The following is a 115,343-nucleotide window of genomic DNA, read 5'->3' as shown; positions in this document are numbered from 1 at the left end:
ACGAATCTGAAGGTTGTCATGCTCTCGGCCCTCAACGATTCCGACACCCGGCTGGAGAGCTTCTCGATCGGGGTCGCCGACTACTGGCTCAAGGGGCTCTCCCTGACCGAGCTCCAGGCTCGGGTCGGCCGGTTGGTGGCGTCGAGCGAGGCGGAATTCGCCCCCGACCTGGCCTCATAAGGAAGTGGCGTGACCCGCCGGCCCGACATGCCCGACGCTTATCACGAACGCCTCGACTACCTCTACGGCCGGCTCAATTACGAGTGGCTCGGGATGCCCAAGCTCCCTTCGGAGCTCAGGCTGGGCCGCATGCGGAAACTCCTGCGGCTCCTCGGCGACCCCCACGAGTCGCTCCGCGTCATCCACGTGGCCGGCACGAAAGGGAAGGGGTCGACGTCCGCGATGCTCGCGGCGGCCCTCTCCGCATCCGGCCATCGGACGGGATTGTTCTGCTCGCCCCACCTCCACCGGCTCGAGGAACGCTTCAGCATCGACGGTCGTTGTGCCTCGCCCGAAGAGCTCATCTCGCTGACCGACGCCGTACGTCCGGCGGTGGAAGAGCTCGACGCGAGCTTCGCGGACGAACGCTATCGAGGGCCGACCTTCTTCGAAATCACGACGGCGATGGGGCTGCTCCACTTCGCCCGACAAAACACCGGGGCGGTCGTCCTCGAGGTAGGCCTGGGAGGTCGGCTCGACTCGACGAACGTCGTCCACCCGGTCGTTTCGGTGCTCACCTCGATCTCGTTTGACCATACCAAGCAGCTTGGCAACACGCTCGGTGCGATCGCCTTCGAGAAGGCGGGGATCATCAAACGCGGGCGACCGTCCGTGAGCGGGGTCGTCGATCCGGAGGCCCGGGAGGTCATCCGGAACGTCGCTCGGGAGCGTCGGTCCTGCCTCAGGGAGATCGACTCGGACTTTCAGACCCGTTATGAGCCTCCGGAGCAACCACTCGCCGCCCCTTCGGGCGGGCGAGTCGCGGTCACGACCTGGCGGGGCGATTGGGGGACGATCGAGGTCCCGCTACTCGGGCCGCACCAAGCGAGGAATACCGCGATCGCACTCGCGACGCTCGACGTCCTCGGCGAGGAAGGCTGGACCTTGAGCAGGGAGGGCGTCCTCGGAGGGTTCCGCGACTTGTCGTGGCCTGCCCGCGTCGAGGTCCTGGGGCGGTCCCCCTGGCTCGTCATCGACGGAGCCCACAACGTGGCTTCGGCCGAGGCCCTCGCCTCCACCTTGCAGACGTGCCTCCCCCGGACCTCGCGGACCCTTGTCTTCGGCACGACCAAGGACAAGGATTTGAGGGGCCAACTCCGGGCACTGTTGCCCGTGTTCGACCGGATCGTGGTGACCCGCTACCTCGAGAACCCCCGGGCGGTCCCCCCGGAGGAGATCGTGGACGCGATTCAGGAGATCGACGGTCGCTCGCCTGCAGTCGCCTCCGGCCCCGCCGAGGCGCTCGCCGTCGCCCGCCGTATCACCCCGAGCGTCGGCCTGATCTGCGTGACCGGCTCGATGTTCCTGGCCGCGGAAACCCGGGCGTACGTCCTCGCTCAGGAGAACGCACCGGCGGTCTGCAAGGCCGGCCTCTGACGTCGAAACGTCGGACAGCAAGGCGACGAATTCCCTCCTCCGGACCATGTCGAGAGCCTTCGGAAGTCTCGGTATGGGCGAACGGACCAGGGGCAACGCCTACAAGGTCGGCCACAGTAATTCTAGTGTTGATATTTCGATCATTGGGGCGTTACTCGCCCCGGGATCGGGTCGGGAAGGACGGGACACGACGCGATGAACGGGCATCTTTGGGTCAAGATCGGTGCGATTTCCGGGTTCCTCGCGGTGGCGCTCGGGGCCTTCGGGGCGCACGGCTTGCGCGAACGGTTCAAGGTCGCCGAGGCCGACTCGTTCGCCGTCCGGATGGATAAGCAGCGCACGCTCGAGAACTTCGACACGGCCGCGCGATACCAGATGTATCATGCCCTGGCCATCGTCGCGGTCGGCATCCTCGCGGCCTCGAACCGCACCGGCGCGTCCGACGTCGCGGGTTGGTCCTTCCTGGTGGGTACGGCCCTGTTCTCGGGGAGCCTTTACGTCCTGGTCCTCACCGGTCAAAAATGGCTGGGAGCGATCACGCCGTTCGGCGGTGTCGGCTTCTTGATCGGTTGGCTGGCGCTGGCATTCGCCGCCAGGAATGTCTCCAAATTCTGAGGGCGTCCGGATAGCTTGGAAGGCCGGGAGCTTTGCCCGCAGCCCGGCCGAACGACGGCAGGCCAGATCGGAGTGGCCCGGAGGACCGCGAACGTGCGACGCCCCGAGAACTCCCCGAGATTGGGAAGGATATGCCTCAATATATTGTGACGGTGACGGCCGCGGACCGCGTCGGGATCGTCTTCTCGGTCGCCGGCACGCTGCGCGACGAGGGGGGGAACATTCTCGAGCTCAGCCAGACGGTCATGCGTGGCTTCTTCACGATCATCCTGGCGGTCGAGTTCCCCGATCCCCGCGACCCCCGACAGCTCGCCTCGTCGATCACCGAACGAGGCCGTCGTTTCGAAATGACCGTCGCCGTGATCGAGGCCAAGGAGTCGGGCTCGGAACCCGTCCTCTCCAACGGCGAACGGTTCATCCTCACGGTCCTGGGTGCGGACAGCCCCGGCAAGATCCACGGGATCACCGGTTGCCTCGCGGCCCACGGCGTGAATGTCGTCGACCTCCACGCGAGGGCCGACGGCACGAAGTTTTCGCTGGTCATGGAGGCGTTCCTGCCCCCCGACCTTGGACCGAACACGATTCGAGCCGAGCTCGAACGGTTCGGCCGCGACCATGGGCTGGAAGCGTATGTCCAGCATGAGAACATCTTCCTAGCGACCACCGAGCCCAGCCCGGTGCGCGTGGGGCCGGCGTCCCGTCCCCAAGGAGACGCCGTTGCACCGCACTGAAGATGTCCTCGCGACCCTCGGTATGATCCGCCAGCACAAGCTCGACGTGCGGACGGTGACCATGGGCATCGACCTCCAACCTTGCGCGGCACCCGACCTGGCCATGCTCTGCGCCCGGATCCGCGAGCGACTCCTGACGTATGCCGGCCGCTTGGCGGCCGTTTGTCGCGAGGTGGAGGGGCGGTACGGCATCCCGATCGTCAATCGCCGGATCGCCGTCAGCCCGATCGCGTCGCTCGCCGCCGGCCACACGAAGGAAGGCTATATCGCGGTCGCCAAGACCCTCGACGAAGTTGCCGCGGAAGTCGGAGTCGACCTCGTCGGCGGCTTCACCGCGCTGGTCCAGAAAGGTTGGACCGACGGAGACCGCAGGCTCATCGCCACCCTGCCCGAAGTCCTCTCGACCACTCGACGGGTCTGTGCCTCCGTCAACGTCGGGACGACGGCGGCCGGGATCAATATGGACGCGATCCTTGCCCTTGGGGAGGTCCTCGTCGAGACCGCCGAGAGGACACGTGAGCACGACGGGTTCGGCTGCGCCAAGCTCGTGATCTTCGCGAACGCCCCGAGCGACAACCCGTTCATGGCCGGAGCCTTCCACGGGCCGGGCGAGCCCGACTGCGTGATCAACATCGGCGTGAGCGGTCCGGGGGTCGTCAAGGCGGCCCTCGAAGACCTCGTCACGCACGCGACGCTCAACCCGACTCTCGGCGAGATCGCCGAGGTGATCAAGAGCACCGCCTTCCGGGTCACCCGTGTGGGCGAGTTGATCGGGCGCGAAGTCGCGGCCCGCCTCGGAGTGGCCTTCGGCATCGTCGACCTCTCGCTCGCCCCCACGCCCCAGGTCGGCGACAGCGTTGGGGAGATCCTCCAGGCGATGGGTGTCGTCCGGATCGGTGCGCCAGGGTCGACCGCGGCGCTCGCGCTCCTGAACGACGCCGTGAAGAAGGGGGGGAGCTTCGCCTCGTCCTCGGTCGGCGGGCTCTCCGGGGCCTTCATCGCCGTGAGCGAGGACTCGGCCCTCGCGGACGCGGTGGAGAAGGGGGACTTGACCCTGGCCAAGCTCGAGGCGATGACCTCGGTCTGCTCGGTCGGGCTCGACATGATCGCCGTCCCCGGCGACACCGACGCCGAGACCCTGGCGGCCTTGATCGCCGACGAGGTCGCGATCGGCGTCATCAACCACAAGACGACCGCGGTCCGCGTCATCCCCGTCCCCGGCAAGGCCGCGGGCGAACGCGCGGTCTTCGGCGGACTCTTCGGCGAGATGGAGATCCTCCCGATTCACGCCGCGGGGGGAAGTGCCGCCTTCGTCCGGCATGGCGGTCGGATCCCCGCGCCGCTCTCGAGCCTCAGGAATTGATCCGAGGCCAAGTCCCGGTCAGGACGAGAGTCGCCCGGTCGCGTCGAGGACGCTCTCGCCACGCGCCTCGGCCTCTCGCCTGGCCGTCGGTCCTTTGAGGAACGCCGGCCGGGCGGTCGATCCGGCTCCCCGGGACAGCACATCGAGGACGGACGGACCAGACGTCCCGATCGTGCGGAAGAAGTAGCCCCGACAAATCTGTACCTGTTCGCGGTAAGGCCGATGGCGGCAGAGGGTCCGGTGGGCCTCGGTCATCCGGTGGTGCGGGACCATCGCGAAGAGGTGGTGCGTCAGGTGAAATGCCTGGCCGTACGGGAAAACACAGGCACTCCAGAGCGGCTGGACCTGGAAGACCCGCGAGTTGGTCAGGTCGCCGTCGTCGGGCGCGTTGCTGTGGTGGGCGATCTCCCGCAGTTGCATCAGCAAGGGATACGCGGTCAGCAGCGGGACGACCCAGAACAGCCAGAAGATCGGCCAGGTGTGGGTGATCTGCACGGTCGCCAGGACCGACAGCCAGTAGGCCCCTCGCATGCTTCGCCCAACTCGGTGGGTGTAAACCGTCCGCAAGGGACGCCCCGCGTCTCCAGAGCCAAGGTTCGCAGCCTTGGCACGGCCGAACAGGTATCGGAGGATCGTCGGCGGCCAGAGGCCGTGGACCACGTAACGAAACCAGAACTCGGACTTCGAGACCGGGAACGTCTGCGGGTCGGGGTGATTGAGGCGAATCAAGTCCGGGTCGCGTTCCGGGTCGTTCACGAACTGGTGGTGGCCGAGGTGGGCCGCCCGATATTTCTGGGTCATCGCGACGAGTGGAAACATCAGGAACAGGTCTGAGACCAGCTCATTCGCGAGGCGATTGCGGAAGAGCGTGTAGTGGCTCGCGTCGTGGGCCAGCCCGGAGAGACGATGCTGGAAGACGGCGACGAGGGAGACCCCCACGACCGCCAAGGGGACGAATGCCGTCGTCGAAATCCGGCCCGATGACCACACTTGATGAAGGGCGAGGCAGCCGCCGAGGACCAGGGCGAGTCCGACGTATTCGCGGACGATATACGCGACATTCGTCCGATTATCCGTCCTCATCAGCGGAAAGAGTGCGTGCTGGGTTTCATCCCACGACAGGTCGGAGGTCGGTTCCATGACGCTCGTCCTCCTCGCGAGGGCAGGGGGGCTCTGGACCGCAATTCGCCTTCGATCGGAAGGGCCTCGCTTCCTTGTGCGGAAGACCGCCCTCATCGATGAAGGATTTCGGGATCCCGGTGACTCATTCCACGCGCGATTCGAAGGTCGGGTGGGCACCGCCAACCAGGACTTAGAAAAGGCCGGTGGGCGGTGACCATCCTACGGAATGCGCGTCATTTCAGGAGTATCGTCACGCCGCCTGCACTTCCGCGAGGAGTATCCGGGTTTCCTCGGCTTGAGGGTCTTCGAAGACTTGCAGGGGCGACCCTGACTCGACGAGTCGGCCGTCGCCGAAGACATGGACGGTATGGGCCACTTGGCGAGCGAAGCGCATGGCGTGGGTGACGACGATCATGGTCAGGCCGTCACGCGCGAGGTCGGTCATGACGGCCAGGACCTCGCCCGTCATCCTCGGGTCAAGGGCGCTCGTCGGCTCATCGAAAAGGATGGCGCGGGGCTCCATGGCAAGGGCCCGGGCAATCGCGACGCGCTGTTGCTGCCCCCCGGAGAGCTCGCGAGGCCGCGCGCTCAGTCGGTCTCCGAGGCCGACCCGGTCGAGGAGTTGCCGGGCCCGCTCCTCGGCCTGGTTTCGCTCGACCCCTCGGACGAAGATTGGGCCCTCGACCACGTTCTCGAGCACGGTTCGGTGCGGGAACAGATTGAAGCTCTGAAAGACCATGCCGACCCCGCGCCGAACCTGGCCGAGGATGCGGGACCGTTCGGGAGTCGGTGTCGAGGCCTCGATGCGGTGGCCGTCCACCGTGACCGCCCCTTCCTGGAAGGTCTCGAGCCCGTTCAGGCAGCGGAGGAATGTGCTCTTCCCTCCCCCCGACGGCCCGATGATCGCGGCCACCTCACCTCGAGTCACACTCAAGGTGACGCCTCGGAGGATCACCCGGGTGCCGAATCGCTTACCCAAGCCATCGACCTCGATCATGTCAACGCCCCCCCCTTCGCGAAGGCGTCGAGCCTCCGTTCGGACCATCGGGAGAACCACGAGAGTGGGATGCTCATCAACATGTAGAGCAACGCCGTCGCCAGCGCGAACTCGACCCAGGCCCCCGTACTGTTCCCGAGGATCGAATATTGCTTCGTCAACTCGACGAGCGTAATCACCGAGCAGACCGATGTGTCCTTGAAGAGGGCGATGAAGTCGTTCGTAACGGGGGGGATCACGATCCGGACCGCCTGAGGGATGATGACGCGGCGAAGCGCCAGGGATCGCGACATGCCGAGCGCCAGGGCCGCTTCCATCTGACCGGTCGGGATCGCCTGCAACCCGGCCCGATAAATTTCGGCCTCATAGGCCGAATAGTTGATCGCCAGCCCGAGGACCCCGGCCACCAGCGCCGGCAGCTCGAGCAGATAGAAGAGGACATAAAGCTGGAGCATCAAGGGGGTGCCGCGGAGCAACTCGACGTAAGCCGTCAGGACGATGCGGACGACTCGAGGGCCGTAGAGACGCCCGAGCGCGATGAAGAGGCCGAGGCCCATCGCGAGTGGCATCGACGTGACCGAAAGGAAGATCGTCATCAACGAGGCGTCGAGCAGGAGCGTCCGATACTTCCAGAGGATCCCCCAGCCTCGAGGAGTCGATGCCCCCTTGAGCTCAAAAGCTTCGCCCGTCCACGAATCCAACTCCGCCTGGGCCTCGTTCCAGATCCCGTAACGCTCGTACAAGGACCGCAACGTTTTCGAGGCCACCAGCCGGCTGATCGCGGCGTCGAGGGCGTCCCGAAGGGCCTGGTCGTCCCGGCGGACGAAGATGACGTAATAGCCATGTCCGACGGGTGCGCCGGCGAAAGCCAGCTCCGGGAATCGGTCGCGATAGAAGGCCGCCGCGGGGAGATCCTGGAGCGTCGCGTCGATCTGCCCGTTCTTCGTGGCGGTCATCGCGTCGGTGGCGCCGTCGAATGAGACAACTTCCACGTAACCACCGCCGGATTCCCGAGTGTATGTGTCGGCCGCGGAGGAGACGAGGACCCCGATCTTCCAACGTCCCCCGCCCGGCTTCGGCCGGCGTAGGTCGTCGAAGGACCGGATCAACCCGCCTTTGCGGGCCATGAGCTGGAGTTGGTAGACGTAGTAAGGGCGCGTCGCGAGATAGTCGCGTGCCCGGATCTCGGTCCATTCGTATCCATTCACGACCGAGTCGACCCGCCCTGTGTCGAGCACCTTGAGCAGACGGTCCCAAGGCCCCTGGGAAAACTCGGCCTTCACCCCGAGGTCCTTGGCGATCTCGTTCATCAACTCGACTTCGAAGCCGATGACGTCTCGAGGAGATTTTGGGTCAGGGAAAGCGTATGGGCCGCCCCCTTCCTTGTCGCTGCCGTAGGTCAGCTTCCCGGCCTCGCGAATCGTCGCGAGCGTGTCGGCATTCACTGTTGAGGAGAGGATGAAGAGGCAAATGACCAGGTAGAAGCCGCATCGAGCCGCGCGGGACTCGACGGACACTTGTCGGGCGTGGGGCACGCGTTTTGTGGATGATCTCGAAAGGCGCTCACATGAAGGCTCGGAGTCCTTCGAATCTTTACCCATCAAGGGGGTCCTTTCTCCACGGGTCGATGACCCGTACGGCTTGGAGTCGTGAACTCAACGTCCTCCAGAGGGGCGACACGACTCGCGGGTTCATCGGCTCGATCGGATCCGGAATTCACCCGACCGAGTCGTTGTGGTGAAAGACCTTGATCCGCCGACACGCTCGCTCGAGATTCCCCAACCGAGGACGTGGACAAACCCGATCCTTGGGGTGTCCGCAACGTGAGATGACTCATTCAACAGTAGTCGTCCAGTCTACCTCCGTGGCGGCCTCGTGAGAATTCGCGATTTCCGGCCTTGGAGTCGCTGACACCGTTTCGTCCGGCCCTCGATTTCAACGGAAGGTCTCTGGGGCAGTTGTTCCAACGAGTCATCTCGTCATCGTGAGAGCCGCCTCGAATTTCAGCCCTCTTTTCGAGACGGTGTATTTCGAAGTATAAGTAGTTGATGATTTTATCTTGGTTCGGTGTTTGGCTTCATGAATCCAGACCCGCCGAGTCTCGTCCAAAGCGGTCACGGATCGCACCTTCAAGGATCTGGTCCTCGGCCTCGGTCATGGTTCTGAGGTCGAACAAGAGACGACCGTCCTGGATGCGTCCGACCACGGGCGGGTCCCCCATCCGAAGTGCGCGGGCGAAAGAGTCCTCGGACGTCCATGGCTTGGGAAAGGGGGGGCCGATGCGGACCACGGCCGTCGGGATCGGCTCGTCGGGCGTGCTGCCTCCTCCGAGGAACCCGGTCGACTCGGCCGCCTCGGCGTCCAATCCACAATCCTTCCGCAACGCGGCCGCCAACCTCTCCGCGCGTTCGCGAAGGCGAACCATGGGCGTCGTCAGGAGGGACCAGAGTGGGATCCGCTCGCGAGCCAGTGCCGGATCGAGCATGAGTAGAAGCGTCGCCTCGAGCGCCGCGAGGGTCATCTTGTCGACCCGGAGTGCCCGCATCAGCGGATCGGACTGGATTCGCCGAATCGCCTCGCGTTTTCCAACGAGGATGCCGCATTGTGGCCCACCGAGCAGTTTGTCGCCCGAGAAGAGCACGAGGTCGGCGCCGGCGGCGAGTCCTGCCGACGCGTTGGGCTCACTCTCGACCGACGGAGGAAATCCGGGGGCCAAGGCGCCCGACCCGATGTCATCAATCGCCAGGAGCCCATGTTCACGGGCGAGTCGGGCCAGGTCTGCGATCGGGACCTCCTCGGTGAATCCCACGATCCGGTAGTTGCTCGGATGGACGCGAAGGAGCGCCGAGGTGTCGGGGCCGATCGCCCCGGCGTAATCGGAGAGTCGGGTCTTGTTCGTGGTGCCGACCTCGCGGAGCCGAGCTCCCGAGGCCTGGAAGATTTCCGGGAGGCGAAAACTGCCGCCGATCTCGATCAACTGTCCGCGTGAAATGATCACTTCTCGCCCCGACGCGAGGGCGTGCAAGGCCAGGATCGTCCCGCCGGCGTTGTTATTGACGACCGCCGCGGCCTCGGCACCCGTGACCCGGCAGAGCAGCGCCTCGACGCCGGCGGATCGCTGTCCGCGACGGCCTTGATCGAGGTCGAACTCCAGGTTGCAGTAGCCCCTCACCACGCGATCGACGGCCTCGGCGGCTTCGGCGGCCAGAGGTGCGCGGCCGAGGCCCGTGTTCAAGAGGATCCCGGTCGCGTTGATGACTCGCCGGAGCGAGGGCCTCTCGCCCCGGAGTCGTTCCACCGCGTTACGCGCGAGCACCTCGGCCTCAACGGCAACGTCGACGCCTCGCTCGATCTCTTGCCTCGCGTGCTGGATCACGGCACGGACGGCCTCGACGAGGACCTCCCGGCCCCTCAATGGCTCCAGTTCGGAGAGGATGGGCTGATCCAGGACGGCATGGACCGCGGGCAGTCGGCGCAGTTGAGGATTCGTCACGTTGGGGACACTCCAAAAATCGGGTCGACCGCGGAGTCGGATCGCTCCTGTCCGAGGAGGTCCTCTCGGTGCCAGGCGCTTCCGGCCCGGATTCCGAGGGGTCGCGACCGGTTCGATCGAATCGCCGAAGACTCGGCCCGCTTCGAGTATACTGGGCCGTGCAGGACCGGTCGTGGGAGATGGGGGACTTACGTTTCCAAGGATCGTCAAATGTCTGGAAAAAGAGAACGGCTCACCGACTTTGCGAATTGCGCCGGGTGCGCGGGCAAGCTCTCCTCGCAGGGGATCGCGCAGCTCCTCAGCGCGTTGCCGGAGCGTTCACGAGATCCCAACCTCCTGGTTGGCACCGAGACATGCGACGACGCGGGGGTTTACCGGATCTCGGACGACCTCGCGCTCGTGCAGACCGTCGACTTCTTCCCACCCCTGGTCGATGACCCCTTCCAGTTCGGCCAGATCGCGGCGGCGAATGCCCTTTCGGACGTTTACGCGATGAATGGCCGCCCACTGACGGTCTTGAACATCGTCGCGTTCCCCGACGAGGAACTGGACCTGGCGGTACTCGGTCAGATCCTCCAAGGCGCCGCAGACCGGGTGAACGCTGCCGGAGCCGTCACCGTCGGTGGACACTCGCTGCGCGACACCGAAGTCAAGTTCGGGCTGAGCGTCACGGGTTTGGTCGAGCCGTCGTCGGTGCTCACGAACGCGAGCGCCCGTCCCGGGGACGTGCTGGTCCTGACCAAACCGCTTGGCACCGGTTTCATCACGACCGCGAATAAGAAGCGCGAATGTCCCGCCGACCTGCTCGATCGCGCGGTGGCTTCGATGATTCAGCTCAACGCCGTGGGCCGCGAGGCGTATAACGCGGTTGGCGGTGCGCATGCGGTGACCGACGTCACAGGTTTCGGGCTCGCCGGGCATGCGACGGAGATGGCCGAAGGCTCGGGGGTCACGATCGAGATCGACCTCGCCGCTCTTCCCGTCATCGAGGGATCGGAATCGCTGGCGATCCCGCGATTTTTCACCCGCGCCTATCACTCCAACCGGGCCCATCGCGCCGATCGCATCCGCTTCCCCGAGGTCTTGGATACCCCGCGAATCGACTACGTATTCGACCCTCAGACCTCGGGTGGTCTCCTCATTGCTATCGCCCCCGACCGAGTGGAGCACCTCGTCTCCGAATTGAAGTCGAGGGGAGCGAAGGCCGCGGCGGTCATCGGCCGCGTCGTGCCGCGAGAGGATCCCTTCGCGATCGTGCTCATTTGATCGAAAATGGCGGGAGCGCATGGGAATCGAACCCACCAGCGGCATGTTTCCACACCGCTCACCGGTTTTGAAGACCGGGGCCGGCACCAGTCGTGCAAGCGCTCCCGTTGCTCCATCGTAGACTGTTCGTTTCACCCGTCAATTCTTCGACGCCCGGCCTCGGTCAGCTTTACTGCTAAGCGACTAACGCGGGACCGCAGACGGATTGACCTGTCGAAGACCCGAGAGCGGAGGCAGCGACGGATTGGGAAACGGCGTTGTCGCCAGATGACTTGACCGGGAGCCATTCTCGACCGACGATCACGGTATGACCTTGGAGACGCCTTTCTTCGAGGGAGACAAGTCGCTCACGATCGATCATCGCCCTCGGGTACAGTCAATGTCCACCCCGGACGCTTAGTTCTCTCAAGGCGGGATTCTCACGCGGTGGAGGTCCCTGACGCATGCTTTCAGGTTGTTCTCGGGCCGCCGACACCGACTCTTGCCGCGATCGAGGAATGGCCGCACTCGCCCTTGAACCGGGGCCGCAGATCACAGAACATGGCAAGGTCCGGGCGAGGGAGTCCCTCGGCGACAATCCGTCGAAAAGTGCAGGTGTCTCGAGATCTAGACGGTTTGGAAGTTCGAAGCGGGTCGATTCGTGCCCGGCTCGTCACTCCAACGAGGCAAATCATGTTCAAGCTGCCGTTCCTTCAGGGTTATACGCGCTCGGAGCCCTCGCGGCCGCAGGCCCAGCCGCTCAGCCCCCGGACGGCGGACAAGTCCTCGCGACTGCGAGGCGCGACGGTGACCGAGGGGCTCTGCCCATACTGTGCCGTCGGCTGCAGCCAGCTCATCTACACCAAGGCCGGCCAGCTCATCGACATCGAGGGGGATCCGCGCAGCCCGATCAACGAGGGGACGCTTTGCCCCAAGGGCTCGAACGCCCTGCTCCTGGCCCTGAACCCGCATCGTATGAAGTCCGTGCGCTATCGGGCGCCCTATTCGGACAAGTGGGAGACGAAGACGCTCGACTGGGCGCTCGATCAGATCGCGCAACGAGTGAAGGTCGCGCGTGACGCCGACTTTACGGGGCACGATGAGGAAGGTCGCAGGCTGAACTCGGTCAGGAACATGGGGTCGCTCGGCGGCGCGAGCCTGAACGTCGAGGACAACTACCTGATCAAGAAATTGCTCTGCGGAGGCCTTGGAATCGTCTCGATCGAAAATCAGGCGAGAACGTGACACTCCGCCTCGGTGCCCGGTCTGGGTGCCTCGCTCGGTCGCGGTGCGGCCACCAATTACATGCAGGATGTCCCCAACAGCGACTGTGTCCTGTTCATGGGGTCGAACATGGCGGAGGCCCATCCGGTCGGGTTCCGCTGGCCCATGAAAGCCAAGGAACGCGGCGCCACGTTGATCCACGTCGACCCGCATTTCTCGCGGACGTCGGCCCTCTGCGACCTGTACCTCCCGATCCGAGCGGGCAGCGACATCGCTTTCCTGGGCGGGATGATCAATTATGTCCTGACCCACGAACGTTGGTTCAAGGACTATGTACTCCACTACACCAATGCGGCGACCCTGATCCAGGAGGGCTTCCAGGACACCGAGGATCTCGAGGGGCTTTTCAGCGGGCTCGACCCGGAGACGGGCGTCTACGACCCCGTGGCCGGACACTGGGGCTACGAAGGTGCCCTCGGCGATCAGGTCCGGACGGATGACCACGACCCGATGGACTTGGCCGACTCCTCGACCTCGGGGATTTCGCCGGAGGACCGGAAGGGAGTCCACGGTTACGCCATCGACGGCGGGGCTCGGCCTCACGACGTTTCGCGTTCCCGATTGACGTCCGGGACGAACGGACCTCCGCCACGCGACCCGACCTTGCAGAATCCCCGATGCGTCTTCCAGATCCTGAAGCGCCATTTCTCGCGGTATACGCCGGAGATGGTCTCCAAGGTCTGCGGGTGTACCACGGAGGAGTTCACGCGCGTCGTCGAACTCCTCTGCGCCAACTCGGGCCGGGATCGGACCAGCGTCCTGGTCTACGCCCTGGGCTGGACCCAGCATGCCGCGGGGGCGCAGATGATCCGAGCCGGGGGGATCTTGCAGCTCCTGCTCGGCAACATCGGACGCCCCGGTGGCGGGATCCTGGCCATGCGCGGTCATTCCAGCATCCAGGGGTCGACCGATATCGGGACCCTCTACGACGTCCTGCCGGGCTACCTGCCCATGCCCGCGGCCGACTCGGCGCATGAGACCCTCGAGGCCTACGTCGAGCATGACGGGATGAAGTCCGGCGGCTGGTCCGACATCCGCTCGGACCTCGTCAGCCTGCTCAAGGCATGGTATGGGGAGGCTGCCCAGCCGGAGAACGATTTCCGATACGACTGGCTGCCGCGGATCGAGCGCGATCACTCGCAGTTGCCGACCTTCAACCGCATGTCCACGGGGGAGTTGACGGGCTACTTCCTCTTCGGCCAGAACCCCGGCGGCGGCGGACTGAACGCGGGCTTGCACCGCGCCGGCCTGCGCAACTTGGACTGGCTCGTCGTGGCCGATTGGTTCGAAACGGAGAGCGTCACCTTCTGGAAGAATGATCCGGGGGCGCCCCCGCCGTCCGAGATCAAGACCGAGGTCTTCGTCCTCCCGGCCGCCGCCAACCCGGAGACCGACGGGACGCTGGTCAACACGCAGCGGCTGCTCCAGTGGCACAACAAGGCGATCGACCCGCCGGACGATTGCCGCTCCGACTCGTGGTTCCTCTACCACCTCGGCAAGCGGCTCAAACAGCTTTATGCCGGCTCGACCGATCCCAGGGATCAACCGCTGCTGAACCTCACGTGGGACTACGACTTCGAGGAGCGGCCGACGCTCCCCGACGGCACGATCAGCCGGATCGATGACGACGTGAGCGCCGAGAAGATCCTGAAGGAGCTGAACGGGTACAAGCTCGACGAGGTCGACCCGATCACCGGAAGGCCGCGACTCCTGAAGGGATACTCGGAGCTGAAGGGGGACGGCACGACATCCTGTGGCATCTGGATCTACAGCGGCGTCTTCCCCGAGCCCGACCGCAACCGTGCCGGCGATCGCAAGCGATCCGACAATCCGCTCGAGCCGGACTGGGGGTATGCGTGGCCGAGTAATCGTCGCGTGCTCTTCAACCGCGCCTCGGCCGATCCCGAGGGTCGACCGTGGTCGGAACGGAAGAAGCTCATCTGGTGGGATGCCGAGAAGGGCGTTTGGACGGGTCTCGACCAGCCGGACTTCGAGTCGAACAAATCCCCCGATTATCGCCCCGCCCCCGGCGCGGTCGGGATGGACGCGATCGCCGGCGACAACCCATTCATCATGAAGCCCGACGGCGTCGCGTGGCTCTTCGCGCCCAGCGGCGTCAAGGACGGCCCCCTGCCGACGCACTACGAGCCGATCGAGTCGCCGGTCAGCAACATCCTCTATCCCGAGCACATGTGCACGCCCGGCGTGCGTCTGTTCCCCGGCCCCCACAATCGACTGGCCCATACGCCCGAGACCGAGTTTCCCGTCGTGGCCACGACCTACCGGCTCACCGAGCATTACCTGAGCGGGCCGATGAGTCGGTTCAACTCCTGGCTCAACGAGCTCCAACCGGAGATGTTCGTGGAAATGAGCCACGAGCTGGCGGCCGAGCAGGGGATCGTCCACGGTCGTTGGGTCACGGTCAGCACCGCACGCGGTTCCATCGACGTCCGAGCGATGGTGACCCGGAGGATGCGCCCGCTCGTCATCAACGGGCGCGTGGTCCACCAGGTCGGGATCCCATTCCATTGGGGGTTCGCCGGGCAGGTCGTGGGGGGCAATGCCAACGACTTGACCTCGCTGGTCTGCGAGCAGAACACCAGCATGCACGAGGGGAAGTCCTTCGGCTGCCGCGTCGAGCCCAGTCGCCGCGGTAAGCCCAAGTTGCGTCCGACCGTGTCCTTCGTGACCTGGCCGAACCGCAAGCCCATTCCCGACACGCCCGAGTCGGCCCAGCCGGAGGGAATCTTCACCCATGGGCACTAGAGAATTCGAGCTTGCGGACCTGACGCAGGCAAGCGATCCGACCGTCGGGCCGCTCGGCGCGATCCTCGATCGCCTCACCTGGCCCTTCCGCTACGGCCATGTCGAACCGCGACCATCCACGGGCTTCTTCACGGATACCACCGTCTGCATCGGTTGCAAGTCGTGCGAGGTCGCCTGCAAGCAGTGGAATCAGCTCGCCGCCGACGGGTTGGAGTGGACCGGCAACAGCTACGACAACACGGCAGAGCTATCCGCAACGTCCTGGCGACACGTCAAGTTCATCGAGCAGTTCGCCGACCATGGCCCTCCCAGGGCTCGCCAGCCGGCCGATGCAGCGGGCACGCTCCAGGAACTCACCCTCGACCGGCTGCTCGACGGGCTCGCCTCCAGCCCGTGTTCGGGGTCGGGGTCCAATGCCTCGGCCTCGGAGGTTCACGAGCTGACGATCGACCAGCTCGTCAACGGCGGCGGGGCCGGTCGCTGGCTGATGATGAGCGACGTCTGCAAGCATTGCGTGTCGGCCCCATGCCAGCACGCGTGCCCCACAGGTGCCATCATCTATAACGAGTTTGCCAACGTTTACATTCAGCGCGACATCTGCAACGGCTGCTCGTATTGCATCGCATCTTGTCCGTTCGGGGTCATCACCCGAAGCGACTTCGACGGGCACTCGCATAAGTGCACCTTGTGCTACGATCGTCAGAAGGACGGCCTTGTCCCCGCCTGTGCCAAGGCCTGCCCGACGCACTCGATCCAGTTCGGGCCGATCGACGAGCTTCGCGAGCGGGCGCGGAACCGGGTCGCAGAGCTCCACGAGAGGGGCGTGACCGACGCGTACCTCTATGGCGAAGAGTCCACCGAGACCTACTCCGCGCTCCACTCGTTCTACCTGCTCGTCGACCGGCCGGCCATCTACGGACTCCCCGAATCTCCCTTCAATCCTTGGCTGCACATGCTCCGGGACTACGGCAGGACGCTCGCGAGCGCGATGGCGACGATTGCCGTGATCGTCATGTTTTTATGGTTCCGGGAGGTGTGATTTGGGGGGGGAAGACCCGACACCGGCGATCGAAACCGGGTATTTGTCCCAAGACGTGACCAAGGTCCCGGGCTGGCACGGGCTCGTCGCCTGGGATGTGCTGTTCAACAACATGACGACCGGACTGTTCCTGTTCGCTGCCGTCGGGGAGCTGGCTGCGCCCAGGCTGCTCGGCCCCGTGGCCAGGTTGGCCTATCCGGTCGCGCTCGTCTTCCTGATCATCGACTTGCTGTTGCTGGTCTCCGACCTGGGAGATCCGCTCCGGTTCCACCATATGCTTCGGGTGTTCAAGCCCAGCTCGCCGATGTCTCTGGGAACGTGGAGCCTTACCGCCTACTCGCAGCCGCTTGCCTTGATCGTGGCAATCGAAGCGGCCTTGTGGCTCAATCTCCTACCGCAGGAGATGACCACGTTGGAATGGATCCGCAAGGTGTTGGTGGTCGTCGGCATCGTCCCGGCGTTCGGCTCCGTCGCTTATAAGGGCGTGCTCTTCAGCACGTGCTCGCAGCCGGGCTGGAAAGATGCCAGGTGGCTCGGCGGATTCATGGCCAATTCCGCGCTCACGTTGGGGAGCGCTCAGATGCTCGCCCTGGCCGTGCTGGCCCAACAGGATCGCGCCGTCGCCAGCCTGCGGGTGGTCACCGCGATGCTCGTCGTGCTCAACCTGATCCCGACCGGATTCGTCTTCCTCGAGATCCATCAGACCCTCGCGCGGATCTACGCCAAGTCGCAGATCTACCGCGCACTGGTGCTCATTCCGATCGTAGGTACGCTGGCACCAGTCATGCTTCTACTCGTCGCGGACGGCGTGCCGTGGATCCTGGCCGGCGTATTGCTCGTCGTGGTCGGTGCCTTCGTGGTTCGGTCGCTGTTCCTCAAGATACCCCACGCGTCCCACGCGAGTCGGTCTCGGCACCGGTCCTGATCGTGGAAGGAGAAGCTCGGCAGGGGGACGAAATTCCCCTGCCGAGTTCACGACATATCAACGATTGCGACCATAGGAATCAAGGTGATTCCTATGGCCGCGAGATCGGGGCAGGGCAGGGCGGGGTATCCGGCCGATCGGTCAGATGCCGTGGTCGTGCTGCGACCTGTGCCAGCGGACGCGACGAACCCGGCGACGGACGGTCCTCGGAACTCGGGCGGATCGGAGTCGGGTGAAACGACCGACGAGGAACCGATGCCCGCGCCACTGGACTCGCTGGTTGACGAGGGCGTCGAACCAGACGGGGAGGAGGAAGAGGTCCTTCACGGGGCTGAGGAGCAGGTGTCGAAGCTTGGGGAAAGAGCCGCGAAGGCGGAACGTCTGGATCGCGTCGCGGAACATCCCGAGTCCGACGAGGACGAGCAGCCCCCCCCAGGCGATCCCATTGACGCCCGAGAGTGCCCACACCAGGCCGATCGCCGCGAGGTTCGCCGTCGGTTCGCTGACGAACGCCGAGAGGGCGAGTTGCCTTCGGATCTTGTACCACCGCGAGTGCCGGTTCAAGAACCAGCGGAATCCGCGCGATTGATTGACGTTCTCGATGACGTGATGGCTGACCCGGATCGAATATCCCGCCTTGCGGACCCGCATGCCGATGACCTGGTCCTCAGCCAGCAGGTTCCGCACGCAGGCGAAGCCACCGATGGCTTCCAGGGTCCTCACGGGCATCAGCATCGACTTGCCGACGACGCACGTGATCCGGAGCACGGCCGCGGCGGCGATGCCTCCGGCGATGAACCCGTTGAGGTGGAGATTCTCGAGGATCGCGCCGGTCTGGGTCTCGCCGACGCCGACGAACAGGTTCGTCACGAGCCCGACGCCCGGTTCGGCCAGGTAGCAGGCCGTTTCGCGGAGGTATGAAGGGCGGACCCGGACGTTCGAGTCGCTGATCAGGATCGTCTCGTGCCTGCGGTAGGGGAGCATGGCGGCCAGGCTCTCAACCTTGGGGTTGAGGCCGAAGACCGGGCATCCGACGATCAACTGGGCGTCGTGGCCGGGGAACTCCGCGAGCAGGCGATTGACGACGGCGATGGCCGGGTCGTCGGGTTCGGCGACGCAAAACAGGAGTTGGAACGTCGGGTAGTCGAGCTGGAAGAAACTCCGCAGGTTCGCTTCGAGCCCTTCGTCCTGGCCTTTGAGCGGCTTGAGGATCGTGACCGGGGGCGTGTAATCGGGGAGACCCCGTCGGCGCCTGGTAACCCAGAAAAGGGACACCAGCCCGAACAGTGTCGTGACGATGGCCGAGATAGCGACGAGACCGAGGAGGAGGTTGCCGTTGATGAGGACCATTTGGGAGGCATCCCCGGCGGTATTCGCCGCCGACGGTCAATTTATGAGGGACGCTCGAGCAGGGGCGACTCCATTGTCGACCCTCGGGTCGGATCAGCGGGAATCGGGCTTCATCTGGAGGACCAGCGGCCCTTGGCAGCAGGGACAAACTTGCGGCCAACGGACGCTGATCGTGCAGATCTCACAAAAGTATTCGGGTGTGCGGAGCGTCCCTTCATCGACCACCCGGAATGAGACGACCTGGATATAGGGGACGCCGGGAAGGCGCCTCGCTTTCAACTCCGCCTGGCGGTCGCGGAGCCGTTCGTCGAGGAAGAAAGCCCGACTGGCGTCATCGGAGAGCAGGGGGGTCAGGGATTGATCCTGACCGACGAGGACGACTTGCTTCGCGATCGGCTCGGTGTCGAACGCGAACCCCGAAGACTTGAGCGCGGCCGAGAGTTCGAGGACCTTGCCGGAAAGGGTGACCGGCTCGGGCTTCGAGGGCGCGGCACCCAGCGAGACGAGCAGGACCAGACAACCCATCGTTGCCGACGTCATGCCGTTACGCTCCGTACCGAAGGGAGTCCACGTCGTAATGAGAGTCGGATCGATTCTAGGGATTATGGATTATAACCTTGACGAGCCCCTCATCCAAGGGGATTCTGCTCCGACGGATCGGCCTTCGAGACTCTTCGACCGTTCGACGATGACTGGGTTCGAGTTGTGCCGGTTGGGGCATCCCACCCGGCAAACGCTGACGTCGTTGGGGATCACGAGCCGCTTCCGAGCACGTGCCGCGTGTCGCTAAGATCATGAAGGAAAGACCCGTCGCCAGGTTGGGTCGTTGGACTCGCAGAGGAGGGAGCTCGCCATGTGCTCACGGAATCCCGTCGGGCCCTTATCAGTTCTTTCGATGGCCATCGTCGTCCTGTTCGCGTCGATCTCCTTCGGGGAGGAACCGGCCAAATCCGACCCGACGGAGCCTGCGCGGAAGCGGATGGTCGAGCGGCACCTGGTCGAGCGGGGGATCAAGGATCCTCGGGTCCTGAACGCGTTCCGGACCGTCCCTCGCCACCTGTTCCTCCCGGAAGGGACACGCCGACTCGCTTACGACGACGAGTCGATCCCGATCGGCGAGTCCCAGACCATCACCCCTCCGTTCGACGTCGCCTTCATGACCGAGGCCCTGAATCCGAAGCCCACTGACAAGATTTATGAGGTCGGGACGGGGTCTGGATATCAGGCGGCGATCCTCTCGAGGATCGTCAAGGACGTCTATTCGGTCGAGATCAAGGAGCCGCTCGGCCGTCGTGCCGCGAAGGTCTTGAAAGAGGTTGGCTACACGAACGTCCACACGAAGGTGGGCGACGGTTACGCGGGTTGGCCCGACGCGGCGCCTTTCGACGCGATCATCGTCACGTGCGCTCCCGAAGCGATCCCCCAACCTTTGGTCGATCAATTGAAGGACGGGGGGCGGATGGTGATCCCCGTCGGAGACCGGTTCAACCAGATGGTCTACCTGGTCACGAAGAAGGACGGCAAGCTGACCCGGAAGGAATTGCGTCCCACGCTGTTCGTCCCGATGACCGGGCGTGCCCAGCGAGAGGCCATCGAGAAGAGAAAGAAGGCGAAGCCGTGACGAAGGTCGCGCGATGTTTGGCGGTCGTCATGGCACTCGTGGTGCTCGCCGACTCCTCCTCCCGAGCCCAGGAGCCTGAGCTCGAGCGTCCCGCCCCCCCCGCGCTCGACGATTTCGAGAGCGACGAGAACAAGGATGGCGTCCCCGACGGCTGGTACAACGCCCGGGACGCCGTCATCGTCGCCGAAGGGGGCAAGGTCGGCCCCCACTGCCTCAAATTCGAAACCCGCAAGTCCGGTCGACCCGCACGATTGAGCCGGGCCTTCGGGGTCGATGGTCGCCAACACGAGGCGATCGTCATCGGGCTCTGGATTCGCCTCGATCAAATCCAGAACGGCGAGCGGGTGGGCGAAGAACCCGGTCTGATCATCGACTTCCTCGGCGAAGGACTCCGCTCGCTCCGCCGAGGAGCCCTGGGACCGTGGGGCAGGGCGGTAGGTCCGCAATGGACGCACGTCTCGAAGCGGATCCCGGTCCCCCCCGGCACTCGCGACGCGATCATGTCGGTCGGTCTCCTCGGCGCGACCGGGACCTTGGAGATGGACGGGATCTCGTTCGAGCTCATTCCCGTCGGGGGAAAATCCGTCACGAACCTGGTGAACAACCCGGGTTTCGAGCTCGGCGACCCCACCCCGACGCTCTGGTCGGCCGAAAACGGGGCGCGTCGGGTTTTCCCGGGGTTTGGTTCGACCACGGCGCTCGAGCTCGTGAAGTCGGGGGCCCGGGTCCTGACCGGAATCGCCGTGCCCGTCGAGCCCTTCAATGCCCTGAGCGTCTCGGTCATGGTCCAGGGAAAGGGTCTTCGGGGATCCGGAGGCGCCATGGGAAAGGTCTTCTTCCTCGACGCCGACGGCGGGGCAATTCCGAGCGCACGGGGTAATCAGCCCGATTTTCGCTGGAACGGGACCTTCGACTGGCAGGCCGACCGGGCCCAGGTGCCCGTCCCCGAAGGGGCCGTGAGGGCCGTCCTGCAATTCGAGAAATCCGATGGGAATGGTCTCGTCCGCATCGACGACGTGAACGTGACCGCCTCGCCCAATCCAGCCCTGGGATCGTGGACCCCGGGCCAGGTCGACTCCGACAGCACGGGCTGGTCGCCGGTTACCCCTTCGACCTCGATCGTCGCCCAATCGGCGCTCGATGCGTCGTATCTCCTCGACGCCCCCGCCGGGAAGCACGGGCCGGTGATCGTGAAGGACGGCCGCCTGGCCTTCGCCAAAGGGGGGCGAGCTCGGTTCTTCGGGGCCACGCTCCTTGCCCCCTCCGCGTTTCTCGAGGCGAAGAAGGCCGACGAATTGGCCGATCGGCTGGCGAGGTCGGGCGTGAACCTTGTCCGACTGGGCGACCTCGACTCGCCGCTCGGCCCTGACCGTAGCCTCTTCGACGACAGTCGCGACGACACCAAGGCGTTCGACCCCATCGCGTTGGCCCGACTCGACCACCTGATCGCCGCCTTGAAGGCACGAGGAATCTACGTCGCGCTCGAACTCCAAAGCGCGAGGAGGTTTCGCGCCGAGGATGGCGTGATGGCCGAGGCGGCCCTCCCTCCCGGCGGCGGGCCGGCGGCCGAGTTCGACCCGACGATCACCAAGCTGGCTCGCGAGTCGGCCCGTGCGCTATTGTCTCACGTGAATCCCGAGACCGGGCTGGCGCTCCGCGACGATCCGGTCGTGGCCTGGGTCACCCTCGCCGGCGAAGTCTCGCTCTTCGATCAGATCGACTCACCGAGCTCCCTCCCGCCCGATTACGCGACCAAGTTGAGGATCCTCGCGACCAAGAACACGGTAGTCAACGGCCGGAGGTTCTGGCAGACCCTCGGCGCTTCCCATTGGAAGAGCCTCGCGGATACCCTTCGCAAGGATCAACTGAAGGCACCCGTCGCCGGCGTCTCGCACTGGCGTCGCGAGTCCGAGTTCTCGGCCGAACAGGCGTCCGATGGACTCGACCTGATCGACGACCGCCTGTTCTGGCTCCCCTCTCCCTGGCTCTCGCCCGAACATCGCTCGCTGCTCTGGAGCACCGACGGCGGACTCGCCGCCGGTGCCTCCCGTAAGCGGAAGGCGGACCGGCCGTATGTCGTCGGGCAGTGGTGTGATCAGACGTATGGCGCCTGGGCGCTGCCTTATGAAGCGGCGGACGTCCTTCTCGCCTCCGAGATCGCCGCTACGGAAGACTGGGATGCCCTGGTGCGTCGCGGCGTCTTCGTCCACCCCAAAGCCTGGGGCGGCTCGGCGGCCGGGACTGGTGAGGATCAAGAAGACCTCTTCGCGATCCCCGAGGTGATCAACGGCATGCCCCAGGTCTTCGCGCTCTGGCCGCACGCCTCATCGATCCTGCTTCGCCCCGCCCCGCCGTCCAAGGCCACCCAGGAGTCTTCAAGCCGTCGCCCCGCGCCGAAGTCGCGGACCGCCGTCTCGGGGTGGGAACCGACCAAGGGCCGATTGAACATCCAAACACCTTTCACCCAGGGCGTCGCCGGTTGGGCCGACGGGCAACCGTCGAGCTCCGAGAACCTGACGATCTCCTCCGAGACCCCTTACGCGGTCGTGGTCGCCTCGTCAGCGTCTGATAAACCCCTTGCGACCTCCGACCGTCTCCTCGTCACCGCACTCGCCCGAGTCGAGCCCACGGGCTTTCGCTGGGTCGACGAGTGGAAACGCGACGTCTCCGAACCGGGGACCCCACCCCTCCTCCGCGAGCCCGTGCAGGCTCGGGTCCTGTGGAAGCACAAGGGGACGATCAAGGCGTATGCCCTCGACAACACCGGGGCCAGGACCGGCCCCGTCAAGCTGAAGGAGACGTCCGAAGGCGCCGAAATGGTCATCGACGGTCTCAACTCGTCGATCCACTGGGAATTGGTCGTGGAGTAAAGCTCAACCTACGGCCGGACGATTCAGATCGTCGTCCGGTCGTTTGCACTTGCGAAATGAGCCGGGGAGCGACCGGATGGGACGGATGGGGCCCTGTCAGGCTTCGTCCGAAGGACTCTCGCCTCGGGAAGGCTCGTCGCGCCTCGACGATTCGAGGAACATCCTCAGGTAGGAACGGGGCTCGACCTCGGTCAGTCCGACCTCGTGAGCCAACGCGAGGACGGCCGCCTGCGCGTCCGGGAGCGCCTCTTTGGACTCGGCCAGCACCTCCACCTCCGCGAAAGTTCCGAGGCCCTCCGCGACGTCGAGGGCGACCTCGAGATTCCGCCCCTGGACGCTCAAATGGAAGGCGATTCGTGTCTTGCGGATCTCGGCGACCGGCACGAATCCGAGATTTTTGAAGAGGCGGAGAAGTTGGTCGTACGAGGAGGAACCCTCGGCGAAGGCGACCTCGATCTCCTCGCGAGTCTTGGTCGGGCCGCTGTGTCGAGGCCCTTTGTACGTGATGCGATTCGAGTCGCCGGAGCGGCGGATCCGGAAGGCTTCGTTCGTCTCGGCGAAATCTCGGGACGGATGACTCAGGTACGTATCCGCCTGAGGTATCTCGGCCTCGGCGGTGGCCCCGAGCTCGACTAAGCGTCGCGCGAGGGCCTCGTGACCCTTTGTACGGTATTTGACTTCGACTTCGAATGCCATGCGCTCACGGTACGCGACGACGGGGATGGCGGTCAATCGGCCACCCCCGTCGGTCGACTCGAGGGGGCGACCGCGAGGCCATGACCGGAGAACTTGTTAAGGCCGGTTCAATACCGGAGTCGGTAGAAGATCCCCTTGATGGCTTCATTGAAGTAGGCCATCAAGCCATCCTCGTTTTTGTACCAGTCCGCGATCGGAAAGCGCGGGTCGGGGGCGGCGGCGGTCCGGACGTCGATCCCCAGCTCGGTCAGCTTCCGTCGAAAGATCCAACGGGCCCGGCCCGTGTGGTACGCGGTGCTCACCACGGTAACTCGGGTCGTCGGGTGGGTGCGGGCGTAGTCTCGGACCCGGTCGCATTCGTCCGAAGTGCTCTTCACGCCGCCGGGGAGGGTAACGATGGCCTCGGCGGGGATCCCATGCTCGAGGAAGTATTCGCGGACCGGGTCGTTGGGGCTGGCCGTCGGAGGCTGATTCTCGAGGCCGGTGCAGACGAGGATGATCGGCGCCATCTTTTGGCGATAGAGCTCGATCGTCCGATCCATCCGCTCACGTTCGCCCCCCAGGAGCAAAACGAGGGCATTCGAAGGCGCGGGATTATTCACGTGGAACAGAGAGGGGATCGCCACCAGTAAAGGGCGATGGGCCGCGACGATCAGGATGCCTGCGAGCACGAAACCGGAGAAGATTCGGAGCAGCCTCATTCTTACCGATCGACGATAGCGCGAGATCGCTTCGAGCTCGATGCAACGACCGCACGCGCATTTAATGACCGTCGGTTTAGGTTTGGTCGAGGGAACCAGAGATTGCGGTCTTTCGATCATCATAGGTGTGCGAGCCCAAGGGTGTGCGAGCAAGGCGTCGGGAGAGCGGATCGGTCGACGGCGCGGAATCAGGATGCTCATCAATAGAAATCTCGCCGACTCCGTTAGTCTAATCCTCCCACAGAGGCATCTGAAATCTTTTTTTGTCCTTTCCTCCTCCGTAAATCTCGGAATTTCGCCATAAACGCGACAATTGAACCGATTGTCGGACAGAATTTAGCTTCCTGACAGTTCGCGAGTGGGAGCCGTCCAAGTCTGGCTTGACCCGACGATGAGGGGGGGTAAACTGCCCGCGCCCGGTTCTCGGACGATACGGGAGTCGGGCCTCCATGGATGGAGACAAAGGCCCGTCGGGGCGAGGGCAGGATGCGATGATCTTCTGTTCCCAGGCGTTTCTCGTCTTCTTCGCGCTCGTCTTTCTCGTCTACTGGATCCTCCCCTGGGATCGAGCCCGAGTCCGTCTGCTGCTGATCGCGAGCTTCTACTTCTATGCGAGGTGGAACTCGATGCTCGCGGTCTTGATCGGCGTTTCCACGGCGATCGACTTCCTGATCGCCCTGGGAATCGACTCCAACGTCTCGGAACGGCGCCGCAAGATCCTCCTGGTGATGAGCCTCACCGGGAATCTCGGACTCCTGATCTACTTCAAGTACGCCAACTTCTTCCTGGATAGCTTCGAGGATCTACTCCACCTCCTGGGCGTCCGGGCTTCGTTGCCGCTGCTGAAGGTGATTGTACCGATCGGGATTTCCTTCTATACCTTCGAGGCGATCAACTACATGGTCGAGGTTTACCGCCGGAACGTCCGCGCGGAGCGTAATCTCGAGCATTTCCTCCTATTCATCACGTTCTTCCCGCACCTCGTCGCGGGGCCGATCGTCCGGGCGCGGGATTTCCTGCCGCAGATTCGACGCCCCAAGCATTGGGATTGGGCGCGTGCCCAGCTCGGGGTCCAGCTTTTCCTGATGGGTCTATTCAAGAAGCTGGCGATTGCCGACCGAATGGCCGTTTTCTCAGACCCCGTATTCGCCCAGCCCGAGGCGTATGGGGCGTATGCCGTCTGGGTCGCCGTCCTCGCGTACGCCCTCCAGATCTATTGCGACTTCTCGGGCTATACCGACATGGCGCTCGGGTGTGCCCACCTGCTCGGATATAAGCTCTCGCCGAATTTCAACATGCCCTACCTCGCGCGGAACGTCTCAGATTTCTGGCGACGTTGGCACATCTCCCTCTCGAGCTGGTTGAGGGACTACCTCTTCATCCCCCTGGGCGGGAGCCGTCAAGGTCCTTGGCGGACGGATCGAAATCTCCTGCTGACGATGACGCTGGGCGGCCTGTGGCACGGGCCGAACTGGACGTTCGTGGCCTGGGGTGCTCTCCATGGAGCCCTATTGGTGGGACATCGCCGCTTTCGCGAGGCCTTGCGCGATCGGCCGGCCTGGGAAGACCTCATGGAGAGCGTGCCGGGAACGATCTTGCGAGTCCTGTTGACGTTCGCATGCGTCTGCGTGGGCTGGATCTTCTTCCGGGCCCCGGACTTCACCACGGCCATCACGTTGCTGGCGAGGCTCCTGCCCCATACCGGGGACATGCCCCCCGCGCCGACATCGAGCTTCTGGGCGACGCTCACCCTGGTGATCGTCTGCCATGCGCTGGGCTCTCGGGGGCACTGGCCGACGATCAGGTCTCGCATCCCCGCCCCCGTGCTCGGGTTCGGTTATGCGTCGGCGTTTTCGGTCGCCCTGTTGCTGGCCCCGGAGGCGAGCAAGGCGTTCGTCTATTTCCAATTCTGAAGTCGGCCGGATCGAAAGGGAGTTTCCGAATGGCGTCGAAACGCCCCTCCTGGCGGAAAGCCAAGGCCGCGTTGGCCTGGGGCCTGATCTGGCTCGTCGTCGGCCAGTTCGGCGTCCGACTCGCCATGCACCTTCGACCCGAAATCGCCGACCGCGAGTTCGGCCGGAAGTTATCCGACCTCCGCCGAAAGATCGCCGATAACCCGGCTCGCCCCCTCGTCCTCATGCTCGGGAGCTCGCGAACGGCCACGGGATTCCGGCCGGATGTCCTCCCGGAGCTCACGGGCCCGGATGGGCAAACTCCCCTCGTCTTCAACTTCGCGCAAGTCGGTTCGGGCCCGGAGATGGCCCACCTGACCCTCCAACGCCTGCTCGACGCGGGGGTCCGCCCCGACCGCCTCCTCGTCGAATACTGGCCGCCGATCTGGGGATCGGAACGGACCATCAAGGAATATGTCGACGAGATCAATCTTGGTTGTCTCGATTGGAAGGGCGTGCAGCTCCTCGCGACGTACACCAATCGACCTCGACAACTGCGTCGGCTCTGGCTCGCGACCCAGTGGTTCCCGCTCTATTCGAACCGGGCCGCTTTGCTGACCCAACTCGCGCCGAGTTGGCTATTGCCTCGGGCCCCCGCCGACCATCGCAGCCAGAATCTGGATTCCCTGGGGTGGTGGAGCCCCAGGCATTCGGTCCCCCCCGACGAGTATCGGAAACTCGTCGAGCACTACCGTCGCCACTATGAACCGCAATTGAAGGACTACCACGCGTCGAGGGCCGCCGACCGCGCCTTGCGAGGCATCCTCGCGCTCTGCCGTCGAGAGGGAATCCAGCCCACCGTGGTCCTCCTCCCCGAAGGCGAAGTCTTCCGAAACCTCTACGCGCCCGCCACGCTCGACCTCGTCCGCGACTACCTCGACGAGCTCGGACGAGAGTGCCACGCCCACGTCGTCGATGCTCGTTCCTGGGTCGGAGACGTAGGTTTCATGGACGGCCACCACCTCCTCCCCTCCGGCGCCTCGACGTTTACCCGACGACTCGGTACTGAGGTCCTCGGCCCGATGATCGCCCGTGGGGACGGCCCGGTCACTCGGTAATCGAAAACGACCGCCGTGATAACATGGTTATTCGTAAAAAATGAGTGTTCGTCGGTGGCCGATGGTCCTCGGGTCGAAGACGGACTTCACCTCCGTCACGTTCGGTGCGACTTCGCAGATCCTTGCCTCTGCGCGTGCGACGAGTACGATGAGAGCCGAAACCGGGGGTGGAGGCGTCCACCCTTGCGGTGATGGGCCCAGGGCCCATCTCGACCTCGCGTCTCGCGCCACCGTGGGAGCCGTCCACCGATGTCGACCTTGTCCCAATCTTCTCGTCTCGTCATCACACTCGCGGGAGTCCTGGCGTTGGGCCTCTCGACCGAGGCCAGGTCTCAGGACGCCGGAGCCCCGATCGCCCGGCGGTATACTGCGAGCGACTTCCCCCAACTCGCGAAGGGGATCGATCTTCCCCAGGCGGGGACGTACACCTTGAAGGCCTGGGCCCCGGCGAATCAGCGTTGGCTGCTGACGACCGAAGGTGAGACGGTGACGCTGACGTCCAGGGTCGAGGGGGACGCACCGACCCCGCATTGGCAGACGATCGGCGAGGTCGCGGTCGGCTCGTCTGGTCGACTCAAGATCGTGGTTGCCCCGAAGGCGAAGGATGCCTCGCCGACGACGTCTGCGGAGACGAAACCGAAAGCTCCCGAGGCAGTCCCGGCACTCATCGTCATCACCTCGGAGGCGTCCTTCGACCCCTCCAAGGGCCTCGACGTAGCCCGAGGCCAGCTCGATTCCGTCGCACCGCCGACGGATGCCAGAAGGACCTTCGTCCGGACGAATCGCGAAGGGGCGGACTTCCATCCTCCCGCGACGGCACAGGCCTGGCAGGAACGAGCCCGATCGTTGCGTCAACAACTGCTGGTGACGCTCGGCCTCTGGCCGATGTTCCCCAAGACGCCGCTCCATCCCCGGGTCTTCGACAAGATCGAGCGGGACGGCTACACCATCGAGAAGGTTGTCCTCGAGACGTTCCCGGGTTTTACGCTCAGCGGGAATCTCTACCGGCCCATCGGTAAGACCGGGAGACTGCCGGGCATCCTGAGCCCGCACGGGCACTACGCGGTCGGTCGGGTCGAGCCGGACGTCCAGCACCGCTGCATCCGCTGGGCGAAGCTGGGGTGCGTCGTGTTCATGTATGATATGGTCGGGTACAACGACAGTAAGTCATTTGGCCATGCGTTCCTCAACGACCGGCTCAGGCGTTGGGGATTGAGCCTGGTCACCTTGCAGACCTGGAACAGCATTCGCGCCCTCGACTGGTTGACGACCCTGCCCGACGTCGACCCCGCCCGGATCGGCTGCACGGGAGAATCGGGCGGGGGGACGCAGACCTTCCTGCTGACCGCGATCGACGACCGCGTGAAGGTCGCGGCGCCCGCGGTCATGGTCTCCGACTCGTTCCAGGGGGGATGCACGTGCGAGAATGCCGCCGGGCTTCGGATCGGCACCGATAACGTCGAGTTCGCCGCCCTCATGGCCCCACGTCCCATGAAGCTCGTCGGCGCCACGGGCGACTGGACCGCCAAGACGATGAGCAACGCCTATCCGACCATCCGACAGGTCTACTCGCTCGTCGGCTCTCCCGAACGCATCAGCGCCGACGTTTTTAACTTCGGGCACAACTACAACCAGACGAGCCGGAATGCCGTCTACCCGTTCATGGCCTACTGGCTCCTCGGTATCGACGATGCCGCGAGCACCAAGGAGGGAATTCAACAGCCCGAAAAGCCCGAGACTCTCTGGACCTACGATGCTTCCCACCCGGGGCCGGCTGACGCCAAAACGCCCGCCCAACTCGAGTCCGACCTGATCAAGGCCCTTGGCCAGGAGCTCGCATCTCTGGCTCCGGGCGAGGATCCGGCGCGTTGGGAGGCGGCACGTCGGCTCTTGCTCGCGAGCCTCAAAGTTCGTGTCGGCCTGGTGAACCCTGCGCCGGCGGATCTGGACGCCACCGAAGTCCGGCGTTCCAGCCGCGAAGGACTGACGATCATCCATTCCAAAGTGGGGCGTAAAGGTCTCGGCGAGTCGATCCCGGTCGTCCGCCTCATCCCGGCAAAAGCCTCGGGAAGGTTGACCGTGATCGCGAACCCCCACGGTAAGGAACGTCTCACGACGGCCGACGGCGGCCTATCGCCGATGGTCAAGGCCCTGATCGAGCGAGGCCAGAGCGTGGTCGGTTTCGATCCGCTATTCGTCGGCGAGTCCATGGACCCGTCCTCGCCTGCTTCGCGACGTCCGGACACCGTGCACTACGACACCTACAACGCGTCGCTGGCCGCCGACCAACTCCAGGATCTCGCCACCGTCCTGGCGTGGGCCCGCGCGCAGGCCGACGTCCGCGAAGTCAGCCTGCTGGGGCAGGGAACGGCCGGTCCTCAGGTCCTGCTCGCCAGGCCCGTGCTCGAAGGCCTGGCGCGGACCGCAATCGACTTGCACGCCTTCGACGCGGGCGACGGCTCGGTCGAGCTCCCGTCGACGATCGACCTGCCGGGACTTCTGCAATTCGGAGGGCCCAAGGCCGCTGCGGCCCTCTCCTCACCCTGGCCCCTCTGGATCTATCGGACGGGCGGGGCTTTCGAGAAAGACTGGGTCGAAAAGGCCTATAGCCTCGACGACGCCAAACACCTGTTGAAACTCGACAATGACCTGGTCGCGCCGACGGACCTCGCCCGTTGGATCGACCTCGGCGACTGATCAACGTGTCTAAAGGCGAACTCGGGTCGAGAGGTCCCATCAGATTGGGACCCTCGACCCTCCGAGTTGGATCGATCAGACCGAGAGCGGCCCGCCAGGGACCGATTGCTCGGGCATCGGTTCCTTCGACGCGACCTTCAGGTGGAAGGCCGGGCTGGGGATGCTCTGCATCCCTTGCGGGTCGACGGCCCGGACGTAGAACGTATAGACGCCATTGGGGAGCGGGTTCGTGACGGTGATGCGATAGTCCCCGTTCGCATCGATGACCTTCCCCTCGCCAACAACGTTCAGGTTGCTGTCGAGGAGCTGCATGACGACGCCCTTGCTGTTGAAGCCCGTCGTCCCGTCCGAGGCGTAGATCCCGACCGTATTGCCGGAGCCGTACGTCCCGACGAGGGTGGGCTTGCGGACGTTCGAGACGCCATATCCGGGCTCGCTTCGCGTGCCGTCCTTGAGCGCGATCGTGGGCACCTCGGGCCTGACGATCGGCCGGCCGATCCCCAGGATCGACTGAAGCACCAGCGAATAGTCGTTCGTGGTCAGGTACGTCGGCTGCCGGCTTTGCGAGTCGACCTTCACGAGGTCGTTCATGCCGGACTGAAGGTTCTCGACCTGCTTGTCCGTGGCCCCTGCGTTACTGAGGATGACTCCGAATGCGTGGCTCAAGGCGTTCGCGTCCGAGGCGCTGACGGACGCCTTGGGGACGAGGTCTTGCATGAGACTATTATAGTTCTCGAGCGTGACCGGGTCCGGCTTGTGGAGTACGCCTTTGATCGCGGCAATATCGGTTTGGAGCGCCTGGATCGTCGGGCCGGGGAGGTAGCGACCCGGCTGGAGCTGCCGCAGGTAATAGGGGAGGTGGTCGATCCGGAGCTGCTTCTGGATCGCCGTGACCGGCACGTCGGTCGCCGGGTTATTGGCCAGGCTGTTGGTCGAGCTGCCGAGCAAGTTCGCCTGTAGTGCGCGGCCCTCCAGACCTTCGGCCGAGGGGACGTAACGGCGGCGGTCCATCGCGCGAATCTCCTTCGAGCGCCGACACGACGGGGAGCGGTCACGGCTCGGCAAAAAGCCGCGCCCGATTCCGAACGGACAGCTCACTGTCGGCGACTCAGAGTGGGGGCATCTCTCGAGATATGGGCCGGGGCGATTCCTTCGCCCGCGGCAGGCGGAGTTGTTACCAAATCGATTCAAGTTTTGCCAGCCGGTTTACCGCAAGTTTCGAAATCGGTCGTGGTGCGACTCACCAAATGAGGCAGCAGTGATCGCGAAGGCCGGGCAAGAGGGAGGACTTATTCGCGGCGGGCCTCGGCCGCGATCAAGCGCTCGAGGAGTCTCGGGTTGACAATCCCCTTGAACCGAACCTTCCCATCGAGGGCGATCACGGGCACGCTCGTGGTGTAGAGGGCGACGAGCTCGGGGTCGTTGTCGATGTCGACGACCTCGATGGCGAAGTGATGCCGGCGTTGAAATTCCTCGAGGAGGGCCAGCGCGGTGTGACAGCAGCCGCAGCGGTCCCGCGAGTAGACCGTGAATCGCAAGTGCGAGGCGTCCGGCCTTGACCGGCGCTGCTTCCAACGGGATAGGAAGGAGATCATCCTCGGCAATCACTCCTGACGACCTGATCGGTGCAGGCCTCGTCCGTGTCAAGATTCTTTCAAAACTCGTCGGATGCCCGTACTTCGACGAGATTATCGAAGAACGTCGCGCCGCCGCCCATGTCGGTCAATCCCGTGGACGTCGTCTGGTTCACGTTCCCTCGGCCGGGACTGAGCTTGTTCCAGTAGATCCCGGTGGCCACGGCCACCCCGGGGCGGACGGCCTCGCTCAGCGCGACGCGAGCGAGGAATCGGCCCCGGCCGTTATAGACCTCGGCCCATTGCCCGTCGACGAGGTTCCGACGGTCGGCGTCCTCATGGGAGAGCTCGACGGTGGGGTCGCCTGCGAGCGATCGGTGGCGCTCTTGGTTGGCGAACGTCGAGTTCAGGAACTGGGGCCGGGGTGGAGTCAACAACTGGAGCGGGAACCATCTCGCGAGGTCGGGACGAGTCTGGGGATCCTCGCGAGGCGGGATGTAGGTCGGGAGAGGGTCGTAGCCATCGGCCTTCATCCGTTCCGAGTAGAGCTCGCAACGACCCGAGGGGGTGGGGAATCTCCCCTCGGCGAACGGGGTGTAATCGGAAGGCAGGTTCATCCGGACGGAACCTTCGGCTTCGAGGCGTTCGAGGGTGATTCCCCTGACATTCGGGCCCCCGTCGAGGGCTTGCCGGATGAGCGTCCGGTCGTCGGGGAAGAGTTCGGGCTCGAAGCCGAGCCGTCCGGCCAGCGCTCGGAAGACGTCGTTGTTCGAGCGAGACTCGCCCCGAGGGGCGATGGCCGGCGTGTTGAGCATCACGTCGAGGTGTCCGTAGGAGCCGTGGACGTCGAGGTGCTCGAGCTGAGTGGTGGCCGGCAGGACGATATCCGCGTAGTCGACCGTATCGGTCGCGAACTGCTCGTGGACGACGGTGAAGAGGTCATCGCGGAGGAGTCCCTCGATCACGCGTTTCTGGTCGGGCGAGACCGCCGCCGGGTTGCAATTATAGACGTAAAGGGCGCGCACGGGAGGCCCGGGGAGCTCGCCGGCGAGGGCATCGGCCAATCGATTCATGTTGATCGTGCGCGTCCCCGGGGGCGAGAGGTCGGGGCGGGTGAGGCGGCCCATGTCGAAGTCGTACGTCCCGCTCGTCGAGAGCAACGCGCCGCCGCCGTAATAGCGCCAGGAGCCGATGATGGCGGGGAGGCAGGCGATCGTGCGGACGGCCATGCCCCCGCCGTAGTGGCGTTGGAGACCGTAATTGAGCCGGATGAACGACGGCTGCTCTCGGGCCAGGCGCTGGGCGAAGGCGGTGATCGTCTCGACGTCGACTCCGGTAATCCCGGCCACGCGTTCGGGAGGATACTCGTCGAGGACCCTTCGGCGTAGCTCGTCCGCGCCGACGGTGCTCCGAGCGAGGTAGTCGGCGTCTTCGAGACCGTCGCGCCAGATCACGTGCATCACGCCCAGGGCCAGGGCCCCGTCGGTCCCCGGCCTCGGCTGGATGTGCCAGTCGGAGCGAGCGGCCGTCGGGCTGCGGTAGGGGTCGATCGTCACGATCGTTGCCCCTGCCTTCCTCGCCTCGATCATCAGGCTCCAGAGGTGACTATTCGTGTTGGCGGTGTTCGAGCCCCAGTTGACGAGGAACCGGCAACCGGGAACGCCGAGGGGATCGGCCCCGAAGCGACCCCGGCCGACCGTGTATTCGTACCCTGAGCTTCCCGCCGACGCACAGATCGCGCGGTCCAGGATCGAGGCGCCCAACCGGTGGAAGAAGCGACGGTCGAGGCTACTCGCCTGGAGCTTTCCCATCGTCCCGTAGTAGCTATACGGAAGGATCGCCTGCGGACCTTCCGACGATCGGGCGATGGCTCCGAACCGTTCGGCGATCTCACCCAGCGCCTCGTCCCAGCCGATCGGCTCGAACCGACCCTCTCCCTTGGGGCCGACTCGCCGCAACGGGTGCAGCAACCGCTCGTCGCTGTACACACGATCGAGGTAACCGGCCATCTTCTGGCAGAGGAAACCCCTCGTGAATGAATGATCCCGGTCCGCCCGAAATTCGGTCGCCACGCCGTCCTCGACGGTCACTCGAACGCTGCACGTGTCGGGGCAGTCGAGCGGGCAGACGCACTTCGTCACCGTCTTCAAAACGGGCAACATCGGCACGAGCTCCGGACGGGGCAGTGTGGACAAACCCGAGACGAATCCGTGTCGGACCCCAGGATTCTACGGCGAAACGACGCTCGATCGATAGCTCGGCCAGGGACCGGTCCAGGGATCGAGGTCTCGCATCCTCATTGCCGTCGAATTCTCGGTCGGCGGCTCAACTCCTGGTCATACCGATCGGATCGACACGCGCCGGCCGGAGGCCGCGCTTGACAAAGGGCCAAGGTCATGCGACGTTTGAGTTTGCCTTGACCCGCCCGTGCTCGTCCGCCCGCCCGCTAGGGACCGACCCACCGATCCCGCCCGAATCCTCCGGCCGCGACCGGAATCGAGGAGATCCCCCATGAATCGCTTCCACGTCGGCCTGGTCGCCGCCCTCGGGCTTATTTCGGCCGCAACCGCCTGGGCCGATCCTCCGCTGATCCAGGAGACCACCCCTTTTGGCGTCAGGAAAGGGGAGGCGACGGAAGTCACCATTGCCGGGGCCAATCTCGCGGGCAATCCGCAGTTGATCGCCCCGTTCGCGTTCCAGGCGGAGCCGATCCCGGCCGCGAGCCCGAATCCCGCCGCGTGGAAGTTCAAGATCAACGTCCAGGGCGACACACCGCTCGGGGTCTACCCGATTCGGGTCAAGACCGACGACGGGATCTCAAATTCGTTCCTCTTCACCGTCGGGCAATTGCCGAGGGTCGTCGAGGCCGAGGACAATAGCAGCTTCGAGTTGGCCCAGAGCATCCCGGCTCCGGCGGTGGTCGAAGGGACGTCGGCCGGGAACGACGTCGACTTCTTCCGGTTCCCCGGAAAGAAAGGGCAGCGGATCATCATCGACGCCCAGTGCGCGAGGATCGGCTCGGGCGTCGACCCGACGATTCGCCTGATGACCGCGGCCCGTGGATTCATCGCCGCGGCCGAAGACTCCGCCGGACTCCTGACCGACGCCCGACTTTTCGTCACGCTTCCCGAGGATACCGACTACATCGTCGAACTCTCCGACTCGCGGTATCAGGGGGGAGGCCGACCGGTCTATCGTCTCGTGATCGGCGCGGTGCCCGCATCCGAAGAAGTCTTTCCCATCGGAGCTCGCCGAGGCGAAACGGTCGGCTTCGAGCTTCGCGGTGGCACGATTCCTGAACTCGGCATTGCCGCGGCGACCGTGACGGCTCCTCCTCTTGGAAACGTTTTCACCGTGAGGGCAACGGCGACGAATCCCTCGGGTCAGCTTGCGGACGTCGAGTCCTTGAATTCGCTGGAGGCCAACGACCACCTCGAGGTGAGGGAGCCTTCCGACCCGAACGCGGCGAGCGTTCGCGTCGGAGTGCCGGTTGTTCTCAACGGCCGGATCGACCCGGCCGGCGACGAGGATCGGTTTACACTCGCGGTGACCCCGGGCCAGGCGCTGCACTTCGAGGTGGTCGCGTCGGAGCAAGGTTCGGCGCTCGATGGCGTACTCCAGGTACTCGGCTCGAATCAAGCGGTCCTTGCGACCGCCGACGACCGGGTGATCCCGACGGAGGCGGGCAAGCCGGCGATGGCGTCTCCCGACCCATCGCTCGACTTCAACGTGCCTGCCGGGGTAACTGAGCTCACGCTGACGCTCCGGGATCTCGAAAAGCGAGGGGGTGTCGGATTCCCATACAGGATTGTGGCGACCCCGGTCGTCCCGACGTTCGAGGTTGCCCTTAACGATCCCCAGGTCAGCGTTCCCAAAGGGGGGAACGCCCTCATCGGCGTCGTGGCGACTCGCAAGGGATACAACGGGCCGATCAACCTGACGGTGCATCATCTCCCCCCGGGACTTTCGGTGCGACCGGGGACGATTGCCGAAGGGCAAACCTTGGGAGCCCTTTCCGTTTCGGCCGTTCCGGACGCAGCCTTCGGGGCGACTCCCTTGGAGGTGGTTGGCGAAGCCCAGGGGCCGTCGGGGCCGATCGTCTCCCCCGCGAAGAAAGCCCTGATCTTTGCGCAGCAGGGAACCTTCGCGACCAAGACCGTAACCCAGGTCGGCCTGGCCGCCGCGCCCGCGCAGGCTCTTCCGGTCGCCCTCGAGGCACCGGCCACACCTTTGGAGATCGTCCACGGGTTCGGTTCGCCACTGCTCGTGAAGCTCGCGAGGACCTCCGGCGCCGATGCTGCTCTTGCGGTCACGGCCCTGCCAATGCCTCCTGGCTTTGCCGTGCCGGCGGCGAACCTGGCGGAAAAGGCCGCCGAGGGCGCGGTCCCGATCAACGCCGCCGTCGAAGCCCCGCTGGGAACGTCGACGATCGGCCTGGTGGCCAAGGGCAAGTTCGCGAACGTCGACCGCACGATCGCGCTGCCGGCGGTAACCGTTGATGTGGTCCGACCCGCCGCGTTGGAGTTGGCCTCGGCCGCGATCGAGCTGAAACCCGGGGCCACCCTCGAGTTGAAGGGGAAGGTCATCCGTCGAGGGCCGTTCAAGGAACCGGTGACGGTCAAGGTCAACGGCCTGCCCGCGGGGCTGAAGGCCGACCCGATCACGCTCGCGCCCGACAAGGCGGACTTCATCGTGGCGGTCGTCGCCGACGCGAAGGCGGCCGCGGCGATGGCGGGTGCCAATGTGTCGATCTCATTTCAGATCAACAAGAAAGACTATGCCACTCCGCCGACTCCGCTTTCGGTCAAGGTGGTGCCGGCGAAGTAGCCGGCGACGGACCCGGCAGAGCGTTCCGGCCGGGCCTCGCGGTATTGTATGCTGAATCGACGCGAGCTGATCCGCGACCTTGCGGCTCACTTATCGAGGAGTTGTCCGATGCCCCGAGTCCGCACGCTCCCCCTGGCTCTCCTCCTGGCGATCGCTTCGACGCTGGTGTCTCGAGGGGCCGACGAGCCGAATAAGCCCGCCGCCGACGCCAAGCCCGCGGCCGCCGCGACGATGCCGACCGTCAGTTTCATGAAGGACGTTGCGCCGATCCTCGTCGAGAACTGCATCGCCTGCCACAATCCGAAGAAGTCCGAGAGCAAGTACACGATGACCACATTCACCTTGCTCGCCAAGGGTGGGCAGCAAGGGGAAGGCATCACCCTCGAACCCGGCGACCCGGACGCCAGCCGATTCGTCGAACTGCTCCGCCCGGACGGCTCACCTCGGATGCCCTATAAGCAGGATCCGATGCAGGCCGAGAAGATCGCCCTCGTCGAGCGCTGGGTGAAGGAAGGGGCCAAATACGACGGGGCCGATCCCTCGGAGGATTGGACCGTGGTCCTGAGGAAGAACACCCCGGTCGTTATTCCCGAAAGCTATCGCCTTGCGGTCCCGATCACCGCGCTTGCCTTCAGCCCGGACGGCAACGAGCTCGCCGCGTCGGGTTACCATGAGATCAACCTCTGGAAGCAGGCCGATGGAACCCTCGACCGCAGGCTGCGCGGGCTGGGCGAGCGAGTGTACGACATCGAGTACAGCCGAGACGGCAAGTGGCTCGCCACCGCCAGCGGCGACCCGGGTCAATTCGGCGGCGTCAAGCTCTGGCTCGCCGAGCCGAACGGCGGAGGGAAGCCCGTCCGCGACCTCCTCGAGAGCGGCGACTGCGTCTTCGCCGTCGCCTTCAGCCCCGACTCGAAGACCCTGGCCGCGGCCGGGGCCGACCGGGCCATCCGAATCTGGGATGTGGAGTCGGGCAAGGAGCTGGCGACCATCGAAGACCACGCCGACTGGATCTACGACGTCGTCTTCAGCCCCGACGGCAAGCGACTCGCCTCGGCCAGCCGCGACAAGACCAGTAAAGTCTTCGACGTCGTCAAGAAGGAGTCGATCGTCACCTTCCCCGGCCACGCCCAGCCGGTCTACACGGCGGCGTTCAGCCCCGACGGCAAGAGCGTTTACACGGGCGGCGAGGACAATCTCATCCGCGTCTGGTCGCCCGACGAAGACGCCAAACAACTCCGTCAAGTCGGCGGCTTCGGCGGCCCCGTCTTCAAGCTCCAGCTCACGAGCGACGGCAAGGAACTCGTTGCTTGCAGCTCGGACAAGGTCGTCCGCGTCTTCACCGCGGCCAACGGCGCGGCGGTCCGGGCCCTGTCGGGTCACGCGGACTGGGTCTATTCCTTCGCCCTCTCCCAGGACGGCAAGACCATCGCGTCGGGCAGCTGGGACGGCGAAGTGAAGTTCTGGAACTTCGCTGACGGGAAGCCGGGCAAGTCTCTCATCGCCGCACCCGGCTTCAAGACGGGAGCCCAGGCGAGTGTCACCACGAAGTGACTTCAGGAGGAGCGAATAGCCTCTCAACGAGCCCGGATTCTTCGGAATCCCGGGCTCGTTTTTGTTGAGTGGCCATGACCCCGAAAAGGAGTCTCGGCATCAACCGGAACAAGTGACGGGTGCCTCAGGCAAACGCTTCGAGGACCGGGCTGGCGTCTTTGAGCAGGGCGAGCCTCCGCCCATCGTCGAGCGTGATCGATCGGGCGGGGTCGATCCCGAGACTGCGGTAGGCCGTCGCGACGAGCTCGGAGGGGTGGACGGGACGGTCGGCGACCTCGGCGGCATGGCGGTCGCTCTCGCCGATGACTTGGCCCCCTCGCGTCCCGCCCCCGGCCAGGGCGGCACTCCAGACGCCCGGCCAGTGATCTCGGCCGCCGGCAGCGTTGAGCTTCGGGGTCCGGCCGAATTCGCCGGTTGCGATGACGAGAGTGCTCTCGAGCAACCCTCGACGTTCGAGGTCGTCGATCAAGGCGGAGAAGGCGAGGTCGAAGGTCGGCAGCACGTCGTTGGCGTAGTCGTCCAGCGTGCTGAACGGGTGCCGGCCATGGCAGTCCCAGGTCTTGCCCTTGAAAACGGTTTGGTACATGTTCACCGTAACGACACGCACGCCCGACTCCACGAGTCGTCGGGCGAGCAGGCAGTTGGTCCCGAAGCGAGTTCGACCGTAAGACTCGCGTGTCGAATCGTGCTCGGCGCTCAGGTCGAAAACTCCTCGGCGTCGAAGTCGGACGTTGTCGGGGTCCACCGTAACCAACTCGGGGTCGTGATAGACCGGGTCGAACGTCGAGCCTAACGGACCGGCCGACTGGCCGTGCGAGATGTCGACGCCGGTGCTGCCGATCGGACCAGGCAGGATCACGAACGAGGGTACGTGCGCCGGCGCCCCTCCGAGTCGTGACACGACGGAGCCGAAGTGGGGGAGGTGATCCTCACCTGGACGACAAAGGCGGCCGGTCTGCACCAGCTGCTGTCCGGTCTCATGGATCGGGGCCGAGTCGTGGCGGAGCGACCGGATCAGCGACAGCCGATCCATCCGACGCGCCAGCCTCGGAAGATGCTCATTGATCCGCACGCCCGGTATCGCGGTGGCTATTGTTGAGAATGGCCCGCGAACCTCCAAGGGGGCGTCGGGCTTAGGGTCGAAGGTCTCCAACTGGCTCGGACCGCCGACCATCATCAGCAGGATGACCGAACGGCTCGACGTCGCGGCGAGTCCTTCCGCCATCGACCGATCCGCCAGCGAAAGGCCCAAGGCGCCGAGGCTCCCCATTCGCAGGAAGTCCCGCCTCGTGACGTCCGGGTTCGACTCCGAAGTCCCTTGATCGGTCGAACGCATACGCTTCGGCTCCTTTCGTCATGGACGGGCGTACCGACGAGATCGACCAAACCACGCCCCGAATTTGGTTTTACGCGTCGCTCCACGACACCTTACCCGTGCCGACTTTCTCGAACCAGGAGACGATGTCCCGAAATGACTCGGTCAAATCCTGCCGGTCGTATGGCTTACAACGGTTTTAGCGGAAATAGGGTGTCTAGGACGACTAGGAAAGATGGCTCAACGTCGTTCGCCCTCTTGTCCGATCATTAGTCATGGAAATGTCGTAGCGGAGGCTACGCCACGATTCGTCGGGTGAGAGTGCCCCGGCGATCGCCTCGGATCCAGGAATGGGAGGGCGACCGAGGTCATGCGAAGTGACGTCTTGCGGCTATGTCTGGTCCTGAGTCTCTCGTGGTTCGTGGCCCTCCCTGACGCGAGGGGCCAGGCCCCGACTCTCGACACTTCGATGCAGTTGCCGGGCACGGAGGGATCCTTGCTGGGCAGCGCCCCGGGATCCGGCGGGAGCGTCATCAACGCTCCCGGATCCGGTGACCCGATTCTCAGCGGTCGACCCGGTGTCACGACACCGCACGTCCCGTCGTCGATCACGATGCCCGGTTCCACCTCGTCCCCGACCGCCCTCCAGCAGGGAATCACGGCGCCCAAGCCCAAGCCAGCCCCGTCGACGAAGCTCTACGGCTCGCTCTCGCTCCCCGACCTGGTCGAGGACGAAGGACCTCCGCACGGCTTGACCTTGGAAATGGCGATCGACCGAGCCTTGCGCGAAAACCTCGACCTCCGTTCAAAGTTCTTCGAGATCCCTCAGGCCCAGGCCGACATCCTCCAGGCGGGCCTGCGGGCCAATCCGATCTTCTACGCGGACAGCCAGCTCATCCCTTACGGCCACTTCAACAAGGCCAATCCCGGCGGTCCGACTCAGTATGACGTGAATATCTCTTATCCGTTGGACGTGTCCCACAAACGTCAGGCCCGGACGGCCGTCGCATGCCGGGCCAAGCGGGTCCTCGAGGCCCAGTATCAGGACGCGATCCGTCAGAATATCGACGGCGTCTACCAGGCCTTCGTCGATGTCCTGGTTGCTCGGCAGACCGTGCGTTACACCAAGAGCAGCGTGCAGGGCTTCGAGAAACTCCTGGAGGTCGAGAAGAAGCGATACAGCCTGGACGTCTCGACCCGTGCGGACGTCGGCCGCGTCGACATCCAACTCGACACCGCGCGGATCAGCCTGTTGGACGCCGACCAGCAGTACAGCAAAACGAAGCAGGCATTGGGGGCACTCCTCAATCTGCCGCCGGGCGAGGTCGAGTCTCTGGAGGTTCGCGGGTCGATCTTCGACCGCTACGCGCCGCCGCCCCCCCTCGAAGAGTTGAATCGGATCGCCTTGACGGTCCGCCCCGATCTCGTCTCGTTCCGCCTGGGAATTCAACGCGCGGAGGCCGACGTCCGGCTCGCGCTGGCGAACCGCTTCAGCGACGTGTACGTCCTTTATCAACCCTACACGTATCAGAACAACAAGCCGTTCAACGCCGAGAGCTCCACGTCTTGGGCCGTGGGCATCACCGCGCCACTTCCGATTTATAACCGCAACCAGGGCGGCATTCAGCGGGCCAAACTGAATGTGACCCAGACCCAAATCCAGTTGGCGAACCTGGAGCGTCAGACGGTCTCGGACGTGGCCGTTGCGTACCGCGAGTATTCGGTCAGTCGGAAGATGGTGGAGGAGATCGAACGCGTCATCCTCCCCGACGCGAAGCAAGTCCTCGGTGATTCCTATCGCCTCTACACGGGGGGAGAGAAGGATTTGACCTTCTTTCTCGAGGCCCAGCGGAGCTTCAACGACACCGTCAAGCAATATCTCGACACGATGTCGCGTCATCGCCGGAGCATGCTGACGCTGAACACGACCTTGGGCCAGCGGATCCTTCCCTGAGGTTTGGAAGCCCCGTGCGGTTCGTCCCCTTGTACGATCGTAGGCGAGCATGATGAAGGGTTAAAGAGGATCACACTCGGAATGTATCCACCCGATAACGCCCTCGTGATGAGTTTTTACAATCCCGAACCGCCAGCGAGTCAATTCCTACGCGCGAAATCAAAGAGGGTCCATTCGCTGGCGGTTCGGGCTTGTCGCGAAGAGATGCCGCTCGATCGTTCACAGGTCGAGACCACGTTTGTCCCGTCGCCGAGAACGAACACCGTCCGCCCTTTTCAGCGTGTTTCGACAAGGGAAGGGAGATGAGTCGGCGACGCAAGAACCCGGCTCGGAAGATCGCAAGCCGGGTTTCGGAAAGACGGCTCAGGCCATCAGGCTCTTGACGACGGCGGCCAGGTTCGCACCGGTCTCGGTCAGGCTGTAGAAGTTGTTTTTGCCCTGGCGCCTGGGGGCGATGATGCCGCCGTGGCGGAGCAAGGCGAGATGGTGGCTGACCGCGGGCTGGCTCTGGCTCAACTGGTCGCAGAGGGCGCCGACGTGGTGCTCGCCTTCGGCGAGGGTCAAGATGACCTGGAGACGGGTAGCGTCGCTGACGTGCTTGAGCAGGATTGAGGCTCTCCGGGCCTGCTGCGCCCTCTGGTCGACCGTCTTCGCGCCCTTCGACTTCCCCGACGCGGGCTTGGTGCCGACAACAATCTTCGGTGTGGTCTTCGCTAAGGCCATGGCGGGACGCTCCTGCCCCGAATCGTCGGTGCGCCGCTCCTCGATGGAGCTAACCGGCAACCCCTCCGCTTCGGGGCGGACGGAAGGGCCGCGAGACCCGTTGGACTACAACAGTCCAATCAAAATAACTCGGGATCATGGATGGCCGGGGGAGCCATATCCGCCGCCAAGCGGTGGGATCGATCGAAGGCGTCGGCTCGTACGGAATCATCACGATTTGGGCGCGTGACAACATCTACCTCCACTTTCTACAACACACTATCGAGGTTTGCAATCGTCACGTTCTTCGATTTATCCAATCTTCGCTTGAGATCCGGATCTATGACCGGACGATACGTTTCGATCTCCCGTGGAACCTGAACGAATCCCGCGAGTTTGCCGACCGAAGTGGTGATGTGGCATCGTCTGCGAACAATTGGTTGCGCGCACACGCATCAATTCGGAACCCTAGCCAGTCGGCTTGATCTCTTGCAGGGCACTCAGCGTTCAGCAGGACTCGAGATGACGCGGCGTATCCGACGCGTTCGCTTGGACCGGTCGTGATGACTGACAAGCATGGATGACGGTCCCAAAATCGGGGCCCCGAACGTCACGTGCGAGCCGCTTCCTTCCACGGGCGAGGCGTCGATTCGACGATCGACGCAAGTCGCGAGGGACGAGGTTTGGGCAGGACACAAGCAATCCGGCGAGTCGCTGGCTTGGGGTCTGTATGGGTGGATTGGCGGCGGGACCGAAGTGCTCTTTGGCTCAGGGACCGGTCGAAGGGGTCGCCAAAGGCGCGATGACCTTGAACATGTCGCTCGCAGACCAATTCTTGTTCGTCGATCCGACGGCGAGTTGGACGAGCTTGCCGCTGGGATCGATGATCGCCGTGCAGAGATTATGGATGATTTCGTCTTTTGCGGGGCCATACATCAAGCCGAGGGGGCTGGCCACCTTGGCGAGTTCGTCGTGGGACGCCACGGCAAAGGTCCACAGAGGAGGGCGAGCTCCCTGGATTGCCGCGTGCTTGCGGAGGACTTCGGGCGTGTCATGCTCGGGGTCGAAGCTGACGGAAAGGAGACGAACCTGGGCCGCTCGCTTCGGAGATGCCGAAACTTTGCTGGCAAGTTCGGTGAACTTCCGATCCATCGCCGGGCAGAAGTCGGGCAAGGGGCAACGGGTGTAAATGAAAGTGAGCACGACGACGTGTCCTCGCAGCTCTTCGAGGCGGAGCGACCGGCCGTCCTGCGTGGTCATCGTGAAGTCCGGGACTTCCTGCCCCGGCTCGAGTCGTTTGGGGGCGGTCGCCATCGCCAGCGTACGTCCCGAGCCTTCCAGGACCTTCGGCTCGGCGAGCGCGGGCTTGGTGACGACGAGGTCGACGAGTTCGTAATCTTTGACCATACCCCCTTCCGAGATGACCCGGAGAGGTCCTTCCACTTCGTCGCCCTGGCGAAGATCCTCGAAGATCGCAGGATCTTTCACGGAAAAGGGCATGGTCATCGCCCCCATGAACCCGGGGATCGCCTCGTGGGCGATCAGGACCTCCTTCGCGTTCGCGTTGATCTTTCGGACGACGCCAACGAGCGTGTACGTCTTCGTCGACGTCGTTCGGGCCTCGGTCTTCGCCTTTGACTTCACCCCCGGCGCGGGCTGAGAGGGGACATCCGGAGCGCAACCCGCGAGCATTCCCCAGCCGAACAGGGTGAGCAGCAGGGTCAACAGTCGGGCTGGGCAGGATGGATTCATCAGTTGGTCGCCGGAAGAGTTCCGCGAAGAGAGCCGGTTGGGGCTCGCATCAATACGGGAAGGTGTCGTCGATGGGGCTAGCCGACAGGTCGACGAGGAACTGGGCGAGACGGTCGACGACGACTTTGGTCAGGGCCTCGCCCTTCGCCGCTGTGGCGGGGCGGGGATCCCCCGCGCCCGAATTAGTCGTCAGCAAGTGCCAGGGGCGGGTGATCTCGACCCACTTGCGGTTGACCTGGTCGAACCGCGTCGGGGCCATGGTCCCGGCGTCGGCCTGATCCATCGAGACGAGGTGGGGGAAATGGGCCAGGATCATGCTGGTTTCCATCTCGCCCGCGTGGTCGCCGGCATCCTCGAAGATCGTTGCGTCGTGGTCGGCCGCGATCTTGTACCAGTGCGAGAGGAAGATGTGGACCTTGGTCTTGGTGTGGAGCTCGCGGAGGATCCACTTGAGGTCGTTGCCGCCGTGGCCGTTGAGCAGGAGAAACTTGCGGACGCCGTGAGTCTCGAGGGAGTCGACCAGATCGGTGATGACCCGCGCCATGGTGGTCGGGTTGAGGTTCATCGCCATCGGGAACCGCATCTGATTGGTCTCGGTCCCGTAGGGCAGGGGGGGCAGGAGCGCCACCCTGGCTCCTCGCTCGTGCGCGACGGCACAGGCGCGGTCGGCGATCAACTCGACCTGGTAAGTATCGGTCCCGTAAGGGAGGTGCAGGTTATGGGGTTCGGTCGCCCCGAGCGGGAGCACCGCGACCTCGAAGGGCGGCTGCGATTTGATCAAACCGTAGTTGGTCTCGGCCAGTCGCCAAGGGCGTATCATCGCGGTAGTTTCGGGGGTTGGGGCGGATCCGAGCGCGTCCGCCGAAGTTGTCATGAAGGAGGGGACCATGGCCATGTCGGATCTTTGCGGACCTGTCATGCCATTGCGATCGTCGGCGTCGGTCCGGTACGATCGGGTCGGGGTTCTCTCGCGTCCGCCTCGACGCTCCAATTAACCGCGGGTTGACCATCCGATGCAAGCCTTCGAAGCCACGAACTACTATTTTGACCAGGCCGCATCGTTGATGGACTTGACCGACAACATGCGTACGTTGATGGTCGCGCCCGATCGCGAGCTGCGCGTCGAGGTCACCATCGAGATGGACTCGGGCCGGATCGGAAACTTCGTCGGTTACCGGGTCCAACACAACAACGCGCGAGGCCCGTTTAAAGGCGGCCTGCGCTACCACCCCCACGTCGACCAGGACGAGGCGCGGTCGCTTGCGAGCCTCATGACGTGGAAGACGGCAATCGTCGACATTCCCTTCGGCGGCAGCAAGGGGGGGATGAACTGCGACCCCAACAAGCTCTCGAAAGGCGAGCTCGAGAGGCTGACCCGCAAGTTCGTCCAGCAGATCCACGACTTCATCGGCCCGGACAAGGACATCCCGGCGCCCGACGTGGGGACCGACGCCCAGGTGATGGCGTGGATCATGAACGAATACTCGAAGTTTCATGGTTTTCACCCCGCATGCGTGACCGGCAAGCCCGTCGAGTTCCACGGCTCGGCCGGCCGCGAGGCCGCCACGGGATACGGCGTGGCGATCATCACCCGGGAGATGCTCGCCAGGCTCAAGCAGACGATCCAGGGGACCTCGTTCGCTATCCAAGGGTATGGAAATGTCGGCGGTTACACGGCGCGATTCCTCCACGAACAAGGCGGGAAGATCGTCGCCGTCTCCGACGCCTACGGGGCGATCACCAATCCCCAGGGGATCGACATCCCCGCGCTCGACAAGCACGTCGCCGACGACCGCAAGGTCGTCGGGTTCGCCGGCGGCGATGCGAGCACCAATGAGCAACTCCTCACGTCGCCCGTCGATGTTCTGATCCCCGCCGCTCTCGGGGGCGTCTTCGACGCCTCGATGGCCAAGGCCGTTCAGGCGAAGCTGATCATCGAGGCCGCCAACGGCCCGACCTGGCCCGAGGCCGACGAGATCTTCCGCTCTCGAGGGATCCCGGTGGTCCCGGACATCCTCGCGAATGCCGGTGGTGTGGTCGTCAGCTATTTCGAGTGGGTCCAGAACCTCCAGCATTTCCGATGGTCGCTGGAGCAGGTCCGCCGGGAAGAAGAGGGCCGGCTGGTCGAGAGTTTCGCGAAGGTCTACGACCTCGCCCAGCGACGTTCGATCAGCCTGAGGACCGCCGCGTTCATGCTGGCGATCTCCCGAGTCGGCCGGGCCCGGGTCCTCGGCGGTATCTAATGGCGTCGGGACGCCTCGCTAAGCTCTCGGGTTGGGTTTCTTGTCTCTCACAGGTTTAGTGATCGAAATATGAGTGAACATGACGTCTATCGGAATCCCCTGATCGCTCGCTATGCCAGCCGAGAGATGGCACGGCTCTGGTCCGACCAGCGGAAGTTTTCGACCTGGCGGAAGCTCTGGGTGGCCCTCGCCGAGGCGGAGCGCTCGCTCGGACTGAACATCACCGAGTCGCAGATCGCCGAGCTCCGGGCCCTGGTCGACGACATCGATTTCGATGCGGCCCGTGCCCACGAGAAGCGGCTCAGGCACGACGTGATGGCGCATGTCCATACCTATGGCGACGCCGCGCCGAACGCCCGGCCGATCATCCACCTCGGGGCGACGAGCTGCTACGTCACCGATAATACCGACCTGATCCTGCTCCGCGAGGGTCTCATCCTGATCCGAGACCAGCTCGTCGGGGTCATCGACCAACTCGGAGAGTTCGCGACTCGCTGGAAGGACCTGCCGTGCCTGGGATACACCCATTTCCAGCCCGCGCAGCTCGTGACGGTCGGGAAGCGTGCGACCCTTTGGTGCTATGAGCTTATCCTCGATTTTCACGAGATCGAGCGCCGGATCGCCGACCTGAAATTCCTCGGTGTGAAGGGAACGACCGGAACGCAGGCGAGCTTCCTCGCCCTCTTCGACGGCGACGAGTCGAAGGTCGAGGCACTCGACCAGAAGGTGGCGGAGGCCTTCGAGTTCGATCGAATCCTGACGGTCTCGGGCCAGACCTATACTCGGAAGATCGACTCTCAGGTCCTGGCATGCCTCTCGGGGTTCGCCGAGAGTGCCCACCGATTCGGGTCGGACCTGCGGCTCCTGGCTCACGAGCGAGAGCTCGAGGAGCCCTTCGAGTCCAGCCAGATCGGCTCCTCGGCCATGGCCTACAAGCGCAACCCGATGCGAGCCGAGCGGATGTGCTCGATTGCCCGGTTTGCGATGGGCCTCGCCCCGATCGCGGCGCAGACCGCGGCCACGCAATGGTTGGAGCGGACACTCGACGACAGTGCGGTGAGGCGGCTGACCTTGCCGCAGGCTTTCCTCTCGGCCGATGCCCTGATGAGCCTGTACCTGAATGTCGTGCCGGGTCTCGTCGTCCATCCGGCCGTGATCGGGCAGCACGTGGCAACCGAGCTTCCCTTCATGGCCACCGAGAACCTGCTCATGGCCGCCGTCCAGGCGGGAGGTGACCGGCAAGAGCTCCACGAAAAGATCCGAACCCACTCGATGGCGGCCGCCGCCCTCCTCAAAGAAGGGGCGAAAGAAAACGACCTGATCGCCCGGTTGGGAGGTGACGAGTCGTTCCCGGCCCTCGACTATCAAGCTCTCGTCGACCCGTCGCAGTTCGTTGGTCGGTCACCGGGGCAGGTACTCGAGTTCATCAAACGAGAAGTGGACCCGATCCGCCGGACCTACCCCGAGAAGTGCGGGCAGCGGCGTGAGGTCCACGTGTAACCGACCGGGCATTCTTAGCCTCGCGAAGACGCGAGACGAGAGCCAACTCTTCCGTGGCGGGGTATTTGGGACGAGCCCGTGATACCCCGTCGCGGACATGGCTCAGGAACCGAGTGTCTGAGAGTTCACCGGGACAAGGCACGACCCGGCGCAGACGAGCGTCGAAGTCGAGGACTTCAAACGCGGGCGTTCGTACGAGCTTTGCGAAGGCGCTTCAGTTCCTCGCGGCGACGGCGCTCGCTCGGCTTCTCGTAATAAGCCTTGCGACGCATCTCCTTGCGCAAACCGCTTCGCTCACAAAGTTTGCGGAAGCGACGAACCGCTTCCTGGATCGACTCGCCGGAACGCACCCGTAACTTCACCACTGGCAAAACCTCCCGTTCACCGCCATGCTCGACTCTCCCGCCGTGCGGGAAACCTTAATCAAACGAAAGTCTCCGGTCGAAACCGGTTCCTCCCGAACGTCTCAATGCGATCCCCCAGTATAAAGGATCGACGCGGCCAGGACCAGAGACGAGACGGATTGCGACCTGGCCAAGTTCTTCGGGCGTTGGGGAGCCTGGAAATTGAGGAGTCGAACACACTTCGAGGCGGTGTCGGCGTTCGCCCGACCGACCTGGAGTCAGGTCCGTCAATTCAAATCAGTAGCCTCCCCCGCCTCCGCCACCGTATCCACCGCCACCGCCGTAGCCTCCCTCACGTCCGCCCCCACTGCCATAGCCCCCGCGCCCGCCGCCGAAGCCGCCCCGACCGCCGCCGCCGCTCCGTTCTTCTCGCGGCTTGGCTTCGTTCACGGTCAGGGGACGGCTGCCATAGGGCGTCCCGTTCAAGGCTTCGATTGCGGCCTGCGCTTCGTCGTCATGTGCCATTTCGACGAAACCGAAACCACGACTCCGGCCGCTGAATTTGTCGATGATGACCTGGCCACTCGTGACGGTTCCATAGGTCTGGAACAACTGCACGAGATCATCACCGGTGGTTTCGTAGGGGAGGTTGCCGACGTAGATGTTCTTTCCCATGGTCGCTGGCCTTGTTCAGAATCCGTCCGCGTCCGCGTCGTTACGGAACGTCGGTGCGTCATTGCCTCGGCTTCGATTGAAGCGTGCCAATGGTCAGTTATCTGGAACAAAGGTGCGTAGCACGCTTCGCGCTATCAAACAATATTGTCAAGCCGATCCGGGAAACTCAAGCGAAATTCCTGCGTGCCAGGGGAATTTCAGGCCTTCCGAGAGCCCAAGGGAAGGATAATCCAGGGGTCAACGACGACGAAGGCCCGGGGGATTTCCCCCCGGGCCTTCGTGCTGCGTCGGGTCCGGCTCGCCGATTCGGAACTCAGGCGAGGTGGCGTTCGACTCTCTCCAGCAAGGTTGCGAAGTCGAGATGGTGGGGGCATGCCTCGCGGGCGGCGTCGAGGTCGGCGCCCTTCCAGTCCCGATCGGTCATGGAAAGTTGGGAATAGAGCCGACGTGCTTCGCCCCGGTATCCGTAATGGTCGTGATAGGTGATGAGCCGAGCCAGGTCGCCGAGCGATGCATCGGTCCCGCCGGCCCGGCCGCAACGTCCGTCGCAGTCGGCGCAGAAGGTCGGCCTCGAGGCGAGGCACGCATCGCGTAGTTCCCGGATCTGCGCCTGATTCATCGGAGCGAAATTCTTCGCGGCGAGGCTGTTCTCGCGGATCTGGTCGGTATTCCGCATCGAGACGCAGCAGGAGCTGATCCGCTCATCGGTCCAGATGGCGTGGAGCAACCCCTGGTACGGGGTGAGCCCTTTCTCCTTCAGCCCAGGCGCCCGCTTGACCAGCTCGTCGAGCTCGCCGTGGCCGGCGACCTGCTTCATCGAGACCAGGCCGATCCCCTTGTTCCAGCAGGCGTCGAGCGCCTTGTTCATGTCACTATCTTTTTCGAGCCAGGGCGTGTGCTGGAGCATGATCGCGTCGACGATGCCGACGTCGGCCGCGGCCTGGATGATCTGGGCACGTCCACGATGGTGGGTCGAAAACCCGATGAATCTCGCCTTGCCCGACTTCCGGATCGCGTCGGCCGTCTCCTTGAACTCGGGAGACTTCAGCAAATTGATGGCGCCGTCGACGCCGTGCTGGTCTCCGAGGCCATGGATGAAGAACAGGTCGATCGAGTCGGTCTTGAGCGCAGCGAGGCGCTTGTCGAGCATCGGGATCATCTCGCCCGGGGACCGAGGATGGTCCTTGGTGACGAGGAAGATTTCCTTGCGGACTTCGGGCATCGCCTGGAACCAACTGGCGATGGCCGGTTCGGACCCGTAGCAGTCGGCCGTGTCGTAATAGCGGATGCCGTTGGCATAGCCGAAACGTAGGAGGCGATCTACCCCGGGGCTCTTCCATGTCCCCAGGTTCAAGATCGAGACCTTAACACCGGTCTTCCCCAAGGGACGAACGGGAAGGGTCGGCCTCTTCGCCGAATCGGGCGCTGCGTGCCCAAGCGAGGCCAGGGCCAATGGCGTTGCGGTGGCAATGGCACCTGTTTTCAAGAAACCGCGACGATCCAACTCAGGGGTGTTGAACTCGTTCATGGGCGATCCGCTCCGACTGGGCTCGAGGTGCGTCGATCCTCACCAGCGTCAATCCCGTTCGACGCTTGTTAAACTAATCGACCCCTCGGAGTGTGTCGAGACGGCACCGCCGTTCCTCCTCACCCTGATCTCAAGAGCAAACGGCGAGTTGCTCGGCGTCCTTCGCGTGTTGGACCAGCGGGAGGATCTCTTCGCGATACACGGGGATGTGGCCCGGGGCTTCGATCCCGATGCGGACCTGGTTCCGGTCGATCTTGACGACCGTGATCACGATTCCGTCCCCGATCATGACCTTCTCGTTCAGCTTGCGGCTCAGGACCAGCATGACTACCTCCGTGAAAACATCGTGTTTGAAAGGTCTTGCGATTCCCTCGCAACCGAGTCGCCATTCTTTCGTCAGGCGTCTTGCCGCGAACGAAAGTTAAAGGTAAGCACGAGGTGTGCCGATACTCGGCGGTCCTCTGCAAGAACAGTCGGAAATCATGAGAATTAGCCGACTTAGATTTTTTCTAAACTCGGAGCCGTTGCTTTAGACGCAAGGTCGGACCGCTAGCACCGGGACTTTTCTTCCCAAAAGTACAGGACCACCGGGAAAAAATGGGAATGGAAGGCCTGAATGGCCGATAGGGATCCACTTGGCCGGGGTGATCCCAGATCGGAAGCAACCATGCTCTCGAGGACGTTCGGCCGATGTCCCTCTATAGAGAGGAGCACTCCCCTCGGCCCTTGCCTGTCGCGAGACACGATCTTGGGCGCCTCCTCGAGGACGAGTGGGGATGGCGTTGCGAGGTCGAACTCGATACGATTCTCCAAGGCTGGCTCGACCGGAGGGCCGGGTTTCGTGCGGGTCGTTCGAGATTTGGGGAAGCCAATTGCGCGTGGGTATCGGTCACGACACGCACCGGCTAGCCGAGGGGAGGCCGTTGATCCTGGGCGGGATCCGGATCGAACATCCCCGAGGTCTGGTGGGTCATTCGGACGCGGATGTCGTCTTGCACGCGGTCGCCGACGCGTTGCTCGGCGCCTCGGCCCTGGGGGACATCGGCGAACTGTATCCCGACACCGACCCGAAATGGGAAGGCCTGGACAGTGCCCGCCTCCTCTCCGAGGTCGTGGCTCGGGTCGAGGCGGCCGGCTGGCGGACCTCGAATTGCGACCTGGTGATCCACGCCCAGGAACCCAAGCTCGGCCCGCACAAGGCGGCCGTGCGTGACAACCTCGCCCGACTCCTGCGGGTCGAACCCTCCGCCGTCAACGTCAAGGCCAAGACCGGCGAGCACGTCGGGCCGATCGGGCGGGCCGAGGCCATCGCCTGCGAGGCCGTCATCCTGGTCGTACCCTCCTGAACCGAATCACGATCCGGCGTGGGGATCCACGTCGAAGGGGACGGCGTGCCTCACACGCCCACACGGACTATGGCGCTCCGAGTCTATAACACGCTCTCGCAGACCAAGGAACCGTTCGAGACGGTCGTCCCCGGCAAGGTGGGCATGTACGTCTGCGGCCCGACCGTCTACTCCGAAAGCCACGTCGGGCACATGGTCGGCCCGGTCATCTTCGACACGATCAAGCGGTATCTCGTCTTTCTCGGGTTCGAGGTCACCTGGGTCGTCAACATCACCGACGTCGACGACAAGCTGATCGTCCAGTCGCAAAAGGAAGGGACGACGGTCAAGGAACTCGCCGAGCGAGTCACGGCCGACTACCTCAATTGCCTACGGGCGCTCGCGGTTGACGGGATCGACCAGATGCCAAGGGCGACGGCCCACATCGATGACATCATCGAGATGACCCAGGGGCTGATCGACAAGGGCTTCGCTTATGCGTCGTCGGGTGACGTCTATTTCGACGTCACCCGCGCCCCCGAGTACGGCAAGCTCAGCCACCGAGATCCCGAGGAGCTCCAGGCGGGGGCCCGGATCGAGCCGACCTCGATCAAGCGACATCCCGGCGACTTCGCGCTCTGGAAGGGGTCGAAGCCGGGCGAACCCTCTTGGGAAAGCCCCTGGGGACCCGGCAGGCCTGGCTGGCACATCGAGTGCTCCGCCATGAGCACCAAGATCCTCGGCCCGCACTTCGACATCCACGGCGGCGGGCTCGACCTGGTTTTCCCCCACCACGAGAACGAGGTCGTCCAGTCCGAGTCGTACACCGGCCAGACGTTCGCGACCTACTGGATGCACAACGGCCTGCTCACGAAGGACGGCAAGAAGATCTCGAAGTCGGACCCCGGCACGATTGTGCTGATGAAAGACCTGCTCCGGACCCACGACCCCGATACCCTGCGGGCACTCCTCCTGACCAGCCATTACCGACGGCCGATCGACTACGGCCCGTCGCGGCTCGATGAGCTCAACCGAGGGCTCCAGACGTTCGTGAAGGGCTTCGAGCGGTTCGAGCGGCTGACGGGGACCCGATTCTATGATCTGATCGCGCCAACTCGGCGGAAGGACATGGAGACCGGCGGCTCGGCGTTCCTCGGCGAGGTTGCGGACCATCGTCAGCGATTCCTCGACGCGATGGACGACGACTTCAACACCGGCGGCGCAATCGGCGAACTCTACGAGCTGGTCCACGCCCTGAACCGGTTCGCGAACAACCTCAGCCCCGATTCGACCGAGCCGCTCGCCGAGTACCGCGCGGGGATGGTCGTCCTCAAGGAACTGACCCAGATCCTCGGCCTCTTCCGGGAGGCGCCGGCCAAGCCCGAGGCGGACCAGGATCGACTGACGGGCCCGTTGATCGACCTCCTGGTGCAACTGCGTACACAAGTTCGGAAGGAGAAAAACTTCCAACTGGCCGATGAAATCCGTAAGAAGCTCGCGGCGCTCGGCGTCGTGCTGGAAGATCGGCCCGATGGCACCGGTTGGCGGATCGAGTCGCCCTCAGACTGAGGGCGAGCTTCGGATTCGATCCAGGAAGGGATTCGGGATGGCGACGATGTCTCGCGGCACTCAGGAAGACGTGGCGCGGCCCCCGGTCGCAGGCCGAGTCGTGGGGATCGACCCTGGGTTGAACGTGACCGGATATGCGGTCGTCGACCCTTCCGCTCGAGGCCCCTTCGTGGTCGAGGCGGGGGTCATCCGGACGAAGGGGACCAAGATGACGATGGCCCAGCGCCTCGACTCCATCCACAAAGGGGTGGTCGAGGTGCTCGAGGCCTTCCCGCCATCGGCCTTGGCCCTGGAGCAGGTTCACAGCCACGTGAAACACCCCAGGACGGCCATCCTCATGGCGCACGCGCGTGGCGTAATCGTCCTCGCCGCGGCCCAGCACGGCGTGCCGGTTTTCGGCTATGCCGCCTCGCGGATCAAGAAGAGTTTGACCGGCAGCGGCAAGGCCCCGAAGCCACAGATGCAGCATGCGATCCAGGTCGAGCTCGGCCTCGAGCGACTCCCCGAGCCGCACGACGTCGCCGACGCATGCGCCATCGCCCTCTGCCATTTCCAGATCGACCGCTCGCGCCGAGGTTTCGAGGGCCTGCCGCCACTCTGACGAGCGGATCGACTTGATGCGGAGCTGCGCTTCGGCTCCTTGACCGCGATCGAGGCATCTCCTTACGATGGACAGACGTTAACAACCTGGGTCGAGAGACCTTCCCATCCCGCCGGTCTTCGACCGGGTCCGGGGCGAGCGGACGGAACGACGAATCGTGACCATCACGCTGAATGGCGAGCCACGCGAGGTCCCCGATGGCCTGTCGGTGGCCGACCTGTTGAGACACATCGGTGTCCGGCCCGAATTCGTGGCCGTCGAGGTGAATCGTGCGCTCGTCGGGCGGGCGCGGCATCAGGAGACCTCGATCGCTCCCGGCGACGTCCTCGAGGTCGTCACGCTCGTGGGGGGCGGGGCCCCCGCGAGCCCCGAAGCCGAGCCCTTGAGGATCGGGACCCACGAGTTCCGCAGCCGCCTGCTGGTCGGCACGGGCAAGTATACGACATTAGAGCTGATGCGAGAATGCCTCGACGCCAGCGGCGCCGAGGTCGTCACGGTCGCGGTGCGTCGCGAACGCCTTTTCGACCGCGAAGGCCGAAGCCTCCTCGACTTCCTCGACCCGAAGCGCTACACGATCCTGCCGAACACGGCCGGTTGTTTCAACGCCGAAGACGCCCTGAGGACCGCCCGGCTCGGACGGGAACTGCTCGAGGGGCTTGGGAACCCCGGGGCCGATTGGGTCAAGCTCGAGGTCCTGGCCGATCCCCGGACGCTCCTCCCCGACCCGGTGGCAACACTGGAGGCGACTCGGATCCTGGTCGATGAAGGATTCCAGGTCCTCTGCTACACGAGCGACGACCCGATCATGGCGCGTCGGCTCAAGGCGGCCGGGGCCGCGAGTGTCATGCCCGCCGGAAGCCCGATCGGCAGTGGTCAGGGAGTCCTCAATCCGAATAACATCCGGATCATCCTCGAGGACCTGAAGGGAGACGACCCGTCCTACCCGGTCATCATCGATGCCGGGGTGGGTACCGCAAGCGACGTGACGTTCGCGATGGAGCTCGGATGCGACGGGGTCCTGCTCAACACGGGGATCGCGGGCGCCAGGGATGCACTCCGGATGGCCCACGCGATGCGACTCGCCATCGAGGCCGGTCGGCTCGCGGCCGGTTCGGGACGCATCCCGAAAAAGCTCTACGCGACCGCGTCGAGTCCGATTGAAGGCTTCCCCGCCGGCACAGGCAAATGAATGGGCAGGGGGGCAAGTTACGAGACGGTCGACGCGAGTCTCTGATCCACCTTCTCAAAGGTTGATCAACCGTCGGGAATGAAGGATGTCCCGACGGTCGTCTCGAAGGCGCGAAGGGAAAGGACCCTTACGATGAAGAAATCATGGATGACCTTCTTCGTCTGCGTGTTGTCCGTACGCGGAGTCCTCGGAGCCGACACCCCCTCGACCGAAGCCAAAGCCCCGGCGGCCGTCGACCGCGAATCGCCCGAGGCCATCTATCGCGCCTTCATGTTGGCGATGCTGACCGGCGACCGTGGGACGATCCGAGACCTGACGATCCCGACCAACGGCCTCGACATCCTGTTCGAAGGGGCGCACGTCCCCCCCGCCGAGGTGGAGAATGTCCGGCAGGCCGTGGAACAGAGGCTTGTCCTGCGTAGGGTGCAGCCGGGCGAGAAGTTCGTACTCCCCAAGGGCAAGGTCATCACCGTCCGCGCCGGCGACGTGAACGATGACCGAGTGCTCCTCGCCGAGCAAGGGGTGCCGGTTCCCACCCGTTGCGTGAAGGTCCGGGGACGCTGGCGGATCGACCCGCAGCCGATCGTGGATGCCCGACGCGCCGCCGCCGAGTTCCAGAAACGCGCCGAGGAAAAGAAGCGCAAGTCGAAGGAAACGCTCACCACGAAGTCGTGAGCGTCTCGACCAACGGAGGGGTTTCGAATGTCCCCGATTGATCCCCTCCCCATCCTCGGACCGGACGGCGCGATCGCTCGCCGTCTGTCGCATTACGAGGCGAGGCCCGAGCAGCTCGAGATGGCCGCGGCGGTCGCCTCGGCCATCGATCGATCGACCCACCTGATGGTCGAGGCGGGGACCGGGGTCGGCAAGAGCTTCGCTTACCTCGTCCCGGCGATCCTCGCCGCGGAGGCCGGCAAGAAGGTCGTCGTCTCGACGCATACGATCACCCTCCAGGAGCAGCTCCTCCACAAGGATCTGCCGTTCCTGCGCTCGGTCATGCCCCAGGAGTTCTCGGCGGTCCTGGTGAAGGGCCGCTCGAATTACCTCAGCTTGCGCCGGCTCGAGGCGGCCGTCTCCCGGGCCGGCTCGTCATTCTCGAGCCAGGAGGAGTTCGACCAGCTTTCCGAGATCCGCGTCTGGTCGGGGAAGAGCGGGGACGGCAGCCGTTCCGACCTCGATTTCCGGCCGCTCCCCGGCGTCTGGGATGCCGTCGGGAGTGAGAATGGCAACTGCCTCGGCCGCTCGTGCCCTCGGAGCAAAGACTGCTTCTACTACAAGGCCAGGCGCCGGATGTGGTCGGCGAACATCCTGGTAGTCAATCACGCCCTATTCATGAGCGACCTCGCCCTGCGGGGGGCCGGCGCCAGCTTGCTGCCGGACTACCAGGTCGCCATCTTCGACGAGGCACATACGCTCGAAGCGGTCGCCGGTGAGCACCTCGGCCTCAAGGTGACGAGCGGGCAGATCGAGTACGCGCTCCACCGGCTCTACAACGAGCGGAGCCGCAAGGGACTCCTTACGTATCACAAACTCCATGAGGCCATCGACCAGGTCCAGCGCGTTCGCAACGCGGTGCGTGACTTCTTTGACGATGTGGCCGCCTGGCAAGACCGCTACGGCGTCCCCAACGGGCGGTTACGCAAGCCGACCGACTGGCCCGACACCGTCTGCGAAGAGCTCCGCAAGCTCTCGACGGCGATCGGCCGAGGAGCCGAGCGAATCGACAGCGATGAACAGCGAGTCGAACTCTCCGCGGCCCAGGAACGGTGCGAGTCGCTCGCCAACACCCTCTCGGCCTGGCTCGAGCAAGGGATCGAGCAAAGCGTCTACTGGGTCGAAGTCGAACGCGGACAGCGCCGCCGTGTCACCCTGGCCAGCGCCCCGTTGGAGGTGGGGCCAACGCTCCGTCGCGAGCTCTTCGAGCGAGTTCCGACCTGCATCCTGACCTCGGCCACCCTCAGCATCGGGTCACCGCCTCGGTTCGATTTCTGTCGGAAGCGGCTCGGACTGACGCGAGGCGACGCTTTGCAGCTCGGGAGCCCTTACGACTATCCGAAACAGGTTCGGATCCACTTGCCGAGGAATCTGCCGGATCCGTCCGAGCAGGGGGCGGCGTTCGAGCGGGCCGCCATTCAGGCGATCCCGCACTACCTCGAGAAAACCCAGGGCAAGGCTTTCGTCCTCTTCACGTCTTACCGGATGCTCGAGGCCGCCGCGGCCGCCCTGACCCCCTGGTTCGCCGACCGCAAGATAGCACTTTTCGCCCAGAGCGAGGGGATGCCGCGTTCGAAGATGGTCGAGGCGTTCAAGGCGGACGTGAACAGCGTCATCTTCGGCGCCGACAGCTTCTGGCAGGGGGTCGACGTCCCCGGCGAAACGCTCTCGAACGTGATCATCGTCCGGCTCCCCTTCAGCGTTCCCAGCCATCCACTCCTCGAGGCCCGACTCGAGTCTATCCGGCAGCGGGGGGGTAATCCGTTCGTCGAGTATCAGGTCCCAGAGGCGGTCATCAAGCTCAAGCAAGGCTTCGGTCGTCTGATCCGATCGAGGTCGGATCGCGGGATCGTCGTGATCCTCGACCCTCGAGTCCTCACCAAGCCTTACGGCCGGACCTTTCTCAGTTCCTTGCCGGAATGTCCTCGCGTGATCGAAGATGTCGACGACCTGGGACGTCTCTCTTAGGAAGACCTGCACAGGCGATCGATCAACCCTGCCCTCGGAAAAGCGATCAGCCCTGCCCCCTAGGATCGCCGTAATTTCTGAGATAGAATCAATAAGCCGGGGTCTCTGGCCCCGGCGCTCATTAGCACGCCCCGACCGACTCTCAGCAACGGACCGAACTCGGAATGCTGGCGAAGCGAATCATCCCCTGCCTCGACGTGAACGAAGGCCGGGTCGTGAAGGGGACCAACTTCGTCAACCTTCGCGACGCGGGCGACCCTGTTGAGGTCGCGGCACGCTATGAGGAAGAGGGGGCCGACGAACTCGTCTTCCTCGACATCACGGCAAGCCATCAGGGACGCGAGATCATCTGGGACGTCGTGCGGAGGACGGCCGAGGTCTGTTTCATGCCCGTGACCGTCGGTGGCGGTATCCGGACCCTTGAGGACATCCGGGCGCTCCTGAAGGCGGGGGCCGACAAGGTCTCGATCAACTCGGCGGCGGTCCGCGACCCCGAATTCGTCCACAAGGCGGCCCGACGGTTCGGCAGCCAGTGCATCGTCGTCAACATCGACCCGAAACGAGTCGATCGCGATGGTCGAGAGTTCTGGGAAGTCCACATCAATGGCGGTCGCGTCCCGACCGGTCTCGAGGCGGTCGCCTGGGCTCGCGAAGTTGAACGCCTCGGCGCCGGCGAGATCGTCCTCACGAGCATGGACGCCGACGGTACTAAGAACGGGTATGATCTGCCGATGACCCGCGCCGTCGCCGATGCCGTCGAGGTCCCCGTCGTCGCGTCGGGAGGGGCTGGGAGCCCCGAACATCTTCGCGCCGCCCTCGTCGAAGGGGGTGCCAGCGCGGCCCTGGCTGCCAGCATCTTCCACTACCGCGAATATACGATCGCCGCGACTAAGGATTACCTCGCCGGACGAGATGTCCCCGTCCGACGCACGACCAACGCATCGCAATCACTCGGCGGGAGCCGGGCCTGATTCCGAGCGAGTCCTGGTGAGATGACGTCCTAGCCTTCGTCGGGAACGACCCGAACCCAGAGATGGGTGCCCGACCCGCCAACACCGCACGACAGCCGGCATTGCCGGAGGAGCGACAAGCCCATGGCGACCGCCACTGAAGCCAATGTCGATATCGCCTCGAACGAGCCCGAGGCGAATAAGCTGTTCCGCATGGTGATGAAGCATAAGGGCTCCGACCTCCACCTCAAGGTCGGCCTCTCTCCCTCGATGCGCCTCGGCGGCGTCCTCCGGCAGATGCAACTCCCCATGCTCTCGACCTCGGATATGGAACGGTTGATGTTCCCCATCCTTTCCGAGCGCCAGAAGAAGATTCTGGAGGAAGAGGGAGGCGTTGACTTCGCGCACATCGTCTACGACGGCGAGCTCGAGACCCGATTCCGCGTCAACCTATTCCGTCAGCGCGGTCGGCTCAGCCTCGTCGCCAGGCGCGTCAACAACTCGATCCCCAACTTCGAGGGGCTCGGGCTCCCTCCGGTGATGGCGGAGATCACGCAGTACGAGCAGGGGATCGTCATCCTCGCCGGCGTGACCGGCTCGGGTAAGAGCACCACGATCGCGTCGATGCTCCAGTACATCAACGAACGCGAGCGGATGCACATCGTCACGATCGAAGACCCGATCGAGTTCACGTTCAAGGACGACAAGTCGATCATCAATCAGCGCGAGGTCGGGATCGACGTCTGCGACTGGCACACAGCCTTGAAGCACGCGGTCCGGCAGGATCCCGACATCATCCTGGTCGGTGAGATGCGTGACCAGGAGACGTTCTCCGCCGCCATGCACGCCGCCGAAACGGGCCACCTCGTCTTCGGCACGATTCACGCCTCGAGTGCCCCGTCGACGATCGGGCGTATCCTCGACCTCTTCCCCCGCGACATGCACCCTGCCTTGCGACAGTCGATGGCGTTCAACCTGAAGGCCATCGTCGCGCAGAAGCTCTTGCCCACCACCAAAGAGCTCCAGGCCAAGGGCATCACGCGCGTGCCGACCAACGAGATCATGCGAACTAGCCCGATCGTTCGCAAGCTGATCCTCAACGAGGAAGATACCAAGCTCGGCGACGCGATCCGGATCGGCAAGGAAGAAGGAATGCAGGACTTCACCGAGAGCCTGCGGAGGCTGGTGGTCGACGAGAAGATCGAGCGGGCCACCGCATTCGAGGTGGCGCCGAGCGTCGAGACTTTGAAAATGGCCCTTAAAGGGATTAACATCGCCCAACCGGGGATTCTGTGACCGTCGCCGCTGTCGCGGGCGTTCGGCTCGAGGTCCGGCCGTTTCGAATCCTCCGTCGGAAGAAAGGGAAGCGATGATCCGCCCGCGTCTGGTCCTCGCGACGTTCGCCCTGTCGACCCTGGTCGTCTCGGCCGGCGCCGAAGCCGCCGATCTTGCGGGCGTCCTGCTCGCGCAGTCCTCGGCGATCCAGCGAGGCCCCGGCCTCTACTTGAACCTCTTCAAGTTCGTCCCGGTCCTCCTGCTTTACCTCCTCTGGGTCTGGACGAGCCAATGGGTCGACGATGACACCAAGGATCTCAACAATCCGAGGGCCGAGATCTGGAATTGCGTGATTCTCTTCTCGGGCCTCCTCGGGTTCACGCTGCTCTTCGCGATCCCGATCTTCCCGCTCAGCGTGTCCTTGCTGTGCCTGGCCTACCTCATCCCGACATTGACCTACGCCTATAGTCGCAACCAAACGGTCCCTGACGACTCGAAGGTCTTGACCCCGTATCATATCGGCGAGGTCGTCAATGGCATGCTCATGAAGGTCGGCATGCGCCCGATCTTCAACAAGGGCGAGGTGAGCGAGAATCGCAGCGGTCCCCCGATCGTGTTCGTCGGTAAGAGCCAAGGAGCGACCAAGTCCGACCCCTCGCGTGTCTCTCAAGCCGAGGAGTCTCGGTCGTTCATGTCGGCCAAGGAACTCGTCTATGACGCGGTCCTCCGGCGGGCGACCGACATCCATCTCGAGCCGACCACCGAGCAACTCTCCGTCCGCTACCGGATCGACGGCATCCTTCACGCCGCGGAGCCCTTCGACCGCTCCACCGGCGACGCCGTCGTCAACGTCTTCAAGGTCCTGTCAGCGCTCGACATCTCCGAGAAACGTAAGCCTCAGGACGGGTCGTTCGGCGCGAAGTTGGAAGGGCGAGACCTCGAGTTCCGCGTCGCGACCTCCGGCTCGAAGTCGGGCGAAAAGCTCGTCATGCGAATCCTCGACACCGCGATGGGCGTTTCGAGGCTCGACGACGCCGGGCTTCGTCCCAAGCTCGCGACCGAGATCCGCGGCCTGGTCACCCAGCCTCACGGCATGTTCCTTTGCTGCGGGCCGACCGGTTCCGGCAAGACGACAACCTTGTACGCCTGCCTCCGCGAAATCGACCGGTTCCAGAAGAACATCATCACCGTCGAGGACCCGATCGAGTACCACCTCGACAACATCACCCAGATGGAGATCAACACGAAGAGCGGCCAGACCTTCTCCGGCAGCCTCCGCTCGATCCTCCGTCAAGATCCCGACGTGATCATGATCGGCGAGATCCGCGACCAGGAGACCGCGACGATCGCCTGCCAGGCGGCGACGACCGGCCACATGGTCTTCTCCACGGTCCACGCCAACGACACGGTCACCGCGCTCTTCCGGCTCCTGGACCTCGGCGTCGAGCCGTTCATGATCGCCTCGGCGTTGACGGCCGTGCTCGGACAGCGGCTCGTCAGGGTCCTCTGCGAGACCTGTAAAGAGCCGTACAAGCCGAAGCCCGAGTTCCTCAAGAAGGCCAACCTCCCGGCGGACAAGGTCGATGTCTTCTACCGAAGACCGACCGAGTCGCAAGAAGTCTGTGCCCAGTGCGGCGGGACCGGGTATCTCGGGCGGACCGGCATCTTCGAGCTCTTGATCATCACCGAAGCGATGCGCGACATGATCCGCGAGAACCCTTCGCTGAATGCCATCAAGGCCGAAGCCCGCAAGAACGGGATGATCTACCTCCAGGAAGACGGACTTCGACAAGTTATCCAAGGGAAGACGTCGATCGACGAGCTGCTCCGCGTCGTCAAGTGATCCGTCCTCGTCCCCTCGCGCTCACGGGAGATTGCTCGAGATGCAACTGGTCGTCGAACTGATCATCTGCGTCCTCATGGCGGGGATGGCCTGGGCCCTCGCGAGCGAAGGGCTCTGGGGGGCGATGTTGATGTTCTTCAATATCTTCTTCGCCGGAATCGTCGCTTTCAACTTTTATGAGCCCCTCGCCGCCCTCCTCGACGGCACCGGGATCGGATGGGGGATGTCCGACGTCCTCTGCCTGCTCGCGCTATTCACGCTCACGATCGTCATCCTACGGCTGATCACCGAGACCTTGGCCCCGGTCATGATCCGCTTCCCCTCGCCGATCTTCCACCTCGGTCGCGCAGTCTTCGCCCTGCTGGGAAGCAGTGTGGCCATGGCCATCTTGTTGCTTGGCTTCGAGTGCGCCCCGGTCAACAAGAAGATGTTCGGCGTGATCGACTACAAGGCCAAAGTCCCCTTCGGCTTGGGCCTCGAACGTCGCTGGTTGGGCTTCTTCCAGCACAGCACGGGGTTGATCTTCGTGACCCATCAGCAAGGCCAGCGGGATCCCTTCCGGGAGTTCACCGACGCGACGGCCTTCGATCCCAAGGGCGAGTGGCTGCTGATGCACCAGCAAGCCAGGCCCTACGGCGACGAGTCGATCCTCGAGGCCGAAGGTGGTGCCGCGGGAGCACCGGCCGCCTCCGATGCTCAAGGTGCTCAGGGTGGGGCTGGCGCACCCGGCGCCGCGCCTCCGACGCCGGGTCGTCCCGGCGGGCCGAAGTGACGCCGACCGGTCGCGAAAGTCGGCTCGCCCTTCTCGTTGTAAGAGTCGGCCGACGCTAACGCCTGAACATGGTTACCAGCACTTAAATGACGAAGGCCTGGCTACGAGGTTAGCCAGGCCTTCTTTGTTTCGTCTTGCGCGCCGGCTCGGAGAGACCTCATTGAGCATCGGGGCCCTGCGTTGCCTCGGCGAAGGACTTCATCTGAAGAAGCTCGAACTTCGGCTGCGCGACCGTCCCGACCGTTAGTTGCTGGACCTTGTAGACGCCGACCTGCTGGGTTGATGACTCGAAGACGAACAGCGGCGAACACCCTTCGTTGTAGATTCCGACGGAGGCGGTGGTCATTAGAAAATGCGGGGTGGCCCCCTTGTCGAGGTCGATCTTGAAGTCGGAAACGAGGTCGCGCACAGCGAAACTGTCGACCAGCCGCGCATTGCTCGTCGACTGCTGGAACGAGGGGACGGTCGCCATGAGCCGGCCCGACTTGTAGTCGAGGAAGTAGATCGCATCCTGGGCGAGTTGGATCTTGTACCCCTCGACGAAGCGTTCGAGGATTGGGCCCGTCGTCATGATCGACTCCCCCCAACGATCCCCGGCGTTGGCCTTGAGGATCGCCCGAGGACTCGGGAGGCTTGCGGCGACCCATCCCAGGACCACGCCGAGCACCACGATGGATGCCCCCGGTATTCCTCTTCGGATCTTATTCATCTTCGCAAACTCCCCTTTGCGTGGCGTGTCGACTCGCCCATTTTCGAGCCCAACCATCCGAAGATATGCCGTTGGCTTTGACAATCTTATGCGATGATTGTAAGTCGATAGAAAATCGGTGTTCGCTTGACGTGAAGCAACTTCCTATCGAAGTATCGCCGCGAATCTTTCGGCTCGCGTGATCCTCGATCTCGTCAGCGCAAGGCCGCTTGGGGTGGAGCTTCGGTCATCGGATGGATCTCCACCAACTCGAACTTCGGGACCGATACGGCCCCGACGGTCTGTTGCTGGACCTTGTAGGCGGCGATCTGGTTGGTCGTCGACTCGATCACGAAGAGGGGTGACCAGCCTTCGCTGTAAGTCCCGATGGCGCCGGTCGTCATCAGGAATTTGGGGCGAGCGCCTCGGTCGAGGTCGATCTTGAAATCCTCGATCAGGTCACGGGTCGCAAATGAGTCGATGAGCTTCGGAGGGCCGAACGACTGCTGGAAGGATGGCACCGTGGCCACGAGTCGCCACGTCTTCTTCTTGAAATTGTGATCGAGGTAGTAGAGGGCGTCTTGCGAGAGCTGGATCTTCCGCCCTTCGACGGATCGTACGAGCACCGGGCCGGTGGTCAGGATCGAGTTCTCCCAACGGTCCCCGGCATGGGCCTGGACGATGGATTGCGGCCTGGGAAGTGCGGACAGGCCCCATCCGATGAGAAGGCCGAACGTCAAAAGCAGCGTTCGCGAAAACGTCCGTCGGTTGGATGGCATAATCGCCGAGCTCCTTCCTTGGAGATTGGGCCGATTCCTCGCCCTGCCGAGAGGCCGCATTGTGCGCCAGTCCTCTGGAATGGTCCAGGCGAACTCGTCGGGAGGAACGACGCCGCCGCTCATCGCATAGGCCGAGTCGCACTCGCCTGGATGAGGATGAGATTCGCGCGAATTCTGAATTGAGGTCGAGCGTCTCAACCCTGGCGACCCCGTCGACGGAGAGCCACCTGCCCGTTGGTGGGACCGACGTCGCGCGATCGAGCCCGAGGCGGGCCGATGCCATCGCAAGGGATGGCCGCGATTTCCCTGGGTTGTTCCGGTGTTTGAAAAGTAAACTCGGAATCGGGACGGACTTCGACTCGTGGCGATGGTACGTTTTCCATCGCGAAATCCGGCGTCTCGACGTGATAGGCCCGAGGGACCGACCCGGACGAGGATTGGTGCCGGTCGAGGCCGGTCGGACGACGTGTGAATCGTGAGGAATGCCATGCTCGACTCGGCCCTAGTGATTGGGATCCTCCTGATAGCGCAAGTCCCTCCGCCGTCGCCTGCGTCGACCGGCTCATCGGATTTACGTGCCGAGCGAATGACGGTCCTCCAGGCCGAGTCTGGGGAGCTCGAGGCCCTGGCTGACCGACTCGAGAAAGCTGGCGACAAGAAGACGGCCGACGAGGTCCGTCGTAGGATGTGGAGGGCGCGCGACAAGGATGCCGCGACACGCTTCGTTCCCTTGCCCGAAGTCGTCCCGAAGGCTGATGCAGGTTTAGCGAATGGACCGACGAGCGGCAAAGGCGCTGGCGAAAACCGGCCCACCGACCTGCGAAAGATCGTGGAAAAGTCCGCGAAGCTGCTTACCTCGCTCGCCATCCGGGCGGCTTCGGAGCCGTCAGGTAAACAGTTTGCTCTTGCGGACGAAACACTCCGCATGGTGCTGGAGCGGCAGCCGAATCACGCCGAAACGCGCAGGCTCTTAGGCTACGTCGCGCACGAAGGAGGCTGGGCCACGCCCTACGCGGTGTCGATGCTTCGGGAGCATCGAGTCTCCCACCCAACGTTCGGGTGGGTCGACTCCTCGTGGATCCCTCATCTCGAGGCCGGCGAATTACCAGCCCCAAACCGAGGCACCGGCCCCCCCCGTTGGCTCCCCACGGACGAGGCCGACCGACTGCACGAGCGCTGGGAATCGTGCTGGAGGATCCCCACCGAACACTTCCTGATCCAGGCCAACGTCCCGCTCTCCGAGGCCATCGCCTTCGCCCGACAGCTCGAATTGTTCCACCAGCTATTCTTCGCCCTGGTCCCGGACCTGATCATCGACGAGTCCCGCCTCCCTCTGGCCCAGCGGATCAAGGACAAGAAACTGACCGGCGAACGACCGTCGCCCGTCCACCTGGTGTATTATTTTCACGACAAATCAGAATATCTCGAACACGTGATGACCGCGCACGGTCCCGGATACGAGAACAGTCTGGGGCTGTACGTCCCGGCAAAGTCCGGGAAGAACAAGCGGGCCCCCGCCTACTTCTATCGCGATCCCGACGGTCAGATCGAGGCGTCGGCGACGCTCTATCACGAGGTGTCCCACCAGCTCCTCTTCGAGTCGGCCGGCCCCAATGCCTACGACCGCAACGTCGGCAACTACTGGGTCTTCGAGGGGCTCGGCACCTACTTCGAGACCATCGTGCAGGAGCCCGACGGGAGTCTGTCGGTCGGCGGTGTCGTCGGACCGAGAATCGCACTGGCGAAGCGGCACCTCGAAGCAGGTACGCTGCTACCGATCCAGCGCCTCGTCCAACTCGGCCAGAATGCGTTCACGGATAGGGAAGACGTCTATCTGAATTACGCCGAAGGGATGGCCCTGGCGGTCTTCCTGATGCAAGCCGATGACGAGCGCTATCGCGAATCGTTCCTCGATTACGTCCGGGACGCTTATCGAGGTCGCTTGAAATCGGCGACGGGGATGACGCTGAAAACGCGGCTAGGAGTCTCTTATGAGACGCTGGACCGCGAGTTCCACACCTTCCTGCGGCGCCCGGAGTGAGCGGCAAGAACGTCGAGAACGAGAGAGGTGCATGAATCGCGAGGGGAGGGAGGGACTCAGGACGCGAGGCGAGTTGTGTCTCGCGCCCTGACGCCGCGGTCGGATTATTCGCCCACGTAGGGGATGAGGGCCATGAACCGGGCGCGCTTGACGGCGTCGCTCGCCGCGCGCTGGAAGGCGGCGCAATTACCGCTTCGCTTCCTGGAGAACATCTTGCTCTGGTTGGTGCACAGCTTCTTCAGAAGGCCGACGTCCTTGTAATCCACATAGGCGGGACGGGGGCAGCCTTCGGGGGTGCAGAACCGGCAACGATTCTTCCGGTTTCGACCAAAACGTTTCCGCGGCATAAACCTGGTGTCCTCGGACGAACTCAAAATTCCTTGACGGTGACGAAGAGCGATCCTCGACATTCAGGGGAGGGCACCCCATCGGGAAACCGCGATTCTATCCGAGATTCCCGGCGCACGTCAAGGTCGAGGCGCGGTAGGATCGCATGTCCCGGCCGCCGATCGATTCACGTCGGCACCGGTTCCACTCGCGTCTCGCGTCACTCACGGCAGCACATGAATCATGAGACGGGCTTAAAGGAGAGAGCCATGCGCCCCCACCTCTCTGCTTTTCGACTCCGACCGCTCCCGATGGCCGGGGTCTGCGTCGTCCTCACTATCAGCCTTACTGCAAGCCTCGAACTCAGCCGACGACGCTCGGAACGACTCGCCCGGGCCCTTTATCACGCCCAGATGGCGACCAACCAGGCGAACGTGGTCGCGGTCCATTCCCGGATCGCCCACGTCCTCGGGTCCACAGGGATGGTGAACTCCCCGCCCGGTGATGCCTACGCTCGCAGGAATACCATCACACGCTACCTGGCCATCTCGGAACAATCCGCTCGCGACGTGCGATTCCACCGCGAACAGGAGCGTGACTTCATCTACGCGGCCGACCATCCCTGGGTCTCGACACCGGTCGACCAACCTTAAGGCCGGCGGGATCGTCGTCCCATCCAGATTTGTGGTTCTATAAAGAACACGATTTCGATCGATGTTTCGATCGGTCAACGGACCTCCGCATGGGGCGAGCTCACGACCGCACCGCGTGAGTCCTTGACCGTGAAAAAGAACACGATCGGACGTCCTTCGGGAAGCGCCGCGGAGATGCGGCCGCCATCGAGGGTCGCGTCGGTTGTTTGCCATTTTCGTGACGACCAGACCCCGCCATCGGTCGTGTAGTTGAGCTTGGCCTCCACGAGAGGCACCTTGGCCTGTACGGTCGTGGACGCCTTCGAGGCTTCGACTTTGACGTCTCCGCAACGCGCCAACGGGTCGTTTCCAAGCAAGATGTTGTCGACGTAGAGTCCGATTTCCTTCGGCGTCCAACCTTCCTGGTGGCCGTGGGGCATTCGAACGGTGACGCAGAGGTCGACCGGGCCCGGAACCCGTCGGTACGATTTTTGATAGCTGTCGAGCGGGTAAGCGAAGTCGTTGGTACCGTTCACGAAGAGGATCGGGCAGCGAACACCGGGCAGGTATCGGGACGGGTCGAAGAAGGCGAGCCAACGAGCGCGGAGCTCGGGCGACATGGCGCGGAAGTTTTCGAGCCAGGCGCTGTTGTCCCCGAGAAAGCCGCAGCCGTACACGGGCACGGCCACTTTCAGCCGGTCGTCGAGCCCGGCCACGATGCACGTCAGATAACCTCCCCAACTGATCCCGGTGATGCCGATCCGATCGCGATCGACCTCGGGTTGAGCGGCGAGGAGGGAATGGCCCAGGATGACATCCGCGACGGCGTGGTAGGACCACATCGAATCGACGGTCGACTCGGTGAAGTCCGCGAAGATATGGGGATGGTCTTGCATGGGCCCACCGTCAGGCAGCGTCTTGCCATCGGGGCCGTGCCCGGCCAGGTCCATGGCGAGCGCGACATAGCCTCGTTCGGCCCACAACGACGCCCACTCGGCGAACGCCTTGCCACCGCCGCCGTGGACGAGCACCATCGCCGGGAACGGACCATCGCCCGACTTTGGTCGGCCGTAGTAGGCGAAGACCCGAGTCGGTTTACCCTGGTAATTCTCGGCCTCGTAATAGACTTCGCGAACCAGGCCGTTGGTCTCGCCCCAGGTGATTTTAGGGGGAGCCTTCAGCTTGGTGAGATCCCAAGGGCCTCGTGTTTCGCGAACGGGAGAGTCGGCATAAGTCGGCGAGGTCAACCACCACGTCAGGAGCAACCCGAGTCGGCAAATCTGTTTGTATGTCATATCAACCACGTCAAGCTCGAGGTCCGATGGTGTTGGAGGTCATCGACGGCGGGCTCATGTTAGTCGCGCTTCCGGGCCGACACAACAATTCGGGGATGACGCTCTCGGGTTCGCCCATGAGTCGCGTCGATCCTGGATCATCCTGTATCGGCCGACTGATTGACACGACTGATCAGACGGACCTAGGATGAATAGGTTCGATGGGCGCACTCCCGTCGCCCATTCCATTCGCGATTGATTGGGCATTCGCCCTGCATCTGTTCCGAGACAACGCGTCGTACCCAGGTGGATTGATCCCGCTCTCGGTCGAGACGAGGGAGCTTGGTACCCGGCTATGTCCTACTCGCCCACCGTCAAAAGCAAAACCGGCTCGATCGCGGGTGATGACAAGTTGCGTGCCCCAGGGGCACCACCGCAACTCCTCTCCGAGATCCCCGGAAGCGCATTCACCTCACCCGGCTTCATCGTCGGGATCATCGTGGCCGAGTTTCTCTACGGGCTCGTTTTCTTCGCGGTGATGTCGGGCAAGAAGAAGGCACCGGTCGAGGCCGATCTCGAACCGATCCACTACTCGGTTTCGCACGCCTCGAAGGCTTCTCCTAAAGTAGAAGCCACGGTGGCCTCGAAGGTCGAACCGAAGTCGACCCCTACGGCCGCCACGACAACTTCGAGCCAACCGAACCCGAGTTCCTCGGTCGCGAACTCGCCCGAGCCCGCTCCGACTCCGCAACCGGCTCCGACGACGACACCCGAACCGCCCAAGCCCCCGACTCTGGCTGCGGCGATCCCGACTCCGACCGACCTTCCTCCCGAAGCTCCAGCCAAGGAAATCTCGACGCTCGGGCCCCTCGGGCCGATCATCGACCCGTTGAATGATTGCAAGGTGAGCAAAGAGGGAAGAGGGATCGAGATCTTCGTCCCCGCTTCCTTGCACGTGCTCGATCCGACGCGTGGGATCGCCGACTCTCCCAGGGCCCTCGTCGAGGTCAACGGGGATTTCGTCGCCCAGGTCAAGGTCCCCGGGATGATCGAGCCGGGTACGGCATCCATCGGGGACTGGCCGCTCACCTTCCAGGGTGCGGGCCTGTTGCTCTGGCAGGACGAGAACAACTTTGTGCGTCTGGAACGCGCGGCGGGTTACTCGGTGGCGATAGGGGCGTTCCATCGTGTGATGGTCGAGTCATGCAAGGACGGTAAACCGGGACGAGGCATCTATCTCGCGACCAAGGAGGGAAATATTTCCCTACGCATGGAGCGTAAAGGGAATGATATCACTTGCTCGTACAACACGGATGGCAAGACCTGGCTTCCTGTGAAAAAGGCCTGGTCGGTCACCATGGCATCGCGACTCAAGGTCGGGATCTCGGCCTCCAACATCTCCGCAAAACCGTTCGGTGCGCGATTCGAGGAATTTTCCCTCCGCAAGGGAGGGTCGCGCTGAGACCTGGCGGCCGTCGTCGCCAGCCCTCTTCGACCGATTCTGAGATTTAATGCCGACCATTTCGCCCCCTCGGTCGTGGAGGCGTGTTCGGCTCATCATCATTGGTTGCGGCGAGGAAGAGAGCCGGAGACCCTTGCTACGCAAATTGCGTCAATTCCTAGTTCTCAACTCTGCTTGCGAGTCGGATCCTCGTCGCGCAGAATGCCAGCCGCACGTTGGCCGCTCAAACCTTTTTAGGAATCAGACCCCGAGGGCTCGAATCGAACCGGCGGCAACTCCTGGATGGCCTTGCGGAGCGCCTGCTCCCAGTGCGAGTGGATCGCCATCAAGTCCGGATCCTTGGCACCGAGCCGACGTTGGCGAGTAATCCGCAACTCGTCTCGACTATAGACCAGGAGATCGATCGGTGGCCCGACCGTCACGTTCGAGCGCATCGTCGAGTCGAGCGAAATCAGGGCGTAGCGCGCCGCATCATCCAGCGTCGTCTGGTCGTGCCGGATGCCTCGGTCGAGGATCGGGCGGCCGTATTTGCACTCGCCGATTTGCAGGAAGGGCGAGTCCTCCGTGGCACGCAACGGATTTCCCTGGGGATAGATCATGTAGAGGTCGTGCGGCTGACCTTTGATCTGACCCGCCAGGAGGATGTTCACGTTGAAACGATAATCGTCCTGCTCGAGTGCCTCTCTATCGAGCGCCGAGACCCTGCGCACCTGATCGCCGACGACCCGTGCGGCGTCGTACATGGTCGCCGCCGAGGCGAGGCCGACGCCCTGATCGAAGTCGCGACGAAGCAGAGTGATCACCGACTGCGAGCAAGAGAGGCTCCCGCTCGTCAAGAGGATGAAAACTCGCTCATTCTCGGTGACGAAGGTATGCATTTTGCGACAGACATTGACCTGGTCGTAACTGGCGTTGGAGCGTGAGTCGGAGGCCATCACCAACCCTTCGCCCGTCATGATCCCGACGCAATACGTCATCTCCGCTCTCCACTCCGCCCGCCCGGGTGCCGACCGGCCCGCCGTGGTCGTGATACCACAGCGAGGCCATGAGTTGCAAGCGAAGGTGCCCGACCGGGGGATAATGCTTTGTATAAAGAAGTCTGTCTTTCAGGAGCTTGTTGGAAAATGACTGTTGGTTATCAGGAAGTTTACTCTGCCCGAACTCGACCATCCCCGGCCGTCATCCTCAAGGGACAGGGGGCAAGGCCATGCTGATCCGAGTCGGATTCGAACTGGTCTTCGACGTCCCCACCCCTACGCCGATGCTCCTCGTCCTCGGACTCCGGCCCGAACGTTTGCCGACCGTCCGGCGAGCCGGAGGGCTTGCGATTGAGCCGTTTATTCCGGTCCAGGAGTTCATCGACGGCTTCGGCAACGCCTGCACGAGGATCGTCGCGCCTGCCGGCCAATGCGTCCTCTGGGATGATCGGATTGTCGAAGACGACGGGCAACCGGACATTGTCGCACCGGGGGCGATCCAGCACCCGGTGGAGGAACTCCCCCCCGATGTCCTCGTCTATCTCCTGTCGAGCCGCTACTGCGAAGTCGACCGGCTCACGGAAACCGCATGGAACCTTTTCGGCCACACCCCTCCCGGCTGGGCGAGGGTCAAGGCGATCTGCGACTGGGTTCACCAGAACGTCACGTTCGGTTATCAATTCGCACGTTCGACGAAGACGGCCTACGACGTCCTCCAGGAACGGGGCGGGGTCTGTCGAGACTTCAATCATCTGGCCCTGACGCTTTGCCGTTGCATGAACATCCCCGCCCGCTACGCCACCGGGTATCTTGGCGATATCGGCGTCCCGATATCGCCGTCTCCGATGGATTTCAGCGGATGGTTCGAAGCCTACCTCGGGGGCCGTTGGTATACCTTCGACGCCCGACACAACGTCCCTCGAATCGGCCGAGTTCTGATGGGCATCGGCCGGGACGCCGTGGACGTCGCGTTGACCACCTCGTTCGGCACGACCCGGCTCCAACGCTTCACCGTCTGGACTGACCAAGTGTCCGAGGCCGATCTTTCCACGGTCCCTAGTCGCCGCATCGCGGCTTACGCCTGAGCCGAGCCTCGGGCGACCCGGAGTCTTAGGGGAGGGCGAACCTCGCCAAGTGGTGACGCGACGAGGAGCAAACTCCCCTCTCTCATTGTTGCTGTTGTTGACCCTGCTGTTGGTGGAGTCCGGCCCTGGGGCTCCGTTGATTCGGGTAGGCGCTGCGGGTGGAACGCTGGGTCTGGACGGTCTGCGACCCCATTCGTTGCGACTGGAACTGGGAAAAGTTCACCGAGCCCGGACGCATCCCCATGGGCGCCCATTCGTTCCATTCCATCGGGATGCGGTCGATCGGCTCGACCTTGACCGAGACGGCGATCGACTCTTCGGCCCGGCCCTTCCAGAGTCCTCGGTTGGGCGGGACATCGGCGTAGTCGCGACCGATCGCGGTGACGACGTGGTCATCGCCAACGAAGTCGCCGCGGGTCGGGTCGACGTCGACCCAACCGGCCTTCGGACCTGCCCAGACCTGGCACCAGGCGTGAGTGGCGATCTCGCCAGGGTGATTGATATAACCGCTGACGTAGCGGGCCGGGATCCGTTGGCTTCGGCATACCCCGAGGAACAGGTGGGCGAAGTCCTGACAGACCCCACGACCGAGTGCGAGAACCTCGCCCAGGGGCGAGCGTGACGTCGTGACCTTCTCCTCGAACTTGAGTCGATCCTGGATGGCGTCGAGGATGCGCCGGATGATCCCTGCGTATGACCCCGAGGGCTCGGGCAACGTCGAAACGAAGCCCGAGAGGACTTCGCTGCGATCGACGAGAGGACTGTGCTGGAGGTACTCGACGGTCTCGATCAATTCGGGCTCGCCGTCTCCCTGGTAGTTCTCCTGGAGGCGGTCGAGGCCGTTGCGTCGATGTGTCCGGACGAAACTCGTCGCCTGGATGATCAGCTCTCGATAGTACGACGCAACGTTGAACAGGTCGACGCGGTTGCCAAACCCATCCCGATACGACGTGACCGGCGCCTGCGGGCTGATCCTCAGGTTGTAGCCCATCGCCGTTTGATCTTCATTCGAGGGGGGCGCCATGCGCACCTCGAACACCGTCTCGGAGACCGGCGACGTATACGAGAGCTTCGTCTCGTGGGAGATTCGCAGGAGCATGGGGGCCTCGGAGAGGTCGCGATTGACGGAGAGATGACCTGGAGCAATCGTCCGGGTCAGGCCGCTGCACGGCGCGGATGGTCGACCGCCGTATCCGACGCTTATGAGAAGAAATAGGCCTGGTGGATCTCGTCACCGATCCGGTTGCACGAGTCCTGCACGCCCGTCAGGAACGTCGAGAGGCCCTGGCCGAAGATCTCGCCGACGTCGATGTAACGCAATTCGCTGTCGAGCCGGCCGAGACGACGCTCGGCCTCGGATCCGTATTCGTCGTCGTCGACCTCGGCGATCTCGTGCAACGACTCGCAGCAGCGGGCGACGCAGAATCGCATCGCCCGGGGAAAGTCGGAGTCGAGCACGAGGTAGCGGACGACCCCTTCGGGATCGATCCGCTCGTGGTGCTCGCGGAGGTACGCTTCGTAGGCGGAGCAGCTTCTCAACAAGCTCGACCAGTGGACGATGGGCACCGGATGGCCGGCGGTGGCCTCCCCGTTCTGGGCGATGCCGTGGAGCTTGACGTTCAAGATCCGGCTGATTTGATTGACCCGTTCGAGGTAGCGGCCGAGTTGGAGGAAGTGGAACACCTCCGTCCTGGGGAGCGTCCCATCAACCAGCCCGTCGAAGAGGATGCAGGCCCGTTTGATCGAGTCGAAGAATCGGGGTGGGCTCGCGGCGAACCGTTTGTGGGCCCGACGGCTGCACAGATAAAGGTAGAGTTTGTTGACCTGGCCCCACGCCTCGGCGCTGAGCGTTTCCTGGGTCGCTCGGGCATTTTCGCGAGCCCTGGCGAGCATCGCCAGGATCGAGTGGCTATTCTGCCGCTCGAAGGTCAGGAACCGTAGCACGGCGTCGCGGTCCTTTTCGCCGGGGCCGTGGGCCTTCTCGAAGGCGTCTCGACAGGCGAGGATCGTTAGCACGCTCTCGATCGGCCCGAGCGCGGCGGCATCGCCCGAGATGCCGGTGGCGTCGAGCTCGAGGTGGAAGCCGACGTCGAGCAATCGCGCGACATTCTCGGCCCGTTCCACGTACCGGCTGATCCAGTAGAGATTCTCTGCGACCCGGCTGAGCATCTCAGGCCGCTCCTTCCTGGGTCGCCCCGATGGTCGGGGAATTGTTTCGAAGGACCCAGGTATCCTTGGTGCCGCCCCCTTGCGAGCTGTTGACGACCAGGCTGCCGCGCGGCAGGGCCACGCGTGTCAGGCCGCCGGCCATGACCTTGATCTCCTCGCCATAGAGGATGAAAGGCCGAAGGTCGACGTGCCGCCCTTCGAGATGGTCGTCAACGAACGTCGGGTGTTGGCTCAGGGCGATCGTCGGCTGGGCGATGTAGCCGCGAGGGTTCTCGGAAACTTTGGCCGCGAACTCCTCCCGCTGCGCCGCGGTCGAGGCCGGTCCGATCAACATGCCGTAACCTCCTGATCCGTCGACCGCCTTCACGACGAGCTTGTCGAGGTTCGCGAGGATGTGCTGGCGATGCGACGGGATCGTGGGGCGGAACGTCTCGACGTTCGGCAGGATCGGGTCTTCTTTCAGGTAGTAACGGATGATGTCCGGGACGTAGGGATAGATCCCCTTGTCGTCGGCCACGCCGGTCCCCATCGCGTTCGCGAGGCCAATCTGGCCCGAGCGATAGGCCCCGACCAACCCCACGACACCGAGCTGGCTGTCGCGTCGGAAGGTCAACGGATCGATGAAGTCGTCGTCGATTCGACGATAGATCACGTCGACCCGCATCGGGCCCCGGATCGTCCGCATATAGACCTGACCGTTGTCGAGGAAGAGGTCGCGTCCCTCGACGAGCTCGACGCCCATCTGCCGGGCGAGATAGCTGTGCTCGAAGTAGGCCGAGTTGTAGGCCCCCGGCGTGAGCACGACCACGTTCGGGTCGTCGCATCCTTCGGGGGCGATGTGCCGGAGCATCGCGAGCAGGTTTGCGGCGTAGTCGTCGTTCGGGCGGACGTTGTACTGTTCGAAGAGGAACGGGAAGACCTGCTTCATCACCTGCCGGTTCTTGAGCACATAGCTCACGCCGGAAGGGGTCCGCCCATTGTCCTCCAGGACCATGTACTGGCCCTGGGCGTCGCGAATCAGGTCGATGCCCGAGACATGGATGTAAATGTCTCGAGGGACGCGAAGTCCGACGCATTCTCGGCGATAGCTCGACGCCCCGAGCACGAGTTCGTACGGGAGGATGCGGTCGCGAAGGATCTGGCGGGCGTGGTACACGTCGTGGATGAACAAGTTCAGCGCACGCACGCGTTGTTTCAGCCCGCGTTCAATGTGGGCCCATTCGTCGGCGGCGATGACGCGAGGGACCGGATCGAAGGGGATGATCCGCTCGACCCCCTGGTCCCGTCCATAGACCGTGAAGGTGATGCCCTGATGGCGCATCAAGAGATCGGCGGCCCGACTCCGGGTCTCGAGATCGTCGAGCCCCATCGCGTTGAGCCGAGCATAAAGCGCCGCATAGTGCGGGCGAACCTGGCCGGGCGCGGCGAACATCTCGTCGTACCCGGTCAGCGAGTAATCTCCGAAGAGCCTCGCATCGACCCCATGACGAATCGACAACATGATGTCCCTACCGACCCTAGGAAGAGTGAGATATCGGGTGAATAGCAAAAAGCGCACCAGAGGGTGATCGGTCAGTATAACCTCGGTCCTTTCGGGAGATTACGACAATCTCTCCCGCCTCGGTATTGAAAATGGCCGCCGCCTTTGTGGGCGCCCTGCCACCGAAATAGGCATTCGATCGGAATGGCGACCGTCTTCACCGATTTGGTTGAGTCCGGTACGTTCCCTTTCCAAAGAAATAATCGAACAGACGGCCCGAGAACCGGTATAGATTGGGGCAAGATTGCGGCAATGCGTCGCAGGCCCGTCGATCTGCTCCGTGAACACTTCGAAGACGCCCCAAGACGCATGACCCGCCGAACTCTTCCATGCCAAGAGGGATCCCGCTCGGGCGGCGTTCGGTAAGCGATGCCGGATGTTCCGAAGATCAGGACGGTAAAGAGTGATTCGACTCGGAGTCACCCTTGACGCTCTCAACGCGAGGAATTCGCGAGGTCGATACCAGTCGTCGGACGTAGAGGATTGTGGATCCTGGAGGTTGGATCCTGTCGAGACCCCAGGAGGGGACCATGCGTCGGAGACGCGGACTCGGGTGGCTGCTGATCGTCGTGCTCGCCTTCGCGGCTCGGCGTCCTGTCGCCGAATCAGCTCCTGTTCCGGCTCGGGCCGGCGACGACGCGGGAGTCATGTCGCTTCAGCCGATCCCGACCGCCTCGCCGACCGCGGGTCCACGGGCACGCCCGGTCGCCGAGCCTACCGAACACGGACTACCGATTAACCTCGCCGCGGCGTTGCGGCTGGCCGGAGCAACTCCGCTCGACATCGCCGCGGCCGATGCCCAGGTCAGACAATCGCTCGCGCTCTTCCTGCAAGCGCGCGCCCTCTGGATCCCCAACCTCAATGGCGGGATCGACTACTTCCGGCATGACGGGGTGCAGCAAAATATTTTCACGGGAGGTCTCTTCGTCAAGGGACGCCAATCATTCCTGACAGGCGGAGGCCCGACGCTCTCCGTCGGACTCACCGACGCGATCTTCGCGCCCCTGGCTGCTCGTCGGGTCGTTGAATCGAGGAAAGCCGACCTCCAGGCGGCCCGGAACGATGCGCTCCAGTCGGTGACCCTGGCCTACTTCGATCTTCAGGAGGCTCGGGGCCGGCTCCTCGGAACGATCGCGTCGATAGGGCGTGCGAAACGGCTCGTCGACTATGCACGGGGGCTGGCACCGACACTGATCGCCCCCCTCGAAATCAATCGTTCGAGGACGGAGCTTCAGAATCTGAAACAGGCCCAACAACTGGCAATCCAAGACTGGCGGATCGCGAGTGCCCGGCTCGCCGAGATCCTATTACTCGATCCAGCCACGCTCCTCGAGCCAATCGAGCCGCCATTCTTGCTCCTGACGTTGATCCCCTCGGACCAGCCCGCCGAAGCGTTGCTCCCGGTCGCGTTGCAGAACCGCCCCGAGATCGCCTCGAGACGCGAGCTGGTTGAGGCGGCCAGGCAACTCTTGAATCGAGAGAAGGGCCGCCCGTTCCTGCCTTCAGTGGTCGCAACAAACCCGACGACGAGCTCGGGGCTGATCGGCGCGGGCAACTACGCCGGAGGTCCGAATCAGCAACTCTCGCAGAATGGGTCGAGGGCCGACTTCGAGGTGGCCGTCGTCTGGGAACTTCAGAACATGGGCTTCGGGAACGCCGGGCTGATCAAACAGCGCCACGCCGAGCGGGACCTCGCTTCCATCGAGCTTTCGAGGACGATCTTCCGCGTCAAATCGGAGGTCGCTCAGGCTCTCGCCCGACTCCAGACGGCCCGCGTCCGGGTCGACGAGACCAAGGTCGAGCTGGAACAGGCGGCCGAATCCGCCGACAAGAACTTCATCGGCCTTCGCGAGACGACACGCCCGGCGGGTGAGCTGCTGCGACTGGTGGTCCGTCCTCAGGAAGTCGTGGCGGCGATCATCGCGCTCAACGTCGCCTTCCACGACTACAGCAACGCCATCAACGAAGCGAACCGGGCCCAGTTTGCTCTCTATCGCGCCCTCGGCCAACCCGCCCAGTGGATCACGTCGAAAGCCGTCGAGCCGCCTGCCGTGCAGCCGCTCCCGCCCCAGTCCGTCCCCCTAAGCGCTCCCAAACTCATCGACGACTCCGGCCCGGAGAGTCGCTGAGCATTTCCACGGGACAACGGCAGACCGGCCTGTAAGGATCGGAGCATCGCGACCCGGAGTTCGGTGAGCTTGGTTTCGGGATCGATCACGATCGAGTCACGCGCCGACGTCTCGGTCGAGTCGGGGTCGTTGCCCGTTTCGAGCATCGGGGAGGATGGTTGGGCCCATCGATCTCGACTCGATGGGGTTACTTGGCCCGGACGAGTTTCATGAGTCGTCCGGAGACGTTCCAATCCTGGACGTAGAGATTGCCGTCCTTGTCCCAGGATGAGCCGTGCGTACCGCTGAAGATCCCTTCGATCCAGTCCTTCTGCAAGACGTTGTAATTCCCTCGGGTCGCGGGATTTACGTTGTAGCCGAGTACGGCCATGATCGTGTTGCTCTTGTCGAGGATCACGAGGCGGCCCTGGAGGTCGGGGACCGACACATAGTCGCCCTGGACCACGGCCGAGGTCGGCATCCCAAGGCCAGTCACCACCTCGTCGATGTACTCGCCCTCGAGGCTGTAATGGACCAGTCGGCCCTTGGGCTGGTGATTGCGGTCGCAGATGAGGAGCCGGGGCGGGGCGTAGCGCGTGTCGAGGGTCATCCCGTGCGCGGTGTTGAATTCCTTGAGCCCGTTCCCCTTCGTCCCGAAGTGTGAGAGGTATTTGCCGGTCTTGTCAAATTTGAAAATGTGGTTACTTGCATAACCATCGGAAAGATAAATATCTCCGTTCGGGGCGACGGTGATCGCCGTGGGGTTGAACTGCTTGAGATTGAGCCCGGACGCTTCGGGGAACGGGAGCTTCAGGACGATCTCGCCGGTCTTGGCGTTGAACTTGAAGCCCTCGGCGTTGTTGTTCCGCGCGCCATAGATGAACTCGGCATCTCCCTCTTCGCGGATCTTCATGTCGTGGATGTCGGAATACCGATCGCCGAGAAACTTGCGGACGACCTTGCCGTCCGGTGAAAAGGCGAGCACGCCCGCGTGGGTGCTCGTGTAGATCATGCCTTCTTTGTCTACGACGACGCTGCCGTGGCACGGGCCGAGCACCGACTTCCCATCCTCACCGAGGGCCCACGCGGGGACCGTGTCGAAGGTCATGATCCCGGAACCCATCCGCACGGGTTTGACCACGTCGGCAGCGAACGCAGAGCTGGCGAACCCGATCAGGACGGAAACGGCAAACGAGGTGGAGAGACTCCTCACGGTCGAAACTCCCTGGCTTTGGTGATTTGTGAGCCTGCTGGCGATCAACCTCGGGATCGCACCTCCACCGGGTCTCGCCGGGTGGAACGAGGCAGAGACTACCAGGCGACGACGTTGATAGCGAGTCGCGCGAATCTGTCCCCTCGAAGTGTCGTCCCTCGATTAGGTTCAGATCCCTTCGACATACGCGAAGACCAGTCGATGAGTGCGTCTAACAACTCGGAGGGGATTGAGTGAGTCGAATTCAAAATCAAAGTTCGCCGAATTTCACTTTTTTGGATTTCCAAAAACTGAGTTTGCAAACCTGACAGAGACGGGATACGCTCCTGTTCTGGAATTTTGATTGCCCAAAAACAGGAGCGTTGCCATGGTCAAACGAGGAACTCCGCGCGTACGTGGCTTTACCCTCATCGAGTTATTGGTCGCGATCGCCATCATCGGGGTTCTGGTTGGCCTTCTCTTGCCGGCCGTACAGTCCGCTCGAGCGGCGGCGAGGCGGATGCAATGTGTGAATAACCTGAAGCAGATCGGATTGGCTCTCGCGAATTACGAGTCGGCGCTCGGCGTATTCCCGCCCTCGTATGTCGCCGACCCGAAAGCCTCCGGGACCGCCTACGGGATTTCCTACCCGGATGGTGGGATCAATACGCTCCCCGGATTCGCCTGGGGCACGCTGGTGCTCCCATATCTCGAGCAGGCCCCGCTCTATGCGAGCGTGAATACGAACCTCCCATGCTGGGCCCCCGATAATACGACCTCCGCGCACACCAAGATTTCCGTCTTCCTCTGCCCCGACGCTCACGGCGGGAGTGACGGGTTCGCCGTCCATCAGTACACGAATGGGGACGCGAACAGCCCCAACGACGGCGGCCCCTTTTCGCCGGAGATTCGTCTCCCACATTCGCATTACGTGACTAACGCCGGGATCAATCAGCCCTGGGGACGCTCGAAGGCCTACTCCTACGACATGGACGTCCCCGAGCCGATGGCCGGTCTCCCGCCGGATACGATCACCGGGCCGTTTTACAAGAACTCCCGCATCAAGGTCGCGGACGTGACGGACGGGCTTTCGAACACGGTCTTCCTCGGCGAACGCTCCTCGTCGATCTCCGACAACACCTGGTTCGGGGTGGTCCCGTTCTCGAGCGTCTGGCCCAAGCCGGGCCTTCCCTCCGACCCGAATAGCGGAGGCGACATGGTCGGGTGCCATAGCGGCCCGGATGTGCACGACCATCCCCAGGTGATCATCCACGCGCCGAACCATCCGTTTCGACACACGGACGAGATGTACTCCGACCACGGCGGGGGTTGCAACGTCTTGTTCGGCGACGGCTCGGTCAAGTGGATCAAGCAGACGATTTACCCATGGACGTGGGTTTATCTCTCGACCCGTAATCAAGGAGAGGTGACCAGCGGTGACTTCTAATCGAGACTCCATGACTGCGGATGAATCCACGTCCGAGTCCTTCCCTCGCACTCGTCGAATTCGACTCATCCTCGCGGTGGCCCTGATCACCACCGGATGCGGACAGCCACAGATCGGCGACAGCAAGGAGGCCTTCAAAACCGTCGACGCCCTCTATACGGCGGTCGGGTTGAGGGATGTTTCGAGGGTCGACCGTTGCGCCTCGACCTTGAAGGCGCAGCGTGAGGCCGGGACACTCCCGGCGTCGGCCGCGGATTCGCTGGAGTCGATCATCACGGAGGCGAAGGGGGGAGGCTGGGAAGCCGCACAGGCGCGATTGGCCACGTTTATGGAGGGCCAGGCTCGATGAGTCCAGGGAGAATTCGTCCATGGGACGGGGTCGAAGTACGGCAGTCGCGTTGAAACCCGTCGATCAAGGTCGATTGGCCGAGGGCAGGGGCTGGCGAGTGGTGATCGTTTCGAGATAATACTTCCGAGGATCGCCCCGACCAGGCTCGTGGGATCCATCCCTCGGCGATCTCGATTGTTCGAGCCCTCGATTCGCTCTCCCCTTTCCGGGCGGATGCGATTTAAAGCTTGAGACCGCTCGAGTCCCTCAACGCCCGCGACGAAGGCCCGCATGAATCCGATCGTCTTCGCCCTCCGCCGGCCCGTGACCGTGGTCATGCTCGTGTTCGCCCTGGCGCTCGGGGGCTTGTACAGCATCGTCCAGATGCAAAAGGATATCTTCCCGTCACTGGACCAGCCGGTTCTGTATGTGATCCACGGCTACGGGGGGATGGACCCGAAGCAGATCGAAGGCCTGATCACGAACGTCTATGAGCTCTTCTTCCAGTACGTGAGCGGGGTCGAGCACGTCGAGTCGAAGTCGATTCAGAGCCTCGTGGTTCTCAAAATTTACTTCCAGCCCGGGACCGACATGGCCGAGGTGACCGCCCAGACGGTCGCGTATGCCAACCGGGCGCTCGCGGTCATGCCGACGGGTTCGCTGCCTCCCTACGTCGTGCGACTCGACGCCGGGAGCTTGCCCGTCGGATACCTCGTGTTCTCGAGCAAGACTCGGCCCGTCGGCGAGCTCCAGGACCTGGCACTCTACCGGGTCCGGCCGATGTTCTCCGGAGTGGCGGGCGTCTCGTCGCCCCCGCCATTCGGCGGCAACGTCCGTTCGATCGTGGTCAACGTCGACCCCGACCGCTTGCGCTCCTACAACCTTTCACCCCAGGACGTCGTCGACGCCATCGACCGGGGCAACTATATCAGCCCGTCCGGCAACGTGGCGATCAAGGATCAGTTGGCGGTGGTCCCATCCAACGCGATGGTCCTCGACCCCCAGGAACTGCGCAACGTCCCGTTGAAGCTGGGGCAGAACGTCTACATCCGCGACGTCGGGACTGTCAACGACTCGACCGACATCACGACGGGATACGCCCTCGTCAATGGGAGGAAATCGGTCTTCCTCCCCGTGGTCAAACGGTCGGATGCGTCGACGCTCACGGTCGTGAGCGATGTGAAGGCGAACATGGCGCGGTTCCAGGCGGCCTTACCCGACGACGTGACGGTCTCCTACGAGTTCGACGAGTCGCCGATCGTGTATCGCGCCATCGAGAGCGTGGGGGTCGAAGGGGCGCTCGGGGCAGGCCTGACGGGCCTGATGGTCCTGGTCTTCCTCCGCGACGTCCGAAGCGTGATCGTCGTCGTCCTGAACATCCCGTTGGCTCTCCTGGGCTCCATCGTAGTGCTGAACCTGGCCGGGCACACGATCAACATCATGACGCTCGGCGGCCTGGCCTTGGCGATCGGCATCCTGGTCGACGAGGCCACGGTCGAGATCGAGAACATCCACACCCAGATGGAGCACACGCGCTCCATGTCCCGGGCCGTCCGCCAGGGGAACACGGAGACGGCGGTCCCTCGACTCCTCGCGTTGCTTTGCATCCTCTCGGTTTTCATCCCCTCATTCATCATGCAAGGGCCGGTACGTTCCCTCTTCGTGCCGTTGTCCCTCGCCGTCGGCGCGGCGATGGTGACCTCCTACTTGCTTTCGAGCACGCTCGTCCCGGTCCTGAGCATCTGGCTATTGCGGGGCCATGAGAAGGCCTCGCATGGAAGCGAGAAGTCTGTGGAGCGTCCCGGGCTCTTCACCAAGTTCCAGGGGGTCTATGGACGCCTGGTCACGATGTCGGTGGCCTATCGGGGATTGGTCATCCTGGCCTATCTGCTGACCACGGGGGGTATCGTCGTCGCCGTGGGAAGCCGGCTGGGGCGCGAGCTGTTCCCGAGAGTTGATGCCGGCCAGTTCCAACTCCGCGTCCGGCCTTCGGCCGGCACCCATTTCGACCTGACGCGACAGTTGGCGGAAAAGACCCTCGACGCAATCGCCGAGGAGGCTGGGCCGGAGAACGTCGAGATCACGATGGGCTACGTCGGATCGACTCCTCCCGTGTTTACCATCAACGCGGCCTACCTCTGGAGCCGGGGCCCCGACGACTGCATGCTCCGAATCGGCCTGCGGAAAGGGAGCAAGCTCGGGGTCTTCGAATTCCAGGAACGACTCCGGACAGCCCTCCCGAAAAAGGTCGGCGCCTGGTATCGCGGCGAACTGGTGCGTCTCGGGGTTGAGGCCGACCAGGTTGATCAGCGCGTCAAGGATCTCGTCTTCGCCTTCGAGCCCGGCGATCTGATCTCGGAGACGATGAGCCTCGGCGCCCCGGCGCCGATCGAGATCGATGTCAGCGGCCGGAACCTCGGCGACTCGAGTGCGTTTGTGGATGCCATTCGCGGCGAGATGCGCCAGATCAAGTCGATCCGTGACCTCCAGTTGCAACAGTCGCTCCACTATCCGACGGTCCAGGTCGCGATCGACCGCGAGCGGGCCGGGTTGAGCCAGGTGACCGCCCGGGACGTCGGCGACTCGCTGGTCGCCGCCACGTACTCGAGCCGATACACCTCGCGGGTTTTCTGGCGCGACGATGTGAGCGGCACGTCGTACCAGGTCCAGGTCCAAGTCCCGTCGATGAAGATGACGGATGCGACCGACGTCGAGCTGATCCCGTTGACTCCGAAGGCGACCCGTCAGGCAGCGACGCTCCCCGAGTCATCTTCCAATCCCACCCCGCCACTCTTGCTCCGGGACGTTTCGCGGGTCATGCGGAGCGAAATGCCCGGCGAGATCGACCGCTATAACATGAGGCGGTTTTTGAGCCTGACCGCCAACGTGGAGGGGGAAGACCTGGGACGAGCGATCGACCAACTCGACGCGGCAATCGCGCGTGCCGGCCAACCGCCGAAGGGAGTCGAGGTCGAGATGCGGGGGCAGGTCCGCCCGATGAGGCAGATGTTCCAGAGCCTGGAAATCGGCCTCGGCGTTGCGGTGATCGTCATCTTGATCGTCCTCACAGCCTATTTCCAGTCGTTCTCGCTCGCGTTGACGGCGGTGATGTCGGTCCCCGGCGTGCTCTGCGGGGTCGTGCTTGCGCTCTGGGCGACCGGGACGACCCTGAACATCGAGTCGTTCATGGGGGCGATCATGGCCGTAGGCGTCGCGGTCTCGAACGCCATCATGCTCGTGAGCTTCGGCGACCGGCACCGACGCGAGGAGGGGATGCCGGCCGATCGTGCCGCGATCACCGCGGCGAAAGGCCGGCTCCGCCCGATCATCATGACGAGCTGCGCGATGATCTCGGGGATGATCCCGATGTCGCTGGCCCTCGAGGAAGGGAGCGAACAGAATGCACCCCTCGGGCGGGCGGTCATGGGAGGGATGGCCTTCTCGACGGTCGCGGCCCTCCTGATCCTCCCGGCCTTTTTCACCCTCATCATGGGACGCGCCTCGAGCCAGTCGCCTTCGCTCGATCCCGATGATCCCGAAAGCCCCCACTACGACCCGACCTCCACGCCCGAAGCCGCCGACGGCGAGCCGGCCGCGTCGGTCGCGGGCGAACTCCCCCAGACGCGACCATCTGGAACTTCGGAACCACCGGAGCAAGCCTCTCATGCCGACCATCGCGGATGAGCCTCGTAGATCGACGATCGTGCAGGGGCTTGGCCAAGCCTGGTCGGTTCGCGTGCTGTTCGTGTGCCTCCTGACTTCGGCGGGTTGCAACCGTGCCGAGTCCGATCACGCTCGAGCGAAGTCGGAGGATCAAGGCAAAGACAAGGCCTCTTCCTTCGAGGTCATTAAGCCCGCGCGCCGAGACATCCGGATGCGCGTGATCCAGCCCGGTACGGTCGAGGCGTTCGAGTCGACGCCGGTGTATTCGCACATTGCAGGATATGTTAAAAATTATCGATTCAACATCGGCGATCGGGTCAAGGCCGACGACGTGCTCCTCGACATGTGGATCCCCGATATCGACGAACAGCTCAATCAGAAGACCGCGGCCCAGAAGCGTGCCGAGATCCAGATCCGCGTGGCCGAGAGCATGCTGAAGGCGGCCGAGTCGAGGCTCGAGACGGCGGAGGCGAAGATCGATTCGGCGAAAGCCGGGGTGAAGCGGGCGCAGGCCAGCTATACGCGGTGGGACTCGGAGTACAAGCGACTCGTCACACTGGTCAACAACCAGGTCCTCGACCGTCAGGTCCGCGACGAAACCTATCGGCAGTTCGAGGAAGCGGACGCGGCCCGAGATCAAGCGACGGCCATGGTCGCGGAGACGACCGCCTCACGCGACACGGCCCGAGCGGACCGCGACCAGGCCCAAGTCAACGTGGAAGCCGCCCGCGCCGACTTCGCCGTCGCCCAGGCCGAGCAGCGACTCGCCGCGGTCAACGTCGAGTACGGCCACATCAAGGCCCAGTATCCCGGCGTCATCACTCAGAGGAATATCAGCCCGGGCGACTATCTCCAGGCTGGGGTGAATCCCCAAGGACGCCCCATCTTCGTCCTCCAGCAGACCGACCCGGTCCGTGTCTTCGTCGGCGTCCCCGAGTTGGCGGCGCCCTTCATCAAGGATCAAGATACCGCCACCATCCAACTCCAAGCGATCTCGGGCTCGACGCGGCAAGGCAAAGTCGTCCGTTCGGGATTCTCGCTCAACGCCTCGACTCGGACCCTCCAGACCGAGATCGACATTCCCAACTCCGACGGACACCTTCGCCCGGGCATGTACGTCACCGTCAAAATCGAAATCGTCCGTTCGAATACCTGGACGCTCCCCTCGAAAGCGATCGGATTTCAAGGGGGGCAGAATTATTTCATCTACCTCAAGGTCGAGGGCAAGCCCGAACGCACCCCCGTCCTGATCGGCCCGTCCGACGATACGCACACGGAAATCCTTCGACGAGGAAAATCGGGATCACCCGATGAGAGTTGGATCCCCGTCGATGGCAGCGAAACGGTCTTGCTCGGGAGCCTCGACGCACTGGCCAAGGATCAGGAAGGATCCACGCCCCCGAAGTGATCGCGACGCCTCGGTCGCGTTGCTCGAGCGTTTGGTCATAGAGGAGTGACGGCCGAAGTGCCGTATGGTGCCAAGCCGTTTGCGGAATGCTCTCGGCTTGGCGCAGCGTTCCTGCCCCACGCATACCATCCGGGGCGCATCGCCTCAACGGAAAGCCGATTTTCTCTTCGGCGGCGACTCACGCTCGCAACATTCACGTCGGCGAGATCAGCCTCACTTCTGAAAGCCTCCGTAAGTGCCCCGACCCCCGCGAGAACGTGGACATCCCACACAGGATCTCGCTTTCCTTGCGAATACGGGAAGCTTCGGCGGAAAAATCTACCACGATCGATCGAGTCAATGCATCTAACCTAGAACCATTCCTCGGATTTCCTCGAACTGGAGTCGGGAAATTCAGAGCTTGGCGAAAATTCCTCGCCCCTTCGTCGACTGAAATCGTATTGATGCGGAGTCTAAGCTCTTTCTTTTGTCGTTGGGATCATCCACAATGGATGCACCCATGAATCCTTTGGATGGCGACGGTCCAACTCTGTTCAGTCTCGTGTTTCTCTTGGCGTCTAAGACTAGTAAGGTCCAGGAAATGCGAGTTTGGCGCTATTTAAAATGGGAAAGAGACCTGCGGGGAACGTTAAGTGGCAACGCGACAACCGAGGTTCCTATGCGGTTCCGCCGACATGGACTTTGGCGTGCTTATTTGTTGTCGATCAATTGAAGAGTCGTCGCTCGCCTCGCGGCGCTCACCCTACGCGGATGCGGGGAGGGCGGAGCCGGGATGGATTTGAGAGGGGACGATCGCTCATCCTCGGTCGGTTTGCCGGGTTAAATCGATTCGCGCTTCGCAACGGGATAGCCACCACTCGGGAAGACTTCCGCCATGCGTAAGCGCCTGTGGACTCAATTCCGGATCGGCAAAAAAGGAGCTCGCCGGGCGGCCTCCCGGCCCGGGCTGGAGGCGTTCGAAGCGCGTCTTTTGCTGACGACCTTCGTCGTCCAGAATACGAATGACGACACGGCCCCTGGTTCCTTTCGGTGGGCGATCAACCAGACGAACCAGGGTCGCGGCGGCGACACGATCGCATTCTCGATCCCGGGTTCGGGAGCCCAGACGATCGCCCTCCACTCGGCACTTCCGACGCTGAACGTGGGGGTGACGATCGACGGGACGACTCAGCCTGATTTCTCCGGCGCTCCTTTGATCCAACTCGACGGCACCGACGCGGGGCAGGGGGCGGACGGCCTCGATCTGACCGGCGACAACTCGGCCGTGATCGGGCTCGCGATCAACGGCTTCTCAGGAAATGGGATCACGATCTCGGCAGGCTCGAACACCCGGATTCAAGGCAATTTCATCGGGATGCTATCGTCGGGAAGTCCCGGATCCGGCAACGGCGGGAGTGGGGTGCTCGTCAGCGGGGGGCAGCTCGAGCAGATCGGTGGCGACCTGCCGGGTCAACGGAATCTGATCTCGTTGAATGGCCGATACGGCGTCGAATTCAACGGGAAGGCGGCCCCAATTCAGGGGGCCATCGTCTCCGGGAACTTGATCGGGACGGATCTGAGCGGAACCCTGAAGGAAGGGAATCTGCTCGGTGGCATCGCAGTCAGTAACGCCAACGGAACGACCATCGGGGGGGAAGAGTCGGGGGACGGAAACGTCATCTCCGGAAACGTGGGCCCGGGGATCACCGCGCTCGGGAGCACCGACGGCCTCCGCGTGCAGGGGAACTGGATCGGTACCGATCCGACAGGGATTCGCAACGTCGGAAACCTCGGCGGGGGTGTCCGGCTCCTCAGCAGCAATAACGTAATCGGCGGGCTCCTGCCCGGCGACCCGAACATCATCGCGTTCAACGGCGATCCCAGGACCGGGAACGGGCCAGGGGTCGGGCTCGACCTGAATGTCTCGAGCGGCACAATCCTCTCGAATGCCATCTTCGCGAACGCCGGTGCCGGCATCGATCTTGGCTCAGGCGCCAATCACCAACTCGCCAACCCGACGATGACCGCCGTGAGCACGGACGGCTCGTCGACGACCGTGATCGGCTCGTTCTCCGGGGCGCCGAACGCAACGTACATCGTTCAGTTCTTCGCCAACGACTCGATGGACAGCTCCGGCTTCGGAGAAGGCCAGTTCCTGCTCGGGACCCGAAGCGTCACGACCGACGCGGCTGGTAACGGCGTGATCAACGTGACGTTGCCGGGGGCGGTCTCGTCCGCCCAATACGTGACCGCAACCCTCACCGACCCCCAGGGCAACACCTCCCAGTTCGGCCGCGATCTCATGGCCGACGGTACGGCCGACCTCTCGGTCGGCGTCTCCGCCTCGTCCTCGAGCGTCAACGTCGGCGAGAACGTGACGTATCACATCACCGTCACGAACGTCGGATCCACGACCGCCCACGACCTGTTGATCACGAACCTACTCCCAGCCGGGGTGACGATCGTCTCGATCACCGACGCCTTCGCCACGATCTCGCAAGGCAGCTCGTCCTTCCTCGCGAGCCTGGGTGTCCTCGGCCCGGGGATGACCCACGACATGATGGTCGTGGTCAAGACCTCGTCGGCGTCCGTGCCCTCGCTGCTCGACACCGTCACTGTCGGATGCAGTGATGGCGACTCGAATGCCTCGAACAACGTCGCGTCGGTCTCGACGCCCATCGGCGTTTTGTCGGACCTGACCGTCACGGCCCAGGCCGATCATCCCAGCGTCGCGATGGGGACTCCGGTCACCTATACCGTCACCGTGACGAACCACGGCCCGACCACGGCGACCGGCGTGACCTTGATTGACAGCCTCCCCGCCGGAGTGACAATCGTCTCGGCCGTCTCGAATCAGACGGACGCGACGACGACGATTGCCGACGGGGTGATCACGACTCTGATCGGTACCCTCGCCGCCGACGGCAGTAGCTTCGTCCTGACGATCGTCGTGTCGACATCGACGAGTACTCCGCCTTCGATCATCCTCGCGGCGTCGGTCTCCTCGGACGAAGTCGATCCCAATCCTGCAGACGACAGCGCTTCAGTGACCACGACCGTCACCCCCGCCTTCGACCTCGGGGTCGTGGTCGGGCCGTTGGGGACGCCGGTGCTGCTGGGTCAAGATCTTGTTTATTCGATCGTGGTTACGAACCATGGCGCCTTGCCCGTGACGGGGGTCGAACTGAAAGGCCACCTCCCGGCGGGATTAACCGTGGTTTCGGCGACGGACAGCCTCGGGACGGTTGTCCCGGTCGGGAGCGACGGCTCGTTCGACGACTTCCTCGGGACGATGGACGGAAACGCGTCGGCAACTCTGACCATCAAAGTCGTACCGCAAACCGCAGGGCCCATCGTCCTGACCGCGGCGGTTGCGGGCGACCAGACCGACCCGGACACGACCAACAACACGATCCAGGTGACCACTGGAGTCCTGCCGGTCGCCGACCTCGGCGTATCCTTCGCACCGCTGCCCCCGAATGCGCTCACGGGACGGCCGATCACATACACGCTCATTGTGTCGAATCGAGGGCCGAGCCCGGCAGTTGGAGTGAGCCTGACCGGGATGCTCCCCTCGGGCGCGGTGATGCTCTCCGCTGGCCCCGGTCCCGGTCTCTTCTCGGCCTCTCAGGGAGCCTTCTCGGCAAACCTGGGGACTCTGGCTCCCAACGCCAGCATGTCGTATACACTGACACTTATGCCGGGCCTCGCCGGCCTCTCAACGATCTCGACGACGATCTCGTCGAGCGCCTTCGACCCCGACACCGGGAACAACCTCGCGACCGAAGCGGTGAACGTCATGCAACCGCCGGGAACCTTACAGTTCTCGGCCCCGACCTTTTCCGTCGGGGATAACGGGGGCGTTGCCGTGATCACCGTCACCCGCACGGATGGGACGCAGGGGACGGTCTCCGTGAACTATTGGTCCGACGGCGGCTCCGCGGCGTCCGGGCCTGATTACCAGGCAGTTTCCGGGACCTTGGTCTTCGGTCCCGGTGAGTCGACGAAGACTTTCAGTGTACCTGTCCGGGATAATCCCTATAACCGGGCCGATCACTCGGTGAACCTGGTGTTGGGAACACCGACGGGAGGGGCAGACCTAGGGCCCTTGAGCTCGGCGACGCTCGTCATCAAGGATCTGAACCCGGACAACGTGGCACCCCAGGTCGAGGATCTCCGCCTCGCCGGGCCTGCGACCGGGATCGACACGGTTACCCTCGTCTTCAACAAGACGCTCGATCCGGCGACCGCCTCCAATCCCGCGAACTACCATGTCGTCGCCGTGGGGGCCGACGGTTGGCTCGGGACCGGTGACGATTCGGGTGTCGGCCTGAGTTGGGTGTCTTACGACCCGACGACGAACTCGGTCACACTCCAGCCGAATGCGTCACTGGGAAGCAACCAGTTCTATCATGTTCAGATCGCCGGGGTGACCGATCCCGGAGGGCTGGGGATCGCCGGGGGAGCCTACAACGGCTTCTTCGGAAGAGGGACCTTCCTGAGCTATCCCGACTCGCACGGCACCCTCGTCACCTTCATGGTGAAAGGCGGCGGGGTCCTCGACCTCACACGCTACGCCAACGGAGACGGCCAGCGACTTCAACTCCTCAACCCGGTCCCGAGACGGACCTCCATCCTTGGGGTCGTGCAGGGTTCGGCCTCGACGAGCCTCGACTCGATCACCGGTCTCGGGGCATTCGGTCAGGTCAAACTTCGCTTCAACAGCCCGCCGATCCTGGTTGCGAACATGCCTTTCGCCGGTTCCTTCTACGCGAGGCCGGCCGTCGACATTATCTACGGCATGCCGATCAACCGCGGACTGCGAATCCGGGCCCGGGGTTTCCACCGCCCGATGCTGCATGCCAGGCGTTTCATCTTCGCCCGTCACCGATAGTCGCGCATGGGCATTGGGACGAGCGGCCCAAGGTCCGATTCGTTACGAACGTCGATCGATCAGCATGGGCGCAAAACGAAACCGCCGGAGCCTTCGCGGAGGGGGAAGGACCGGCGGTTCTTGTATTTCATCGAGAGGCGGGTTGAGAGAGCAATCACCCGTGGGAAGGACTTCAAGACACGTCGCTCAGGAGCGATCGGTGTTGGGCCGTGACTCGGTCGTACGGCTGCCTCGCGAGGAATTGACGTAGGCGGCGGTCAACACGCTCAGGAGAGCCGAGCGGCGTCCGGCCCGTGACGACTTTCCTCCTCGTCGGATCCGAGCGACTGTCCCCGCCCACTCGAAGCCCGAATGTACGGGTGCAGTCCTCTTAGAATTCGACTCGCTCATCAAAAGAAACCCCCAAGTGAAAGAACAGGCCCTCGACGAAGGGCCTCGCTCCGCCACTCCATTGTCTTGCGAAGAAGCCGACTCCCATACGATGGGGCGTGCCCTCATGGCACGGGTCATCGCATGTTCCGCGGGCCACACGACCGCGAGGGATGGAAAGACGACAAGATCGGAGCTCTTCAAGACTCCCGATCCGAAGATCGAGAAAATCCCGAGGCTCCTATGGCCGCCCTACTCGGTTTCTTGATCCCTCTCATCGGACGAATCGCGCCTCGCACTCCAACCCGCTCCACCGAAGCCTGGAACTCGCCCGAGGGGACGCCTCCAAAACACCGGTCATTTGCGTGTCAGTCACGGGTCGGTCAACGGGATATGTCGCGACGATTGACGGATCGCCAAGACAATATCAGGCCTTGATACCGCCGTCTACCAAAAAATGGTGAATCCAAAATTAATTAAAGGCCAATTGACCTGAGGCCGACGACCTGCGCCGATCGTTCGATCGCGTTGCTCGGTCGGGAAAGTTTTTGCGTTTCCGAGACCGTCTTCTTCAGTTCGGCAGCGGGAGGATTGAGGAGCATGTAGAAGAGGAAAAGCGTCGAGAGCGAATTGAACAACGCATGCATGACGATCGAGGACACCAGGCTTCCGGAGACCTTATACACGAGTCCCAGCCCGAGCGACAGGACGAAAAGTGGCACGGGCGCCGGCCACTGCTCCGCATGGACCAAAGCAAAGAAGGCCGAGGTGAGAAGGATCGGCCAAAACTTCAGAGGCTTCAGCCCGACGTCGTCGTAGACGAGATCGGGCACGGGCGAATTTCCGTGAGTTCCTGATTCTGAGGGAAGACCAGCCAAGACCGACCCTGCATCTGCCTCCAAATCGGGTACGTTGCGCTTGCGGCCTCGGCGGATGGCTTTGGACAGCCAAGACTGGAAGACCCCTCGGAAAAACAATTCCTCGGCGAGAGGCGCGAGAACGACCCCCGAGATCACGGCGAGTAGAGCCGTCCAACCCGAGAATTCTTTGCGAACCATTTCTTCCAAAGGATGCTTGATCGGCTCATATCCCAGGGCTTTCGACAACACGACCATAAGTCCGTTGATCGAGTAAACGACGGGCGAGAACAGGAGAAAGGCCCACACCCCGAACCGGGCCTGGGCGGCGAACGCGGTGCGCGTGAGACCAAAATCCGCGAGGTTCGCGCGGGAAGTGGCCTGCAGGAGGAGCGGTATCCCGATGAGCAGTAATGTGTTCGCGATGCTGCTTATGAGCATCAGATCCGCTGGAGAGAGGAGTTGGAAGCGTGGGTAGTCCAGTAGCGACATGACATTGTTAAGGACTCCTCGCGTCTCGCTCTTGGAAAGCTCGTGAGGAGGCCAAAGTTCGGTGAGTTGCGTCTTCAGGTCTTTGAATGCCTTGGCCTCGGAGTTCAGCTTCGTTTCGTTCGTGTCCTGAACTTGCTTCCCGGCTTCGTCAAAGATTCGGAGATAGATCGCCTTATCCGACTTCGCGACGATGACGAGGTTTTTGCCAGAGCTGGGCAGACTCTGAACACCCTCGATCGAAGGGATCAATTGCAAGCTGAAGCGGAGAGCCGACTCGGCCCGAAGCCGTCTTAGTTGTTCTTCAAAAGAGATCGGCGGACCGAACAGCGCGAAATAGACCTGGACGACGAGGACGGGGACGAAGAAGACTCCGAGAGCGGCAAGTGTGACCGAGCCTTCCTTCCAGGGGACGTCCTTCCGAGGCGTCGAGGTCGGCAACAACGTTTCCCCGCGGCGGTAGCCGTCGACGGTGCGAATCCAGGCCCAAAGCATTCCCATAAAGATGAACGCGATGCAGGTGGTGACTGTTATCGAGAGGATCGACAAAGTGGAGAGCGGCACGAGCGAACCCTAGTTTGGGCGGGGATTAGTTGGCGGACGGCTCATCGTAACATGGTCACGCCAGGCCGGCCACCTTGCTCGATTTCCCGGCTCCGCCTAGAATCGGCGTGCGCCGACGATAGCCCCCGGAGGAGATAGACGAGTCGATGAGGGACGTCAAGGAACAGTTCGAAATCCTGCGACGAGGTGTCGAAGCGATCGTCCCCGAGGCCGATTTCGCGAAGATGCTCGAGCGATCCGTCCGGGACAACGTGCCATTGCGGGTCAAGTACGGAATCGATCCAACCGGGATCAATGTCCACCTCGGGCACACGGTCCCATTGCGGAAGTTGCGGCAATTCCAGGACTTGGGCCATACGGCCGTCATCATCATCGGTAACTACACGGCGCTCGTGGGGGACCCGTCCGGCAGGGATGAAACCCGCTCGAAGCTGACCGAGGCGCAGGTCACCGAGAACGCCAAGGACTACCTCCGGCAAGTCGGTCGGATCATCGACCTCGAGCGGGCCGAGGTCCACCACAATGGCGACTGGTTCTCCAAGTGGTCGTTCCTCGACGTCCTCGATCTGACTCGACACATGACCCTGTCGCAGATCTCGGCACGCGAGGATTTCGCGAATCGCCTCAAGGCGGAGAAGCCGGTCTATCTCCACGAGTGCCTCTACCCGTTGATGCAGGGGTGGGACTCGGTCGAGGTCCGTTCGGATGTCGAGCTCGGAGGGACCGAGCAGCTCTTCAGCTTGTTGGTCGCGCGAGACCTCCAGCAATCTCGCGGCTTACGCCCGCAGGTTGCCCTCACGATGCCGATCCTGGTCGGGACCGATGGGACGCGCCGGATGGGCAAGAGCCTGGGCAATGATATCGGCGTGGGCCTGCACGCCAACGAGCTCTTCGGGAAGATCATGAGCATCCCCGACGAGCCCCTTCGCCAGTATTTCACTCTCCTGACGGACGTTTCGTTCGACGAGATCGACCGCTGGCTCGGCCCTGGGGTGAACCCCCGGGACGCGAAGGAAGCGTTGGCCAAGACGATCATCGCCGGGCTCACGAATCAGGACGAGGCCGACGCGGCGGCGGCTGAGTTCCGCAAACGTGCCCAGGGAAAAGACCCGGACGTGATCCCCGAGGTGACGATTCCCGCCGATCAGGTCGACGGCGAAGGGCGGATCCCGCTCCCTCGGCTGATCGTGGTCCTCGGCTTCGAGACCAGCACTTCGAACGCCCGACGCGTGATCGAGGGCGGGGGGGTGTCGCTCGGCGACGATCGGGCGAAGGTCGTCGACCACAAACACCTCGTCGAGCTTCGCGACGGGCTGATCGTCCGGTCGGGAAAACGGAACATCGCGCGGGTCCGGCTTTCGTCCGGCGGCTAAGTCTCTCGATCTTTCTCCCCCGGAGTTTCCATGGCTGAGCACGGCATCGGGATCATCGGTTGCGGCATGATCGCCGAGTTCCACACCCGCGCCATCAACGACATCGAAGGGGCGCGGGTCGTCGCCGCGTTCAGCCGTTCGGAAACCAACGGCGCGAAGATCGCCGCCCTGGCCGGGGGCGGCTGTCAGGTCTACGACGACCTCGACCAAATGCTCGCACACCCCGGCCTCGACGTCGTCTGCGTCTGCACGCCGAGCGGGGCCCACCTCGAGCCGGGCGTCAAGGCCGCCCGCGCGGGCAAGCACGTCGTGGTCGAAAAGCCGCTGGAGATTACCCTCGAGCGCTGCGACGCGATCATCCGCGCATGCGACGAGGCCGGTGTCCGGCTCTGCACGATCTTTCCGTCGCGATTCACGCCCGCGAACGTCGCCCTCAAGGCGGCGATCGACTCGGGCCGGTTTGGCAAGCTCACGCTCGGCGACACCTACGTGAAGTGGTGGCGGACCCAGGCCTATTACGACTCGGGTGGCTGGCGGGGGACATGGGACCTCGACGGCGGCGGGGCCTTGATGAATCAGGCGATCCACAACGTCGACCTCCTCTACTGGCTGATGGGCGACGTCGACTCGATCCAGGCGCTCACGGCCCTGCTCGCCCACGAACGGATCGAGGTCGAGGACACCGCCGTCGCCGCGATCCGATTCAAGAACGGGGCCCTCGGCGTCATCGAAGCCGCCACGAGCGCCTACCCCGGGCTCCTCAAGCGAACCGAGATCCATGGTGATCAAGGCTCCGCCCGGGTCGAGCAGGACGACATCACGTTCTGGTCGTTCGCGACCGAAGCACCGGGCGACCCCAGGATCCTGGACGCGATGAAGGCCGCCTCAGGGTTCTCTGCCGGCGCCAGCGATCCGAGGGGCATCACCCACATCGGTCATCGCGACCAACTGGCCGACTTCCTCAAGGCGATCGACACCGGAAGCACACCGGTCGTTGATGGTCGAGAGGGCCGGAAGTCGGTCGAGATCATCCGGGCCATCTATCAGTCGGCCAAGACAGGACAGGCGGTCCGCCTGCCGTTACAAGACGCTTGAGCCGACCTTTGTCCTCGTTGGCGGAACGCGGAGCGAACGATCACGGACGGCGACCACGTCAAAGGAGTGGCCGATGCGACGCCGGAACCGCACTCTCGATTATCTGGTCTACCTCCTCGCGCGGTTGGTGGTCGGGATCGCCCAGGCGTTGAGCGTCGAGCAATCTTACGCCTTCGCGGAATGGCTGGCCCGGCTCCTCTATCGCGTCGACAAACGACATCGCCAGGTCGGACTCGACAACCTGAGGCTGGCGTTCGGCGACCGGTACACCGAGGTCGAGCGCGACCAGATCGTGCGCGGAGTTTATCGGCATTTCTGCATGATGCTGATGGAGATCCTCCACATCCCCCGAAAGCTGCACCCGACCACCTGGCGCGACCGGATCACGCTCGTCGGCCATGAGGCGGTCGTCGACCGCCTGCTGAAGGGGGGCCCGGTGATCATGCTGAGCGGCCATTTCGGGAACTGGGAGATGGCGGGCTACCTCTTCGGCGTCTTCGGATTCCCCCCGAACTCGGTCGCCCGGACGCTCGACAATCCTTACCTCGATACCTTCCTGCGCTCGTTCCGCGAGCGGACCGGCCAGAAGATGATCCCCAAGACCGGGGGATATGATCAAATGCTCGAGGTCCTGCGGACCGGGGGCGTCCTCTCGTTCCTCGCCGACCAGGACGCCGGGCAGAACGGCATGTATGTCGATTTCTTCGGTCGACCCGCGTCGACCCACAAGGCGATCGCCCTCCTGGCCATCGAGCACTCGGCCCCGGTCGTCGTCGGCTACGCCCGACGGATCGGCCCCGGCTTTCGCTACGAGGTCGGTTGCGAGGCGGTCATCGAGCCCGAAGAATGGACCGGGACCGCCGACGATGCCCGCCTGCTCACCCAGCGCTACACGACGGCCCTGGAGACCGTGGTCCGTCGCTCCCCCGAGCAGTATCTCTGGCTGCATCGCCGGTGGAAGCACCAGCCGAAGCCTCGGGTGAAGCGAAACGTCGCGCGAGGGACCGAGGTCACGGGTTGATTTGGGCCGACCGGCCATACAATCCCTCGACGAGGGACCGCGAGGTCCCCGGGTTCAAATCCTGGCCTTGGCGAGTCGACCGCGATGACACGGGCGGAGATGATCGAACGGCTCCGATCCGGACCGACCTGGGACGTGGTGATCATCGGCGGCGGGGCGACGGGGCTGGGGACGGCGCTCGACGCCGTGACTCGCGGCTACCGTACGCTCCTTCTCGAAGCCCATGACTTCGCCAAGGGGACGTCGAGCCGGAGCACCAAGCTCGTCCATGGGGGCGTGCGGTATCTGGGGCAGGGGCGGGTCGGCCTGGTCCACGAGTCGCTGCACGAGCGGGGGATCCTGCGCCGGAATGCCCCCCACCTGGTCCATGACCTTCCCTTCGTGGTCCCGGCGTACGACCGCTGGTCGCGGATCTATTATGGCGTCGGCCTGAAAGTCTATGACCTCCTCGCGGGACGGCTGGGGTTCGGGGTCTCTCATTCCATCGGTCCTTCGGAAGCTTTGAAACGGATCCCGACACTCCGAGCCGACGGGTTGCGCGGAGGGGTCGTGTACTTCGACGGGCAGTTCGACGACGCCCGACTGGCGATCGCACTCTGGCGGACTTCGGTCGGTCTGGGAGGCACCGCGCTCAATTACTTCCCGGCGATCGGCCTGGTCCGAGACGCGGGTCGTATTCGCGGTGTGTTGGCCCGGGACGCCGAGTCGGGCGAGGAGTTCTCCATCGCTGCGCGGACCGTCGTCAACGCGACCGGCGTCTTCGCCGACGATGTCAGGCGCCTCGACGATCCGGCAGCCGCGACGATGATTGCGCCGAGCCAGGGGATCCACGTCGTCCTCGATCGTTCCTTCCTGCCGGGCAACTCGGCCATGCTGATCCCGCAGACGGACGACGGCCGGGTGCTCTTCGCAATCCCCTGGCATAACAAGGTCCTGCTCGGCACGACGGATACGCCCGTTGACCACACCGAGATCGAGCCCAGACCCCAAGCCGCAGAGGTGGATTTCCTCCTCGAGCACGCCGGTCGTTATCTCTCCGTCAAGCCCCGGCGCTCCGATATCCTCAGCCAGTTCGCTGGCCTGCGACCGCTCGTGAAAGCCGGCCACCCCACGGAGTCGGCCCGCCTTTCACGCGAACATGCCCTCACCGTGTCGGCCTCGGGACTGATCACGATCACCGGCGGCAAATGGACGACTTACCGTCGGATGGCCTCCGACGCCGTCGACAAGGCGGCCGAGGTCGGTGAGCTTCCCGGACGTCCCTGCGTCACCGCAACCTGGCACCTCCACGGATGGACCCCGGAGGCCGGCTCGGGACCCTACGCGACCTATGGCGCGGACCTGCCGATTCTTGAACGGCTCATTGCGGAACGTCCCGAGTGGGGCCGCCTGATCCACCCTCGGCTGCCCCAACGCGAGGGCGAAGTGGTTTGGGCTGCTCGTGAGGAGATGGCGCGGACCGTCGAGGACGTGCTTTCCAGACGAACACGGGCTCTGGTGCTCGACGCCAGGGCTGCGTTAGAGGCCGCACCTCTCGTGGCAAGCTTGCTCGCCCAGGAGCTCGGTCACGATACCGCCTGGCAGGAAGGACAGGTCCGCGAGTTCGGAGAACTCTGTCGAGGTTATTTGCCCGATCTCTAGAGCGCCTCACGGTCGCATGGTTCAAAAGGAACCTTGCGACCCGGCTACGTCTTCTATCGCCGGCCTCGCAGAGGTCGGCGATGACGGTTCAACTTCCGCGACTCGTGCATGACCGATATTCGAAGCAACTTAGAGCTTGGGTTTGCCCAGGGCCAGCTCGTCCTCCCACTGGTCGAGGAGGGGCCAGTCGACTGCGCACGTTCCGAAGTCGGCCATGTGGGTATAGGACTCGAGGCGGGCAATCGTCGCGTCGAGCAGGGCGTTATCCTTGCGGAAAATCGGCCCGTGGGAGGGGAGGAGATACTCGGCGTCGCAATCGCGGATCCGCTTCAGGCTCGCGATGTACTCGACGAGGTTCGACCCGTGGTGTGCGTCGATGACGCCGACGCAACCGTCGCGGAAGATGTTGTCGCCGGAGAAGAGCAGGGGGCCCATGCGGAAAGAGAGCTGGCCGGCCGTGTGCCCGGGAGTGCTCCAGACTTCGAGCGACTTGTCGCCGATCGTGAGGACGTCACCTTCGTCGATTGTGATGTCAACCTTGCACTTGGGCATCGGGATGTGGATGTTCTGGGCGTCGATCCGAGCGTAGGTCAGGACCTCATCCCCCTGCTCGAGGGGAGCGACGCTCTTCGGATGCGCCGCGACCTTGCATTTGAGCACGTCTCGGGCCCTGGCCAGGCCTTGCGTGTGGTCGGCGTCGGCGTGGGTCGCCAGGATCATCTTGCACGCGGAGAGGCTGAAGTTCATCTGCCGGATCAGCTCGAGGACGTCCGAGAGTTCGTCGAGGAACCCGACATCGATGAGGGCATACTCGCTGCCGCCGTCGATCAGATAAATGTTCACCCCGAGCCGGCGCCTTGCCTGGACGTTGAGCTCGATGATCCCGGGGAAGATGTATTGACGTTCGACCATTCCGAAAAACTCTCCGATCGTAGCCTTCGCGCCAAGCCAGCCCGACCAAGGCCAGCAGAGACCTGCCAGGCGTCGGCACTTTAGCGTTCAGGCTTGTAGGCGGATGTCCCCGATTCTACGAATCCTCGACTCCAGCGACAACTCCCCGACCAGTCTTGCATGTCTCATGAGAGAGTCGGCCCTCCTCGAGTCGTAACGATGACGATCGGCACACTGAGCGACTCGAAGTCTTTGGGAACGATTCACCCGCGAACTCGTCCAAAGAGCGTTGACAAGCCGGCCCGTCTCCCGAATCGTTGGAGCAGATCACGATTCAGCTCGGGGAGGATCGAGAGAGGATGCGAGCCTCGAGTCCCCGTCATCGACTCGCGGTCGGCGGTGAACCGGAATGGCATCATCAATCGATGAAACGGCATGGGAAAGCGGCTTCTTAGGAAGGCTGGGCGACTTGACAGGGGGGCTTTGGTAGGTTAAATTGGAGAGGTAATTCTCGATGGAAGTCCTGGTACCATCGCAAGATGGGTGTCTTGTCGCATCGCGGTGACGTCTGCTGACGTTACGAGATTCCCATCCTAACGCCGCCCGGGTACCGTCGGCGACTGCCCTCTCCCCTTTAATCGATTTTCTTGACTCCGTGGACGTGCCGGGTTCCTCGGGCGTTACGCGTGGAGTCGGCCGGACACTTGCACTCGTCTCGACCCTGTGGCATGTTTCCCAACGTCCATGCGAACGGTCCACGTGATCGGTGAATCTAACCAGAGGTTGGCGAACATGATCAAAGCACTCGCCCCGAGGTTGCCACGGGGGTGCTCGTGGGTGTGGCTTTCGATCGTGCTATTGGGCGCGGTTCCCTCGGTGGTCCTGGCGCAACCGACCACGAAAGGCGAACCCGCCAAAGCCAAAGCCGACGCCCCCGATGCGGGCAAGGCTAAAGAGGACGCCGACGCCCCGAAGGACCAAGCTCCCGCCGCGGAGGCTGCTGCCGACGAGGAGTCGGAGAGGACGATCCCGGTCGAGGTCTTCAAGGATCCGGTCGCGGAGAAGATCCTGGCCGCGAAGTTCCGCCCGTTGACCGCGGTCCCGTTCCCCACCTCGAATATCAAGCAAGTCAAGGACATGGCGGCGGTTACCACAATCGACCGTGCGATGGTCTCGAAATATGTCGCCAAGTTTGCCGCCGACCTGACCGCGGCGAGCAACATCAAAGGTGTGATCGAACCTCCCACAGGCACGACCACCGCGTCGACTTCCCTCGGCATGAGAGCCGCGAGCTCGGCGCTGATGGATCCCATCGACATCGCACGACGGGCGAATAACACAGCGTTCCTGAATATCTACACGCAGGAATTGCTAAAGTCTCTGCCTCCCGTCCTCGAGAATCACCTGATTTCCCGGATCGAGGCGATCATCATCCTCGGTCAAACGGCAAGTCCCGAGGTCGTGGACCTGTTCGTGAAAGTGCTGAACGACCCCGAACAGACGATCTGGGTGAAGCTCTGGGCGGCTCGAGGGATCACGAACATCGTCCAAGGGCCGGGCGGAAATCGAGTGGACGCCACCTTGGGGGCGCGCGGCATTCCTGCGGCCAAGGCGCTCACCAACTTCTTGAACAAAGAAAAAGACGCTCCCTGGTTCGCCCAGTTGCGGGTGCTCGAGGCGTTGGGGGGGCTACGATTGTCCGCGGAGCCCGGTTCTCCGACGAAGATCGAGATGGCCGAAGCCGCCGCCAGGCTCCTGTCCGATCCGGAAGCCCGTCCCGAAGTTCGCGCGGAAGCGGCCTGGGCCCTGGGGATGCTGCGTTTCAGCCCCGCCGCTCGGTTGAACTCGCAACTTCTCGGCTACTACATCGGGGAAGTTACCGCCGATCTCGGCGAGAAGATCGCCTCGACCTACAGCGAGAACAACACGCGGGCCCAGTTCATGACCTCGCTGATGATCTATCAACTCTTCCCCGCGTTATACGGACAGGACGGTGCGGGCGACTCGGGATTGGTGAAGACGGGGGGCCCGGGCGCCTCGGGATTCCTTGGACCGCTGACGGATCAGGTCCGAGGGGTGACGACGACCGCCATCGAGTTGACCATCAAGTCGCCCAAGGCCCGCCAGGCTCAATTCGCCAAGGATCTCGGGGAACGTGTCGGGCAACTCCGGGCCTTCCTTGATAAGAACGCGCCCGCGGACAAGCACCTCGTCCCGGGTGGAACGGAGTATCCGGTCAAGGCCCAGGTCGCCGGAGTTCCCGCCGAGAAGCCGAAGGTCGCCGACGGCTCAAAGCGATGACCGATCGCAAGACCGGCGAAGATCCTGCGTTACTTTCGATCCCGGATATCCGAGAATATGACCGCATCAACGCAGAGCTGATCCAGTCTCTCGAGGACGGGGTGCGGTCGGTTCGCCTGCTCGGTGCCGAGGGTCAGCGGTTCCTGGCCGCTGGGCTCGTCGGGCCTTGGAATGCCGTGATCGAAGTCGAAGGGCGTGCCGGCCCCGAGATCGCCGCAGGGCTCGATGCCCCCGGGATCACGGTCGTCTGTCGAGGTCCCGCCGCGGACGGGGCGGGGCGAGGGATTCGAGCCGGTCGACTTGTGATCCTCGGCGATACCGGTGAGTCGGTCGCCTACGGGCAAGTCGGGGGTATCGTCTATGTCGAGGGAAACGCGGGGCATCGCGCGGGGTTGAATCAGCAAGGTGGAACTCTCTTGATTCGAGGGAGGGTCGGCCGGCTGGCGGGTGAGCGGCAGAACGGAGGCTGGCTCTTCGCGTTCGACGATCGCATCGGACCGAATCCTGGCCGTGGTCGACGCGGCGGCCGACTCGTCCGACTCCTCAGTCAGGATCCCAAGGCCACATCACTCGACCCCTCCGCGATCGAAGCCTACCGGAAAACGCTCGCCGACCTTGCCACCTGGATCGACCTCGGTGTCGACGTCCCGGAGACGTCGGGTTGAGGGCATGCATATGATCGATCTAGTGAAATCGGGCCGCGGTTCGTATTCGGTCAAGCCGGGTGCACTTGGGAAGTTGGCACTGTCCCTCGGCGTGTTGGCCTCGGGATGCGCCGAGGAACTGGGCCCGCCTTCTTTGAAGACGACGCGACTCGAAGGGCTCGTGACCGTAGGCGGACAGCCTGTCGGCGGTGGTTGGGTCGAATTCACGCCGATCGAGGGGACCGTGGGCAAGCTCCGCTCGGCTCGCATCGGATCCGACGGGAAATTCGTCGTCGATCGGGTCGCCGTCGGGAGGAATTCGGTCGGAGTCGTCGATGCCCCGATCGATCCGAAGTTTACGGGGATGTTCCACCCCTTCTCTACCCCGATCCACCTAACGATTGCCGACGGTTCCCGTGTCCCTCTGAGCGTCGACCTGCTCGAGGAGGCTGTTCGCTTCGACGTCGAGAAGAAGCAGAGGGAGCGTATGGGATCCCACGGCCGGCCTTGACACGGATCGACGACCTCCTCGGTTTCTGGTAGTTGTTCCGAGGGCCTTTACAACGTGGGTCCGCTGGGGTCGTCGCTGTCCCGATCGAGTTACCCTCGGGGGTTTCCTCCCCCGGTCGCCGACGGCCGCGGCCCATTCGAGACGCTTGTCCGTGGAGCCGGTGCGATGTCCACGATCCAGGATCTGGCCCGATCGGCCGCCCAACGTTTCAGCGGGGCGCGGATTCGCGTCGTCTACCTCGACGCCTCGGGCACCTTCCATCTGGATTGGCCGATCGATCAAATCCGGAAGGCCGTCGACGACACCTCGGGAACGGTTTGGCTCGATATCCAGCCCTCGGAAACGGGCAAGGATACGGAGATCGAGGCGCTCCTTCGCGAGGTCTTCCACTTCCATCCGCTCGCGATTGAAGACGCGATCAAGGACACCCACGTCTCGAAGCTGGACGACTGGGGAGAATACCTCTACATCGTCTTCCACACGATCGATTTCGACCCCGACACCGACGACCTCAAGCTGCACGAGCTCGACATCTTCCTCGGTCGCAACTACCTGGTCACTTACCACGGCGAACCATTGCCCGCCCTGGACCAGCTCCGCCGGAATATCGAGCGGGACCCGATGAATCGCCTCAAGAACGGGGCCGATTGCCTGCTGTACCACGTCCTGGACATGAGTGTGGCTGAATACCTGCCGGCGATCGAGCACCTCGACGAGGCGATCGACTCGGCCCAGGACGAGGTGTTCGACCGGCCCACCCCTCGCACACTCCATTCGATCTTCCAGGTCAAGCGATCGGTGCTCCGACTGCATCGTATCCTCGCCCCCGAGCGCGAAGTCCTGAACCGGCTCGCTCGCGACGAGTATGCCCCGATCGATTCCCGGCATAGAGTCTACTTCCGAGACGTCTACGACCACATCGTCCGGATCCACGACATTGCCGAGAGTCTTCGGGACTTGATCTCGGGGGCCCTCGACACGTACCTGTCGGCGATTTCGAACCGCACCAACGATATCATGAAGGCGTTGACTCTGGTGACGGTCATGTTCTTGCCGATGTCATTCCTGACGAGCTTCTTCGGGATGAACTACTTCGGCGAAACCTTGGCTTTCCAGTCGTGGCTCCCCAAGGCTCTGTTGTTCGGTGCCACATGCCTGATCATGCTCGTTACGCCCATTGGGATGTATCTGTGGGCCCGGCATCGCGGCTGGTTTGCCCTCGGACGAGTCGAGGGGCAACGTCGTGAAACGAAATCCTGACAGGTGGGCGACCGGCCTTCACCGTGAGCCGGGGACTCGGCGTTAATCAAAGGACCAGCCTCGATGAGTGGTCCTGCGACCGGGAGAGAGGGGAAGGTCGGCGATGACCTCGCGATGGCTCCTGCGGCCTCATGACTCCGTGCGCATCGCGACCTTTGCCCGCGAAGCCCATGTCTCTCCGCTGATTGCTCAGCTCTTGCTGAACCGCGGGATCGACAATCCCTCGAGCGCCTCGGTATTCCTCCAGGCCCGCATGAACGGGCTGCATGACCCCGAGCTCCTCCCCGGCACAGTGGAGGCCGCCGATCGAATCGTCCGCGCGGTCCGCGAAGGGCGCAAGATCGTCATCTACGGCGACTACGACGTCGATGGCGTCTGCGGCACGAGCATCCTCTGGGGTTGCCTCCGCCTGGCCGGGGCACAGAACGTCGACTACTACATTCCTCACCGTGTCGATGAGGGATACGGCGTCAACGCGGACGCCCTTCGGAAGCTCGCGCACGACGACGGCGCGTCGCTCATCATCACCGTCGACTGCGGGATCTCCGCGGTCGAGGAAGTGAAGCTGGCACGCGACTTGGGTCTCGAGTTGATCGTGAGCGACCATCACACGATCGGCCCGGTGATCCCCGACGCCGACGTCGTCGTCCACCCCTCACTGCCGGGGAGCCTCTACCCCGACAAGAATCTGTGCGGGGCGGCCGTGGCGTTTAAGCTCGCTTGGCAGGTTTGCAAGAGCTTTAACGACGGGAAGAAAGCCTCGCCGCATCTCCGGGACTTTCTCGTGCATTCCATCGGGTTGGTCGCGTTGGCGACGGTGGCTGACGTCGTGCCGCTCGAGGGGGAAAACCGGATCCTCGTCAAGCACGGCCTCTCCGGCATGTTCGTGGACCCATCAGTTGGGCTGAAGGCCCTGATGGAAGTATCCGGTTGTCTCGGCCGGAGGAAGCTGACGACGGGGACCGTCGGCTTCAGCATGGCCCCTCGGATCAACGCGGCCGGCCGCCTCGAACGAGCGATGCGGGCCGTCGAAATGTTCACGACAACCGACGTCGAACTTGCCGCAGAAATCGCGAAGGAGCTCGATCAATGCAACCTTCGTCGTCAGGAAGTCGAGCACGCGATCGTCGCCGAAGCCCACGAGATGATCGAGGCGCAAGGCGGGATCGGCGAGCGGGGAGCGATCGTGGTCGGGCGCGAGGGGTGGCATCCCGGCGTGATCGGCATCGTCGCCAGCCGGCTGGTCGAGTCTTACCACCGTCCCGCCTTGGTCTTTGCCCTCAACCACGAGGTCGGGCAGGCTTCGGCTCGTTCGATCCCGGGCTTCAACCTCTATGACGCCATCCAGGCGTGCTCATCGGGGTTGCTGGCGTTCGGTGGCCACGCGGCGGCCGCGGGCCTGAAACTCCCGGTTGCATTATTCCCTGAATTCGCGGAACGCTTCGAGCGGCATTGCCGAGAAGCCCTTTCCGGCGATCTGCTCCAGAAGGTCCTGAGGATCGACGCCGAGATCCCCCTCAGCATGCTCACGACACGCCTCGTCGAAGAGATCGAGGCGCTCGAACCCCACGGGATGGGCAACCCCAAGCCGCTTCTCATCGCCAGCAACGTCAGGATCCTCGGCGAGCCTCGTCCGGTCGGTGAGCGGAGGAACCACCTCCAACTGCGGTTAACGCAAGGGGGCGCCGTCCTCAAAGGGATCGCCTGGAACATGGCCGAGCGGGGCCGCGACTTGTCCGCAAACACGCTCTGTTCGCTGGCGTTCCACCCGTCGATCAACGAGTGGCAAGGCCGTCGCGAGGTTCAGCTCGAGATCAAGGACTTCCAACTCGAGCAGGTGGCCGAAGGAGCCCACTCGCAGACGGCCTGAGGCGAGACGGAAGGGTTATCGACGCCCTCGGACGGTCCGCCCCGACTTGGCCTTGGGAGCGGGCTTCGACTCGCTCGCTTCCGTCTCGACCTTCGAGAGGATCAGCTTCCCGGTTTCGGGAATGACCTTGTAGTCAAAATACTTGTTGAAGCTCCCACCCAGGAGCGGCGAGAGCTCTCTCTTGGTGGGGGGCATGACCGCGCATTCGACGTCCTTGATCGTGAATTTGCCGACTCGCACAGAAGGAATTGACATTTTCTTGGCTTCGACAACCGAGCCATCGGCGATGTGACACTCGATCGTCGGGTCGGAGGAGCTCGGCTTCAGGCCGATTTTCGACGCGAGCTCGCTCGAAAGGACGACGATCGAAGCTCCCGTGTCGAAGACCATCGGCTCGGTGACCTTGCCGTTGAACGTCACGTCAAGCCAGAAGACGCCGTTGTCGCGTCTCATGGTCACGGACTCGCTCAGAACCGAGGCCTCGACCTTCTCGACGAGCTTCACGTTGGCGAGGAACGCCTTCGACGGTCCGAGCGAGTACTTGGTCTTCCCCTTCTTGTTCAAGGCCGCGAGCGACTCCTTGACCGTCTCGTCTTCGGAAAGCTCCGTGTACTGCTTCTGGGTCTCGTCGATGAGTTGACGAAGGTCGATGACCGCCTGGACGAACTGCTCCCGAGACTGGGCGGCGTTCGCGTTCAGATTATCCTTGAACTTGGGGTCGGACTCCTCATCTTCGAGGAGCTTCATCTGGTCGTTTGTATCATTGAGCATCGTGACGATCTGGTTATGTTCGTCGGTCGACCGCGCTTGCTTCAATTGGAGTCCGAGGATCCGTCGCTGCTCGATGAGTTGGCGGAGATAAGCCTTACTATCCTCGACCCCGCGATCGAATTGGCGCTGCTGCATGACCGCGAGAGAATACTGCTTGTATCGCGCCTTCGTCTCGTTCAATTTCTTCTGGGTCGTCGCCTCGCTCGAGAGGACGAGGTAGTTCCCCGACTTCTTCAGCCCCTTTTCCTTCAGCGCGGAGTCCGCGGGGTCGTCGGCCCCAAGGACGGCCGGGGCGATCGTGAGGGCGAGGGTCAAGAGCATCCCGAATGAGGAGAGTCGTGAGGTCGGGGTCACGTCGAAGGCCTCCGAAACGGACCAGATCGGTCCGATGCTGATCTCGTCGCAAGAGCCCGGGCGATTTCCCGAAGGGATGCGAGGGGTCGGGAAAAGATGTCTCCGAGTCATCGATCATACGGGAGACCTCACCCCGCATGCAATCATCCGGACCGGACTCTCAACGCTTGCGGGCATCTCAATGGAGCCTGGGATCGGTCGCGGCGATGATGACACTGACGGAACTCTGGTTAAAGCCCTTGAACCCTTCGCGACGTTGAAGGTTCTCGAGGTGGCTCCCGATCCCGCCGTCTCGAAGGAACTTTTCGTGCTGCTCGGAATCGATCCAACCCTGAGCGAGACACCGGTCGGCGCGGAGGCGGGAGATCGGCCAACGCTCGCCCGTGGTGAATGCCTGACGAAGGAATGAGAAGTCGGAGAACGGCTTCATCACCTCGATGCCCGACTCGGCCAGGAGCGCCTCGCGGAGCGCATCGAAGTCGAACTGAGCCTCGAGGTGGTGCATGCCCGCGTCCAGGATCGACTCGCCATGCAGGGCAACCCACAGGCCGACCGTGTTGGAACGCGAGAGATCGGGTAAGGCGTTGTGGGCAAAGTCTTCGGTGGCCTCGTCCGGGGCGAGGTCGAGGTCGGCGAAGATCACGATGCCGGTCGTCGGATGCTCGAGGATCTGGGCTCCCCAACCGGCCTTGGAACCGGCGTGGTATCGCTCGCGAAGCGAGAAGCCCAGGGTTTCGAACATCCCGATCACTCTCGGGAAAAACCGGCGAGAGCAACGGAAAGTGTGGTGGTCGTGGTTGGCCCACCCGAGCCCTAGGCGGTCTTGCCGCGCCTTCTGGACCCGAGCCGCGTGGTTCCTCGACATCCAGTAGTCGCGTTCAACCTCGAAGACGAGGTGGCACGCGAGGTCCGTCGATCCGGTGAGCTCGATCACCCGGGCGAGCGTGGACTCGGCCGAGTCGAAACCTTCCGCGTCGTCCTCGAAACGACGACGGCGACCTTGCCACAAGTCCCGTGCCGCGAGCGCGTCCCGCGCGGCGTGCGGCCGCATCCGGCCCTCGCGTGCCAGGTCTCCGGGGAATGGGTCGAACCCGGTATATCCCCGGCGCTCGACAGCCGACAGGCTCGTCGACCCGCTCGACACCCTCGCGACACGGTAGGGTCCCAAGGCGTAACCCAGGATCGTGAGTCCCAGGTCGTGGGCTCGGGAGAAGTCTGCAATCGACTCGACCTTGATCGCGATCTCTTGGACGGCGATGGTTTCGCCAGGAACCACGATGATCCGAGGGAAGATGCCGCCGCTGTGGGCGAACGCAGGCCGACCCGACGGGGCGAGCTCTTTTTGACGACGGTAGCCGATGCCTTCGAGGGTTCGGATCAGGCCCGACCCGCCGGCCAGGACGAGATGGTCGACCCAGTCGACGAAACGTGTGCTCGCCTCATCCCGCATACGGACGGCAAGAGTTGCGGCGAACTCATTCCCGTGCAAACCCGACGCGATCCACCCGCCGACGATGGCCTCCGTCTCCGGCCAGCGTTGCCAGTCGAAGACGATCGCCCCGTTCGATTCCGTCGTGACAGACATGCGATCCTCGCTTTCCAGAATCCGACTGTTGCGTCGGGGGAAGTCATGCGGCGGTAGTTGAATCCCCGAGATGTTAAAACGCCGAATCTCGGAGCCGACTCAAGAATCAAAGGCAGGGGACGGCCCCAGGAGGTATTCCCGGGGCTCCAACCCTCTTCCATCCAGGACGTTGAGTTCGACCCATCCGGCCATCAGACCGCTTCAGACACAGACGCGGATTTCAATTTCAACTGGGCGAGGACGGCGTCGAGGATCTCGAGACCGATCCGGACCTGGCGGCTTGTCAGGCACAACGGCGGACTGAACCGGACGGTACTCTGGCCGCAGGGGAGGAGCAACAGGCCTCTGTGGAACGCACGTTCGATAATCTCGTCCCGGAGGATCGAGTCGGGTTCCCCCTCAGAGCGGATCTCGAGCCCGATCATCAGGCCAAGTCCCCGGACCTCGTGGATGTTCGGATGCCGGCACGCGAGGGATTGCAGGCCTTCCCGAAGTTCCAAACCTCGAACTTCGGCATTCTTGCAATATCGGGATTCGACGAGGTCGAAGGTCGCGAGGGCCGCCGCGCAGGCGACCGGGTTGCCTCCGAACGTCGAGGCGTGGCTCCCGCTCGGCCAGTCCATGACTTCCGTCCGCGCGACGATGGCACCCAGGGGGAGCCCATTGGCGATGCCCTTGGCCAGGCAGACGATGTCCCCGGCCACGTCCCAATGCTCGGAAGCGAACATTTTACCGGTGCGACCGACACCCGACTGCACCTCGTCGAAGACCAGCAGGATCCCGTGTTCGTCGCAGAGTCGCCGCAGGCCAGGGAGGAAGTCGTCCGGCGGGATGAGGTATCCCCCCTCGCCCTGGATCGGCTCGACGAAGATCGCGGCCACCTCGTCTGGAGGGCATACCGTCCGGAAGAGGGCCCGGACAGATTCCAGGTCGCCGAACCGGGCGTGGTGGATCTCCGGCACGAGCGGCGAGAAACCCCTCCGCTGCATCGGCTTCGAGGCGGTCAAGGACATCGCGCCGTAGGTTCGCCCGTGGAAGGCGTTCAGGAATGCCATGGCACGATGCCGGCCGGTATGCCGACGCGCCAGCTTCAACGCCGCCTCGATCGCCTCGGCACCGCTGTTCGTGAAGAAGACCCGCTTCGCCCCGGGGCCCGGAGCGAGCCGGGCCAACCGCTCGGCGAAGCGAACCTGGGGACGGTAGTAGAAGTCGGTCCCGGACATGTGGACGAGTTGCCCCGCCTGCTTGCGAATCGCGGCGGTGACGCGGGGGTGGCAATGGCCGGCCGCCGTCACGGCGATGCCGGCCGTGAGGTCGAGGAACCGATTCCCGTCGAGGTCCTCGATCATCGCGCCCCGCGCCCGCTTCACGACGAGCGGGTAGACGCGGGTGTACGACGGCGACATCACCGCCTGGTCACGTTCCAACCAAGCGGACGCGCGGGGGCCGGGGAGGGGGCCGAGGATCCTGGGTTCGTCGCGATTCAAGCTCGTCATGATCGTCTCGCTCCCTCAAGGGGTTACCGTTGGACGTGGGGGAAGACTCCTCTCGGCGGAATGGACTCTCTCGGCGCAGGGCTCCCACCATTCTAAGGGCATTCTACGAAGCCATTTCAACCCCCAGGGTTCAGGCAACTCTACATACATAGGTGAAATTGAATCTCGACGGTTTTAGGCGATGCGGCTGACACGGCTCGATTCGATCGATCCCCGGTGTGGTTGCGCTTCGGAAGTCGCGGAGTGGTTCGTTGAGGTCCGACGATCGCGAGTCTCCCGAATCCGGGGGACGCTGAAAGTGAATGTGCGTAAACCTTCCCCAACCTCGACGCAATCCTCGCGTGGTGGAGGCCACGATCCCCTGGCGGAATCGAGGCATCCCTAGTCTTATACGGAGCTCGGGTCTCACGAGATCGACAGGGGTGGCCGTGGTCGGGGCGCCTGATCCCGGGTGGTTGGGAGACCGTCGAAATGATCAATACGGTGGTTGTCGGGTACGGTCTGGCTGGTCGGGCGTTTCATTGCCCGTTGATCCGACGACAACCTGGGATGCGACTCGTCGGCGTCGTGGCGCGCAACGCCGAGGTGCGCGTCTCGGCCGCCTCGGAATGCGGTGTCCGGGTTTACGCTGAACTTGATGAGGCCCTTGGCGACCTCGAGATTCAGCTCGTCGTCGTCGCCACTCCGCACGACTCACACGCGGACATCGCGGTGCGAAGTCTCGAGGCGGGGAAGGATTGCGTGGTCGACAAGGTGATGGCCCTGTCGGGCGCCGACGCCGACCGCATGATCGCCGCCCGGGACGCGTCGGGACGAATGCTGTCGGTCTTTCACAATCGGCGCTGGGATTGGGACTTCCTCACCGTGCGAGGCGTCCTGGCTCGAGGCTCGATCGGTCGACCGATCCTGATCGAGAGCGCGGTGTGTCGATTCGCACCGCCCCGATCCTGGCGAGGGCGGGCCGAGCTCGCCGGGACGATCCTTCACGACTGGGGGGCGCACCTCATCGACCAGGCCCTCAACCTCGGCTTAGGGCCTTGCCGGAGAGTCTCCGCCTGGATCCTCCCGGCTCCTTGGCCTGGCGTGGATAGCGGCGGACACGGCCGACTCGTCCTCGAGTTCGACAATACCTTGTTTCACGTCGAGACGAGCCGTGTCAGTGTCCTCGAGCGTCCACGGTGGTGGATCCTCGGGACCGAGGGCGGCTTCACGAAGTATGGCGTGGATCCGCAGGAGGAGGCCCTACGCGCCGGCGATATCGACGCCGCCGCAGAGAAGCATCCGCATCAGGGAACGCTTACACGTATTGATGCGAATGGCTCTCGGCACGAGACTCCCGTCGAGACCACCCGTGGCCACTGGGATTCCTACTACGCAAATATCGCCGACCACCTCAACAACGGCGTCCCGCTCGCCGTCACTGCGGAGCAGGCGCGAGACGTCGTGAGAATCCTGGAAGCCGCGACGACGTCGTCGACCCAAGGTTGCGCCATCGAGGGTCCCTGGGGAACCCTTTGTTGACGGACTGCCTCGAAACCCGTCGAAGACCCCGTTCGCGGGTTTCGGTTTCGCGGCGAGACGCAATATCCCTGAAGCATCGTTGTCGAGGGTGGCGTCGTAAACCCGGCCGTGTTGAACGAGCCGGGTTTCGGAGAAGACGCTCGGGTTTCGGAAGTCGTCAAGGCTCGCCGGCGGACGCGCCTGCGAGGGAAGGCGGAGATCCGCCCGCCAACTGGAAGGTACGAAGTCCGTCCAGCCGCCAGCGTCCCTTGTCAAGCTTCCAGTGGAGCTTGAGCTCGAGGGGCTCGACCGGACCTAACGACGCTCCCGCATTGCTGGCGAGGGCGGTGCCCGAGCCGGCACTGCCCACGGGATAGACGAAAGCCTCGGCCTCGCCGCTACGTTGCTTACGGTTCTCGTCGATGACCATCACCCGCACCTCGGTCTCCTTGTTCTTCCACTGCGAGCGGATCTTCACGAGCTTCGGGTGGACCGCGTCGAACCATCGGACGATATCGTCGACGGTGTCCTTGGTCGCGATTTCCTTCAGGTAGCCCAGGTCGTCGGCCGCGAATCGAATCGCGGTCGCCGTCGTGCAGTCGCTCAGGCTCTCGGGGGGCTGGGAAAAGATCATCCACCCGATCCCGAGGACGGCTACGACCCCGGCGGCGATCCCGGCTTGTTTCGGGGTGAACGACGTCAGGCTGTCCTTCAAGTTGGCGAAGTCATCCGCGCTCGGCAAGCGAGATGAGAGAGTGCTGGTCTGGGTCTCGGATTTCGGCACCTCGGTGTTCGGTTCACCAAGGATCGTCCGCCCCGAAGTGTTCATGTGGAACACGACGAAGCATTTCTTGCAAACGAGACGACTGTTGATTTTCTGGTTGGGAATCGATCCCCCGCGTCCGCACTTCGGGCACGCCAACTCGATCATCTCAGGGCTCCCGCATCAGGATAGGATGAACTATCGGAGTTCCGATCCTTCATGGGATGCTGCCAACGCTGATCCCAACTATACTTCGATTCGAAGACGCATGCATCAGCAAAAAGGGCCTGATACGGGCAAGATCTCAAAGGTTGCGCCCGTCCTATCCCAGCATGCATGTGTTTCAGCGTCGTCGGTCGGCGCAGCGGATCGACGACCGCCCGGCCTTCCCGCGACGTCCCGATTCCGGGATGCCTAAGGATGCAATGGTTCGGACTGCCGCTCCCGTGCTCGGGAGGTGTCGTGATACGGGATGTCTTCGAGCGGACAAGCCACCACACTCGACGTGGCCGAGGTTTGCCCATCGCCCCTTAATCGTGCAGTTTCACTGGCGTCGAGGAACCTGTCGTCATCCCCCAAGCATGATGCGACAATGGGCCGGGCGATGGCCCGGAATCGTCCTCGTGAGTCGAATTTGTTAGGATGTCGGGAACCGCATCGATGGGTTCTCGTCTCACGCAATCAGGGAATGGGAATGGTTGTTCGGAAAGTCTTGCCCCTCCGCGGTCCGAACGTATGGACACGCGTCCCGGTCCTCGAAGTGTGGGTGGATGCAATCGAGTGGACTTCGGAGGAGGCTTCCGAATTCGCGAGACAGATCGTTCACCGCCTCATTTCTTGCTCGGCAACGAATTCGAACAAGGCCCAAGGCCTGGTTGACCAGTTCCGCGACGCTCCGAATCCGGTGGAAACCCTGGCCCGACTCGTGCTGGCCGCCCAGATGGCCGCAGGAGAACCGGTCGACTTCCCGCCGTTATTTGGCAAGACCCAGGGGGGGGTGACGCGGTTCGCGGTTGGGTATCAGGTTGAGGAGGTCGCCCTCGCCGCCCTGAAGCTTGCGACGGGATGGCTCACGAAGGGGGCCGAAGTCGCCGACCTGGATGTCGAAGGCGAGATCCAGCGGTTGCGTGGTCTCTCGAAGCAATTCGGCTTCGGACCCAATACGGCGCCGGTCGTTGCCGCAGCTCGGGCGCGAGGCATCCCTGTCCGTCGGCTCAACTCCGAGAGCCTGATCCAGCTTGGATACGGCATCAAACAGCGCCGATTCCAGACGGCCGTGACCGATCGAACGAGCTCGGTGGCCGAGTCGATCTCCGACGACAAGGACCTGACGAAGTCGATGCTCCGCTCGGTCGGCGTCCCCGTCCCCGAGGGTCGGCCCGTCGTGGATGCCGAGGACGCATGGGCCGCCGCCGTCGAGCTCGGGGGGCCGGTGGTCGTCAAGCCTCTGGATGCCGACCACGGCGACGGGATCACCCTCAACCTCAAGGCCCGCGAACAGGTGCTGGCCGCCTACGACGAGGCCCGGAACTTCAGCTCTCAGGTCATGGTGGAACGCTATGCCCCGGGGGCCCATCACCGATTGCTCGTTATCGGCGACCGGGTCATCGCCGCGGCCAGGCGCGACTCCGCGCACGTCATCGGCGATGGGAAGCGGACTGTCCTCGAGCTTGTGGAGCACGTGAATCTCGACCCTCGCCGAGGTGTCGATGCGACGTCCCCATTGAAGAAGATCGTCCTCGACCCGATCGCGCTCGAGGTCCTCGCCGAACAGGGTTTTGACCCTGGTGCCATTCCTCCCGAGGGGCTCAGGGTCTACATCCGGCGCAACTCGCACATGAAAGACGGCGGGGACAACGTCGATGTCACCGACCAGGTCCACCCCGAGGTCGCCGCCCGGGCACTCGACGCGGTCAAGGTGATCGGGCTCGACCTGGCCGGCCTGGATGTCGTCGCGGAAGACATCGGCCGTCCCCTGGAAGAGCAGGGGGGAGTCATCCTCGAGGTCAATGCCAACCCCTGGCTCCGCCAACACCTCGCCCCCTGGAACGACCCGCCTCGCCCCGTGGGCGAGGCGATCGTCGAGGTCCTCTTCCCCGGCGGCGAAGATGGTCGAATACCGATCATCGCGGTCACGGGGACCAGCGGCAAGACGACGACGACGCGCATGATCGCCCACCTCCTCGCTCGCCAAGGGAGCGTGGTCGGCATGAGCTCGACCGACGGCATCTATGTCGCGGGGCGGCGGATCGCCACGGGCGATTGCAGCGGGCCACAGAGCGCCCAGACGGTCTTCCTCAACCCGGACGTCGAGGTCGCCGTCCTCGAGACGGCGCAGGGAGGGATCATTCGCGAAGGGCTTGCCTTCGACCGCTGCGACGTGGCCGTGGTCACGAACCTGGGCGAAGGGGACCATCTCGAGCTCCGGGGTATCGACACGCTGGACGAGCTCGCCAAGGTCAAGACGACGGTCGTCCAGGCGGTCTCACCCTCGGGAGTGGCCGTCCTGAAGGCCGAGGACGAACGGGTCGCCGCCATGGCGACCGAGTGCCGGGGCCAAGTCATCTGGTTCAGTCGAGACTCCGAACATCCTCGGATCCTCCGCCAAAGAGAGCAGGGGGGCCGGGCCTTGTTCGTCCGCGAAGGGGCGGTCATCCTGCTGAGCGGAGGGGTCGAGGAACCCTTGCTCTACTTGCCTCGAATCCCCATCACCTACGGCGGACGCGTCGGATTCCAGGTCGAGAATACCCTGGCCGTCATCGGCGCCGTCTGGGCTCTCGGGCTGTCGATCGATTCGATGCGTTACGGTCTCGAGTCGTTCGCGGGCGACCCGGACCAGATGCCCGCTCGTTTCAACGTCTGGGAAGTGGGCGGGGCGACTGTCGTGGTCGACTTCCCCCACAACGCGATGGCACTCGAGGCACTCGTCGAGTCGGCCGAGCAGATCGCCCACGAGCGTCGCGTCATCGTCTTCGCCGGCTGCAATCGCAGGGATGCCGACGTCATCCGACAAGGCGAGATCCTTGGCGACGGATTCGACCGGGTCATCCTGTACGAGGACCAGGGGAACCAGGACCGGCAAGACGGCGAGCTCAACGCCTTGCTCCGGCAAGGGTTCGCGGGACGAGGCCGAGCGAAGGAGCTTATCGAGGTTGTCGGGGAGCTCGAGGCGATCGAACTCGCCCTCCGAGGGCTCCGTCCCGGCGACCTCCTCATCCTCGGGGTCGAGCGGATCGAGGCCTCGCTCGATTTCATCCGTCAATACCTCGCGACGACCAACTCCATCGAAAGGTGAGCACGCGATGTTTTCGCTCGTCTTGGCGTGCCTGCTCGTCGGTCAGGCCGAAATCCCGAAGGGGTCGTCACGGATTGTCGTCGAACTCGACTCGGCGAAGCTGGAGGTCTTCACCTACAAGCCCGAAGGCTTCCGAGACGGGCCGATGCTGATGGTCTTCCACGGGATGCTCAGGGATGCGGACGTGTATCGCGACCACGCCCGATCGATGGGCGATCGTCATGGGATGCTCGTCGTGGCCCCTCGGTTCGACTCCGCACAATTCGGCGCCGGGAAGTACCAGCAAGGGGGCTTGAAGCGAGACGGGAAGGTCCAGCCCCGAGACGCCTGGACCTGGAGCCTCGTCCCGAGGATCGCGGAGAAGATCCGGGCGCTGGAGCATCGGGCTGAGATGCCCTATTACCT

85 protein-coding genes and 1 tRNA gene (2 of these 86 only partly in view) are annotated in these 115,343 nt (G+C 63.7%); 51 read left to right on the top strand and 35 right to left on the bottom strand.

Features of this window, described 5'->3' with window-relative positions; translation table 11 throughout:
* From ACYOEI_RS04460 to ACYOEI_RS04440, 5 genes are all read left to right on the top strand, one after another.
* Positions 1-180, top strand: the 3' portion of a protein-coding gene (locus ACYOEI_RS04460; protein WP_462848113.1) for a response regulator. The gene continues 222 nt to the left of window position 1, outside the view; the window shows 180 of its 402 coding nt (coding positions 223-402); the start codon falls outside the window, past its left edge; its stop codon occupies positions 178-180.
* A gap of 9 nt (positions 181-189) precedes the next feature.
* The gene (locus tag ACYOEI_RS04455) at positions 190-1,596 is read left to right on the top strand and encodes a bifunctional folylpolyglutamate synthase/dihydrofolate synthase (RefSeq protein ID WP_462848112.1); all 1,407 of its coding nucleotides are present in this window, start codon (positions 190-192) and stop codon (positions 1,594-1,596) included.
* 195 nt (positions 1,597-1,791) lie between these two features.
* Positions 1,792-2,211, top strand: coding sequence for a DUF423 domain-containing protein (locus ACYOEI_RS04450; RefSeq protein WP_462848111.1), 420 nt, complete (start codon positions 1,792-1,794; stop codon positions 2,209-2,211).
* 131 nt (positions 2,212-2,342) lie between these two features.
* Entirely contained in the window at positions 2,343-2,942 is a 600-nt protein-coding gene (locus ACYOEI_RS04445) for a glycine cleavage system transcriptional repressor (RefSeq protein WP_462848110.1), read from the top strand.
* Positions 2,929-4,305 carry a PFL family protein gene (locus ACYOEI_RS04440; RefSeq protein ID WP_462848109.1) on the top strand — a complete coding sequence of 459 codons (1,377 nt, stop codon included), beginning with the start codon at positions 2,929-2,931 and terminating at the stop codon, positions 4,303-4,305. Before ACYOEI_RS04445 ends, ACYOEI_RS04440 begins: the two co-directional genes overlap by 14 nt.
* A gap of 18 nt (positions 4,306-4,323) precedes the next feature.
* Here ACYOEI_RS04440 and ACYOEI_RS04435 read toward each other — a convergent pair whose 3' ends face one another.
* The 4 genes from ACYOEI_RS04435 to selA form a co-directional block, all read right to left on the bottom strand.
* Entirely contained in the window at positions 4,324-5,445 is a 1,122-nt protein-coding gene (locus tag ACYOEI_RS04435; RefSeq protein ID WP_462848108.1) for a fatty acid desaturase family protein, read from the bottom strand.
* Between the two features lie 232 nt (positions 5,446-5,677).
* On the bottom strand, positions 5,678-6,424 hold the full coding sequence (locus ACYOEI_RS04430; protein ID WP_462848107.1) for an amino acid ABC transporter ATP-binding protein: 747 nt from the start codon (positions 6,422-6,424) through the stop codon (positions 5,678-5,680).
* A complete protein-coding gene (locus ACYOEI_RS04425; RefSeq protein WP_462848106.1) occupies positions 6,421-7,959 on the bottom strand; it encodes an ABC transporter permease subunit in 1,539 nt (512 codons plus the stop codon). The genes ACYOEI_RS04430 and ACYOEI_RS04425 overlap by 4 nt, the downstream gene beginning before the upstream one ends.
* A gap of 542 nt (positions 7,960-8,501) precedes the next feature.
* Positions 8,502-9,917, bottom strand: a complete 1,416-nt coding sequence (gene selA / locus ACYOEI_RS04420) for an L-seryl-tRNA(Sec) selenium transferase (protein WP_462848105.1) — start codon at positions 9,915-9,917, stop codon at positions 8,502-8,504.
* A gap of 210 nt (positions 9,918-10,127) precedes the next feature.
* Here selA and selD point away from each other — a divergent pair, with 210 nt between their 5' ends.
* Positions 10,128-11,183 carry a selenide, water dikinase SelD gene (gene selD / locus ACYOEI_RS04415; RefSeq protein ID WP_462848104.1) on the top strand — a complete coding sequence of 352 codons (1,056 nt, stop codon included), beginning with the start codon at positions 10,128-10,130 and terminating at the stop codon, positions 11,181-11,183.
* A 7-nt stretch (positions 11,184-11,190) separates the two neighbouring features.
* On the opposite strand, the gene ACYOEI_RS04410 is transcribed toward selD, so the two are convergent.
* Positions 11,191-11,289 (bottom strand) — tRNA-Sec (locus ACYOEI_RS04410).
* Positions 11,290-11,855: 566 nt separating this feature from the next.
* Between ACYOEI_RS04410 and fdh the strand changes: the two genes are divergently transcribed.
* The 3 genes from fdh to nrfD are packed head-to-tail and all read left to right on the top strand — an operon-like array spanning position 11,856 to position 17,176.
* Complete coding sequence (fdh, locus tag ACYOEI_RS04405) at positions 11,856-15,212, top strand: formate dehydrogenase (protein ID WP_462848103.1); 3,357 nt, start codon at positions 11,856-11,858, stop codon at positions 15,210-15,212.
* Complete coding sequence (locus ACYOEI_RS04400) at positions 15,202-16,251, top strand: 4Fe-4S dicluster domain-containing protein (RefSeq protein ID WP_462848102.1); 1,050 nt, start codon at positions 15,202-15,204, stop codon at positions 16,249-16,251. Before fdh ends, ACYOEI_RS04400 begins: the two co-directional genes overlap by 11 nt.
* Before the next feature lie 43 nt (positions 16,252-16,294).
* Positions 16,295-17,176, top strand: a complete 882-nt coding sequence (gene nrfD, locus ACYOEI_RS04395; protein WP_462848101.1) for an NrfD/PsrC family molybdoenzyme membrane anchor subunit — start codon at positions 16,295-16,297, stop codon at positions 17,174-17,176.
* Between the two features lie 141 nt (positions 17,177-17,317).
* Here nrfD and ACYOEI_RS04390 read toward each other — a convergent pair whose 3' ends face one another.
* Both ACYOEI_RS04390 and ACYOEI_RS04385 read right to left on the bottom strand, forming a co-directional pair.
* The gene (locus tag ACYOEI_RS04390; RefSeq protein WP_462848100.1) at positions 17,318-18,526 is read right to left on the bottom strand and encodes a ceramide glucosyltransferase; all 1,209 of its coding nucleotides are present in this window, start codon (positions 18,524-18,526) and stop codon (positions 17,318-17,320) included.
* A 93-nt stretch (positions 18,527-18,619) separates the two neighbouring features.
* Positions 18,620-19,066 carry a hypothetical protein gene (locus ACYOEI_RS04385; protein WP_462848099.1) on the bottom strand — a complete coding sequence of 149 codons (447 nt, stop codon included), beginning with the start codon at positions 19,064-19,066 and terminating at the stop codon, positions 18,620-18,622.
* A gap of 355 nt (positions 19,067-19,421) precedes the next feature.
* Here ACYOEI_RS04385 and ACYOEI_RS04380 point away from each other — a divergent pair, with 355 nt between their 5' ends.
* Both ACYOEI_RS04380 and ACYOEI_RS04375 read left to right on the top strand, forming a co-directional pair.
* Positions 19,422-20,147 (top strand): protein-L-isoaspartate(D-aspartate) O-methyltransferase, encoded by a 726-nt coding sequence (locus ACYOEI_RS04380; RefSeq protein WP_462848098.1) that lies wholly within the window; start codon positions 19,422-19,424, stop codon positions 20,145-20,147.
* Positions 20,144-23,017, top strand: coding sequence for a hypothetical protein (locus tag ACYOEI_RS04375; protein WP_462848097.1), 2,874 nt, complete (start codon positions 20,144-20,146; stop codon positions 23,015-23,017). The genes ACYOEI_RS04380 and ACYOEI_RS04375 overlap by 4 nt, the downstream gene beginning before the upstream one ends.
* A gap of 96 nt (positions 23,018-23,113) precedes the next feature.
* Here ACYOEI_RS04375 and cyaB read toward each other — a convergent pair whose 3' ends face one another.
* Both cyaB and ACYOEI_RS04365 read right to left on the bottom strand, forming a co-directional pair.
* Positions 23,114-23,749, bottom strand: a complete 636-nt coding sequence (gene cyaB, locus ACYOEI_RS04370) for a class IV adenylate cyclase (protein WP_462848096.1) — start codon at positions 23,747-23,749, stop codon at positions 23,114-23,116.
* Between the two features lie 71 nt (positions 23,750-23,820).
* Positions 23,821-24,414 (bottom strand): YdcF family protein, encoded by a 594-nt coding sequence (locus ACYOEI_RS04365; RefSeq protein ID WP_462848095.1) that lies wholly within the window; start codon positions 24,412-24,414, stop codon positions 23,821-23,823.
* Positions 24,415-24,863: 449 nt separating this feature from the next.
* Between ACYOEI_RS04365 and ACYOEI_RS04360 the strand changes: the two genes are divergently transcribed.
* The 3 genes from ACYOEI_RS04360 (at position 24,864) to ACYOEI_RS04350 (ending at position 30,121) form a co-directional block, all read left to right on the top strand.
* Complete coding sequence (locus ACYOEI_RS04360) at positions 24,864-26,327, top strand: MBOAT family O-acyltransferase (RefSeq protein WP_462848094.1); 1,464 nt, start codon at positions 24,864-24,866, stop codon at positions 26,325-26,327.
* 29 nt (positions 26,328-26,356) lie between these two features.
* Positions 26,357-27,424, top strand: coding sequence for a hypothetical protein (locus ACYOEI_RS04355; RefSeq protein WP_462848093.1), 1,068 nt, complete (start codon positions 26,357-26,359; stop codon positions 27,422-27,424).
* Between the two features lie 249 nt (positions 27,425-27,673).
* Positions 27,674-30,121 (top strand): alpha/beta hydrolase family protein, encoded by a 2,448-nt coding sequence (locus tag ACYOEI_RS04350; protein ID WP_462848092.1) that lies wholly within the window; start codon positions 27,674-27,676, stop codon positions 30,119-30,121.
* Positions 30,122-30,196: 75 nt separating this feature from the next.
* Here ACYOEI_RS04350 and ACYOEI_RS04345 read toward each other — a convergent pair whose 3' ends face one another.
* The 3 genes from ACYOEI_RS04345 to ACYOEI_RS04335 all read right to left on the bottom strand — a co-directional run bounded on the left by ACYOEI_RS04345 (position 30,197) and on the right by ACYOEI_RS04335 (position 33,857).
* A complete protein-coding gene (locus ACYOEI_RS04345; protein WP_462848091.1) occupies positions 30,197-31,132 on the bottom strand; it encodes an Ig-like domain-containing protein in 936 nt (311 codons plus the stop codon).
* 278 nt (positions 31,133-31,410) lie between these two features.
* Positions 31,411-31,716 (bottom strand): glutaredoxin family protein, encoded by a 306-nt coding sequence (locus ACYOEI_RS04340; protein WP_462848090.1) that lies wholly within the window; start codon positions 31,714-31,716, stop codon positions 31,411-31,413.
* Between the two features lie 59 nt (positions 31,717-31,775).
* On the bottom strand, positions 31,776-33,857 hold the full coding sequence (locus ACYOEI_RS04335; RefSeq protein WP_462848088.1) for a molybdopterin-containing oxidoreductase family protein: 2,082 nt from the start codon (positions 33,855-33,857) through the stop codon (positions 31,776-31,778).
* 349 nt (positions 33,858-34,206) lie between these two features.
* Between ACYOEI_RS04335 and ACYOEI_RS04330 the strand changes: the two genes are divergently transcribed.
* Together ACYOEI_RS04330 and ACYOEI_RS04325 are read left to right on the top strand one after the other, a co-directional pair.
* The gene (locus ACYOEI_RS04330; RefSeq protein WP_462848087.1) at positions 34,207-36,522 is read left to right on the top strand and encodes a hypothetical protein; all 2,316 of its coding nucleotides are present in this window, start codon (positions 34,207-34,209) and stop codon (positions 36,520-36,522) included.
* 108 nt (positions 36,523-36,630) lie between these two features.
* Positions 36,631-38,076: a c-type cytochrome domain-containing protein gene (locus ACYOEI_RS04325; RefSeq protein WP_462848086.1), complete on the top strand. Its 1,446-nt coding sequence runs from the start codon at positions 36,631-36,633 to the stop codon at positions 38,074-38,076.
* 124 nt (positions 38,077-38,200) lie between these two features.
* Here the strand turns inward: ACYOEI_RS04325 and ACYOEI_RS04320 are convergent, their stop codons facing one another.
* A complete protein-coding gene (locus tag ACYOEI_RS04320) occupies positions 38,201-39,412 on the bottom strand; it encodes a DUF1501 domain-containing protein (RefSeq protein ID WP_462848084.1) in 1,212 nt (403 codons plus the stop codon).
* A gap of 349 nt (positions 39,413-39,761) precedes the next feature.
* Between ACYOEI_RS04320 and ACYOEI_RS04315 the strand changes: the two genes are divergently transcribed.
* Positions 39,762-41,345: a TolC family protein gene (locus ACYOEI_RS04315; RefSeq protein ID WP_462848083.1), complete on the top strand. Its 1,584-nt coding sequence runs from the start codon at positions 39,762-39,764 to the stop codon at positions 41,343-41,345.
* 363 nt (positions 41,346-41,708) lie between these two features.
* On the opposite strand, the gene ACYOEI_RS04310 is transcribed toward ACYOEI_RS04315, so the two are convergent.
* From ACYOEI_RS04310 to ACYOEI_RS04300, 3 genes are all read right to left on the bottom strand, one after another.
* Entirely contained in the window at positions 41,709-42,068 is a 360-nt protein-coding gene (locus ACYOEI_RS04310) for an ArsR/SmtB family transcription factor (RefSeq protein WP_462848082.1), read from the bottom strand.
* A gap of 747 nt (positions 42,069-42,815) precedes the next feature.
* A complete protein-coding gene (locus ACYOEI_RS04305; protein WP_462848081.1) occupies positions 42,816-43,799 on the bottom strand; it encodes an SCO family protein in 984 nt (327 codons plus the stop codon).
* A gap of 49 nt (positions 43,800-43,848) precedes the next feature.
* The gene (locus ACYOEI_RS04300) at positions 43,849-44,694 is read right to left on the bottom strand and encodes a creatininase family protein (protein ID WP_462848080.1); all 846 of its coding nucleotides are present in this window, start codon (positions 44,692-44,694) and stop codon (positions 43,849-43,851) included.
* Between the two features lie 118 nt (positions 44,695-44,812).
* Here ACYOEI_RS04300 and ACYOEI_RS04295 point away from each other — a divergent pair, with 118 nt between their 5' ends.
* Together ACYOEI_RS04295 and purB are read left to right on the top strand one after the other, a co-directional pair.
* The gene (locus ACYOEI_RS04295; RefSeq protein WP_462848079.1) at positions 44,813-46,042 is read left to right on the top strand and encodes a Glu/Leu/Phe/Val family dehydrogenase; all 1,230 of its coding nucleotides are present in this window, start codon (positions 44,813-44,815) and stop codon (positions 46,040-46,042) included.
* Positions 46,043-46,111: 69 nt separating this feature from the next.
* The gene (purB, locus tag ACYOEI_RS04290; protein ID WP_462848078.1) at positions 46,112-47,542 is read left to right on the top strand and encodes an adenylosuccinate lyase; all 1,431 of its coding nucleotides are present in this window, start codon (positions 46,112-46,114) and stop codon (positions 47,540-47,542) included.
* Between the two features lie 176 nt (positions 47,543-47,718).
* Here purB and rpsU read toward each other — a convergent pair whose 3' ends face one another.
* The 4 genes from rpsU to csrA form a co-directional block, all read right to left on the bottom strand.
* Positions 47,719-47,907: a 30S ribosomal protein S21 gene (rpsU, locus tag ACYOEI_RS04285; RefSeq protein ID WP_462848077.1), complete on the bottom strand. Its 189-nt coding sequence runs from the start codon at positions 47,905-47,907 to the stop codon at positions 47,719-47,721.
* Between the two features lie 276 nt (positions 47,908-48,183).
* On the bottom strand, positions 48,184-48,561 hold the full coding sequence (locus tag ACYOEI_RS04280; RefSeq protein WP_462848076.1) for an RNA-binding regulator: 378 nt from the start codon (positions 48,559-48,561) through the stop codon (positions 48,184-48,186).
* A 313-nt stretch (positions 48,562-48,874) separates the two neighbouring features.
* Complete coding sequence (locus tag ACYOEI_RS04275) at positions 48,875-49,915, bottom strand: aldo/keto reductase (RefSeq protein ID WP_462848075.1); 1,041 nt, start codon at positions 49,913-49,915, stop codon at positions 48,875-48,877.
* Between the two features lie 304 nt (positions 49,916-50,219).
* Entirely contained in the window at positions 50,220-50,414 is a 195-nt protein-coding gene (gene csrA / locus ACYOEI_RS04270) for a carbon storage regulator CsrA (protein WP_462848074.1), read from the bottom strand.
* A 547-nt stretch (positions 50,415-50,961) separates the two neighbouring features.
* Between csrA and ispF the strand changes: the two genes are divergently transcribed.
* From ispF to ACYOEI_RS04220, 10 genes are all read left to right on the top strand, one after another.
* Positions 50,962-51,435, top strand: a complete 474-nt coding sequence (ispF, locus tag ACYOEI_RS04265) for a 2-C-methyl-D-erythritol 2,4-cyclodiphosphate synthase (protein ID WP_462848073.1) — start codon at positions 50,962-50,964, stop codon at positions 51,433-51,435.
* A gap of 69 nt (positions 51,436-51,504) precedes the next feature.
* Positions 51,505-52,983, top strand: coding sequence for a cysteine--tRNA ligase (gene cysS, locus ACYOEI_RS04260; protein ID WP_462848529.1), 1,479 nt, complete (start codon positions 51,505-51,507; stop codon positions 52,981-52,983).
* Between the two features lie 37 nt (positions 52,984-53,020).
* Positions 53,021-53,584 carry a crossover junction endodeoxyribonuclease RuvC gene (gene ruvC / locus ACYOEI_RS04255; protein WP_462848072.1) on the top strand — a complete coding sequence of 188 codons (564 nt, stop codon included), beginning with the start codon at positions 53,021-53,023 and terminating at the stop codon, positions 53,582-53,584.
* Between the two features lie 154 nt (positions 53,585-53,738).
* The gene (gene thiS, locus ACYOEI_RS04250; protein ID WP_462848528.1) at positions 53,739-54,773 is read left to right on the top strand and encodes a sulfur carrier protein ThiS; all 1,035 of its coding nucleotides are present in this window, start codon (positions 53,739-53,741) and stop codon (positions 54,771-54,773) included.
* Positions 54,774-54,905: 132 nt separating this feature from the next.
* A complete protein-coding gene (locus ACYOEI_RS04245; protein ID WP_462848071.1) occupies positions 54,906-55,448 on the top strand; it encodes a hypothetical protein in 543 nt (180 codons plus the stop codon).
* Positions 55,449-55,475: 27 nt separating this feature from the next.
* Complete coding sequence (locus tag ACYOEI_RS04240) at positions 55,476-57,455, top strand: ATP-dependent DNA helicase (RefSeq protein WP_462848070.1); 1,980 nt, start codon at positions 55,476-55,478, stop codon at positions 57,453-57,455.
* A gap of 164 nt (positions 57,456-57,619) precedes the next feature.
* On the top strand, positions 57,620-58,426 hold the full coding sequence (hisF, locus tag ACYOEI_RS04235; RefSeq protein WP_462848069.1) for an imidazole glycerol phosphate synthase subunit HisF: 807 nt from the start codon (positions 57,620-57,622) through the stop codon (positions 58,424-58,426).
* 123 nt (positions 58,427-58,549) lie between these two features.
* Complete coding sequence (locus ACYOEI_RS04230) at positions 58,550-59,701, top strand: type IV pilus twitching motility protein PilT (RefSeq protein WP_462848068.1); 1,152 nt, start codon at positions 58,550-58,552, stop codon at positions 59,699-59,701.
* A gap of 73 nt (positions 59,702-59,774) precedes the next feature.
* Positions 59,775-61,523 carry a GspE/PulE family protein gene (locus ACYOEI_RS04225; RefSeq protein WP_462848067.1) on the top strand — a complete coding sequence of 583 codons (1,749 nt, stop codon included), beginning with the start codon at positions 59,775-59,777 and terminating at the stop codon, positions 61,521-61,523.
* A 40-nt stretch (positions 61,524-61,563) separates the two neighbouring features.
* A complete protein-coding gene (locus ACYOEI_RS04220) occupies positions 61,564-62,295 on the top strand; it encodes a hypothetical protein (protein ID WP_462848066.1) in 732 nt (243 codons plus the stop codon).
* 157 nt (positions 62,296-62,452) lie between these two features.
* Here the strand turns inward: ACYOEI_RS04220 and ACYOEI_RS04215 are convergent, their stop codons facing one another.
* Positions 62,453-63,004 carry a hypothetical protein gene (locus ACYOEI_RS04215; RefSeq protein WP_462848065.1) on the bottom strand — a complete coding sequence of 184 codons (552 nt, stop codon included), beginning with the start codon at positions 63,002-63,004 and terminating at the stop codon, positions 62,453-62,455.
* 194 nt (positions 63,005-63,198) lie between these two features.
* Positions 63,199-63,762 (bottom strand): hypothetical protein, encoded by a 564-nt coding sequence (locus ACYOEI_RS04210; RefSeq protein ID WP_462848064.1) that lies wholly within the window; start codon positions 63,760-63,762, stop codon positions 63,199-63,201.
* Positions 63,763-64,348: 586 nt separating this feature from the next.
* Here ACYOEI_RS04210 and ACYOEI_RS04205 point away from each other — a divergent pair.
* A complete protein-coding gene (locus ACYOEI_RS04205; RefSeq protein WP_462848063.1) occupies positions 64,349-65,803 on the top strand; it encodes a DUF1570 domain-containing protein in 1,455 nt (484 codons plus the stop codon).
* Between the two features lie 104 nt (positions 65,804-65,907).
* Here ACYOEI_RS04205 and rpsR read toward each other — a convergent pair whose 3' ends face one another.
* On the bottom strand, positions 65,908-66,150 hold the full coding sequence (rpsR, locus tag ACYOEI_RS04200; RefSeq protein WP_422930393.1) for a 30S ribosomal protein S18: 243 nt from the start codon (positions 66,148-66,150) through the stop codon (positions 65,908-65,910).
* Between the two features lie 249 nt (positions 66,151-66,399).
* Between rpsR and ACYOEI_RS04195 the strand changes: the two genes are divergently transcribed.
* Positions 66,400-66,783, top strand: coding sequence for a hypothetical protein (locus tag ACYOEI_RS04195; RefSeq protein ID WP_462848062.1), 384 nt, complete (start codon positions 66,400-66,402; stop codon positions 66,781-66,783).
* A 74-nt stretch (positions 66,784-66,857) separates the two neighbouring features.
* Here the strand turns inward: ACYOEI_RS04195 and ACYOEI_RS04190 are convergent, their stop codons facing one another.
* A complete protein-coding gene (locus tag ACYOEI_RS04190; protein WP_462848061.1) occupies positions 66,858-68,057 on the bottom strand; it encodes an alpha/beta hydrolase family protein in 1,200 nt (399 codons plus the stop codon).
* A 334-nt stretch (positions 68,058-68,391) separates the two neighbouring features.
* Here ACYOEI_RS04190 and ACYOEI_RS04185 point away from each other — a divergent pair, with 334 nt between their 5' ends.
* Positions 68,392-69,498, top strand: coding sequence for a DUF1349 domain-containing protein (locus tag ACYOEI_RS04185; protein ID WP_462848060.1), 1,107 nt, complete (start codon positions 68,392-68,394; stop codon positions 69,496-69,498).
* 233 nt (positions 69,499-69,731) lie between these two features.
* Here ACYOEI_RS04185 and ACYOEI_RS04180 read toward each other — a convergent pair whose 3' ends face one another.
* On the bottom strand, positions 69,732-70,475 hold the full coding sequence (locus ACYOEI_RS04180) for a proteasome-type protease (protein WP_462848059.1): 744 nt from the start codon (positions 70,473-70,475) through the stop codon (positions 69,732-69,734).
* 230 nt (positions 70,476-70,705) lie between these two features.
* On the opposite strand from ACYOEI_RS04180, the gene ACYOEI_RS04175 reads away from it, so the two are divergent.
* Positions 70,706-71,560: a transglutaminase-like domain-containing protein gene (locus tag ACYOEI_RS04175; protein ID WP_462848058.1), complete on the top strand. Its 855-nt coding sequence runs from the start codon at positions 70,706-70,708 to the stop codon at positions 71,558-71,560.
* 82 nt (positions 71,561-71,642) lie between these two features.
* On the opposite strand, the gene ACYOEI_RS04170 is transcribed toward ACYOEI_RS04175, so the two are convergent.
* From ACYOEI_RS04170 to ACYOEI_RS04160, 3 genes are all read right to left on the bottom strand, one after another.
* Entirely contained in the window at positions 71,643-72,659 is a 1,017-nt protein-coding gene (locus ACYOEI_RS04170; RefSeq protein WP_462848057.1) for a transglutaminase family protein, read from the bottom strand.
* Between the two features lie 101 nt (positions 72,660-72,760).
* The gene (locus tag ACYOEI_RS04165; RefSeq protein ID WP_462848056.1) at positions 72,761-73,729 is read right to left on the bottom strand and encodes an alpha-E domain-containing protein; all 969 of its coding nucleotides are present in this window, start codon (positions 73,727-73,729) and stop codon (positions 72,761-72,763) included.
* 1 nt (position 73,730) lies between these two features.
* The gene (locus ACYOEI_RS04160) at positions 73,731-75,230 is read right to left on the bottom strand and encodes a circularly permuted type 2 ATP-grasp protein (RefSeq protein WP_462848055.1); all 1,500 of its coding nucleotides are present in this window, start codon (positions 75,228-75,230) and stop codon (positions 73,731-73,733) included.
* A 569-nt stretch (positions 75,231-75,799) separates the two neighbouring features.
* On the opposite strand from ACYOEI_RS04160, the gene ACYOEI_RS04155 reads away from it, so the two are divergent.
* Positions 75,800-77,398, top strand: coding sequence for a TolC family protein (locus ACYOEI_RS04155; RefSeq protein ID WP_462848054.1), 1,599 nt, complete (start codon positions 75,800-75,802; stop codon positions 77,396-77,398).
* 187 nt (positions 77,399-77,585) lie between these two features.
* Here the strand turns inward: ACYOEI_RS04155 and ACYOEI_RS04150 are convergent, their stop codons facing one another.
* The gene (locus tag ACYOEI_RS04150; protein ID WP_462848053.1) at positions 77,586-78,590 is read right to left on the bottom strand and encodes a 6-bladed beta-propeller; all 1,005 of its coding nucleotides are present in this window, start codon (positions 78,588-78,590) and stop codon (positions 77,586-77,588) included.
* Positions 78,591-78,957: 367 nt separating this feature from the next.
* Here ACYOEI_RS04150 and ACYOEI_RS04145 point away from each other — a divergent pair, with 367 nt between their 5' ends.
* The 5 genes from ACYOEI_RS04145 (at position 78,958) to ACYOEI_RS04125 (ending at position 90,288) form a co-directional block, all read left to right on the top strand.
* Positions 78,958-80,016: a DUF1559 family PulG-like putative transporter gene (locus ACYOEI_RS04145; protein WP_462848052.1), complete on the top strand. Its 1,059-nt coding sequence runs from the start codon at positions 78,958-78,960 to the stop codon at positions 80,014-80,016.
* A gap of 10 nt (positions 80,017-80,026) precedes the next feature.
* Complete coding sequence (locus ACYOEI_RS04140; protein WP_462848050.1) at positions 80,027-80,365, top strand: hypothetical protein; 339 nt, start codon at positions 80,027-80,029, stop codon at positions 80,363-80,365.
* A gap of 270 nt (positions 80,366-80,635) precedes the next feature.
* Positions 80,636-84,028, top strand: coding sequence for an efflux RND transporter permease subunit (locus ACYOEI_RS04135; protein WP_462848049.1), 3,393 nt, complete (start codon positions 80,636-80,638; stop codon positions 84,026-84,028).
* The gene (locus ACYOEI_RS04130) at positions 84,009-85,415 is read left to right on the top strand and encodes an efflux RND transporter periplasmic adaptor subunit (protein WP_462848048.1); all 1,407 of its coding nucleotides are present in this window, start codon (positions 84,009-84,011) and stop codon (positions 85,413-85,415) included. Before ACYOEI_RS04135 ends, ACYOEI_RS04130 begins: the two co-directional genes overlap by 20 nt.
* Before the next feature lie 874 nt (positions 85,416-86,289).
* Positions 86,290-90,288: a Calx-beta domain-containing protein gene (locus ACYOEI_RS04125; protein ID WP_462848047.1), complete on the top strand. Its 3,999-nt coding sequence runs from the start codon at positions 86,290-86,292 to the stop codon at positions 90,286-90,288.
* Between the two features lie 845 nt (positions 90,289-91,133).
* Here ACYOEI_RS04125 and ACYOEI_RS04120 read toward each other — a convergent pair.
* Complete coding sequence (locus tag ACYOEI_RS04120) at positions 91,134-92,567, bottom strand: CPBP family intramembrane glutamic endopeptidase (RefSeq protein WP_462848046.1); 1,434 nt, start codon at positions 92,565-92,567, stop codon at positions 91,134-91,136.
* A gap of 146 nt (positions 92,568-92,713) precedes the next feature.
* Here ACYOEI_RS04120 and tyrS point away from each other — a divergent pair, with 146 nt between their 5' ends.
* The 4 genes from tyrS to ACYOEI_RS04100 all read left to right on the top strand — a co-directional run bounded on the left by tyrS (position 92,714) and on the right by ACYOEI_RS04100 (position 97,697).
* Positions 92,714-93,940, top strand: a complete 1,227-nt coding sequence (gene tyrS / locus ACYOEI_RS04115) for a tyrosine--tRNA ligase (protein ID WP_462848044.1) — start codon at positions 92,714-92,716, stop codon at positions 93,938-93,940.
* A gap of 30 nt (positions 93,941-93,970) precedes the next feature.
* Positions 93,971-95,035, top strand: coding sequence for a Gfo/Idh/MocA family protein (locus tag ACYOEI_RS04110; RefSeq protein ID WP_462848043.1), 1,065 nt, complete (start codon positions 93,971-93,973; stop codon positions 95,033-95,035).
* Positions 95,036-95,108: 73 nt separating this feature from the next.
* On the top strand, positions 95,109-96,056 hold the full coding sequence (locus ACYOEI_RS04105) for a lysophospholipid acyltransferase family protein (RefSeq protein ID WP_462848042.1): 948 nt from the start codon (positions 95,109-95,111) through the stop codon (positions 96,054-96,056).
* 84 nt (positions 96,057-96,140) lie between these two features.
* The gene (locus tag ACYOEI_RS04100; RefSeq protein ID WP_462848041.1) at positions 96,141-97,697 is read left to right on the top strand and encodes a glycerol-3-phosphate dehydrogenase/oxidase; all 1,557 of its coding nucleotides are present in this window, start codon (positions 96,141-96,143) and stop codon (positions 97,695-97,697) included.
* A gap of 129 nt (positions 97,698-97,826) precedes the next feature.
* Here the strand turns inward: ACYOEI_RS04100 and ACYOEI_RS04095 are convergent, their stop codons facing one another.
* Complete coding sequence (locus ACYOEI_RS04095) at positions 97,827-98,609, bottom strand: MBL fold metallo-hydrolase (RefSeq protein WP_462848040.1); 783 nt, start codon at positions 98,607-98,609, stop codon at positions 97,827-97,829.
* Between the two features lie 816 nt (positions 98,610-99,425).
* Here ACYOEI_RS04095 and ACYOEI_RS04090 point away from each other — a divergent pair.
* From ACYOEI_RS04090 to recJ, 5 genes are all read left to right on the top strand, one after another.
* Positions 99,426-100,889 (top strand): HEAT repeat domain-containing protein, encoded by a 1,464-nt coding sequence (locus ACYOEI_RS04090; RefSeq protein ID WP_462848039.1) that lies wholly within the window; start codon positions 99,426-99,428, stop codon positions 100,887-100,889.
* Positions 100,886-101,554, top strand: coding sequence for a GltB/FmdC/FwdC-like GXGXG domain-containing protein (locus ACYOEI_RS04085; protein WP_462848038.1), 669 nt, complete (start codon positions 100,886-100,888; stop codon positions 101,552-101,554). Before ACYOEI_RS04090 ends, ACYOEI_RS04085 begins: the two co-directional genes overlap by 4 nt.
* 73 nt (positions 101,555-101,627) lie before the next feature.
* A complete protein-coding gene (locus ACYOEI_RS04080; protein ID WP_462848036.1) occupies positions 101,628-102,044 on the top strand; it encodes a hypothetical protein in 417 nt (138 codons plus the stop codon).
* A 165-nt stretch (positions 102,045-102,209) separates the two neighbouring features.
* The gene (gene corA / locus ACYOEI_RS04075) at positions 102,210-103,304 is read left to right on the top strand and encodes a magnesium/cobalt transporter CorA (RefSeq protein WP_462848035.1); all 1,095 of its coding nucleotides are present in this window, start codon (positions 102,210-102,212) and stop codon (positions 103,302-103,304) included.
* Positions 103,305-103,407: 103 nt separating this feature from the next.
* Positions 103,408-105,174: a single-stranded-DNA-specific exonuclease RecJ gene (gene recJ / locus ACYOEI_RS04070; RefSeq protein ID WP_462848034.1), complete on the top strand. Its 1,767-nt coding sequence runs from the start codon at positions 103,408-103,410 to the stop codon at positions 105,172-105,174.
* Between the two features lie 15 nt (positions 105,175-105,189).
* Here the strand turns inward: recJ and ACYOEI_RS04065 are convergent, their stop codons facing one another.
* From ACYOEI_RS04065 to ACYOEI_RS04055, 3 genes are all read right to left on the bottom strand, one after another.
* Positions 105,190-106,299 (bottom strand): retropepsin-like aspartic protease family protein, encoded by a 1,110-nt coding sequence (locus ACYOEI_RS04065; RefSeq protein WP_462848032.1) that lies wholly within the window; start codon positions 106,297-106,299, stop codon positions 105,190-105,192.
* A gap of 178 nt (positions 106,300-106,477) precedes the next feature.
* Complete coding sequence (locus tag ACYOEI_RS04060; protein WP_462848031.1) at positions 106,478-107,884, bottom strand: hypothetical protein; 1,407 nt, start codon at positions 107,882-107,884, stop codon at positions 106,478-106,480.
* Between the two features lie 191 nt (positions 107,885-108,075).
* Complete coding sequence (locus ACYOEI_RS04055; protein WP_462848029.1) at positions 108,076-109,380, bottom strand: acetyl ornithine aminotransferase family protein; 1,305 nt, start codon at positions 109,378-109,380, stop codon at positions 108,076-108,078.
* Positions 109,381-109,851: 471 nt separating this feature from the next.
* Between ACYOEI_RS04055 and ACYOEI_RS04050 the strand changes: the two genes are divergently transcribed.
* Positions 109,852-110,901 (top strand): Gfo/Idh/MocA family oxidoreductase, encoded by a 1,050-nt coding sequence (locus ACYOEI_RS04050; protein ID WP_462848028.1) that lies wholly within the window; start codon positions 109,852-109,854, stop codon positions 110,899-110,901.
* A gap of 157 nt (positions 110,902-111,058) precedes the next feature.
* Here ACYOEI_RS04050 and ACYOEI_RS04045 read toward each other — a convergent pair whose 3' ends face one another.
* Positions 111,059-111,811 (bottom strand): hypothetical protein, encoded by a 753-nt coding sequence (locus ACYOEI_RS04045; RefSeq protein ID WP_462848027.1) that lies wholly within the window; start codon positions 111,809-111,811, stop codon positions 111,059-111,061.
* A 520-nt stretch (positions 111,812-112,331) separates the two neighbouring features.
* Between ACYOEI_RS04045 and ACYOEI_RS04040 the strand changes: the two genes are divergently transcribed.
* Complete coding sequence (locus ACYOEI_RS04040; protein ID WP_462848026.1) at positions 112,332-114,938, top strand: cyanophycin synthetase; 2,607 nt, start codon at positions 112,332-112,334, stop codon at positions 114,936-114,938.
* Positions 114,939-114,945: 7 nt separating this feature from the next.
* Positions 114,946-115,343, top strand: partial view of an alpha/beta hydrolase family protein gene (locus tag ACYOEI_RS04035; protein WP_462848025.1) — the 5' portion only. The gene runs 460 nt beyond the window's last position; only the first 398 of its 858 coding nucleotides appear in the window; it begins with the start codon at positions 114,946-114,948; its stop codon lies beyond the right edge, outside the window.

It is taken from the genome of Singulisphaera rosea (assembly GCF_054877945.1).
The sequence above is the reverse complement of the archived record's forward strand: the minus strand, read 5'-3'. Positions and strand labels throughout refer to the sequence as shown.

Bases quoted from the DNA above. Each gene is read 5' to 3' on its own strand.
- ACYOEI_RS04450 (WP_462848111.1), top strand. From the start codon at position 1,792: ATGAACGGGCATCTTTGGGTCAAGATCGGTGCGATTTCCGGGTTCCTC.
- ACYOEI_RS04445 (WP_462848110.1), top strand. From the start codon at position 2,343: ATGCCTCAATATATTGTGACGGTGACGGCCGCGGACCGCGTCGGGATC.
- ACYOEI_RS04435 (WP_462848108.1), bottom strand. From the start codon at position 5,445: ATGGAACCGACCTCCGACCTGTCGTGGGATGAAACCCAGCACGCACTC.
- ACYOEI_RS04430 (WP_462848107.1), bottom strand. From the start codon at position 6,424: ATGATCGAGGTCGATGGCTTGGGTAAGCGATTCGGCACCCGGGTGATC.
- selD (WP_462848104.1), top strand. From the start codon at position 10,128: ATGTCTGGAAAAAGAGAACGGCTCACCGACTTTGCGAATTGCGCCGGG.
- ACYOEI_RS04400 (WP_462848102.1), top strand. From the start codon at position 15,202: ATGGGCACTAGAGAATTCGAGCTTGCGGACCTGACGCAGGCAAGCGAT.
- ACYOEI_RS04390 (WP_462848100.1), bottom strand. From the start codon at position 18,526: ATGGTCCTCATCAACGGCAACCTCCTCCTCGGTCTCGTCGCTATCTCG.
- ACYOEI_RS04385 (WP_462848099.1), bottom strand. From the start codon at position 19,066: ATGACGTCGGCAACGATGGGTTGTCTGGTCCTGCTCGTCTCGCTGGGT.
- ACYOEI_RS04380 (WP_462848098.1), top strand. From the start codon at position 19,422: ATGGCCATCGTCGTCCTGTTCGCGTCGATCTCCTTCGGGGAGGAACCG.
- ACYOEI_RS04365 (WP_462848095.1), bottom strand. From the start codon at position 24,414: ATGAGGCTGCTCCGAATCTTCTCCGGTTTCGTGCTCGCAGGCATCCTG.
- ACYOEI_RS04360 (WP_462848094.1), top strand. From the start codon at position 24,864: ATGGATGGAGACAAAGGCCCGTCGGGGCGAGGGCAGGATGCGATGATC.
- ACYOEI_RS04355 (WP_462848093.1), top strand. From the start codon at position 26,357: ATGGCGTCGAAACGCCCCTCCTGGCGGAAAGCCAAGGCCGCGTTGGCC.
- ACYOEI_RS04350 (WP_462848092.1), top strand. From the start codon at position 27,674: ATGTCGACCTTGTCCCAATCTTCTCGTCTCGTCATCACACTCGCGGGA.
- ACYOEI_RS04345 (WP_462848091.1), bottom strand. From the start codon at position 31,132: ATGGACCGCCGCCGTTACGTCCCCTCGGCCGAAGGTCTGGAGGGCCGC.
- ACYOEI_RS04340 (WP_462848090.1), bottom strand. From the start codon at position 31,716: ATGATCTCCTTCCTATCCCGTTGGAAGCAGCGCCGGTCAAGGCCGGAC.
- ACYOEI_RS04335 (WP_462848088.1), bottom strand. From the start codon at position 33,857: ATGTTGCCCGTTTTGAAGACGGTGACGAAGTGCGTCTGCCCGCTCGAC.
- ACYOEI_RS04330 (WP_462848087.1), top strand. From the start codon at position 34,207: ATGAATCGCTTCCACGTCGGCCTGGTCGCCGCCCTCGGGCTTATTTCG.
- ACYOEI_RS04325 (WP_462848086.1), top strand. From the start codon at position 36,631: ATGCCCCGAGTCCGCACGCTCCCCCTGGCTCTCCTCCTGGCGATCGCT.
- ACYOEI_RS04320 (WP_462848084.1), bottom strand. From the start codon at position 39,412: ATGCGTTCGACCGATCAAGGGACTTCGGAGTCGAACCCGGACGTCACG.
- ACYOEI_RS04315 (WP_462848083.1), top strand. From the start codon at position 39,762: ATGCGAAGTGACGTCTTGCGGCTATGTCTGGTCCTGAGTCTCTCGTGG.
- ACYOEI_RS04310 (WP_462848082.1), bottom strand. From the start codon at position 42,068: ATGGCCTTAGCGAAGACCACACCGAAGATTGTTGTCGGCACCAAGCCC.
- ACYOEI_RS04305 (WP_462848081.1), bottom strand. From the start codon at position 43,799: ATGAATCCATCCTGCCCAGCCCGACTGTTGACCCTGCTGCTCACCCTG.
- ACYOEI_RS04300 (WP_462848080.1), bottom strand. From the start codon at position 44,694: ATGGCCATGGTCCCCTCCTTCATGACAACTTCGGCGGACGCGCTCGGA.
- ACYOEI_RS04295 (WP_462848079.1), top strand. From the start codon at position 44,813: ATGCAAGCCTTCGAAGCCACGAACTACTATTTTGACCAGGCCGCATCG.
- purB (WP_462848078.1), top strand. From the start codon at position 46,112: ATGAGTGAACATGACGTCTATCGGAATCCCCTGATCGCTCGCTATGCC.
- ACYOEI_RS04280 (WP_462848076.1), bottom strand. From the start codon at position 48,561: ATGGGAAAGAACATCTACGTCGGCAACCTCCCCTACGAAACCACCGGT.
- csrA (WP_462848074.1), bottom strand. From the start codon at position 50,414: ATGCTGGTCCTGAGCCGCAAGCTGAACGAGAAGGTCATGATCGGGGAC.
- cysS (WP_462848529.1), top strand. From the start codon at position 51,505: ATGGCGCTCCGAGTCTATAACACGCTCTCGCAGACCAAGGAACCGTTC.
- ruvC (WP_462848072.1), top strand. From the start codon at position 53,021: ATGGCGACGATGTCTCGCGGCACTCAGGAAGACGTGGCGCGGCCCCCG.
- ACYOEI_RS04245 (WP_462848071.1), top strand. From the start codon at position 54,906: ATGAAGAAATCATGGATGACCTTCTTCGTCTGCGTGTTGTCCGTACGC.
- ACYOEI_RS04240 (WP_462848070.1), top strand. From the start codon at position 55,476: ATGTCCCCGATTGATCCCCTCCCCATCCTCGGACCGGACGGCGCGATC.
- hisF (WP_462848069.1), top strand. From the start codon at position 57,620: ATGCTGGCGAAGCGAATCATCCCCTGCCTCGACGTGAACGAAGGCCGG.
- ACYOEI_RS04230 (WP_462848068.1), top strand. From the start codon at position 58,550: ATGGCGACCGCCACTGAAGCCAATGTCGATATCGCCTCGAACGAGCCC.
- ACYOEI_RS04225 (WP_462848067.1), top strand. From the start codon at position 59,775: ATGATCCGCCCGCGTCTGGTCCTCGCGACGTTCGCCCTGTCGACCCTG.
- ACYOEI_RS04220 (WP_462848066.1), top strand. From the start codon at position 61,564: ATGCAACTGGTCGTCGAACTGATCATCTGCGTCCTCATGGCGGGGATG.
- ACYOEI_RS04215 (WP_462848065.1), bottom strand. From the start codon at position 63,004: ATGAATAAGATCCGAAGAGGAATACCGGGGGCATCCATCGTGGTGCTC.
- ACYOEI_RS04210 (WP_462848064.1), bottom strand. From the start codon at position 63,762: ATGCCATCCAACCGACGGACGTTTTCGCGAACGCTGCTTTTGACGTTC.
- ACYOEI_RS04205 (WP_462848063.1), top strand. From the start codon at position 64,349: ATGACGGTCCTCCAGGCCGAGTCTGGGGAGCTCGAGGCCCTGGCTGAC.
- rpsR (WP_422930393.1), bottom strand. From the start codon at position 66,150: ATGCCGCGGAAACGTTTTGGTCGAAACCGGAAGAATCGTTGCCGGTTC.
- ACYOEI_RS04195 (WP_462848062.1), top strand. From the start codon at position 66,400: ATGCGCCCCCACCTCTCTGCTTTTCGACTCCGACCGCTCCCGATGGCC.
- ACYOEI_RS04190 (WP_462848061.1), bottom strand. From the start codon at position 68,057: ATGACATACAAACAGATTTGCCGACTCGGGTTGCTCCTGACGTGGTGG.
- ACYOEI_RS04185 (WP_462848060.1), top strand. From the start codon at position 68,392: ATGTCCTACTCGCCCACCGTCAAAAGCAAAACCGGCTCGATCGCGGGT.
- ACYOEI_RS04180 (WP_462848059.1), bottom strand. From the start codon at position 70,475: ATGACGTATTGCGTCGGGATCATGACGGGCGAAGGGTTGGTGATGGCC.
- ACYOEI_RS04175 (WP_462848058.1), top strand. From the start codon at position 70,706: ATGCTGATCCGAGTCGGATTCGAACTGGTCTTCGACGTCCCCACCCCT.
- ACYOEI_RS04170 (WP_462848057.1), bottom strand. From the start codon at position 72,659: ATGCTCCTGCGAATCTCCCACGAGACGAAGCTCTCGTATACGTCGCCG.
- ACYOEI_RS04165 (WP_462848056.1), bottom strand. From the start codon at position 73,729: ATGCTCAGCCGGGTCGCAGAGAATCTCTACTGGATCAGCCGGTACGTG.
- ACYOEI_RS04160 (WP_462848055.1), bottom strand. From the start codon at position 75,230: ATGTTGTCGATTCGTCATGGGGTCGATGCGAGGCTCTTCGGAGATTAC.
- ACYOEI_RS04155 (WP_462848054.1), top strand. From the start codon at position 75,800: ATGCGTCGGAGACGCGGACTCGGGTGGCTGCTGATCGTCGTGCTCGCC.
- ACYOEI_RS04145 (WP_462848052.1), top strand. From the start codon at position 78,958: ATGGTCAAACGAGGAACTCCGCGCGTACGTGGCTTTACCCTCATCGAG.
- ACYOEI_RS04140 (WP_462848050.1), top strand. From the start codon at position 80,027: ATGACTGCGGATGAATCCACGTCCGAGTCCTTCCCTCGCACTCGTCGA.
- ACYOEI_RS04135 (WP_462848049.1), top strand. From the start codon at position 80,636: ATGAATCCGATCGTCTTCGCCCTCCGCCGGCCCGTGACCGTGGTCATG.
- ACYOEI_RS04130 (WP_462848048.1), top strand. From the start codon at position 84,009: ATGCCGACCATCGCGGATGAGCCTCGTAGATCGACGATCGTGCAGGGG.
- ACYOEI_RS04125 (WP_462848047.1), top strand. From the start codon at position 86,290: ATGCGTAAGCGCCTGTGGACTCAATTCCGGATCGGCAAAAAAGGAGCT.
- tyrS (WP_462848044.1), top strand. From the start codon at position 92,714: ATGAGGGACGTCAAGGAACAGTTCGAAATCCTGCGACGAGGTGTCGAA.
- ACYOEI_RS04110 (WP_462848043.1), top strand. From the start codon at position 93,971: ATGGCTGAGCACGGCATCGGGATCATCGGTTGCGGCATGATCGCCGAG.
- ACYOEI_RS04105 (WP_462848042.1), top strand. From the start codon at position 95,109: ATGCGACGCCGGAACCGCACTCTCGATTATCTGGTCTACCTCCTCGCG.
- ACYOEI_RS04100 (WP_462848041.1), top strand. From the start codon at position 96,141: ATGACACGGGCGGAGATGATCGAACGGCTCCGATCCGGACCGACCTGG.
- ACYOEI_RS04095 (WP_462848040.1), bottom strand. From the start codon at position 98,609: ATGGTCGAACGTCAATACATCTTCCCCGGGATCATCGAGCTCAACGTC.
- ACYOEI_RS04085 (WP_462848038.1), top strand. From the start codon at position 100,886: ATGACCGATCGCAAGACCGGCGAAGATCCTGCGTTACTTTCGATCCCG.
- corA (WP_462848035.1), top strand. From the start codon at position 102,210: ATGTCCACGATCCAGGATCTGGCCCGATCGGCCGCCCAACGTTTCAGC.
- recJ (WP_462848034.1), top strand. From the start codon at position 103,408: ATGACCTCGCGATGGCTCCTGCGGCCTCATGACTCCGTGCGCATCGCG.
- ACYOEI_RS04060 (WP_462848031.1), bottom strand. From the start codon at position 107,884: ATGTCTGTCACGACGGAATCGAACGGGGCGATCGTCTTCGACTGGCAA.
- ACYOEI_RS04055 (WP_462848029.1), bottom strand. From the start codon at position 109,380: ATGACGAGCTTGAATCGCGACGAACCCAGGATCCTCGGCCCCCTCCCC.
- ACYOEI_RS04050 (WP_462848028.1), top strand. From the start codon at position 109,852: ATGATCAATACGGTGGTTGTCGGGTACGGTCTGGCTGGTCGGGCGTTT.
- ACYOEI_RS04045 (WP_462848027.1), bottom strand. From the start codon at position 111,811: ATGATCGAGTTGGCGTGCCCGAAGTGCGGACGCGGGGGATCGATTCCC.
- ACYOEI_RS04040 (WP_462848026.1), top strand. From the start codon at position 112,332: ATGGGAATGGTTGTTCGGAAAGTCTTGCCCCTCCGCGGTCCGAACGTA.